This is a genomic window from Marivivens donghaensis (assembly GCF_011806565.1).
Classification (GTDB): domain Bacteria; phylum Pseudomonadota; class Alphaproteobacteria; order Rhodobacterales; family Rhodobacteraceae; genus Marivivens; species Marivivens donghaensis_A.
Genome location: NZ_JAATOP010000004.1, coordinates 112,484 through 222,060 on the forward strand (window position 1 = coordinate 112,484; position 109,577 = coordinate 222,060).

General features: G+C 61.5%; 113 protein-coding genes, 1 tRNA gene and 1 pseudogene (1 of these 115 cut by a window edge). 57 read left to right on the forward strand and 58 right to left on the reverse strand.

Features of this window, described 5'->3' with window-relative positions; genetic code table 11:
- Both HCZ30_RS07440 and HCZ30_RS07445 read right to left on the reverse strand, forming a co-directional pair.
- Nucleotides 1-62 carry the 5' portion of a DnaA ATPase domain-containing protein gene (locus tag HCZ30_RS07440; RefSeq protein ID WP_167637650.1) on the reverse strand. Its footprint begins 607 nt before the window's first position, so the window shows 62 of its 669 coding nt (coding positions 1-62); it begins with the start codon at nucleotides 60-62; its stop codon lies beyond the left edge, outside the window.
- A gap of 2 nt (nucleotides 63-64) precedes the next feature.
- Nucleotides 65-1,180: an AI-2E family transporter gene (locus HCZ30_RS07445; RefSeq protein WP_246212671.1), complete on the reverse strand. Its 1,116-nt coding sequence runs from the start codon at nucleotides 1,178-1,180 to the stop codon at nucleotides 65-67.
- 176 nt (nucleotides 1,181-1,356) lie between these two features.
- Between HCZ30_RS07445 and proS the strand changes: the two genes are divergently transcribed.
- The 3 genes from proS to HCZ30_RS07460 all read left to right on the forward strand — a co-directional run bounded on the left by proS (nucleotide 1,357) and on the right by HCZ30_RS07460 (nucleotide 4,866).
- On the forward strand, nucleotides 1,357-2,712 hold the full coding sequence (gene proS / locus HCZ30_RS07450; protein WP_167637651.1) for a proline--tRNA ligase: 1,356 nt from the start codon (nucleotides 1,357-1,359) through the stop codon (nucleotides 2,710-2,712).
- Between the two features lie 167 nt (nucleotides 2,713-2,879).
- Entirely contained in the window at nucleotides 2,880-4,184 is a 1,305-nt protein-coding gene (locus tag HCZ30_RS07455) for a lipoprotein-releasing ABC transporter permease subunit (RefSeq protein ID WP_167637652.1), read from the forward strand.
- Nucleotides 4,177-4,866: an ABC transporter ATP-binding protein gene (locus HCZ30_RS07460; protein WP_167637653.1), complete on the forward strand. Its 690-nt coding sequence runs from the start codon at nucleotides 4,177-4,179 to the stop codon at nucleotides 4,864-4,866. The genes HCZ30_RS07455 and HCZ30_RS07460 overlap by 8 nt, the downstream gene beginning before the upstream one ends.
- Here HCZ30_RS07460 and HCZ30_RS07465 read toward each other — a convergent pair.
- Nucleotides 4,844-5,278: a DMT family transporter gene (locus tag HCZ30_RS07465; protein WP_167637654.1), complete on the reverse strand. Its 435-nt coding sequence runs from the start codon at nucleotides 5,276-5,278 to the stop codon at nucleotides 4,844-4,846. The two genes, HCZ30_RS07460 and HCZ30_RS07465, sit on opposite strands and share 23 nt — an antisense overlap.
- An 89-nt stretch (nucleotides 5,279-5,367) precedes the next feature.
- On the opposite strand from HCZ30_RS07465, the gene HCZ30_RS07470 reads away from it, so the two are divergent.
- Entirely contained in the window at nucleotides 5,368-5,739 is a 372-nt protein-coding gene (locus HCZ30_RS07470; RefSeq protein WP_167637655.1) for a c-type cytochrome, read from the forward strand.
- Here HCZ30_RS07470 and HCZ30_RS07475 read toward each other — a convergent pair whose 3' ends face one another.
- Together HCZ30_RS07475 and parE are read right to left on the reverse strand one after the other, a co-directional pair.
- Nucleotides 5,740-6,420 carry a hypothetical protein gene (locus tag HCZ30_RS07475; protein ID WP_167637656.1) on the reverse strand — a complete coding sequence of 227 codons (681 nt, stop codon included), beginning with the start codon at nucleotides 6,418-6,420 and terminating at the stop codon, nucleotides 5,740-5,742.
- Nucleotides 6,421-6,485: 65 nt separating this feature from the next.
- A complete protein-coding gene (gene parE / locus HCZ30_RS07480) occupies nucleotides 6,486-8,444 on the reverse strand; it encodes a DNA topoisomerase IV subunit B (protein WP_167637657.1) in 1,959 nt (652 codons plus the stop codon).
- A 143-nt stretch (nucleotides 8,445-8,587) separates the two neighbouring features.
- Between parE and HCZ30_RS07485 the strand changes: the two genes are divergently transcribed.
- Both HCZ30_RS07485 and HCZ30_RS07490 read left to right on the forward strand, forming a co-directional pair.
- The gene (locus HCZ30_RS07485) at nucleotides 8,588-9,076 is read left to right on the forward strand and encodes a DUF2867 domain-containing protein (protein ID WP_246212673.1); all 489 of its coding nucleotides are present in this window, start codon (nucleotides 8,588-8,590) and stop codon (nucleotides 9,074-9,076) included.
- A 56-nt stretch (nucleotides 9,077-9,132) separates the two neighbouring features.
- On the forward strand, nucleotides 9,133-10,008 hold the full coding sequence (locus HCZ30_RS07490) for an NAD-dependent epimerase/dehydratase family protein (RefSeq protein ID WP_167637658.1): 876 nt from the start codon (nucleotides 9,133-9,135) through the stop codon (nucleotides 10,006-10,008).
- A gap of 56 nt (nucleotides 10,009-10,064) precedes the next feature.
- Here the strand turns inward: HCZ30_RS07490 and HCZ30_RS07495 are convergent, their stop codons facing one another.
- Both HCZ30_RS07495 and HCZ30_RS07500 read right to left on the reverse strand, forming a co-directional pair.
- Nucleotides 10,065-10,958 (reverse strand): LysR substrate-binding domain-containing protein, encoded by an 894-nt coding sequence (locus tag HCZ30_RS07495; RefSeq protein WP_167637659.1) that lies wholly within the window; start codon nucleotides 10,956-10,958, stop codon nucleotides 10,065-10,067.
- A complete protein-coding gene (locus HCZ30_RS07500; RefSeq protein WP_167637660.1) occupies nucleotides 10,955-11,593 on the reverse strand; it encodes a TIGR02453 family protein in 639 nt (212 codons plus the stop codon). The genes HCZ30_RS07495 and HCZ30_RS07500 overlap by 4 nt, the downstream gene beginning before the upstream one ends.
- A gap of 87 nt (nucleotides 11,594-11,680) precedes the next feature.
- Here HCZ30_RS07500 and HCZ30_RS07505 point away from each other — a divergent pair, with 87 nt between their 5' ends.
- A complete protein-coding gene (locus HCZ30_RS07505; RefSeq protein WP_167637661.1) occupies nucleotides 11,681-13,057 on the forward strand; it encodes an MATE family efflux transporter in 1,377 nt (458 codons plus the stop codon).
- Here HCZ30_RS07505 and HCZ30_RS07510 read toward each other — a convergent pair.
- Together HCZ30_RS07510 and HCZ30_RS07515 are read right to left on the reverse strand one after the other, a co-directional pair.
- Entirely contained in the window at nucleotides 13,054-13,443 is a 390-nt protein-coding gene (locus HCZ30_RS07510; RefSeq protein ID WP_167637662.1) for a hypothetical protein, read from the reverse strand. The genes HCZ30_RS07505 and HCZ30_RS07510 overlap by 4 nt on opposite strands.
- Before the next feature lie 89 nt (nucleotides 13,444-13,532).
- The gene (locus tag HCZ30_RS07515) at nucleotides 13,533-14,735 is read right to left on the reverse strand and encodes a pyridoxal phosphate-dependent aminotransferase (RefSeq protein ID WP_167637663.1); all 1,203 of its coding nucleotides are present in this window, start codon (nucleotides 14,733-14,735) and stop codon (nucleotides 13,533-13,535) included.
- A 79-nt stretch (nucleotides 14,736-14,814) separates the two neighbouring features.
- Between HCZ30_RS07515 and HCZ30_RS07520 the strand changes: the two genes are divergently transcribed.
- From HCZ30_RS07520 to HCZ30_RS07530, 3 genes are all read left to right on the forward strand, one after another.
- Complete coding sequence (locus HCZ30_RS07520; RefSeq protein ID WP_167637664.1) at nucleotides 14,815-15,222, forward strand: helix-turn-helix domain-containing protein; 408 nt, start codon at nucleotides 14,815-14,817, stop codon at nucleotides 15,220-15,222.
- Entirely contained in the window at nucleotides 15,219-15,494 is a 276-nt protein-coding gene (locus HCZ30_RS07525; protein WP_167637665.1) for a succinate dehydrogenase assembly factor 2, read from the forward strand. The genes HCZ30_RS07520 and HCZ30_RS07525 overlap by 4 nt, the downstream gene beginning before the upstream one ends.
- 90 nt (nucleotides 15,495-15,584) lie before the next feature.
- Complete coding sequence (locus tag HCZ30_RS07530) at nucleotides 15,585-16,106, forward strand: MarR family winged helix-turn-helix transcriptional regulator (RefSeq protein ID WP_167637666.1); 522 nt, start codon at nucleotides 15,585-15,587, stop codon at nucleotides 16,104-16,106.
- Here HCZ30_RS07530 and HCZ30_RS07535 read toward each other — a convergent pair.
- The 4 genes from HCZ30_RS07535 to HCZ30_RS07550 are packed head-to-tail and all read right to left on the reverse strand — an operon-like array spanning nucleotide 16,100 to nucleotide 19,604.
- On the reverse strand, nucleotides 16,100-16,780 hold the full coding sequence (locus HCZ30_RS07535; protein ID WP_167637667.1) for a DUF1194 domain-containing protein: 681 nt from the start codon (nucleotides 16,778-16,780) through the stop codon (nucleotides 16,100-16,102). The two genes, HCZ30_RS07530 and HCZ30_RS07535, sit on opposite strands and share 7 nt — an antisense overlap.
- Nucleotides 16,764-17,192, reverse strand: coding sequence for a VOC family protein (locus HCZ30_RS07540; RefSeq protein ID WP_167637668.1), 429 nt, complete (start codon nucleotides 17,190-17,192; stop codon nucleotides 16,764-16,766). The genes HCZ30_RS07535 and HCZ30_RS07540 overlap by 17 nt, the downstream gene beginning before the upstream one ends.
- A gap of 56 nt (nucleotides 17,193-17,248) precedes the next feature.
- The gene (locus HCZ30_RS07545) at nucleotides 17,249-18,592 is read right to left on the reverse strand and encodes a tetratricopeptide repeat protein (RefSeq protein ID WP_167637669.1); all 1,344 of its coding nucleotides are present in this window, start codon (nucleotides 18,590-18,592) and stop codon (nucleotides 17,249-17,251) included.
- Nucleotides 18,582-19,604, reverse strand: a complete 1,023-nt coding sequence (locus tag HCZ30_RS07550) for a hypothetical protein (RefSeq protein ID WP_167637670.1) — start codon at nucleotides 19,602-19,604, stop codon at nucleotides 18,582-18,584. The genes HCZ30_RS07545 and HCZ30_RS07550 overlap by 11 nt, the downstream gene beginning before the upstream one ends.
- Before the next feature lie 214 nt (nucleotides 19,605-19,818).
- Here HCZ30_RS07550 and thyX point away from each other — a divergent pair, with 214 nt between their 5' ends.
- Nucleotides 19,819-20,727, forward strand: coding sequence for an FAD-dependent thymidylate synthase (gene thyX, locus HCZ30_RS07555; protein ID WP_167637671.1), 909 nt, complete (start codon nucleotides 19,819-19,821; stop codon nucleotides 20,725-20,727).
- A 93-nt stretch (nucleotides 20,728-20,820) separates the two neighbouring features.
- Here the strand turns inward: thyX and HCZ30_RS07560 are convergent, their stop codons facing one another.
- On the reverse strand, nucleotides 20,821-21,030 hold the full coding sequence (locus HCZ30_RS07560; protein ID WP_167637672.1) for a cold-shock protein: 210 nt from the start codon (nucleotides 21,028-21,030) through the stop codon (nucleotides 20,821-20,823).
- 178 nt (nucleotides 21,031-21,208) lie between these two features.
- On the opposite strand from HCZ30_RS07560, the gene HCZ30_RS07565 reads away from it, so the two are divergent.
- Entirely contained in the window at nucleotides 21,209-21,535 is a 327-nt protein-coding gene (locus HCZ30_RS07565; protein ID WP_167637673.1) for an arsenate reductase family protein, read from the forward strand.
- A 50-nt stretch (nucleotides 21,536-21,585) separates the two neighbouring features.
- On the opposite strand, the gene thrS is transcribed toward HCZ30_RS07565, so the two are convergent.
- Complete coding sequence (gene thrS / locus HCZ30_RS07570; RefSeq protein ID WP_167637674.1) at nucleotides 21,586-23,532, reverse strand: threonine--tRNA ligase; 1,947 nt, start codon at nucleotides 23,530-23,532, stop codon at nucleotides 21,586-21,588.
- Nucleotides 23,533-23,687: 155 nt separating this feature from the next.
- Here thrS and HCZ30_RS07575 point away from each other — a divergent pair, with 155 nt between their 5' ends.
- From HCZ30_RS07575 to HCZ30_RS07585, 3 genes are all read left to right on the forward strand, one after another.
- Nucleotides 23,688-24,965 carry an MFS transporter gene (locus HCZ30_RS07575; RefSeq protein ID WP_167637675.1) on the forward strand — a complete coding sequence of 426 codons (1,278 nt, stop codon included), beginning with the start codon at nucleotides 23,688-23,690 and terminating at the stop codon, nucleotides 24,963-24,965.
- A complete protein-coding gene (locus HCZ30_RS07580) occupies nucleotides 24,962-25,714 on the forward strand; it encodes an alpha/beta hydrolase (RefSeq protein ID WP_167637676.1) in 753 nt (250 codons plus the stop codon). The genes HCZ30_RS07575 and HCZ30_RS07580 overlap by 4 nt, the downstream gene beginning before the upstream one ends.
- Before the next feature lie 97 nt (nucleotides 25,715-25,811).
- Nucleotides 25,812-26,504, forward strand: a complete 693-nt coding sequence (locus HCZ30_RS07585; RefSeq protein WP_348640358.1) for an alpha/beta fold hydrolase — start codon at nucleotides 25,812-25,814, stop codon at nucleotides 26,502-26,504.
- On the opposite strand, the gene HCZ30_RS07590 is transcribed toward HCZ30_RS07585, so the two are convergent.
- Entirely contained in the window at nucleotides 26,505-27,227 is a 723-nt protein-coding gene (locus tag HCZ30_RS07590; protein ID WP_167637678.1) for a helix-turn-helix transcriptional regulator, read from the reverse strand.
- Nucleotides 27,228-27,312: 85 nt separating this feature from the next.
- Between HCZ30_RS07590 and HCZ30_RS07595 the strand changes: the two genes are divergently transcribed.
- Complete coding sequence (locus HCZ30_RS07595; protein ID WP_167637679.1) at nucleotides 27,313-27,729, forward strand: RidA family protein; 417 nt, start codon at nucleotides 27,313-27,315, stop codon at nucleotides 27,727-27,729.
- A 2-nt stretch (nucleotides 27,730-27,731) separates the two neighbouring features.
- Here the strand turns inward: HCZ30_RS07595 and HCZ30_RS07600 are convergent, their stop codons facing one another.
- A complete protein-coding gene (locus HCZ30_RS07600) occupies nucleotides 27,732-30,128 on the reverse strand; it encodes a ligase-associated DNA damage response DEXH box helicase (protein ID WP_167637680.1) in 2,397 nt (798 codons plus the stop codon).
- A 99-nt stretch (nucleotides 30,129-30,227) separates the two neighbouring features.
- Between HCZ30_RS07600 and meaB the strand changes: the two genes are divergently transcribed.
- From meaB to HCZ30_RS07630, 6 genes are all read left to right on the forward strand, one after another.
- On the forward strand, nucleotides 30,228-31,223 hold the full coding sequence (meaB, locus tag HCZ30_RS07605; protein ID WP_167637681.1) for a methylmalonyl Co-A mutase-associated GTPase MeaB: 996 nt from the start codon (nucleotides 30,228-30,230) through the stop codon (nucleotides 31,221-31,223).
- Nucleotides 31,220-32,029: an alpha/beta hydrolase gene (locus tag HCZ30_RS07610; RefSeq protein ID WP_167637682.1), complete on the forward strand. Its 810-nt coding sequence runs from the start codon at nucleotides 31,220-31,222 to the stop codon at nucleotides 32,027-32,029. The genes meaB and HCZ30_RS07610 overlap by 4 nt, the downstream gene beginning before the upstream one ends.
- Nucleotides 32,030-32,161: 132 nt before the next feature.
- Nucleotides 32,162-32,443 carry a 50S ribosomal protein L28 gene (gene rpmB, locus HCZ30_RS07615; RefSeq protein WP_167637683.1) on the forward strand — a complete coding sequence of 94 codons (282 nt, stop codon included), beginning with the start codon at nucleotides 32,162-32,164 and terminating at the stop codon, nucleotides 32,441-32,443.
- Nucleotides 32,444-32,560: 117 nt separating this feature from the next.
- Complete coding sequence (locus HCZ30_RS07620) at nucleotides 32,561-32,908, forward strand: hypothetical protein (protein WP_167637684.1); 348 nt, start codon at nucleotides 32,561-32,563, stop codon at nucleotides 32,906-32,908.
- Nucleotides 32,909-32,950: 42 nt separating this feature from the next.
- Nucleotides 32,951-33,457, forward strand: a complete 507-nt coding sequence (locus tag HCZ30_RS07625) for a copper chaperone PCu(A)C (protein ID WP_167637685.1) — start codon at nucleotides 32,951-32,953, stop codon at nucleotides 33,455-33,457.
- A 72-nt stretch (nucleotides 33,458-33,529) separates the two neighbouring features.
- The gene (locus HCZ30_RS07630) at nucleotides 33,530-33,949 is read left to right on the forward strand and encodes a low molecular weight protein-tyrosine-phosphatase (RefSeq protein ID WP_167637686.1); all 420 of its coding nucleotides are present in this window, start codon (nucleotides 33,530-33,532) and stop codon (nucleotides 33,947-33,949) included.
- Here HCZ30_RS07630 and HCZ30_RS07635 read toward each other — a convergent pair.
- The gene (locus HCZ30_RS07635; protein WP_167637687.1) at nucleotides 33,936-34,244 is read right to left on the reverse strand and encodes an arginine transporter; all 309 of its coding nucleotides are present in this window, start codon (nucleotides 34,242-34,244) and stop codon (nucleotides 33,936-33,938) included. The two genes, HCZ30_RS07630 and HCZ30_RS07635, sit on opposite strands and share 14 nt — an antisense overlap.
- 134 nt (nucleotides 34,245-34,378) lie before the next feature.
- Nucleotides 34,379-34,987, reverse strand: a complete 609-nt coding sequence (locus HCZ30_RS07640; protein ID WP_167637688.1) for a YdeI/OmpD-associated family protein — start codon at nucleotides 34,985-34,987, stop codon at nucleotides 34,379-34,381.
- Between the two features lie 144 nt (nucleotides 34,988-35,131).
- Between HCZ30_RS07640 and HCZ30_RS07645 the strand changes: the two genes are divergently transcribed.
- Together HCZ30_RS07645 and lepA are read left to right on the forward strand one after the other, a co-directional pair.
- A complete protein-coding gene (locus HCZ30_RS07645) occupies nucleotides 35,132-36,283 on the forward strand; it encodes an MFS transporter (RefSeq protein WP_167637689.1) in 1,152 nt (383 codons plus the stop codon).
- Nucleotides 36,284-36,396: 113 nt separating this feature from the next.
- A complete protein-coding gene (lepA, locus tag HCZ30_RS07650) occupies nucleotides 36,397-38,196 on the forward strand; it encodes a translation elongation factor 4 (RefSeq protein WP_167637690.1) in 1,800 nt (599 codons plus the stop codon).
- A gap of 666 nt (nucleotides 38,197-38,862) precedes the next feature.
- On the opposite strand, the gene HCZ30_RS07655 is transcribed toward lepA, so the two are convergent.
- Nucleotides 38,863-39,186: a hypothetical protein gene (locus HCZ30_RS07655; protein WP_167637691.1), complete on the reverse strand. Its 324-nt coding sequence runs from the start codon at nucleotides 39,184-39,186 to the stop codon at nucleotides 38,863-38,865.
- Between the two features lie 257 nt (nucleotides 39,187-39,443).
- Between HCZ30_RS07655 and HCZ30_RS07660 the strand changes: the two genes are divergently transcribed.
- Entirely contained in the window at nucleotides 39,444-39,626 is a 183-nt protein-coding gene (locus tag HCZ30_RS07660) for a CTP synthetase (RefSeq protein ID WP_167637692.1), read from the forward strand.
- 178 nt (nucleotides 39,627-39,804) lie between these two features.
- Here HCZ30_RS07660 and HCZ30_RS07665 read toward each other — a convergent pair whose 3' ends face one another.
- Entirely contained in the window at nucleotides 39,805-40,311 is a 507-nt protein-coding gene (locus HCZ30_RS07665; protein WP_167637693.1) for a pyridoxamine 5'-phosphate oxidase family protein, read from the reverse strand.
- Nucleotides 40,312-40,439: 128 nt separating this feature from the next.
- Here HCZ30_RS07665 and HCZ30_RS07670 point away from each other — a divergent pair, with 128 nt between their 5' ends.
- Entirely contained in the window at nucleotides 40,440-40,658 is a 219-nt protein-coding gene (locus tag HCZ30_RS07670) for a hypothetical protein (protein ID WP_167637694.1), read from the forward strand.
- Between the two features lie 118 nt (nucleotides 40,659-40,776).
- Here the strand turns inward: HCZ30_RS07670 and HCZ30_RS07675 are convergent, their stop codons facing one another.
- Both HCZ30_RS07675 and glyA read right to left on the reverse strand, forming a co-directional pair.
- Nucleotides 40,777-41,520 carry an alpha/beta fold hydrolase gene (locus HCZ30_RS07675; protein ID WP_167637695.1) on the reverse strand — a complete coding sequence of 248 codons (744 nt, stop codon included), beginning with the start codon at nucleotides 41,518-41,520 and terminating at the stop codon, nucleotides 40,777-40,779.
- A 197-nt stretch (nucleotides 41,521-41,717) separates the two neighbouring features.
- The gene (gene glyA, locus HCZ30_RS07680; RefSeq protein ID WP_167637696.1) at nucleotides 41,718-43,007 is read right to left on the reverse strand and encodes a serine hydroxymethyltransferase; all 1,290 of its coding nucleotides are present in this window, start codon (nucleotides 43,005-43,007) and stop codon (nucleotides 41,718-41,720) included.
- A gap of 212 nt (nucleotides 43,008-43,219) precedes the next feature.
- Here glyA and HCZ30_RS07685 point away from each other — a divergent pair, with 212 nt between their 5' ends.
- From HCZ30_RS07685 to HCZ30_RS07695, 3 genes are read left to right on the forward strand one after another with little or no spacing between them, the layout of a single operon-like run.
- The gene (locus HCZ30_RS07685) at nucleotides 43,220-43,978 is read left to right on the forward strand and encodes an NAD kinase (RefSeq protein WP_167637697.1); all 759 of its coding nucleotides are present in this window, start codon (nucleotides 43,220-43,222) and stop codon (nucleotides 43,976-43,978) included.
- Nucleotides 43,978-44,391, forward strand: a complete 414-nt coding sequence (gene gloA2 / locus HCZ30_RS07690; protein WP_167637698.1) for an SMU1112c/YaeR family gloxylase I-like metalloprotein — start codon at nucleotides 43,978-43,980, stop codon at nucleotides 44,389-44,391. The genes HCZ30_RS07685 and gloA2 overlap by 1 nt, the downstream gene beginning before the upstream one ends.
- Nucleotides 44,392-44,446: 55 nt before the next feature.
- Nucleotides 44,447-44,650 (forward strand): CsbD family protein, encoded by a 204-nt coding sequence (locus HCZ30_RS07695; protein ID WP_167637699.1) that lies wholly within the window; start codon nucleotides 44,447-44,449, stop codon nucleotides 44,648-44,650.
- Nucleotides 44,651-44,777: 127 nt separating this feature from the next.
- Here the strand turns inward: HCZ30_RS07695 and prpE are convergent, their stop codons facing one another.
- Together prpE and HCZ30_RS07705 are read right to left on the reverse strand one after the other, a co-directional pair.
- Nucleotides 44,778-46,670: a propionate-CoA ligase PrpE gene (prpE, locus tag HCZ30_RS07700; protein ID WP_167637700.1), complete on the reverse strand. Its 1,893-nt coding sequence runs from the start codon at nucleotides 46,668-46,670 to the stop codon at nucleotides 44,778-44,780.
- A gap of 202 nt (nucleotides 46,671-46,872) precedes the next feature.
- The gene (locus tag HCZ30_RS07705; RefSeq protein WP_167637701.1) at nucleotides 46,873-49,152 is read right to left on the reverse strand and encodes an NADP-dependent malic enzyme; all 2,280 of its coding nucleotides are present in this window, start codon (nucleotides 49,150-49,152) and stop codon (nucleotides 46,873-46,875) included.
- A gap of 177 nt (nucleotides 49,153-49,329) precedes the next feature.
- On the opposite strand from HCZ30_RS07705, the gene cdd reads away from it, so the two are divergent.
- The 5 genes from cdd to upp are packed head-to-tail and all read left to right on the forward strand — an operon-like array spanning nucleotide 49,330 to nucleotide 53,822.
- Nucleotides 49,330-49,722, forward strand: coding sequence for a cytidine deaminase (cdd, locus tag HCZ30_RS07710; RefSeq protein ID WP_167637702.1), 393 nt, complete (start codon nucleotides 49,330-49,332; stop codon nucleotides 49,720-49,722).
- Nucleotides 49,722-51,023: a thymidine phosphorylase gene (locus HCZ30_RS07715; protein ID WP_167637703.1), complete on the forward strand. Its 1,302-nt coding sequence runs from the start codon at nucleotides 49,722-49,724 to the stop codon at nucleotides 51,021-51,023. Before cdd ends, HCZ30_RS07715 begins: the two co-directional genes overlap by 1 nt.
- Entirely contained in the window at nucleotides 51,020-52,210 is a 1,191-nt protein-coding gene (locus HCZ30_RS07720) for a phosphopentomutase (RefSeq protein WP_167637704.1), read from the forward strand. Before HCZ30_RS07715 ends, HCZ30_RS07720 begins: the two co-directional genes overlap by 4 nt.
- Nucleotides 52,207-53,193 carry an adenosine deaminase gene (locus HCZ30_RS07725; RefSeq protein ID WP_167637705.1) on the forward strand — a complete coding sequence of 329 codons (987 nt, stop codon included), beginning with the start codon at nucleotides 52,207-52,209 and terminating at the stop codon, nucleotides 53,191-53,193. Before HCZ30_RS07720 ends, HCZ30_RS07725 begins: the two co-directional genes overlap by 4 nt.
- A complete protein-coding gene (gene upp / locus HCZ30_RS07730) occupies nucleotides 53,190-53,822 on the forward strand; it encodes a uracil phosphoribosyltransferase (RefSeq protein ID WP_167637706.1) in 633 nt (210 codons plus the stop codon). The genes HCZ30_RS07725 and upp overlap by 4 nt, the downstream gene beginning before the upstream one ends.
- A 169-nt stretch (nucleotides 53,823-53,991) precedes the next feature.
- Here upp and HCZ30_RS07735 read toward each other — a convergent pair whose 3' ends face one another.
- From HCZ30_RS07735 to HCZ30_RS07740, 3 genes and pseudogenes are all read right to left on the reverse strand, one after another.
- Nucleotides 53,992-55,464 carry a hypothetical protein gene (locus HCZ30_RS07735; protein WP_246212675.1) on the reverse strand — a complete coding sequence of 491 codons (1,473 nt, stop codon included), beginning with the start codon at nucleotides 55,462-55,464 and terminating at the stop codon, nucleotides 53,992-53,994.
- A pseudogene (locus tag HCZ30_RS16880) lies at nucleotides 55,465-55,722 on the reverse strand (hypothetical protein); the annotation flags it as partial. It abuts the gene before it with no gap.
- 368 nt (nucleotides 55,723-56,090) lie between these two features.
- Nucleotides 56,091-56,921, reverse strand: a complete 831-nt coding sequence (locus HCZ30_RS07740; RefSeq protein ID WP_175580993.1) for an alpha/beta fold hydrolase — start codon at nucleotides 56,919-56,921, stop codon at nucleotides 56,091-56,093.
- Between the two features lie 196 nt (nucleotides 56,922-57,117).
- On the opposite strand from HCZ30_RS07740, the gene HCZ30_RS07745 reads away from it, so the two are divergent.
- The gene (locus HCZ30_RS07745) at nucleotides 57,118-58,122 is read left to right on the forward strand and encodes a GlxA family transcriptional regulator (protein ID WP_167637709.1); all 1,005 of its coding nucleotides are present in this window, start codon (nucleotides 57,118-57,120) and stop codon (nucleotides 58,120-58,122) included.
- A 70-nt stretch (nucleotides 58,123-58,192) separates the two neighbouring features.
- On the opposite strand, the gene HCZ30_RS07750 is transcribed toward HCZ30_RS07745, so the two are convergent.
- A complete protein-coding gene (locus tag HCZ30_RS07750) occupies nucleotides 58,193-58,627 on the reverse strand; it encodes a VOC family protein (protein WP_217703037.1) in 435 nt (144 codons plus the stop codon).
- Nucleotides 58,628-58,678: 51 nt separating this feature from the next.
- Here HCZ30_RS07750 and HCZ30_RS07755 point away from each other — a divergent pair, with 51 nt between their 5' ends.
- On the forward strand, nucleotides 58,679-59,386 hold the full coding sequence (locus tag HCZ30_RS07755; RefSeq protein WP_167637710.1) for a helix-turn-helix transcriptional regulator: 708 nt from the start codon (nucleotides 58,679-58,681) through the stop codon (nucleotides 59,384-59,386).
- A 471-nt stretch (nucleotides 59,387-59,857) separates the two neighbouring features.
- Here the strand turns inward: HCZ30_RS07755 and HCZ30_RS07760 are convergent, their stop codons facing one another.
- Nucleotides 59,858-60,400 (reverse strand): winged helix-turn-helix transcriptional regulator, encoded by a 543-nt coding sequence (locus tag HCZ30_RS07760; protein ID WP_167637711.1) that lies wholly within the window; start codon nucleotides 60,398-60,400, stop codon nucleotides 59,858-59,860.
- A gap of 39 nt (nucleotides 60,401-60,439) precedes the next feature.
- On the opposite strand from HCZ30_RS07760, the gene HCZ30_RS07765 reads away from it, so the two are divergent.
- Nucleotides 60,440-60,820 (forward strand): VOC family protein, encoded by a 381-nt coding sequence (locus HCZ30_RS07765; protein ID WP_167637712.1) that lies wholly within the window; start codon nucleotides 60,440-60,442, stop codon nucleotides 60,818-60,820.
- 364 nt (nucleotides 60,821-61,184) lie between these two features.
- Here the strand turns inward: HCZ30_RS07765 and HCZ30_RS07770 are convergent, their stop codons facing one another.
- From HCZ30_RS07770 to HCZ30_RS07800, 7 genes are all read right to left on the reverse strand, one after another.
- Complete coding sequence (locus tag HCZ30_RS07770) at nucleotides 61,185-62,450, reverse strand: MSMEG_0569 family flavin-dependent oxidoreductase (RefSeq protein WP_167637713.1); 1,266 nt, start codon at nucleotides 62,448-62,450, stop codon at nucleotides 61,185-61,187.
- A gap of 23 nt (nucleotides 62,451-62,473) precedes the next feature.
- Nucleotides 62,474-62,761 (reverse strand): MSMEG_0570 family nitrogen starvation response protein, encoded by a 288-nt coding sequence (locus HCZ30_RS07775; protein ID WP_167637714.1) that lies wholly within the window; start codon nucleotides 62,759-62,761, stop codon nucleotides 62,474-62,476.
- Nucleotides 62,754-63,731: a sll0787 family AIR synthase-like protein gene (locus HCZ30_RS07780; RefSeq protein WP_167637715.1), complete on the reverse strand. Its 978-nt coding sequence runs from the start codon at nucleotides 63,729-63,731 to the stop codon at nucleotides 62,754-62,756. The genes HCZ30_RS07775 and HCZ30_RS07780 overlap by 8 nt, the downstream gene beginning before the upstream one ends.
- A complete protein-coding gene (locus tag HCZ30_RS07785; RefSeq protein ID WP_167637716.1) occupies nucleotides 63,728-64,273 on the reverse strand; it encodes an MSMEG_0567/Sll0786 family nitrogen starvation N-acetyltransferase in 546 nt (181 codons plus the stop codon). The genes HCZ30_RS07780 and HCZ30_RS07785 overlap by 4 nt, the downstream gene beginning before the upstream one ends.
- Nucleotides 64,270-65,394 (reverse strand): MSMEG_0568 family radical SAM protein, encoded by a 1,125-nt coding sequence (locus HCZ30_RS07790; RefSeq protein WP_167637717.1) that lies wholly within the window; start codon nucleotides 65,392-65,394, stop codon nucleotides 64,270-64,272. Before HCZ30_RS07790 ends, HCZ30_RS07785 begins: the two co-directional genes overlap by 4 nt.
- Nucleotides 65,387-66,346 (reverse strand): Nit6803 family nitrilase, encoded by a 960-nt coding sequence (locus HCZ30_RS07795; protein ID WP_167637718.1) that lies wholly within the window; start codon nucleotides 66,344-66,346, stop codon nucleotides 65,387-65,389. Before HCZ30_RS07795 ends, HCZ30_RS07790 begins: the two co-directional genes overlap by 8 nt.
- Nucleotides 66,347-66,434: 88 nt before the next feature.
- Complete coding sequence (locus HCZ30_RS07800) at nucleotides 66,435-66,917, reverse strand: MSMEG_0572/Sll0783 family nitrogen starvation response protein (protein ID WP_167637719.1); 483 nt, start codon at nucleotides 66,915-66,917, stop codon at nucleotides 66,435-66,437.
- A gap of 258 nt (nucleotides 66,918-67,175) precedes the next feature.
- Here HCZ30_RS07800 and HCZ30_RS07805 point away from each other — a divergent pair, with 258 nt between their 5' ends.
- Nucleotides 67,176-68,543 carry a PLP-dependent aminotransferase family protein gene (locus HCZ30_RS07805; RefSeq protein WP_167637720.1) on the forward strand — a complete coding sequence of 456 codons (1,368 nt, stop codon included), beginning with the start codon at nucleotides 67,176-67,178 and terminating at the stop codon, nucleotides 68,541-68,543.
- Here HCZ30_RS07805 and HCZ30_RS07810 read toward each other — a convergent pair whose 3' ends face one another.
- The 3 genes from HCZ30_RS07810 to HCZ30_RS07820 form a co-directional block, all read right to left on the reverse strand.
- On the reverse strand, nucleotides 68,544-68,918 hold the full coding sequence (locus HCZ30_RS07810) for a DUF983 domain-containing protein (RefSeq protein WP_167637721.1): 375 nt from the start codon (nucleotides 68,916-68,918) through the stop codon (nucleotides 68,544-68,546).
- A 258-nt stretch (nucleotides 68,919-69,176) separates the two neighbouring features.
- Nucleotides 69,177-70,109, reverse strand: a complete 933-nt coding sequence (locus tag HCZ30_RS07815; protein WP_167637722.1) for an IS5 family transposase — start codon at nucleotides 70,107-70,109, stop codon at nucleotides 69,177-69,179.
- A 1,039-nt stretch (nucleotides 70,110-71,148) separates the two neighbouring features.
- Nucleotides 71,149-72,186 carry a LacI family DNA-binding transcriptional regulator gene (locus HCZ30_RS07820; RefSeq protein WP_167637723.1) on the reverse strand — a complete coding sequence of 346 codons (1,038 nt, stop codon included), beginning with the start codon at nucleotides 72,184-72,186 and terminating at the stop codon, nucleotides 71,149-71,151.
- A 156-nt stretch (nucleotides 72,187-72,342) separates the two neighbouring features.
- Here HCZ30_RS07820 and HCZ30_RS07825 point away from each other — a divergent pair, with 156 nt between their 5' ends.
- From HCZ30_RS07825 to HCZ30_RS16825, 4 genes are all read left to right on the forward strand, one after another.
- Nucleotides 72,343-73,284, forward strand: coding sequence for a dihydrodipicolinate synthase family protein (locus HCZ30_RS07825; RefSeq protein WP_167637724.1), 942 nt, complete (start codon nucleotides 72,343-72,345; stop codon nucleotides 73,282-73,284).
- A 58-nt stretch (nucleotides 73,285-73,342) separates the two neighbouring features.
- Nucleotides 73,343-74,347: a TAXI family TRAP transporter solute-binding subunit gene (locus HCZ30_RS07830; RefSeq protein ID WP_167637725.1), complete on the forward strand. Its 1,005-nt coding sequence runs from the start codon at nucleotides 73,343-73,345 to the stop codon at nucleotides 74,345-74,347.
- A 73-nt stretch (nucleotides 74,348-74,420) separates the two neighbouring features.
- Nucleotides 74,421-76,316, forward strand: a complete 1,896-nt coding sequence (locus tag HCZ30_RS07835; protein WP_167637726.1) for a TRAP transporter permease — start codon at nucleotides 74,421-74,423, stop codon at nucleotides 76,314-76,316.
- A gap of 2 nt (nucleotides 76,317-76,318) precedes the next feature.
- Nucleotides 76,319-77,392 carry an oligogalacturonate lyase family protein gene (locus HCZ30_RS16825; RefSeq protein ID WP_167637727.1) on the forward strand — a complete coding sequence of 358 codons (1,074 nt, stop codon included), beginning with the start codon at nucleotides 76,319-76,321 and terminating at the stop codon, nucleotides 77,390-77,392.
- Nucleotides 77,393-77,401: 9 nt separating this feature from the next.
- Here the strand turns inward: HCZ30_RS16825 and HCZ30_RS07845 are convergent.
- Nucleotides 77,402-78,159, reverse strand: a protein-coding gene (locus tag HCZ30_RS07845) for an IS5 family transposase (RefSeq protein ID WP_167637728.1) whose coding sequence is annotated in 2 segments (ribosomal slippage) — nucleotides 77,402-77,838 and nucleotides 77,838-78,159 — 759 coding nt in all. Because the reading frame shifts where the segments join, the coding sequence is not laid out codon by codon here.
- Nucleotides 78,160-78,393: 234 nt separating this feature from the next.
- On the opposite strand from HCZ30_RS07845, the gene HCZ30_RS07850 reads away from it, so the two are divergent.
- Complete coding sequence (locus tag HCZ30_RS07850; protein ID WP_167637729.1) at nucleotides 78,394-79,821, forward strand: SPOR domain-containing protein; 1,428 nt, start codon at nucleotides 78,394-78,396, stop codon at nucleotides 79,819-79,821.
- On the opposite strand, the gene HCZ30_RS07855 is transcribed toward HCZ30_RS07850, so the two are convergent.
- Both HCZ30_RS07855 and HCZ30_RS07860 read right to left on the reverse strand, forming a co-directional pair.
- A complete protein-coding gene (locus HCZ30_RS07855; protein WP_167637730.1) occupies nucleotides 79,822-80,841 on the reverse strand; it encodes a hypothetical protein in 1,020 nt (339 codons plus the stop codon).
- Nucleotides 80,842-80,906: 65 nt separating this feature from the next.
- On the reverse strand, nucleotides 80,907-82,544 hold the full coding sequence (locus HCZ30_RS07860; protein WP_167637731.1) for an AMP-binding protein: 1,638 nt from the start codon (nucleotides 82,542-82,544) through the stop codon (nucleotides 80,907-80,909).
- A 167-nt stretch (nucleotides 82,545-82,711) separates the two neighbouring features.
- Here HCZ30_RS07860 and HCZ30_RS07865 point away from each other — a divergent pair, with 167 nt between their 5' ends.
- Nucleotides 82,712-83,371, forward strand: coding sequence for a sulfotransferase family 2 domain-containing protein (locus tag HCZ30_RS07865; RefSeq protein WP_167637732.1), 660 nt, complete (start codon nucleotides 82,712-82,714; stop codon nucleotides 83,369-83,371).
- 147 nt (nucleotides 83,372-83,518) lie between these two features.
- The gene (locus HCZ30_RS07870) at nucleotides 83,519-84,166 is read left to right on the forward strand and encodes a Hint domain-containing protein (protein WP_167637733.1); all 648 of its coding nucleotides are present in this window, start codon (nucleotides 83,519-83,521) and stop codon (nucleotides 84,164-84,166) included.
- A 2-nt stretch (nucleotides 84,167-84,168) separates the two neighbouring features.
- Here the strand turns inward: HCZ30_RS07870 and HCZ30_RS07875 are convergent, their stop codons facing one another.
- The 7 genes from HCZ30_RS07875 to HCZ30_RS07905 all read right to left on the reverse strand — a co-directional run bounded on the left by HCZ30_RS07875 (nucleotide 84,169) and on the right by HCZ30_RS07905 (nucleotide 92,022).
- Nucleotides 84,169-84,765, reverse strand: a complete 597-nt coding sequence (locus tag HCZ30_RS07875) for a hypothetical protein (protein WP_167637734.1) — start codon at nucleotides 84,763-84,765, stop codon at nucleotides 84,169-84,171.
- A gap of 154 nt (nucleotides 84,766-84,919) precedes the next feature.
- Nucleotides 84,920-87,118, reverse strand: a complete 2,199-nt coding sequence (locus HCZ30_RS07880; protein ID WP_167637735.1) for a 3-hydroxyacyl-CoA dehydrogenase NAD-binding domain-containing protein — start codon at nucleotides 87,116-87,118, stop codon at nucleotides 84,920-84,922.
- Between the two features lie 175 nt (nucleotides 87,119-87,293).
- Entirely contained in the window at nucleotides 87,294-88,505 is a 1,212-nt protein-coding gene (locus HCZ30_RS07885; RefSeq protein ID WP_167637736.1) for an acetyl-CoA C-acetyltransferase, read from the reverse strand.
- A gap of 399 nt (nucleotides 88,506-88,904) precedes the next feature.
- The gene (locus HCZ30_RS07890; RefSeq protein ID WP_167637737.1) at nucleotides 88,905-89,117 is read right to left on the reverse strand and encodes a hypothetical protein; all 213 of its coding nucleotides are present in this window, start codon (nucleotides 89,115-89,117) and stop codon (nucleotides 88,905-88,907) included.
- 57 nt (nucleotides 89,118-89,174) lie between these two features.
- Nucleotides 89,175-90,947 (reverse strand): acyl-CoA dehydrogenase C-terminal domain-containing protein, encoded by a 1,773-nt coding sequence (locus tag HCZ30_RS07895; RefSeq protein ID WP_167637738.1) that lies wholly within the window; start codon nucleotides 90,945-90,947, stop codon nucleotides 89,175-89,177.
- Nucleotides 90,948-90,978: 31 nt separating this feature from the next.
- Nucleotides 90,979-91,374, reverse strand: a complete 396-nt coding sequence (locus HCZ30_RS07900; RefSeq protein WP_167637739.1) for a MerR family transcriptional regulator — start codon at nucleotides 91,372-91,374, stop codon at nucleotides 90,979-90,981.
- Nucleotides 91,375-91,653: 279 nt separating this feature from the next.
- Entirely contained in the window at nucleotides 91,654-92,022 is a 369-nt protein-coding gene (locus HCZ30_RS07905; protein WP_167637740.1) for a MerR family transcriptional regulator, read from the reverse strand.
- A gap of 134 nt (nucleotides 92,023-92,156) precedes the next feature.
- Here HCZ30_RS07905 and HCZ30_RS07910 point away from each other — a divergent pair, with 134 nt between their 5' ends.
- The 3 genes from HCZ30_RS07910 to HCZ30_RS07920 are packed head-to-tail and all read left to right on the forward strand — an operon-like array spanning nucleotide 92,157 to nucleotide 94,394.
- Complete coding sequence (locus HCZ30_RS07910) at nucleotides 92,157-92,603, forward strand: PaaI family thioesterase (RefSeq protein ID WP_167637741.1); 447 nt, start codon at nucleotides 92,157-92,159, stop codon at nucleotides 92,601-92,603.
- Nucleotides 92,603-93,103, forward strand: a complete 501-nt coding sequence (locus tag HCZ30_RS07915; protein WP_432442762.1) for a PaaI family thioesterase — start codon at nucleotides 92,603-92,605, stop codon at nucleotides 93,101-93,103. The genes HCZ30_RS07910 and HCZ30_RS07915 overlap by 1 nt, the downstream gene beginning before the upstream one ends.
- Complete coding sequence (locus HCZ30_RS07920; RefSeq protein ID WP_167637743.1) at nucleotides 93,096-94,394, forward strand: MATE family efflux transporter; 1,299 nt, start codon at nucleotides 93,096-93,098, stop codon at nucleotides 94,392-94,394. The genes HCZ30_RS07915 and HCZ30_RS07920 overlap by 8 nt, the downstream gene beginning before the upstream one ends.
- A gap of 64 nt (nucleotides 94,395-94,458) precedes the next feature.
- Here HCZ30_RS07920 and arsC read toward each other — a convergent pair whose 3' ends face one another.
- The 3 genes from arsC to HCZ30_RS07935 are packed head-to-tail and all read right to left on the reverse strand — an operon-like array spanning nucleotide 94,459 to nucleotide 96,175.
- A complete protein-coding gene (gene arsC / locus HCZ30_RS07925; protein WP_167637744.1) occupies nucleotides 94,459-94,794 on the reverse strand; it encodes an arsenate reductase (glutaredoxin) in 336 nt (111 codons plus the stop codon).
- Complete coding sequence (locus HCZ30_RS07930; protein WP_167637745.1) at nucleotides 94,791-95,843, reverse strand: quinone-dependent dihydroorotate dehydrogenase; 1,053 nt, start codon at nucleotides 95,841-95,843, stop codon at nucleotides 94,791-94,793. The genes arsC and HCZ30_RS07930 overlap by 4 nt, the downstream gene beginning before the upstream one ends.
- Nucleotides 95,840-96,175 carry a DUF952 domain-containing protein gene (locus HCZ30_RS07935; protein WP_167637746.1) on the reverse strand — a complete coding sequence of 112 codons (336 nt, stop codon included), beginning with the start codon at nucleotides 96,173-96,175 and terminating at the stop codon, nucleotides 95,840-95,842. Before HCZ30_RS07935 ends, HCZ30_RS07930 begins: the two co-directional genes overlap by 4 nt.
- A 182-nt stretch (nucleotides 96,176-96,357) precedes the next feature.
- On the opposite strand from HCZ30_RS07935, the gene HCZ30_RS07940 reads away from it, so the two are divergent.
- From HCZ30_RS07940 to HCZ30_RS07955, 4 genes are all read left to right on the forward strand, one after another.
- Nucleotides 96,358-97,920 (forward strand): bifunctional metallophosphatase/5'-nucleotidase, encoded by a 1,563-nt coding sequence (locus HCZ30_RS07940; protein ID WP_167637747.1) that lies wholly within the window; start codon nucleotides 96,358-96,360, stop codon nucleotides 97,918-97,920.
- Nucleotides 97,921-97,992: 72 nt separating this feature from the next.
- The gene (locus HCZ30_RS07945) at nucleotides 97,993-98,442 is read left to right on the forward strand and encodes a GFA family protein (RefSeq protein WP_167637748.1); all 450 of its coding nucleotides are present in this window, start codon (nucleotides 97,993-97,995) and stop codon (nucleotides 98,440-98,442) included.
- Entirely contained in the window at nucleotides 98,442-98,741 is a 300-nt protein-coding gene (locus HCZ30_RS07950) for a DUF1992 domain-containing protein (protein ID WP_167637749.1), read from the forward strand. The genes HCZ30_RS07945 and HCZ30_RS07950 overlap by 1 nt, the downstream gene beginning before the upstream one ends.
- Nucleotides 98,741-99,415: an SOS response-associated peptidase gene (locus HCZ30_RS07955; protein ID WP_167637750.1), complete on the forward strand. Its 675-nt coding sequence runs from the start codon at nucleotides 98,741-98,743 to the stop codon at nucleotides 99,413-99,415. Before HCZ30_RS07950 ends, HCZ30_RS07955 begins: the two co-directional genes overlap by 1 nt.
- On the opposite strand, the gene HCZ30_RS07960 is transcribed toward HCZ30_RS07955, so the two are convergent.
- Nucleotides 99,416-99,805, reverse strand: a complete 390-nt coding sequence (locus tag HCZ30_RS07960) for a hypothetical protein (protein WP_167637751.1) — start codon at nucleotides 99,803-99,805, stop codon at nucleotides 99,416-99,418. It abuts the gene before it with no gap.
- Nucleotides 99,806-99,951: 146 nt separating this feature from the next.
- On the opposite strand from HCZ30_RS07960, the gene HCZ30_RS07965 reads away from it, so the two are divergent.
- From HCZ30_RS07965 to HCZ30_RS07975, 3 genes are all read left to right on the forward strand, one after another.
- Nucleotides 99,952-100,025 (forward strand) — tRNA-Gly (locus HCZ30_RS07965).
- A gap of 86 nt (nucleotides 100,026-100,111) precedes the next feature.
- Nucleotides 100,112-101,905, forward strand: a complete 1,794-nt coding sequence (locus HCZ30_RS07970; protein WP_175580994.1) for an ABC transporter transmembrane domain-containing protein — start codon at nucleotides 100,112-100,114, stop codon at nucleotides 101,903-101,905.
- Nucleotides 101,906-102,003: 98 nt separating this feature from the next.
- Nucleotides 102,004-103,893, forward strand: a complete 1,890-nt coding sequence (locus tag HCZ30_RS07975) for an acyl-CoA synthetase (protein ID WP_167637752.1) — start codon at nucleotides 102,004-102,006, stop codon at nucleotides 103,891-103,893.
- 175 nt (nucleotides 103,894-104,068) lie between these two features.
- On the opposite strand, the gene metG is transcribed toward HCZ30_RS07975, so the two are convergent.
- Nucleotides 104,069-105,781, reverse strand: coding sequence for a methionine--tRNA ligase (gene metG / locus HCZ30_RS07980; RefSeq protein WP_167637753.1), 1,713 nt, complete (start codon nucleotides 105,779-105,781; stop codon nucleotides 104,069-104,071).
- Between the two features lie 129 nt (nucleotides 105,782-105,910).
- On the opposite strand from metG, the gene HCZ30_RS07985 reads away from it, so the two are divergent.
- Nucleotides 105,911-106,369 (forward strand): hypothetical protein, encoded by a 459-nt coding sequence (locus HCZ30_RS07985; protein WP_167637754.1) that lies wholly within the window; start codon nucleotides 105,911-105,913, stop codon nucleotides 106,367-106,369.
- A gap of 33 nt (nucleotides 106,370-106,402) precedes the next feature.
- Here the strand turns inward: HCZ30_RS07985 and HCZ30_RS07990 are convergent, their stop codons facing one another.
- Entirely contained in the window at nucleotides 106,403-107,149 is a 747-nt protein-coding gene (locus HCZ30_RS07990) for an SDR family NAD(P)-dependent oxidoreductase (RefSeq protein ID WP_167637755.1), read from the reverse strand.
- A gap of 186 nt (nucleotides 107,150-107,335) precedes the next feature.
- Between HCZ30_RS07990 and HCZ30_RS07995 the strand changes: the two genes are divergently transcribed.
- Nucleotides 107,336-108,373, forward strand: coding sequence for an aldo/keto reductase (locus tag HCZ30_RS07995; protein ID WP_167637756.1), 1,038 nt, complete (start codon nucleotides 107,336-107,338; stop codon nucleotides 108,371-108,373).
- Here the strand turns inward: HCZ30_RS07995 and HCZ30_RS08000 are convergent.
- Nucleotides 108,370-109,053, reverse strand: a complete 684-nt coding sequence (locus HCZ30_RS08000; protein ID WP_167637757.1) for an NUDIX hydrolase — start codon at nucleotides 109,051-109,053, stop codon at nucleotides 108,370-108,372. The genes HCZ30_RS07995 and HCZ30_RS08000 overlap by 4 nt on opposite strands.
- Before the next feature lie 12 nt (nucleotides 109,054-109,065).
- Nucleotides 109,066-109,464, reverse strand: coding sequence for a DUF983 domain-containing protein (locus tag HCZ30_RS08005; protein WP_167637758.1), 399 nt, complete (start codon nucleotides 109,462-109,464; stop codon nucleotides 109,066-109,068).
- Between the last annotated feature and the right edge of the window lie 113 nt (nucleotides 109,465-109,577).

A 109,577-nucleotide genomic window follows, 5' to 3' on the forward strand; every position in this document is an offset into this window, starting at 1 on the left:
AAAAAGTCATCCGGCCCCAGCGAGACGTTGGCGGGTAGATCAAAGGCGAGTTGCTGCTTCATTCTTATTCTTGGTCGGTGTGACCTTTGTAGAGTCGGCCATCCTTGTAGCTCTCTACCGCATGACGCGCGATGACGCCAATACATGCGGCCACAGGAACTGCGACCAACATACCCACAAATCCGAACATCGTGCCGAAGACCGACAGCGCAAAGATCAGCCACACAGGGTGTAGGCCGACCGAGCTGCCCACCAGTTTGGGCGTCAGGAAATTCCCTTCGAGGAACTGACCGAGCGCGAAGATGCCTGCGACCATGCCGATGCGGAACCAGTCGGTGCCTTGGCGAACCATTTCGCCGTCGACCTCCAGCGGGCCCCAGAACTGGAACAGCGCAAGACCGATGGACAGGGCACCGCCAACCAGCGCGCCGACATACGGAATAAAGGTCAGCAGACCCGCAACGGCACCGGCGATCAGTCCGAACTGAAGTCCCACTGCCATCAGGCTCACCGCGTAGAAAATACCGAGGATCAGGCACACCAGACCCTGACCGCGAATGAACGACGCCAGCGTGCGGTCGATGTCGCGTGCGATCTGGCGGATGCGGGACACGTGATCGCGGGGCAGTAGCTCGTCCACCTTCGCGGTCATGTTGTCCCAATCATAAAGCAGATAGACAGCCACGACCGGCACGACGACTAGCAGGACCATCACGTTGATCAGGCTCATCGCGGAGGTCAGGATCGTGTTCAGCAGATCGCCGCCCTTCGCCTGCACGACATCGGCGGCGCGGCGCAGTTGGTCGGCGACGTTGATGTTGTTTTCGGCGAGGATCGGCACATTCCGCGCCAGCCATTCATCGAGGCGCGCAACGGCCTCTGGCGTCTTTTCGACCGAGTTGCCGATAAAGGTGAACAGCGATCCCGTTTGCTGCACCAGCACCGGAATAATCAGAAGCACCAGCAGCACGAAGATCACCGTCGCGACGATGGCGATCACCGCCACGGACATCGCGCGGCTCAGGCCCAGACGCTCCAGCCTGTCCGCCAGCGGGTCCAGCACATAGGCAATCGCGCCGCCCAGAACGAACGGCAGGATCACGTTACCGAGGAAGTAGAGCGCAAGCACAAGCACGAGCGCCGCGATCCCCCAGTATTTCATCTGTTCTTTGACCGTCATGAGCGCCCGCCTTTCGTTACCCAGTAATTCCCCGTTCCGGCAGGTTTTTACAACCCTTTGCAACGGCTCGGCGACATTTGCGCGGGAATGCGAGGGCTTGCCGCAGGTTTCCATGCTTGCTTGCCCCTTCGCGCTTGCGTAAACCGCTTCCAAACTACTGTTTCAAAGGTCTGCCCATGCGTCTGAGCCGCTATTTTCTGCCCGTGCTGAAGGAAAACCCTGCCGAAGCGCAAATCGTATCGCACCGCCTCATGCTGCGTGCCGGTATGATCAAGCAGCAGTCGGCAGGCATCTATTCGTGGCTGCCGCTCGGCTTCAAAGTGCTGCGCAAGATCGAAAACATCGTCCACGACGAACAGATCCGCGCCGGTCACATCCCGATGCAGATGCCGACACTGCAATCCGCCGACCTCTGGCGCGAGTCGGGCCGCTATGACGCATACGGCCCCGAAATGCTGCGCATGAAGGACCGTCAGGACCGCGACATGCTCTTCTCGCCGACCGCCGAAGAGATGTTCACCGACGTGTTCCGCGCCAACATCAGCAGCTACAAAGACCTGCCGCTGACCCTCTACCAGATCCAGTGGAAATTCCGCGACGAGATGCGCCCGCGCTTCGGCGTCATGCGTGGCCGCGAATTCTACATGAAGGACGGCTATAACTTCGACCTCACCAAAGAGGACGCGCTGCACGCCTACAACCGTCACCTCGTCAGCTACCTGCGCACCTACGAGCGCATGGGTCTGCAAGCGATCCCGATGCGCGCCGACTCCGGCCCGATCGGCGGCGATGACACCCACGAGTTCCTCGTTCTGGCGGAAACCGGCGAGTCGGAAGTGTTCTATGACGCGCAGATCACCGATCTGACCTTCGGCGACCGCGAAATCGACTACGATAACCGCGAACAGTGCCAAGCCGTTCTGGAAGAGTTCACCAGCCGCTACGCCCGCACCGACGAGACCCACGACGAAGCCATCTTCAACGAGGTTCCCGAGGAGCGCCGCCGCGTTGCCCGCGGTATCGAGGTCGGCCAGATCTTCTACTTCGGCACCAAGTATTCCGAAGCCATGGGCGCCACCGTCGCTGACGCCGAAGGCAACAAGGTTCCGGTCCACATGGGCTCGCACGGTATCGGCGTCTCGCGTCTTCTGGGTGCGATTATCGAAGCCAGCCACGACGACAAGGGCATCATCTGGCCCGAAGGCGTCACCCCGTTCCACGTCGGTATCGTCAACCTCAAGCAGGGCGACGATGAGGCGGATGCCGCTTGCGAGAGCCTTTACAAAGAGCTGACCGCAGCCGGTCTCGACCCGCTCTATGACGACCGCAACGAACGCGCCGGCGGCAAGTTTGCGACCATGGACCTCATCGGTCTGCCGTGGCGCATCACCGTCGGCCCGCGCGGGCTCAAGAACGGTGTGGTCGAAGTCACGTCCCGCCGCACCGGCGAGAGCGAAGAGATGGCACCGGCAGATGCCGTCCAGCGCATCAAGGACATTTACGCCAAGCATCCGGACCCGAAAGGCGTCTGATTTACGAGCGCCGCCCCTCGGGGCGGCGTTTTTCATGGGGCGCTGCCCCCTCTGGCCCTGACGGGCCATTCACCCCCCGGGATATTTGCGGCACAAAGGCAGGGGCGGCGGCGCTTGACCTGCCTGTGCTTGCCTCTAAGTTGCCAGCGATACCCGAAGGAGGCTTTATGGCCGGACAGTCGCGGGCGCGCACCACGCCGCCGTTTTCCCGTTTTGAATGGCTGATCGCCTGGCGCTACATCCGCGCTCGCCGTGCCGAGGGCGGGGTGAGTGTGATGACATGGATTTCGCTGGTAGGCATCGCGCTAGCCGTGTTCGCGCTGGTCACCACGCTGTCGATCCGTTCGGGCTTCCGCACCGATTTCGTGAACACGATACTTGGGGCCAATGCCCATGTGACGGTGTATCAGGCCGGCACCGTGGACGAGGCGGGCAATGTGAGCCGCGTGATCGAAGGCGGCGGCGAGGATATGGCTGCCGCGATCCGCGAGGTGGACGGTGTCACCCGTGCAGCCCCCATCGTCAAAGGGCAGGTCATGGCGAACTTCCGTCAGGCCAACGCGGGCGTCGAGGTGTTCGGCATTTCCGAGGCCGATCTAAACTCTATCCCGCTCATTGCTAATCCCGAAGAAGCCTTTGGTGATATTGCCGATTTCGAGCAGGGCATTGCCATCGGTTCGGGCGTGGCGAGAGAGTTGGGGCTGGCGATTGGCGACAAGATCAAGCTGATCTCTCCAAACGGGACCCGCACCGCGTTCGGCACCAGCCCGCGTGTGTCGACCTATGATGTGGTCTACGTCTTTACAGCTGGCCGCTGGGATATCGACCGGACGCGGGTTTACCTGCCGCTTGAGGCCGCACAGCTGTTCTTTAACAAGGACGGCGTCGTGGACGAGATCGAGGTCATGGTCGAAGACCCAGACAATGTGGACGAGCTGCTTGGCCCGATCACGCAGGCGGCAGGGGATCGGTCGCTCGTATGGACGTGGAAGGATAGCTCCGGCGCTTATCTGCGGGCGCTGACGGTCGAGGACAATGTGATGTTCGTGCTCCTGTCGATCCTCGTTCTGATCGCCTCGCTCAACATCATCTCCGGCCTCATCATGCTGGTGAAAAACAAGGGCGGCGATATCGGCATTCTGCGGACGATGGGCCTCAGTGAAGGGTCGATCCTGCGCGTGTTCTTCATTTGCGGGGCAGGGATCGGCACTGTCGGCACGCTTGCGGGGGTGATCCTCGGGGTGCTGTTCACGGTCTACATCGACCCGATTTTCAGCCTTGTGAACTATGTCTCCGGTGGCGGGGTCTGGGATCCGTCGATCCGCGGGCTCTACCATCTGCCGGCCGAGCTGCGCATGTCGAACATCCTGTCGGCGATGCTGCTGTCGCTGGGTCTGTCGTGGACCGTCACCATCGTGCCCGCCCGCCGCGCGGCCCGTATGAACCCTGTGGAGGCGCTGCGCTATGAATGACATTCTGAACCTGACCGGCGTCACCAAGGGCTACAACCACGGCAAGCCGAACGAAGTGCAGGTGCTGCGCGGCATCGACCTCACCATCGGGGCAGGGGAGGTCGTCGCCCTCGTTGCGCCGTCGGGTGCGGGCAAGTCGACGCTGCTGCATATCGCGGGCCTGCTGGATACGCCTGACAACGGCACCGTCAGCATCGCGGGAGAGGACGTCACGGGCCTGCCCGACCGTCGCCGCACCGCGATCCGCCGCGCCGATGTGGGCTTCGTCTACCAGTTCCATCATCTGCTGCCCGAGTTCACTGCGCTCGAGAATATCGTCCTGCCGCAACTCGCAAACGGCGTTCCGCAGCGCGAGGCTGAAACCCGCGCCAAAGACCTTCTGGCCCGCGTGGGTGTGGCCGACCGCGCCAGCCACCGTCCTTCCGCACTGTCGGGCGGTCAGCAGCAGCGCGTGGCCTTCTGCCGTGCGCTTGCCAACGGGCCGCGCCTCCTCCTTGCGGACGAGCCGACGGGCAATCTCGATACGGTGACTTCGGATCAGGTGTTCGATGCACTGATGGAGCTCGTGCGCGCCACGGGCATGTCCGCGCTCATCGCGACGCACAACCTCGAACTGGCTGCGCGAATGGACCGCACGGTGCGGCTCGACGCGGGGCTGGTTACGCCCGCTGTGCCAGCGTAAGGCCCAGCACCATCAACGCCAGACCGCCCGCGCGCATCAGGTTCAGCGGGCGGACCTGCGCGCCGAACAGGCCGAAATGGTCGATCACCGCCGCCGAGGCCATCTGCCCCAGAAGCACCAGAAAGATCGCGTTGCCCACGCCGATCTTGGGCGCGATCCACGTCACCGACAGCACGTAGAAGGCCACGAACAGCCCCGCCGCAAAGAGGTGCTTGGGCGCGGACGCCAGTTTGCCGAAGCCTTCGGTTCCCGTGACCAATGCCGTGATCAGTGCCACGCAGAACGCCACCACGAACAACACCGTAGCCGCAGCGGCGGGCGATCCGATGTGGCGGCCAAGCGCCGCATTCAGCGCCGCAAGCAGAGGTATGCCGATACCGGCCAGAAACATGATGAGATAATTGCCGGCCATGGGGTCCTCCGCCTTTGAGGTGAGATAATCATATGGACGCGGGCCGCGCAAAGGGGGATGATAGGGCAAAAGTCACGAGGTCAGCAGTCATGTTCCGCACCATCCCCTTCGCCGCGCTTATCGCCCTGTCCGCTTGCAATATGACCCAAGAGGTCGACGGCAGCGAACTCTTTGCCGCCAACTGTTCGGGCTGTCACGGCACCGACGGGAAGGGCAACGCCGAGATGGCCGTCGCACTCGGCCGCGATATCCCCGACCTCACGCAGATCGCCGCCCGTAACGGAGGCACCTTCGACCACGACGCCGTCATGAGCCAGATCGACGGCCTCCACCGCAAGGAAGGCAGCCCGATGCCCGAATTCGGAGACGACGACCTCGGCCCCATCGTCATGGTCGGCTCCACGCCCATTCCGGCTGAACTGCTGGCCCTGTCAGGGTATCTGGAGAGTATTCAGGAGTGATTATTCGGGAAGATTTTTACATGCAGTCAAGTTAGTCGATGTTGGAATCGTAGCGTCGCTGTTAGCTGCCATGGCAGTAAGCAAGTCTGCTACGAGAATTTGCATTAGTCGGAAGCGGTCATCGTTTATCTCGCTGTAGTCAGTTGGAGCTGCAAAAGAATTGTCGACATGAATTCGGTCTCTGATTTGCCCGAGTTCATTGTCGATCCGGTCGCCGCCGGCTTCCGGTTTGGTAAGGCTTGGATCAATTTTTTTTATCCCCTTTTTCCAAACGCCTTTCCCTGCCTTGTCGAAGTTGAAATATTGGCCCCGATTTCCCTCATGTAGAATTTGGGCGTGCTTCATTATCCCGATGCCTTCAAAAACACCGATAGCAAGCATCGAAAATTCCAACTTTGCAATTGCTCGGTAGGTCAATGCTAATTCATGATCGTCTAAGTGATTGGTAAGTAGCGAGGTTTTGAGTTCCAGCGAGCATAGCCTGTGCGCGACATTTGAGAAGGTTCTGTTGAACCTCTTAAATGGCCAGTTGCCGCCATTACAATCGAAAGCTGCATGGAGAAATCCGCTCCAAGCCGTCTTTGTGGACACACAAACTTGCATAGCGTTATAGCCATTATTGTCGTCCGCCAATGAGGCGATGATCAAACGTTGATGTCCGTGTCTTGTAGGTACTGTCATAGGTGCGCCTGCAATGCCAATGCTATCGTCAGGGTACCTAATATATTTAGTTTGCAACCTAAAGTTTAAACATCCAACTCTTCAACAAATTTAGCGTTCTCCTGAATGTACTGGAAACGCATCTCGGGCTTTTTGCCCATAAGGCGCTCGACGAGGTCTCCGGTTTCGCCAGGTTCGTCCTCGTCGATGGTGACGCGGATGAGTTTGCGGGAGGCGGGGTCCATCGTGGTGTCTTTGAGGTCCTTGGCGTCCATTTCGCCCAGACCCTTGAAGCGCTGCACGTCAATCTTGCCTTTGCCGCCGAGGCCCTTGGCCAGCCACTCGTCCTTCTCCGCGTCATTGGACACATAGAGGCGCTTGGCCCCTTGGGTCAGACGGTAGAGCGGCGGGCAGGCGAGGTAGAGGTGCCCTTGGTCGATCAGCGGGCGCATCTGGGTAAAGAAGAACGTCATCAGCAGCGCCGCGATGTGCGCACCGTCGACGTCCGCATCGGTCATGATGATGATCTTGTCGTAGCGCAGGTCATCCACGTTGAATTTGGTGCCGAGGCTCACGCCCAGCGCCTGTGACAGATCGCTGATTTCCTGGTTCGAGCTGAGCTTGTTCGACGCCGCACCCAGCACGTTCAGGATCTTACCGCGCAGCGGCAGCAGCGCTTGTGTCTTGCGGTCGCGGGCCATCTTGGCCGAACCGCCCGCCGAGTCGCCCTCGACGATAAACAGCTCGGTGCCCTCGCGGCTCGTGGCCGAACAGTCGACCAGCTTGCCGGGGAGGCGGAGTTTCTTGGTCGCGGTCTTGCGTGCGGTTTCCTTTTCCTGCTTGCGGCGCAGGCGCTCTTCGGCCCGCAGCACGAGGAAGTCGAGGATCGCGCCCGCCGACTTGGTGTCCGCCGCCAGCCAGTTGTCGAAGTGGTCACGCACGGACTGCTCGACCCATTTCGTGGCTTCTTCGGTGGAGAGGCGGTCCTTTGTCTGACCCACGAACGAAGGCTCGCGGATAAAGATCGACAGCAGCGCGCAGCCGCCCGTGAGCATGTCGTCACGGGTAATCAGCGCGGCCTTCTTGTTGTTGATCAGTTCGCCGTAGGCACGGATACCGCGCAGCAGGGCGGTCCAGAAGCCGCTTTCGTGGGTGCCGCCTTCGGGGGTCGGAACGGTGTTCGTGTAGGACTGGATGAAGCCGTCACGCGACGGGGTCCAGTTGATCGCCCATTCGACCGATCCCGGAATGCCGAACTTTTCCTCGAAACTGACTTTGCCGCTGAAGGGGCGCTCCGAATAGGTCGACATACCCGTGAGAACCTCGTTGAGGTAATCGGACAGGCCGTTGGGGAAGTGGAACGTGGCCTCCGTCGGGGTCTCGCCATCGTCGATCGCGGACTTCCAGCGGATTTCGACGCCCGAGAACAGATAGGCTTTGGAGCGCGCCATCTTGAACAGGCGCGAAGGCTTCAGCTTCAGCGAGCCGAAAATTTCCTCGTCGGGGTGGAAGGTCACGGTCGTGCCGCGGCGGTTCGGCGCCGCGCCGATCACCTGAATGGGGCCGAGCGGCTTACCGCGGCAGAAACGCTGCTCGTGCAGTTCCTTGTTGCGGGCCACCTGAACGATCAGAACGTCCGACAGCGCGTTCACAACCGAAGAGCCCACGCCGTTCAGACCGCCCGAGGTCGAATAGGCTTTGTTCGAGAATTTACCACCTGCGTGCAGAACGGTGAGGATGACCTCGAGCGCCGACTTGCCCGGAAACTTGGGGTGGGGGTCCACAGGCATGCCGCGCCCGTTATCGCGCACCGTGACCGAATAGTCGGCGTTCAGCTCGACCTCGATCCGGTTGGCATGTCCGGCCACCGCTTCGTCCATGGAGTTGTCGAGGATCTCGGCCACCATGTGGTGCAGCGCCCGTTCGTCGGTGCCGCCGATGTACATTCCCGGACGCTTGCGGACTGGCTCCAGCCCTTCAAGCACCTCGATGGAGGATGCATCGTAATCGGACGGCTCGGAGCCGGATAGAAGATCGTCGGACATGTGCACTGCTCTCTTTGTATTGTCATATTTTGGCCGAAGCCGCTGTAATCAGCAACCACAAGCGTTGCGTTATCCCCAACCTTGGCTTGCGGGACTCATTTCGTTGTGAGACGCTGCACTCATAAGCTGATTTGGTGTTAACGATGTCCCGTGGTGTTATGGTCCTCGACCGCCCTCCCGAGGGTGCGCGTATTCTGGCGACGAAAGAGCATCTGAATTACTTCGATGTGCGCGGCGTCCCCCTTCCCAGAGAGATGACAGCCTATGAGGCTTGGCAGGATATGCTCTCGCGCCCGCTTTTCGGGATGAAAACCGCGTTCTGGGTCCGCGACAGGATCAGCGCGCTCTTCGGTGTGCAAAAAATCGGCGGTTTCTCCAGCCAGTATCGCCATGCGCCGACCAAGGGCGATAGGCTCGATTTCTTCGTGGTGGAGGACATCGACAACGAGCGCCTGATCCTTGTGCAGCGCGACCGCCACCTCGATGTCATGACCGCCATCACCACCAGCGGCGGCATCATGGCGGTGACCTCCAGCGTCCTGACGCACAACCTATTCGGCAAACTCTACATGCTGCCCGTAGGCATCGCGCACCGCCATATCGTCAATTCGCTTCTGCGCAGGGTCGCCTGAGCCTTGCACTCGGCCCCGCGCTGGCTAACCTTCCTGCCAAGGCACAGGAGGACCCCATGCGCATTTTCATGACCGGCGGCAGCGGCAAAGCTGGCAAATACACCGTCGACCATCTGATCTCACTCGGCCACGAGGTCACCAACGCGGACCTCGTGCCGCTGGACCATCCCAAGGTCCGCAATCTCAAGGTCGATCTGACAGACGCAGGGCAGGTCTTGAACGCCCTCCACGCCTTCGCCGATTTCAGCGAACTGGAGCCCGGAACGGGCGTGCCGCAATATGACGCCATCGTCCACTTCGCCGCCGTGCCCCGCATCCTGCTGGTCCCCGATAACGAGACCTACAAGGACAACGTCCTGAGCACCTACAACGTGCTCGACGCCGCCGCGAAATACGGGATCAAAAAGGTGATCTTCGCCAGCTCCGAAACCACCTACGCGGTCTGCTTCTGGGACGGCCACAAACAGCCCGACTACATCCCCGTGGACGAAGAGCACCCGACAGTCCCGCAGGACAGCTACGCCATGTCCAAGGTCTTGAACGAGGCCACCGCCCGCAGCTTCCAAGCGCGCACCGGCGCCGATATCTACGGCCTGCGGATCAACAACGTGATCGAGCCGCACGAATACGCCGAAAACTTCCCCGCCTATGTCGAGGACGCCTCGCTCCGCCGCCGCAACATCTTCGCCTATATCGACGCACGCGATCTGGCGCATATGGTCGAATGCTGCCTGAACACCGACGGCCTCGGTTTTGAGGTCTTCAACGTCTCGAACGACGACAGCTCGGTCGGCATGCCCAGCGAAGAGGTGATCTCTACCTTCTACGAAGGCATCCCGCAAAAAGCCGAGATCACAGGCTTTGATACCTTCTACAGCAATGAAAAAGCCAAGCGGATGCTCGGCTTCTCGGCCCCCTCGCGCTGGCGCTGATCTTCATTCTGACGAAAATACCTTCGGGGGTGCGGGGGCAGACAGCCCCCGCGTCTTCAATCCGCTTCCCGCTCGCCAATCTTGCGGGCCATCTGCAAAATCGCCGTCATCACCGGCGTCTGCGGATCACGCGCGGCGGCGATCATCCCCAGCGTATGCCCCTTGCGCGGCTCGTCCAGCGGCACCCGCACGAGCGTCTTTCCCGCACTCAGGAACCCCGCCAGTCTGTGCGGCAGAATGGTAATCCAGTCGCCCGTTTCCACATGGGCGACCAGCACCACCGTTGAATTGCTCTCGATCGTCGGCTGCGGCACCACACCCGCTTCGGCGAGGTTCTGATTGATGATCCGGCGGTTCTGCATGTCCTGCGTCAGCAGGCACAAGGGCGCGCCCGCCAGTTCGTGCCAGCCGACGGAAGCGCGTTCTGCCATGGGCGAATTCGCGTTGCACACCACCGAATAGCGCTCGCGGTACATCGGCACGCTCGTAACTTTGCCGAGCGGCTCGTTGTCGAGGTACGTCACACCCCCGTCAATCTCGAGGTTTTCCAGCATCGTCAGGATCTCGGCCGAGGTCCGCGACAAGATCGTGAACCGCACGCCGGGGTGTTCCTTCGCAAAGGCCGAGGTCAGTTCAGCCACCATCGTAAGCGCCGTCGGCACCGCCGCCAGCCGCACGTTGCCCGAAAGGCCCTCGCGTACCGCCCGCATCTCGTCCTTCATCGTGCGCACATCGCCGACGATAGACCGCGCCCATTCCAGCACTCGCGCGCCCTCGGGCGTCAGCCCGCCATAACGCGATCCACGCCACACAAGCTGCACGCCAAGCTGCGACTCCAGTTGCTTGATCCCTGCTGAAAGGCTCGGCTGCGTGATGCCAAGGCTCTCCGCCGCGCGACCAAAGTGGCTTTCGCGGGCGAGGGCGATGAACATTTCCAGCTTGTCGATCACGCGCAGGCCACCGACAGCAGCACATCGGTCATCGGCTTGAAGGTCGCGAACTCCGCCATCAGCAGGTCCGCGATATCGTCCGTCGGCTCGATCTTCTTCGTCGCAATTGCCGACTTCATCCGCAGCATCCGGGCGTTTTCGTGGTCCTTGGGATAGCCGCGCGGAATACGCACCAGTTCGGGCTCGCGGAATACGTAGCCCTTGGCCTCGATGCCTTCCGCCGCGCGCATCATCCGTTTCGCGTCGAGGTCGCAGAATTTGCGCCAGTCATCCAGAACCTCTTTGCCCATCCCGAGCATCCCGCCGCCGCAGCGGATATAGTCGGGCTCGATCCCGAAGAAGAACGCCACAGGCTCGCGCCCCACGTTCACCTGCCAGAGCATGTGCATGTAGGGCTTATAGGGCGTCTTATCCTTCGAAAAACGGGTGTCGCGATAGGGGCGGAACAGCTTGGTGGTGACCTCTTCGTCCATCAGTTCGGCAAGCCGAGGCTGCACGTCCTCCAGCAGCTTTTTCGCCCCCGGTTTCAGGATGTTGTCATAGGTCGTGCGATTTTCTTCCCACCACGGCTTTTCATTGTTCGCCGCAAGGTTGCGGAAAAAAGTTTGTGCGGTATTGATGAACCCAGCGTCCACATCGGTCTCCGATTTAGCGATCCCCGCACAGTCCGGTCTGTTTTTGACTGTCTGGACGAAAATTTTAGTACAGCGTAAGGCTGCTTTATGAGTCGAATTGTTCCTTCTTGGCGAGATGATTTCAAGCCGCTGATCAGGCTGGGCCTGCCGCTTATCGGGACCTCCGTGATGGGGTTCCTGATGGTGATGATCGATTCCCTGATGCTGGGTTGGTACAACGTCACATCGCTGGCGGCCGCCTCCATCGCGGGGTCGTATTTCTTTATCCTGTTCACGCTCGGCGCGGGTGTCGGCTATGCCGTGATGCCCATCGTTGCCGCGGCCTCGGCCGTGCAGGACGAAGTCCGCGTGCGCCGCGTCACCCGCATGGCGTTCTGGTGGGCTCTGGTATTCTTCGCTCTGGCGTTCCCGCTGTTCTTCTACTCGGGCAAGATCCTGCTGCTGATGGGGCAGGAGGAGCAGATCGCGGCCGAGGGCCAGATGTACCTGCGCATCATGTGGATCACGCTGCTGCCCGCGATGCTGGCCAACGTGCTGCGCTCGTTCCTGTCCGCGCTCGACCGCACCGCCGTGCTGGTCTGGTCGACGATTGCGGCGGTCGCCCTGAACGGCGTTGTCAACTACCTGCTGATCTTCGGTAACTACGGTTTCCCCGAGCTGGGTATCCGCGGCGCGGCGATTGCCTCGTGCTCCGTCCAGACGCTGATGATGGTGATCATGGCGTTCTATGCCAACTGGCGCCTACCGGCCTACAGCCTCTACCAGCGTCTGTGGAAACCCGACCGCGAGGTGTTCTTTGAAATCGCCCGCCTCGGTTTCCCGATCGGTCTGACCTCCGTGGCCGAGGTCGGTCTGTTCTCCGCCGCTGCGGTCATGATGGGCTGGATTGGCGAGGTCGAACTGGCCGCCCACGGGATCGCCCTGCAACTGGCCGGTCTGACCTTCATGTTCCACATTGGCATGAGCCAGGCGGCCACCATCCGCTGCGGTGTCAAATACGCTCACAAGGACGAGGTCGGCCTGCGCCGCACCGCCTATGCCTCGCTCGCCATCGCGCTGGCCTTTGCCGTCGGCGTCGTGACCATGTTCCTGACCGTGCCGTCGCATCTGGTCGGTATCTTCATCGACCCAGCCGACCCGCGAGCCGATGCGGTGATCGCGTCCGGCGTCGCGCTGGTCTACCTCGCCGCGCTGTTCCAGTTCGTGGACGCGGGGCAGGTGACGGCCATCGGCGTGCTGCGCGGTGTGCAGGACACGAACGTGCCGATGTGGCTGGCGACCGTCAGCTACTGGATCATCGGTCTGCCCGCGAGCTACGTGATGGGCTTCATCTTCGGCTGGCAGCAGACGGGCATTTGGCTCGGCCTGACCGTCGGCCTCGGTGCGGCAGCCGTAACGCTCATGATCCGCTTCTGGACCAAATCCGTTAAAATCGGTGAAACCGTGGTGGCGGAGCCGGTTTAAAGCCGGTCCGCTTTCTTCCTGACAAGCACAGTGCGCAGGTCGTGCATCGCGAGCAGCAGCTCGTCGGTGAACTGTTCCAGCTGCTCCGGAGTCGCCTTCGACTGCGCCCACTGGGTCGTCAGGTTCAGGTGGTCGATGGCACGGTGGATGTCGTCGATATCCCGCTTGGCGAGCGTTTCCACCCGCGCGGCCATCCATTCCTTGATGGTCTTGAGGTCCGCCTCGCTCAGCTCGCGGTCACCCTGCGGCTTGATCTCGCCATTTTTGACGTTGATCACCGCGATCTGGTCCATCTCGATCCGGCGTTGGCGGTTCTGGGTGTCGACACGGAAAACGCTGGCACCGTTTTCGCGAACGCGGAAGTAATATTCTGGCAGTTCGGTCATACGCGTCCCTGAGGCTTTCCGTTTCTCCGCCCATACTTAACAGTCGCAGGGGCGGAGAAAAAGTCTTTCGATACGTGCAGTGCGCGGGGTCAGTTCAACTCTGCACAGAATGCCTGAATGCGGGTGCAGGCGTCCTTGAGAACCTCGTCCGCCGTGGCATAGCTGACGCGGAAGTTGGGCGACAGACCGAAGGCCGCGCCGAACACCACCGCCACGCCGTTCTCTTCCAAGAGAGCGGTCGCGAAGGCTTCGTCCGAGTCGATCAGCGTGCCGCCCTTGGACGTCTTGCCGATGCAGGCCGAGATATCAGGGTACACGTAGAACGCACCTTCGGGCACGGGGCAGGTGACGCCTTCGGCAGCGTTGAGCATACCCACGACCAGATCGCGGCGGCGCTGGAACACGGCCTTGTTGCCTTCGATAAAGTCCTGCGGCCCGTTCAGCGCCTCGACCGCTGCGGCCTGCGAGACCGAGGAGGGGTTCGACGTGGACTGCGACTGCACCTTGGCCATCGCCTTGATCAGTTGCACCGGACCCGCGCCATAGCCGATCCGCCAGCCGGTCATCGCATAGGCTTTGGACACGCCGTTTACGGTCAGCGTACGGTCATAAAGCTGCGGCTCGACCTCGGCGGGGGTGGCGAACACGAAGTCGTCGAACACGAGGTGCTCGTACATATCGTCGGTCATCACCCAGACCTGTGGATAGCGCATCAGCACATCAGTCAGCGCCTTCACCTCGTCGCGGGTATAGCCCGCGCCCGTAGGGTTCGACGGCGAGTTGAACAGGAACCACTTGGTATTCGGCGTGATCGCGGCTTCCAGCTGCTCTGGCGTCAGCTTGAAACGGTTCTCCAGCGTGGCCTCAACGACGAAAGGAGTGCCGCCAGCCAGCAGCACCATATCGGGATAGGACACCCAGTACGGCGCGGGGATGATCACCTCGTCACCGGGGTTCAGGGTCGCCATGAACGCGTTGTAAAGGATCTGCTTGCCGCCCGTGCCGACAGTCACCTGCGACGGCTCGTAGGTCAGGCCGTTCTCGCGCTTGAACTTGGCGCAGATCGCCTGTTTCAGCGCGGGGGTGCCGTCCACGGCGGTGTATTTCGTCTGGCCCGCGTTGATGGCGGCGATCGCAGCATCCTTGATGTTCTGCGGCGTATCGAAATCGGGCTCGCCTGCGGACAGGCCGATCACGTCGCGACCGGCGGCTTTGAGCTCCAGCGCCTTTGTGGTCATGGCGATGGTCGGCGACGGTTTTACGCGATCAAGCGTCTTGGAAAGCAAAGACATAAAGGCCCCTCCGGTGGTCATCTCGGGCTGGGCGGTTATAATGTCGCCCAGTAACCCGATCAAGCGGCAAGGAGCGCAGATGGAAAAGACGACTGAATGGTTCAGCGATGAACAGGCTACCTTCGGGGACCGCCTCGCTGGAGCACGTGAGGCCGCCGGCCTGACGCAAGAGGGACTATCCGAGAAGCTCGGTGTGGAACTCGAAACCGTGATCGAATGGGAAGACGACCTGCGCGAGCCGCGCGCCAACCGCGTTCAGACGCTGTCGGGTATGCTCGGCGTGTCGATCGGCTGGCTGCTGACCGGCGAAGGCGAAGGCATTTCCGAACCGTCCGACAACGACGAACTTGACGTGGCGCCGCAAGTGGCAGACATCCTCGGTGAAATCCGTGCCATGCGGGCACAGATGCGCCAGAATGTGGAGCAGCTCGGCAAGCTCGAGAAGAAACTGCGCCGCACCATGATCGAGGTTCAATCGACCGAATGACAGAGACCCGTGAAATCAGGATCAAACGTCTGAAAATGCGTTCCATGCGTCGCGGCATCAAGGAGATGGACCTCATCCTCTCCGATTATGCGGACCGCGAACTGGTGAACATGTCCGACGCCGAGCTCGACCTTTATGAGGTCATGCTTGAAGAAAGCGATCTGGAAATGTTCAAGTGGGTGAACGGTCAGGAACCGGCTCCCGAACGCTATTCGGCCCTGATTTCGCGTATCACGCAGGGCGCTCACGGGTTGACCGCCCCGCGTACCTAAGTTTTTCGGAAAAACTGCATTTCGTTTACGATATGTTCTTCTTTTGGTTCTTATTCTGTTCTCAGATAACCGAAAGAGGAGATGGCCAAGATGAGCCTCCATTCCGAACTCGGGGTCCAGAAGGATAATACCCTTACAAACGCGCAGAATGCGGTTTTCATGAACAATTACCTCGAGGCGCTGACGCTGGTCGAAAGGCTGCACCGTCTGCTCCTCGATGTGATCAAGGACGAATTCGAACGCCTCGGCATTATCGAGGTGAACCCCGTCCAAGCTTTGCTGCTTTTCAACGTCGGCACGAACGAAGTCACCGCCGGAGAGCTGAAATCCCGCGGCTATTACCAAGGCTCCAACGTCAGCTACAATCTCAAGAAGCTCGTAACGCTGGACTATATGCACCACAACAGATGCATGGTCGACCGCCGCGCGGTTCGGGTGAGCCTGACCGAAAAAGGCCGCCGCATCCACGAAATCGTTGCCAAGCTGTTCGAACGCCATTCGCAGGGTCTACAGGATCGCGGTGTCGTCAGCCTCGACGGGATGGAGCATATCACCGCTTCGCTGCGCCGCATCGAACGCTACTGGGGCGACCAGATCCGCTACATTTACTGAAGCGCGCCCAGCGCGAGGCTACGGACCTCGCGCAGCAACTTGCGCCGCATGGCTTTCTCGTAGTCTTCGAAACCGCTGGCGGTCTCCACAAACCGCTGCGGCCCGCGGATGACGTTTGTTTTCCAGTAACTGATGAGTGCGTCATCGTTATCCGCGCCCAGCACCACGAGCCCGTTCACGGTCATATCGAACCGTTCGGGAATATCCTGAGGGCGGGGGCCGTTATTGTTCTGCCCGTCGCCCGACAGATCGAGCGTGTGCCGCCAGCACTCGGGCTGCTGATCCATCAGCGCCTCGCCCGTGAGGATGGCGGCCCCGATGGCCGTGGTCACATCCGACGGTGCGGTGTTGGTGGCCTCCAGCGTCGCGGCAACGTCCGCGATGGCAGCGGCGGAATCCAGTGCGGTCCACGGCACAAGCAGCTTCACCGCTTCGGGGCCGCTCCACTGGTAAACCGCGAGCCTGATCGGCGCGATGGTGTCGGATAGAATCGCTTCGCTGACGTCCTGAGATGTCAGCGCGCCCGCAAGCCCGTCCAGTTGCAGGCGGTATTCGGACGGGTCCACAGACCCCGATACATCAAGACCGAGCGCCAGCGCTTGCCGGCACTCGGACAGGGCAGGGGACGCCGCGAATAGCGCGGCGACCAAGGTCAGCTTACCAGTGACCGACATTTTCCATGCTTGCCCACGGTTCTGACGGAGCCAGCGAGTCGCCCGCTTGCAGCAGCTCGATCGAGATATTGTCGGGCGAACGGACGAACGCCATGTGACCGTCGCGCGGCGGGCGGTTGATTGTGACACCGTTGTCCATCAGCAGCTGGCAGGTCTCGTAGATGTTGTCCACGCTGTAGGCGAGGTGGCCGAAATGGCGGCTGTCCGAGGGCAGCGCGTCATCGCCGTCCCAGTTATAGGTCAGTTCGACAGGGCACTCTTCCTGTCCTTCGGGAGCCATGAAAATAAGGCTGAAGCGGCCGCCTTCGTTGTCGATGCGGCGGGTCTCTTTCAGGCCGAGCAGTTTGAAAAAGTCCATTGTCTTTTCCAGATCCTTAACGCGGACCATGGTGTGCAGATAGCGAAGGGTCATTTGAAATTCCTTTCCTTTGCGAGTGGCAACCTAGCAGGCGATCCACCCTTTGCCAGTCAGAAAGAGGACTCGATCCCGACCCCGACGCTCAGCTCTTCGGACCGGTAAAGCGCGACGTTGCTGTCGTTCCGGCTGGCTTGCAGGTTCAGCACGGGATGGAAGCCGTAGAGGTCCAGCGCAGGCAACCCCGCCGAGACCGTCAGCGTATCGCGGCTGTCATCGCGGCCATCCGGCGCGAGGAAGTTCGCCCCGTAAGCCCGCCAGTCGTGCCGATAGCTGAACGCGACATCCATGCCTGCGACGGGCTCGCTCAGGTCGAATGCCAACCCGACTGCCTGCGCATCGACGCTGCGGGAGGCTGACGACGACACCGTGTCCTTCGCCTCCGCCCAGACGGTAAGGCGCCCCATGTCGGTGGGGTGGCGGAGCGCGGTGTGCAGGCTCCACGTCGCGGCGTCGATGTCGTCCGACATGTAGGTCGTCCAGTCGCGGCCCAGCTTGGCGGAGACCACGTTTTCGCCGATCCGCCAGCCGCGCGTCAGCGATACCGACTGGAAGCTGGTGAACGGATCGCCGCCGTAGGTCGAATAGACCAACTTGCCGCCCAGCGTGTAGTCGGCCTGGCCCAGCCGCCAGCTGTGGATCAGGCTGCCCGACACTTGGCGGTGCGCGTAATCGCTGCCCGATTTGCTCGGCGCTGCGGCCTGCGCTTCGTCCGAGAGGGCGACCGCCGTGCCGCCGAACGTCAGCTTTGCGGTCGTAGCGCTAGTGCGGTCCGCCTCCAGCCTGTAGCCCAAGCTGACCCGCGCCGAAGCGACCGTGCCTGAAAGCGCCTGCGCGTCCGCGCTCAGCGGCGCTTCAAACGGCATTCCGGGGATGGCGATGGAGCTTTCGGACGAGCCGTTGTTGACGTTGCTCGACGGGGAAATCGCGAGGTCCAGTTTCAGCGACAGCGGATTGCGCTGCCTTACAAAGCGGTAGTCCTCGGCCAGTTGATCGACCTTATTTTCAGGTGCCAAAGCCCGCGCACGCCGCAGCCAGAACTGCGCCCGCGTCGGATGATCCAGCCGCGCATGGGCGAGGGCGATTAGACGTGCGGCCTGAAACCGGACGTCGTCATTCTCGGACAGCCCGAAAGCGGTGGAGGCATGGTCCAGCGACACCGCGAAATCACCCATGGCCGATGCCGCCTCGGCCCGCAGCAGGTGGGCGGAAATGTCGTCCGGATCACGCGCCAGCAGCCCCTCTGCCAGCAGCGCCGTATCCTGCGGGTAGCCGTTCGCCAGCGCCTGCGCCGCCAGATCGCGGGCTTCCAGCGGCGAAAGCGTCTGCTCTGCCGCTGCCAATGGCGCCGCGAACGCAAGGAGCGCCGCTGCGGCAATCGCTGTCTTAGAAGTCACGGTAAACGATGAAACCGCCGGTTTCCTGCCAACCGATATCGAGGTTGCCCGAGTTCTCGACGACCAGCACGCCGACGATCTCGCCGCCGTCGTTCGGGTCGGTCGTGTCTCCCGCCATGATGGCGTAGTATGTGCCTTCCTCGTAGGTCTCGCCGTCGACGGCGTTGATCACGGTACCCATGACCTCGCCGTTGGAGTCCATGGTCACATCGGTTGCGATCACGCGGTAGAAGTCCGGCATCTCGATGTCGGTGACGATATCGCCGTTTTCGTCGAACGCTTCGCGGTTCGTCACGGTCAGACCCACCGTCGGGCCTTCACCAAAGCCTTCGAAGTCGATCGAGACCTGTGCATCGGCGCGGGTGTAGTTGATGCCGGTGGTACCGTCGAACACGCGCACGCCGCCGTAGTTACCGTTGAACACAGCCTGACCGTCAGTCGGGATGACCACTGCGCCTTCGCGTTGATAGACAAAGCCGCCGAAACCGTAGCCCATGTACCCGCCCGTCCGCACGATCGCGAACGAAGTCCGCGGGCGGTCGTTGGCGGTGTTCTGGGACATGCCGACCACAGCGCGATAGCGGCTGATCTGCGTCACGTCATCGCCGGTGATATCGTCGGTCACCGTGGTATCGGCCTCGTAGATGGCGTAGCCGCCGATCGTACCGATGGCGGTGTTGCGCTCGTAAATATCGTCGCCGTCAAAGGCGAGGCCGCGCACCGTCAGCTCGTCCTTATCAGCGTCATAGCTGAAGTTGCGGGCATGGCCGCCGGTGCCGCTTTCGCTGTCCTGCGCTTCATAGCGGAAAATGCGGTATTCGGCCGTCGGTTCTTCGGTGCCCGGGGGCAGGGAGGTGCCGTCGGTCTCGAGCCCGCCTTCTTCCTCGGTTTCTTCGACGACCTCTTCAACGGGTTCTTCTACGACTTCTTCTTCAACCTCGAACAAGGGCTGACCGCCCCCACATGCAGAGAGGAGCGCAAGAAATGCGCAAGTCGTGAGAAAGCGGGACATGGCCGGACCTGTATGTTTTTGTTTGGCTGCTCTTTTCCAAGACAATCATCGTGGAACGTCAGTTCTGTCAACCGTAACGGATAGCGTTGTTATCTGATTGTATCAAAGCAGCCACGCGAAAGGGGTATCTGGCTAATTGCCGCGAAGGGCCCGAAGACAGTTGTCGCCCTTCGCCTTTGAAGGTTAAAAAGCCTGCGAAGCCAGAGGAGTCATCATGCCCATTACGCCCGAACAGGAAGCCGAAGTCGCCGAACTGCGCGCCGAAACCCGTCAGACGCTCCGCGCCGTGTCGGAGGGCATGGAAAAGCACCTCTACACCATCAAGCCGGTGCTCGATCACGGTTTCATCCGCGTCGTTGACTACATGGGCGACGATGCCGCGATCTGTCAGGCGGCCCGCGTGTCCTATGGCCGTGGCACCAAGTCGGTGAAAAACGACGAGGGCCTGATCCGCTACCTGATGCGTCACTGGCACTCCAGCCCGTTCGAGATGTGCGAGATCAAACTCCACGTCAAACTGCCCGTTTTCGTGGCCCGCCAGTGGATCCGTCACCGCACCGCGAACGTGAATGAATACTCGGGCCGTTACTCGATCCTCGACCGTGAGTTCTACATCCCGCAGCCCGAAGTGCTCGCCGCGCAGTCGGTCGTGAACAATCAGGGCCGCGGTGAAGTGCTGCAAGGCGAAGAGGCAGAGCGCGTGCTCGAATACCTCAAGGCCGACGCCGCCCGCGCCTACGACCACTACGAAGAGATGATCAGTCAGAACGGCCAGCAGGGCCTCGCCCGCGAACTGGCCCGCATGAACCTGCCCGCGAACATCTATACCCAGTGGTACTGGAAGGTGGACCTGCACAACCTGCTGCACTTCCTGCGCCTGCGCGCAGACAGCCACGCCCAGTACGAAATCCGCGTCTATGCCGAAGAGCTGTGCAAAGTGGTCGCCGACTGGGTGCCCGCAGCTTATGGCGCGTTCGAAGACTACCGCATGGGCGGCGCGACCCTGTCCGAAAAGGCGCTGGGCTGCATTCGTGCGATGCTGAAAGGCGAAGAGGTCACGCAGGAAACCAGCGGCATGTCCGTCGGCGAATGGCGTGAGTTCCAGCAAGTGCTGGAAGGCTGATTTTTGCGACGCTGCTGCCGGTCCTTTCAGATCGGCAGTTCGCCCTGTTTAACGAAGGATGGACGCGGTCGTGAAAGCCACCGCGTCGTCAAATCAGTCCATCTTGGTCAGGTTGCCGGCCATCTGGCGACCGTCACGACCCTCGATCAGTTCGAACTCGATTTTCTGGTTGTCGGCAAGGCCGGTCATGCCGGAACGTTCCACTGCCGAAATATGAACAAACACATCTTTGCCGCCCCCATCGGGTGCGATAAATCCGTAGCCTTTAGTCGTATTGAACCATTTCACGGTGCCAGTCGGCATCCTAGTACTCCTTTGTTTAGTCTCTCCCAAATTCGGAAGAACGCGACACCGCAAGATGCCCCAGCACAGGCACGTCGAAGGGTCACGCAATAAAAAGACTAACACGATTCTAGAAAACTCAAATGACAACCTTGCAGGTATGGGGATTTCCGTTCCACATGCCGAAAACGGAGGCATTATGAAGGTATTTTCCCTTTCTACGTGCGACACTTGTCGCAAAGCTGTGCGTGAAATGACCGAAGCGGGCCTGAACGTGGAGGTCACTGACATCCGCAAGGACGGCATGTCCGCCGAGGACATCGGTCAGATCGTTTCCGCTTTCGGTGACAAAGCGGTTAACAAGGCGTCGGCGACGTGGCGCAACCTCTCGGACGAAGACAAGGCCCGCGATCCCGCCGATCTGATCGCCGACAATCCCACAGTCATGAAGCGGCCCGTCATCGTCAAAGACGGTCTGTGGTTTCAGGGCTGGACCGCCAAGACAAAGGCCGAAGTGCTCGGCTAACGAAAAAGGCCCGCCAGAACGGCGGGCCTTTTCAATTCCGATGAGCGCGATCAGCGCAGGTCCGGCGGGGTGGTCGAAAGCTTCAGCTCTGCCACGATATCGTCCAGCGACATGGTGGAGGTCTTCTGCTCGCCCAGACGGCGGACCGAAACGGTGCGCTCTTCGACTTCGCGGGCGCCGATGGCCAGAATGAACGGCACCTTGCCCAGCGAGTGTTCGCGGATCTTGTAGTTGATCTTCTCGTTGCGCTTGTCGGCCTCGGCGCGGACGCCAACGGCTTTCAGAGCTTCGACAACCTCGTCAACGAAACCGTCCGCATCCGACACGATCGACGCGACAACAACCTGACGCGGCGCGAGCCAGAACGGCAGCTTGCCTGCGTGTTCTTCGATCAGGATGCCGATGAAACGCTCGAACGAGCCGAGGACCGCACGGTGCAGCATGACGGGGCGGTGCTTCGCGCCGTCCTGACCGATGTAAACCGCGTCCAGACGCTCGGGCAGGTTCGGGTCGACCTGAAGGGTGCCGCACTGCCAGTCACGGCCGATGGCGTCGGTCAGAACGAACTCCAGCTTCGGACCATAGAAGGCGCCTTCGCCTTCCTGAATCTCGTAGTCGTAGCCCGCCGCCTTACACGCATCGCCCAGTGCCGCTTCGACACGGTCCCAGCTCTCGTCCGAACCCACGCGCTTTTCGGGGCGGGTCGACAGCTTGATGGTCCAGTTGTGGAAGCCAAGGTCGGCGTAGATGCCGGCGAGGAAGTCGATGAACTTCTTCGTTTCCGCTTCGATCTGGTCGTCGGTGCAGAAGATGTGCGCATCGTCCTGCGTGAAGCCGCGCACGCGCATGATGCCGTGCAGGGCGCCCGACGGTTCATAGCGGTTGCACGAACCGAATTCGGCCATGCGCAGCGGCAGGTCACGGTAGGACTTGAGTCCGTGGTTGAACACCTGCACGTGGCACGGACAGTTCATCGGCTTCAGGGCGTTCACGGTCTTTTCGCGGGCGTGGTCTTCGTCCACTTCCACGATGAACATGTTTTCCTGATAGTTTTCCCAGTGGCCCGAGGCTTCCCACAGCTTGCGGTTCACGACCTGCGGGGTGTTCACCTCCACATAGCCGTCACGGTACTGCTGGCGGCGCATGTAGTCTTGCAGCTTGGTGTAGATGGTCCAGCCGTTCGGGTGCCAGAACACCTGACCCGGCGCTTCTTCCTGCATATGGAAGAGGTCCATTTCCTTGCCCAGCTTGCGGTGGTCACGCTTCGCCGCTTCCTCCATCATGGTTTCCCATGCCTTGAGGTCTTTGCGGTTCTTGAACGCAACGCCGTAGATACGCTGGAGCATCGGACGAGAGCTGTCACCGAGGAAGTAAGCGCCCGCAACGTGGGTCAGCTTGAAGCCGTCGGCAGGCACCTGACCGGTGTGCTGGAGGTGCGGACCACGGCAGAGATCCTGCCAGTCACCGTGCCAGTACATACGGATGTCTTCGCCTTCGGGGATGCGGTTGACCAGCTCGACTTTGTAGTTTTCGCCGCGGTCCTCATAGAACTTGATCGCGTCGTCGCGGCTCCAGACTTCGGTCTTTACGGCGTCGCGTGCGTTAATGATCTCTTTCATCTTCGCTTCGATCTGGCCGAGGTCTTCGGGCGTGAACGCTTCTTCGCGGTCGAAGTCGTAGAACCAGCCGTTGTCACGGATCGGGCCGATGGTGACTTTGACGTCCGGCCAGATCTCTTGCACGGCGCGCGCCATGATGTGCGCAAGGTCGTGACGGATCAGTTCCAGCGCGGGCTCGTCGTCCTGCATGGTGTTGATCGCGATCTTCGCATCACCGTCGATCGGCCACTGGAGGTCCCAGTGTTCGCCGTTCACGGTCGCGGAAATGGCCTTCTTCGCCAGCGAGGGAGCGATGGACTCGGCCACCTGCGCAGGGGTTACACCTGCGTCGTACTCGCGCGAGTTACCATCGGGGAATGTCAGGGAAATCTGGCTCATCTTGGCCATGCTCCTCGTCGTTTTGGCGCCCACGGAACGCCCGGTTGCGGGTTATGTGTGTGCGCCTAATTGATGCGCTGTTCGCAGGGTGTCAAGACAAACCCGAAATCCGCCCTAAATCCATGAAGCGATCTGGATGTGAGACGGAATTGAATATGAGCGACACGGCAGCGGAAGAGCTTTTCGAGAAGGTAGTGAACGACCCCGATAAGGACGGCGGACTGAAATCGGACGCCCGCGATGCCGAGCCGCGCAACTTCTTCCACCACGTCATTGCGCTCTCCAGTTCCAAGGTCGCCGACGGTCTGATCGACCCCAAACTGGTGCTCAGCTGGCTTCTGACCAACCTCGGCGCGGGCGCGTTTTTGGTCGGTCTTCTGGTGCCCGTGCGCGAAGCCGGATCGCTCCTGCCGCAGATTTTCACCGCAGGCGCAATCCAAGGAATGCCCCGCCGCAAATGGGCGTGGGCGGCAGGCTCCGCAGGGCAGGGGATCGCCGCCGCTGGTATCGTTCTGTCGGCGGTGTTCCTTGAAGGCCAAGCCGCAGGCATCGCCATCGTCGCACTGCTCGCGCTCCTCGCCATTAGCCGCTCCGTCTGTTCTGTCAGTTTCAAAGACATCCTCGGCAAAACCGTCGGCAAAAGCCGCCGCGGCACCGTCACGGGCGGCGCTGCCTCGGTCGCCTCGGTTGCCGTCATCGTCTTTGCGGGCCTTCTGCTGTCGGGCCTCATCGACCGCTTCAACCTTGTGATCGGTGCCATCACACTCGCCGCGCTGGGCTGGTTCCTTGCCGCCGTCACCATGGCCTCGCTCAAGGAATTTTCCGACGAAGGCAAAGCTGGAAACGGTATGCCCAAGCCGTGGGCCACGATGAAGCAGAACCCGCAGCTCGCTCGTTTCATCCTCGTCCGCTCGCTCCTCGTTGGTACCGCGCTCGCCCCGCCGTACCTTGTGATGCTTGCCTCTTCGGGCCAGCAGGAAACGGCAGAGCTTGGCGGCCTCGTCCTTGCCTCCGCCATCGCGTCGTTCATCTCCAGCTACGTCTGGGGGCGCCTGTCCGACAAATCCTCCCGCCGCGTGATGATCTACGCGGGCCTCGCCGCCGCTATCGCGCTGGGCCTCGCGATCTTCACCAGTTACGCGGGTCTCGCCTCGACCGTCTGGGCCATGCCGCTCGTACTTTTCGGCCTCATGGTTGCCTACCACGGCGTGCGTCAGGCGCGCTCGACCCACCTTGTCGATATGGCCGGCCCCGACCAGCGGGCCGAGTTCACCGCCGTCTCCAACACCCTTGTCGGCGTCTTCCTCCTGATCGCGGGCGCTGCCGCTGCCGCGCTCGCCAACTTCGGTGCGGGGCTTGTCATCGGGGTCTTTCTTGTGATGTCTGTCGCGGGGGCCGTTCTGGCTCTGGGACTGGACGAGGTGCAAGAATGACCGACTATATGACAACCGCGCAAGGCCGCCGGATCGCCTACAACCTGACCGAAGGCAAAGCGCCCTACGTCGTGTTCTGCGGCGGTCTGAAATCGGACATGGAAGGCACCAAAGCGCTCGCCCTCGAAGAATGGTGCAAGGCGCGCGGTCAGGGTTTCCTGCGTTTCGACTACTCCGGCCACGGCATCAGCTCCGGCAATTTCGAGGACGGCTGCATCGGCGACTGGAACGAAGACGCCTCCGCCGCGATTGACCTTGTGGATGGCAAAGTGCTCCTCGTCGGCTCGTCCATGGGCGGCTGGCAGGCGCTGCTCCTTGCCCGCGAACGCCCCGAAAAAGTCGCGGGCCTCGTCACCATCGCGGGCGCGCCCGACTTCACCGAGGACGGCTATTGGGCCAGTTTCACCGAGGAGCAGCGCGCCACCGTCATGAACGAAGGCCGCATCGAGATCTCGAACGAATACGTCGAGCCCTACGTCATCACCCGCCGCCTGATTGAAGACGGCCGCTCCCGCCTGATGCTCCGCACGCCGCTGACCTTCGATTTCCCTGTCCGCATCCTGCAAGGCAGCGCGGATGACGTGGTGCTCCAGTCGGTCGCGGAAAAGCTCTTTGCCCACGCCAGCGGCGACGACATCCGCCTGACGGTCGTCAAAGGCGCAGACCACCGTTTCTCCGACGATGCCTGCATCAAACTGATCAACGATACCGTCGCGGAAATTCTCGCGCTGGTCGGGGCAGGGGACTGATCTTTCTCTTTTCCTTGGCCCCTCGCACGCTAAGGTGAGGGAAGAGCAAATGAAGTCGCCTCCGCGCGGCAACAGGTAGTCCATGTTAGAGCCATTGGTGTTTTTGCCCGACATCGCCACCGATGTCCGGCTGTTCCTGCCGCAGATCACGGCCATGACGCACGAACGTCCGGTCATGGCGGCTCCGGTCGGGCAGGGCGACCGCGTGGACGACATCGCCTCCGCTCTGATGCAGTCGCTTCCCGCCAAATTCGCGCTCTGCGGTCAGGGCCTCGGCGGTATGGTCGCGATGGAGGTCATGCGCCGCGCCCCCGAGCGTGTCATGCGCATCGCCCTGATCAACACCTCGCCGTTGCAAGAAACCCCGCAGGACGCTGCCGAGCGCGAGGTTCACGTCATGGCCGCCCGCGCGGGCCGTCTCGAAGACGCCGTGACGGGTGAAATTCCGATCTCCAGCCTTGCGCCGGGGCAGCACCGTCAGGACGTGATGAACAAGCTCATGGCGATGGCCCGCACCGCAGGGGCCGACCTTTTCGTCCGCCAGTCCCGCGCCATGCAGCGCCGCCGCGACCAGCAAAGCACCCTGCGCCGCGTCCGCCAGCCTGCCGTGGTCATCTGCGGCGAACATGACACCGTTTTCCCGATGCGCAGGCAGGAAACGATGGCGAGCCTCATCCCCGATGCAAAGTTCGTCGTGATGCCCGACGCAGGCCACATGCCCAGCCTCGAAGCGCCCAGCGCCCTCACCAAACACCTGCGCGACTGGCTGGCCATGCCGCAGGCGTGGTGACTATTTCGGGATGGCGCTGCTGTAGGGCGTGACGTCTTCCTTGAACGGGACGTAGCGTTTGCGGAACGGCTTGTCGGCCAGCACTTCGGGCGCGCTCAGACGGTCCATGCGGAAATAGCGGAAATCGTTGCGCATCGGGTCCCAGCTCACCAGATACCACAGTGGCGGCAGGATCAGGATCGCTTGGGGCTCCACCTCGCGAAGGGTCTCGCGCTCGTTCTTGTCGCGGTAGGCAAAGCGCAGCATCCGCCACTCCAGAAACGCCAGTTCGAACGCGGGCAGCAGCGCGTCGTCCATCTCCCGCATGTCCGACAGATCAAAACCGGGGGCGAGGTTGCCGACGTGGAGGCAATCCAGCATCCGCCGCAGGTCCTTTACGCGGTCGGCGGGCAGGGACTTTTCGATCTTCGCCAGCCCCGCGTCCGCCAGTCCCGAAAACGGGATCGCACCTGCGGCCTTGGCCGCGCCCACCGTCACGATTAGCGAAAACACCTCCGCCACCGACAGGCGGGAGGCTTTCTGCACCGACTGCGGATCAAGCTGCAAACCGCCTCCGCGTCCGACCTCCGAATAAATCGTGTACCCCTCGTCCCGCAGGGCGGAGATGTCCCGCAGCACCGTCCGCCGCGACGCGCCGACTTCTTGGGCCAGTGCATCGATGGTCGCCGAGCCGTTCCGCAAAAGGGTGCGCAGGATGGTGTCTTGTCTGAGTCTGACGTTCATGAAGCCACTCTAGCATTAATGGTGACACTTTATGGCACTGTTTTTGGCTACCCCTGTCTCAGCAACTCGAAAACAGGAGAATCCCATGAACATCCAGACCAACACCGCCGCCCAGTACATCAACCCCGCTGACATGGTGGAGACCACCCGCAACGGCTATTCCCAAGCCGTCATCGCCCCTGCAGGCAAGCGCATGGCCTATATCTCGGGCCAGACCGCGAACTACCACGAAGGCGCGATCACGCCCGATTTCGACGCGCAGGTGCTGGAGGCATACGCCAACCTCGCCAAGGTGCTCGACGCGATGGACGCCCGCCCCGATCAGGTGGTCAAACTGACGACCTATGTCGTCGATCATGACCCGAGCAAGTTCCCGATCCTCGTCAAAGCGGTCATGGATCTGTTCGGTGATGCCCGCCCCGCGCAGTCGCTGGTTCCCGTGCCGTGCCTTGCCGTGCCGGGTCTGAAGTTCGAAGTCGAAGCCGTCGTCGCGATCGACTGACCCTAGGCCAACCCCGCCTCGGCCATGAGGCGGGCGGCTTCTTCTTCCTCCAGCCGTTCCCGCGCCGCGCCCATGACGGGCACCTTGCCGACTTCCAGAAGCATCGGCGCGGCAAGCGGGGGCAGGTGATCGGTCACCACATGGTCGATCCGGCCCTTGGTGCGGGTCAGCATTTCCTCGATCCGGCCAAAGTCCACGAGCCCGCGCATCGCTTCCTCGCGGGTGATCCGCAGCAAAAGGTGCTCGGGGTCGTACTTGCGCAGCGTGTCGTAAAGGATGTCGGACGAGAACGTCGCCTGCTTCCCGTTTTTGCGGGCGGCGGGCGCGTTACGTTCGATCAGCAGCGCGATATTCGCCACCGCGCGGAAGGTCCGCTTCATCACCGCATTGCCTTGCAGCCAATTGTCCAGCCCGTCCCGCAGCCCCTCGGGCGCCAGCAGCGGGGCAGGGTCGTGGACGTCCTGCAAGCCCCAGATCAGCGTGGCATAGTCGGTAGAGACAAATCCCAAAGGCTCCAGCCCCGCAGCCTCCATCCGCTGCGTCAGGATCAGCCCGAGCGTCTGCTGCGCATTCCGCCCCGCAAAGCCGTAAAAACACGTGTGTGCACGGCCATCCCAGCGGAAGCTCTCCACCAGTAGACGATCCGTCTGCGGCATATGGGAGCGTTCCCGCTGAAGGCCCAGCCACTCCGCCGTATGCGCGGGAAGCTCCGGCCACGACGGCTGGTTCAGCATGTGAACGATGCGTTCCGATAGCTGCGTCGATGTTGCGAATTTCGTCCCGCCGAACGTGGCGACCTTGGGCTTGTCGGAGGCAGAGCGCGTCACCTCCACCGTCATCTCCTTCAGCCCCTGATAGCGCACGATCTGTCCGCCCATCAGGAACGTATCCCCTGGCGTCAGCGTCGCGGCAAAGCCTTCCTCCACCTCGCCCAGCGGTTTGAAGCTGCCCTTCATCCGCACCTTCAGCGTATCGGTGTCCTGAATGGTGCCGATATTCATGCGGATACGGAGCGCCGAGCGCGGGTCGCGCAGGTTCCAGATGCCCGCAGGCCGCTCCACCAACCGCTGCCAGCGATCATAGGCCCGCAGCGCGTAGCCGCCGGTCGCCACGAACTCCAGACAGTCGTCGAAGGCCGCCCGCGTCAGGCTCGCATAACCGCCCGCGCTGCGCACCTCGTGGAACAGGTCCTCGGCGTTGAACGGCCCCGCGCAGGCGACCGTCAGGATATGCTGGCAAAGGACATCCCGCGGCCCCGGACCGCGCGGATCGCCGTCGAGATCATGCGCCAGCACAGCCTCCAGCGCGGCAACGCACTCGATCACCTCGAAACGGTTGGCAGGGACCAGCAGCGCCTTCGACGGCGCGTTATAGCGGTGGTTCGCCCGCCCGATGCGCTGCACCAGACGTTTGACGTTCTTGGGCGCACCCACCTGAATGACCAGATCAACGTCGCCCCAGTCGATGCCCAGATCGAGGCTCCCTGTGCACACAACCGCCCTCAGCTCGCCACGCACCATCGCCCCTTCGACCGCCTCGCGCTGATCGCGGGACAGCGATCCGTGGTGGATGCCGATGGGCAGGCCTTCGTCATTGGCGAGCCACAGATGGTGAAAGAAAATCTCGGCTTGCGCGCGGGTGTTGTGGAAAATCAGCGTGGTGCGGTGCTTGCGGACTTCATCCAGCACGGCGGGGATCGCATAGCGCGCACCGCCGCCCGCCCAAGGCGGCGGCTCGTCCGTCACCAGCATCGAGATATCAGGATCGGGGCCGGGGTCGGCCTCGACGATCGTGCAGCCATGCGGATGCGGCGCCATCAAATCGGCGAGGGCAGGCGGGTTCTCCACCGTCGCGGACAGCCCGACCCGCCGCATCTGCGGGGCCAGCCGCTCCAGTCGCGACAGCGCAAGAAACAACTGGTCGCCCCGCTTACTCTCGGCCAAGGCGTGGATTTCGTCGATCACCACTCGCTGGAGCGTCGCGAACATCGTCTCCGCCTCTGGATAGGACAGCAGCAGCGCGAGGCTTTCGGGCGTCGTCAGCAAAATCTGCGGCGGATCGACCCGCTGGCGTTTCTTGGCCGCACCTTTGGTGTCGCCCGTCCGGTCCTCGATACGGATCGGCAGGCCCATTTCCTCGACAGGGCGGGTGAGGTTGCGGCGGATGTCGCTCGCCAGCGCCTTCAGCGGCGAGACATAGAGCGTGTGCAGACCCTTATGCCCGTCCATCAGTTCCACCAGCGTCGGCAGGAACCCCGCCAGCGTCTTGCCCCCGCCCGTCGGTGCGATCAGCAGCAGGGATTTTTCCGACGCACGGTCCAGCAGTGCCGCTTGGTGCGGGTGGATGCTCCAGCCTTGGGCAGAGAACCAGTCGGTGAACAAAGGGGGAAGATCGCGCATGTGGCTAATCTGGGTGATTGGGCCCTGCCGTCAAGTCCTGCGACGAAGGGTACAGGTGTTCCGTCTGGACACAGGTTCGTCAGCCGCTAGAAAGTTGGTATGAGAAAACCCGTCGATATTCCCGCTCTGGCCGCCAGCCTCAAGGCAGGCGAGCGCCGCGCATTGGCCCGCGCGATCACCCTCGTGGAAAGCGGCCGCGCCGACCACCGCGCCGATGCGCTGGCTCTGCTCGATGCGCTGGGCAATGACCGTCAGGCGCTGCGGATCGGTCTGTCGGGCACGCCGGGTGTCGGCAAATCCACCTTTATCGAAGCCTTCGGCCTGTTCCTCGTAGAAAAGGGTCTGAAGGTCGCCGTGCTGGCCGTCGATCCGTCTTCTGCCCGTTCGGGCGGCTCGATCCTCGGTGACAAAACGCGGATGGAGCATCTCTCGCGCCACCCGCAGGCATTCATCCGTCCGTCCCCGTCGCAGGCCCAGATGGGCGGCGTGGCCCGCCGTACCCGCGAGGCGATCGCGCTCTGCGAAGCTGCGGGCTATGACGTTGTGCTCATCGAAACCGTGGGCGTCGGTCAGTCCGAAACCATGGTGGCAGAGATGTGCGACCTCTTTACGCTGCTCCTCGCGCCTGCGGGCGGGGACGAGCTGCAAGGCGTGAAGCGCGGCATCATGGAGATCGCGGACATCATCCTTGTGAACAAGGCCGACGGCGATCTGAAATCCCAAGCGACCCGCACCTGCGCCGATTACGCGGGCGCACTGCGTCTGCTGCGCAAACGCCCGCAAGACCCCGAGAGCTTCCCCAAGGCGATGACCGTTTCCGCTTACGAGGGCAGGGGCCTTCCCGAAGCGTGGGACGAGATGACCGCACTGGCCGACTGGCGCAAGGATCACGGCCATTTCGCGGGCCGCCGCGCCGAACAGGCCCGCTACTGGTTCCATGAGGAGGTCCGCCTGCAACTCCTCGAACGGCTGCAACGCGACCCCGTGCTGGCCGCCACGCTGGAGGCCGAGGAAACCAAGCTCATCAACGGCGAATCCACCCCGACCGTCGCTGCGGCCAACGTCCTCGCCAGCTTTGCCGGAGGCACGCGGTGACCCCAGCAGAGCCGGTGGTCGAACGCCTCTTTGACGGCAAACGCCTGCGGCTGACGCTCTTCTGCTATGGCCACCGCAAACTGCTGGTGAGCTTCGACAACCGCATGGCCAGCCGCAAAGGCTTTGCCGAGGTCGCCCCGCTCAAAGCTTTCGCCCGCTCCGGTTTCGACCAGCTGGCCCTGCGCGTGTCGAAGAACGACTGGTTCATCAACGATGAAACCGAGGCCGTCGAGGCCATCATGTCCCAGCTTGCGGGTGAGTACGACGAGGTCATCACCTTCGGGTTTTCCATGGGCGGATACGGCGCGTTTCGCTTTGCCAAACCGCTGGGCGCGAGCCGAATCCTCGCTGTCTCTCCGCAGTGGTCGATCCACCCCGAGGACGTCCCGAACGACCCGCGCTACCGCAAGGACGCCCATCACTTCGACCGCACGCTCGGAGCCATCCCGCCCACAGGTGCGCAGGGCATCATCATGGTCGATCCGTTCAACCGCCTCGACCTCTGGCACTCCGAGCGCCTGCTAGAAATGTTTCCCAATGTCCGCCGCGCCCGTGTCGGCTTTGCTGGCCACCCAGCCGGGAAGGTGCTCACGAAAACAGGGCGTTACCCGCTGCTCCTCAGGGCGATCACTGCGCCAACGCCCGACCGCGATCTGATCTGCCACGCCCACCGCGAGGCCCGCAGGGACTCCCCCGACTACTTCCGCAACCTCGCCAGATACGCCGATACCCGCAGGCCCGAGGTCGCATCCAAGGCCCGCCGCCTCGCGCGGCGCACCGAACGTCAGGCCGCCGAAGACCAATAAATGTTGACCGCTGGGGGGAAACTGCCTAAAGGCTCCACCTCATGACGGAACCTGCAATGACAGGGGCCGCATCGGGCTATGCCCGCAACCCAAGCCGGCCCTGGTGGCCGGGACAACAAAATAGGTGATACTATGTCGCGCAAATGCGAACTGACCGGTAAAGGCCCCATGTCGGGCAACAATGTCAGCCACGCCAAAAACAAGACCCGTCGTCGCTTCCTGCCGAACCTTCAGGACGTTACGCTCGGTTCGGACGCTCTTGGCCGTACCTTCCGCCTGCGTATTTCTTCGGCTGCCCTGCGCACCGTTGACCACCGTGGCGGTCTGGACGGTTTCCTTCTGAAAGCCAAAGACGCCGATCTCTCGGCTCAGGCTCTGAAGATCAAGAAAGAAGTCGTCAAGGCAACTGCCTAATCGTCTTTTGACTGACTGACTTTATTGCCCGGCCATCTTGGCCGGGCTTTTTCGTTTCTTGGCCCTGCGACCAACAGGCGCTTCACCCTGCCGCGAGGGGCTGCTAAAGATCGCGCCATGCTGATGCTCCGCCGATATCTGGCTATCGCCCTCGTTCTGCTGGTCGCCCTGACCTCGCAGCAGATGGCGATGCTCCGCGGAGAGCCAAAGGCCGTCGCCGCCGCCGTCTACTGTCTGGACGATGTCGCCACGCACACGCTGGTGGACAAGGACGGAAACCCCGTCGGCCCCTCGCACCTGTGCCCCGATTGCGCGCTGTCGCTGTTCGTCGATGCGGGCACCGCCGTTCAGATGGCCGTCCGGATCGAGGGCCGCGCCCTTTCTCTGACGTTTGCCGAAAACGCGCTGCCCGTCAGCGCCGCCAGCCCCACCGCGAATGCCCGAGGTCCGCCGCTGTTCGTCTGATTTCCCATCCATAGAAACAGACAAACCCAAAGGACTTTACAGATGAAAACCATCCTTTCGCTCGCCGCTGCCGCAACCCTTTTCGCATCGGCCGCTGCCGCTGACATCGAAGTGCACCACGCTTACGCGATCCAGTCGAGCCCGGTTGCCCCCGCTGGCGCGGCCTTCATGGTCATCATGAACACCGGCGATGCCGACGACCAACTGATCGCGGCGTCCTCTGACGTATCGGCCCGCACCGAACTGCACACGCACATCATGGAAGACGGCGTCGCCAAGATGCGCGAAGTCGAAGGCGGCTTCACCATTCCTGCGCAGGGCCACCACGAGCTCGCGCGCGGCGCCGATCACGTCATGTTCCTCGGCATCAATGAACCGTTCGAGGACGGCGACATCCTCCACGTCACGCTGACCTTCCGCGATGCGGGCGACGTCGAGGTCGAAATCCCCGTGGACCTCGGCCAGCTCTCCAACATGAACGCCATGAGCCATGACGAGATGATGGAAAGCGAAGAGCACAAGATGGAACACGGCTCCGACAGCCATTAACCATCACGAGCGGCGGGGGAGACCCCGCCGTTTCCGTTTGCGCCCCGCGCCGCCGCGATTATGGTGCGGCACATGACCCAGCCTTCCGTTCTTTTCGTCTGTCTCGGCAACATCTGCCGCAGCCCCGCCGCCGAAGCCGTCGTCCGTTCGCTCGCGCCCCACTGGACGCTCGATAGTGCAGGGACGGGCCGCTGGCATATCGGAGAGCCGCCCTACACCCCCATGCAGGACGCCGCCCGCAAGCGCGGTATCGACATGAGCGACCTACGCGCCCGCCAGTTCACCCGCGCGGACTTTGGCAGGTTCGATCTGATCCTGTGCATGGACAGTGATAACCTCGAAACCGTGCTCGACATGCAGCCGAAAGGCGACACCACAGAGGTGCGCCTTTTCGCGGATGGTCCCGTGCCGGACCCTTATTATTCGCGTGATTTCGAAGGCTGCCTGAACATCATCCAGCAAGCAGCCGAAACGCTCGTTAGCGGCAGATAGCCTCGGCGGTCGCAACGAAAGCCTTATAGCGCAGCCAGAACGCCTCGTGGCCCGAGTTGTCCGACTGGCGCATGTCCTGCGCTTTCTGCGGATCGACAAAGAACTCTGCCGCGCGCGCCTGATCCGACCCGCGCAGGGTCACGTTGGCGGCGCGCTGGACGCAGGAACACAGCTCGGGATTTGCTTGTGATCGGCCCGCGCTCATACATGCCTTGCCGACGTCACCACTCACACGGCTTCCGCCACATGATGTCAGAGTCAGTACAGCCAAAGCTGCAAAAATGAAGCGCGTCATGGATCGTCCTGCTGATGTCGTGACCTGCGCCCGCGTTATCCGGTGTCATCAGGTCTAATGCCTTACTTAACACTGCCAGAACGTGTGGCCACTGTCTACGTGCGCAAAAGGATGCCTCACATCCGCGCGAGCGCTCAGCGATCCTGCATTCCTTTGCCAGCGCGGATCTTGTCTTCGTACTTGTCTATTCTATTTGTGCGGGTCTGGGATTGCTTGGCCCCTACGAAAAAGATCAGATATCCGCGCCTCCGGCCCGGCGTAAGTGCTTCGAACGCTTCGGCAAAATCGGGATCGGCTTCCATTTTCGCGATCAGTTCCTCGGGATAGTCGACCTCGCGATTCTGTTGGAAGTCCACCTTCTTCCCGTCGCGGTGCAGCCCGAAAACCTCCTGAATCGTCGCGCGGATCAGCGCGTCGTTTTCATGGATCGCCTCTAAGCTTGTGAAGCGCAGGAAACGACCGGCGCGCGAGTGCTCGCCCGGAACGATCAACACACCCTCGGGATCGGACAGCAGCGCACCGCGAAACAGGTTCAGCGTGGCCCCGTCCTTGAAGCTGCTCACCACAATCATATTGGTCGCATCAGGGTCCCACGTAAAACACGGCTGCGACCACTTCAGCGCCTGCGACACAGGCTCGCCCTCGGCCTCTTCCTGAACGATCCTGTAGAGCGCCAGCATCTCTTCGCGCCACGTGTTCGCTTTCTCGAAATACTCTGCAATGCTCTTGATGGACCTGTCCATGTGGCGCGCCCCCCTGTCTTTGGCCGTACAATGATCGCCAATCAGGGCCAAGGCAACAGAACGCTGTGCGGTTCTGCGGATTGACAGAATCCGGCCTTTGTCTACCACTGGTTGTCGCGCCCGTGAGCTGGAGGGGGCGGAGCTATGACGATGACCGCCCCGATGATGGACGAAAGCGCCGTCCGCCGCCGTATGCTGATGGTGTTTGCCGTGCAGGGCATTATGGCCGCTGCGCTCAACATGCGTATCCCCGATATCCAGCTTGCGCTCGGCCTGTCGGAATCGCAGCTCGGCTACATCCTCGCCTGCGGCACCGTCGGCGCGGTGATCGTCTTTGTGCTGTCGACCTCGCTTGTGGACCGTTTCGGCACCCGCCGCCTGATTATCGGCACCAACCTCATCATGCTGGGCGCGATCATGGCTGCGGCCTCAGCGACCTCGGGCGCGGTGCTGGCCGCATCGCTGCTGGTCTTCGGCGCGATGATGTCGCTGTCCAACATCGGTATCAACGTCGAGGCCGACAGGGTCGAGGCTGCCACCACGGGCCGCCTGATGAACCGCTGCCACGGGCTGTGGAGCGTTATGTTCTTCGCCTCCACCGCAGCCTCCGCTGCGATCCGTGCGCAGCATATCTCGCCCTTCATCCATTTCCTGATCTTCGGCGTGATCTACGCGGTCCTTACCGTCGTCCTCACCGGTCCCATGACCGAATGCCCGCCGCGAGAGGTCCAGTCCGGCCCCAAGCGCCGCTTTGTCCTGCCCACGCTCGCGGTCTTCGGCCTGCTGGCCTACGCGGTCGGCGGCGACCTTCTGGAAGGCGCGAGCCGTACGTGGTCCACCATCTACATGCGCGATGAATTCGACATCTCTCGCGCGCTCGAAGGCGTCGCGGCCCCGACCGTCGTCCTCGCGATGGCGCTCGTGCGCCTGACCGCCGACCGTCTGGTCGAACGGATGGGCGCGCCCGCGATGGGCCGCCTTGCCGCGATCACCGCTTTCGTGGGCCTGCTGATCGTCACCATCGCCCCGAATGCCTACGTCGCGATCCTCGGTTTCGCGCTTGTCGGCATGGGCATCGCGCCCGTTTATCCGCTGACCATTTCCGCTGCCGCGCGCCTTGGCGACCGCCCCGCAGCCGATAACGTGGCCGCGGTTGCGCTGGTGTTCCAAGGGGTCATGCTCTTCGCGCCGCCCGTCATCGGTTTCGTCGCCGAAGGCTTCGGTATCCGCACCGCTTTCGGGCTCTTCCTGCCGCTTCTGCTGCTCAGCATCCTCATGGCCCGCCGCCTGAAGTAAGGGCAGGGGAATACCGCGCGTCACAGCGCCCGTATTCCGCGTTCACCCCTTGCAAAAAGTGGCGTTCGGCCTCATAGGAGGCCGTTAATTCACCCCCTATAGGGCCGACTACGATGACCGAGCTGAAGAACATCCGCAACTTCTCGATCGTTGCGCACATCGACCATGGTAAATCCACTCTGGCAGACCGTCTGATCCAGATGACGGGCACCGTGGCCGAACGCGACATGAAGGCACAGATGCTCGATGCGATGGACATCGAACGCGAACGCGGCATCACCATCAAGGCGAACTCCGTCCGCATCGAATATCCGGCCAAGGACGGTGAAACCTACATCCTCAACCTGATCGACACGCCCGGTCACGTCGACTTTGCCTACGAAGTCTCCCGCTCCATGCAGGCGGTCGAAGGCTCGCTGCTGGTCGTCGATGCCTCGCAGGGTGTCGAAGCGCAGACCCTCGCGAACGTCTATCAGGCGATCGACGCAGGCCACGAAATCGTGCCCGTCCTGAACAAGGTCGACCTCCCCGCCGCCGAGCCCGAGCGCGTGAAGGAAAACATCGAGGACGTCATCGGCATCGACGCGTCCGAAGCGATCCCGATCTCCGCCAAAACCGGCCTCGGCATCCCCGAAGTGCTCGAAGCCATCGTCCAGAAACTGCCCGCTCCCACCGGCGACCGCAACGCGCCGCTCAAGGCCATGCTGGTCGACTCGTGGTACGACCCGTACCTCGGCGTTGTCGTCATGATCCGCGTCATGGACGGCGTCATCAAAAAGGGCGACCGCATCAAGATGATGCAGACCGGCGCTGTCTACGGCGTCGATAAACTCGCCGTCCTCAAGCCCAAGATGGTCGACATCCCCGAGCTTGGCCCGGGCGAAATCGGCATCTGGACCGGCTCCATCAAGCAGGTCCGCGACACCCGCGTCGGCGACACCATCACCCACGAGAAAAAAGGCACCGACAAGCCGCTGCCGGGCTTCAAGCCTGCCCAGCCGGTCGTCTTCTGCGGCCTCTTCCCCGTGGACGCCAACGACTTCGAAGACCTGCGCGACGCCATCGAGAAGCTCGCCCTCAACGACGCCTCCTTCTCCTACGAGATGGAAACCTCGGCCGCTCTGGGCTTCGGCTTCCGCATGGGCTTCCTCGGTCTCCTCCACCTCGAAGTCGTCCGTGACCGCCTCGAACGCGAATACGACCTCGACCTGATCACCACCGCGCCGTCGGTTGTCTTCAAGATCCACCTGCGCGACGGCGAGGTCCGCGACCTGCACAACCCCGCCGACATGCCCGACCTCACACTGGTCGAACACATCGAAGAGCCGCGCATCAAGGCCACCATCATGGTGCCCGACGAATACCTCGGCGATGTGCTCAAGCTCTGTCAGGACCGCCGCGGTGTGCAGCTCAACCTCACCTACGCGGGCACCCGTGCTATGGTGGAATACGACCTCCCGCTGGCCGAGGTCGTGTTCGACTTCTACGACCGCCTCAAGTCGGTGACCAAGGGCTATGCCTCCTTCGACTACCAGATGCTCGAATACCGCGAGGACAACCTCGTGAAGATGTCGATCCTCGTCAACGAAGAGCCTGTGGACGCGCTGTCGATCATGGTCCACCGCGACCGCGCCGAAGCCCGTGGCCGCGTCATGTGCGAAAAGCTCAAAGACCTCATCCCCCGCCACATGTTCAAGATCCCCGTGCAGGCCGCCATCGGTGGCCGCGTCATCGCCCGCGAGACGATCGCCGCCATGCGCAAGGACGTGACCGCCAAGTGCTACGGCGGCGACGCCACCCGTAAGCGCAAACTGCTCGATAAGCAGAAGGCCGGTAAGAAGAAGATGCGCCAGTTCGGCAAGGTGGAGATCCCGCAGGAAGCCTTCATCAACGCGCTGAAGATGGATAACTAAACAAAAAAAGCCCCGCCTAGAGCGGGGCTTTTCGTTACTTTTCTTTCCGGACACCTTCGAAGGGCGTTTTGCTAGAGGTCTTCTGATCCATAAAACGTCCGGTTTTGGTGTCTCGCTTCACCCAATTGCCCGAAGGTGTCTTGGTCTGTGAGCGGGATTTGACCGCACCTTTTCGCGCGTTGTCGCCATATGGCTAATTGGTTGCCATGGGTGATCACCGGCTATGGTAAAGGGGCGAAACGTGCTTACAACACTCGGCGTTATAGCCGAGTAATACGCCCGATCTCACAATGTCAAAGATAGTAATTCGATAAAAGTGGACCCAATAATTTGTCGCGGTCACACCTCTCATGTATGCTTCTCAGAAGCACCGAGAATCATTCTGTTGCAACAAATTGATATCGGGGCTGAGCGTAACACGCAAGACATCTGTAGGAAAATCTCCAACAAAACCGACAGGTGCTTGATATCAATAAGGATATTGCAAATGCGATACTGTGAAGTTGAAGAGTTTGAGCTGTGGTGTAGCTCTCGTGGGTTCGAGAAGCCCGACATTTTGTGCGAGGTTGTAAACGAAGCCTATCTGGATGAACTGAAGGCTCGTTCTGGCTTCTAAAGCAGGGATCAAAGCTCAGGAAGTCCTGAACACTTCCTGAGTGTTTGAACTCACTCCCCACTCAGCGCCTGTCTCACCCTGAACTCTCGTAAGACTCTCTCGGCCTCTTGGGTCAGTTCGTAGTGTTCGATGTGGAGTTTGGCGAAGCGCCAGTCCTGTAGGATGCGTTGCATTTCGCTTTCGTGCTGGTCCATCGGTTTGCCCATCATCCGGTCGAGCGCGCGCATGTGGTGGGCGGGGACGACGCCTGCGGCGGGGCGGCCGTGTTTGAGCAGCCAGATGTGGGCGTTGTTCTCTATGACCCAGTTCACATTTTTTGACGCGTGGATGCGAAAATCTGTCAGCGAAAGCTTGCGTAACGGTGCCACGCCCATGGGCATCTCCTTTTGCGGCCTGTGATCGCACCTTTTTCGGGGGCGATTAGGGTGCGAAGTGTCGGATTCAGGTGCAATCGCCCGATTCACAATCCTTCCAACCGCACCCTTTTCGCCCCCCGATAGGGTGCGGACTCAACGTATCGCACCCCCGCGAAAACGTGGTTAAGGCACCGTGCGCAGGGCTGGTTGACATGGCTCAAGGCGGGGGATGTTAATTTATGAGAATATCGGGATGTAACAGGAAAGTGCCCCAAATGCTCCGTCTCGCATCCGTTTTGTACTCCCTGATCTCCACCACGCTCGCCGGCACCTTCGTCGTGGCGGCACTTGTGATGGGGCAGGACGCCCTGCAACCCATTGTAATCGCAGCAGCTTTGGGCTTCGTCGCAGCACTGCCGGTCACGTGGCTCGTCGCCAAAGCGATGTACGCGCGCTAACCCGCGACGGAAACCCCGCGCACGCCCGTATCACTCCCAAGCCAAAGGAGTTAACAGATGACCTACGTTTCAGCCACCTACTTGATTTTCCTAGGATTCCTCACCACCACCGCCCTCATTTCGGGCGTCGGTATCTAAAAAGGCCGCCCCAATGGGACGGCCCTGAAAAAGGTAAACGTTAAGCCGCGAAGCGGAAGGTTTTGTGGATGCCCACATCCGGCAGATGGTCCTCATCCATGTTCGCGCGCGCGATCTCGAAGCCGAACCGCAGCGCGCTTTCCGTCGAGCCCCAGACCGAGGCGTCAGCCAGCGTCAGGCGCAGCAGCGTGACCTTCGGGTCTTCGCGGCCCTTCTCGAACCACGCACCGGCCACGGGCGACCAGAGCTCGTCCAGTTTGGCCTCGTCCTCGACCTGCTCGAGCGTACCTGCGAGACAGGCGTGGAAATCCTGATCCTTGCCGACAACGCAGTAATGCGCGCGGCCACCAAGGCCCACGGCACGCACCAGATCGGTGTCCGAAGATGTAATGAAATAAAGGGTATTGGTGTCCCAATCGGTGAAATGGGTCATCGGCTGCATGTGCTGCGACGAGCCTTCGACACCCAGCATACCAACGCGGGTATCGTCCATTTTCTCGATGAGAGCGTGGCGCGGATCGTGTTCGATTTCTTTGCGGATAGACATGGTTTTGCATCCTTTCAATTGCTTGCCAATCCAACGCCTAAGCCGCCGCGCGGTTCCGTCACGAACACGTCAGGGAACGAAGCCCGCCTTTTGCACGTTACTCTCCAAAGCTTGATGAGGAGCAAGTTATGCGTGCTTTACTTTGGGTCGTCGCCCTGATGACCGCTTCCGCCCTTGCTGGCGCCGCCATCATCATGGTTCTCGCGCTGGGATTTTATACGGGCTACGCGTTAACGCTGGCTGTAGTGACCGGCCTGATCGTTTCCATTCCGGTAAGCTGGGCCGTCACCCGCGCCATCGGCAAATCCGACCCGCACTGGTCGGTCAGACGCGACGAAAAGGTCTAACACTATGAAGACACTGTATTTTAGCTACATCGTCGCCATGGTGGGCCTCACCAGCCTCGCACTGATGACATCGAACTTCGCCTAAACGAAAGGGCCGGATCACTCCGGCCCTCCGCTTTTATGCATTCAGGAAACTGCGCACAGCTGCCTCGAATTCCCGAGGCTTCTCGGCATGAAGCCAGTGCCCTGTACCAGGAATTTTCGCGAAAACGGCGTTCGGAAACAGTTCTTTAATCCGCGCACGATATTCAGGCAGAACATAAGTCGACTCTGCGCCCGACAGGAAAAACGCGGGCCCTTCGAACTGGCCGCTCATTTCGGGAAAACCGATGATCGCGTCCATGTTCGCTTCCAGCGCGTCCAAATTCAGCTTCCAGCGTTTCTCTTTCAGATCAAGGCTCTGGAGGAAGAACGCCTTTAGCCCGTCGTCAATATCGCCAAGCTGCGCGACCGCATCAGACCGCTGGTTCACGACCGACAGATCAACGCCCCGCATCCGCTCGATATTGTCGCTTTGGGTATGCGCGTAGCCCACAGGCGCGATGTCAGCGACCACAAGCTTGCGCACTTTCTCAGGATACGTCAGGGCCAGCATCATCGACGCCTTACCGCCCATCGAATGCCCCAGCACATCCCACTGCCCGTCAATCACCTCGGCCAGATCACCCGCCAGATGCGGATAGTCGTGCACGTCCGACCATTCGCTACTCCCGTGGTTGCGCATATCGACAGCCACAACGCGCCGCTCGTCAGACAGCCGCTTTGCAATGACGCCCCAGTTGCGGCCCGACCCGAACAGGCCATGGGCGATCAGAAGATCGGGATTACCGGTTTTTTCACCGTGGAGAATGGTATTCAGCATCGTTCACCTCTTCCCCGCAGCTATACCAGCCAAAGGACAAAGCAACACCCCGCCGCCCTTCATTCTGACCAAAATACCTCGGGGGTGAATGCCCGCAGGGCAGAGGGGGCAGCGCCCCTCCCTAGCGCCGCGCCAGCGGCCAACGAAAAAGGCCGCAGCGTGATGCTGCGGCCCTTCTCAATTAAGTCCAGAACAGATCAGAGGGTCGGGTAGACCGGGAACTGCTTGCAGAGGGCTTCGACCTCGGCTTTGACCTTTTCTTCGATCTCGGCGTTGCCCTCAGCGCCGTTGGCAGCAAGGCCGTCGACGACTTCGACGATCCAGCGAGCAATCTGGCGGAACTCTTCTTCCTTGAAGCCGCGGCTGGTGGCAGCCGGCGAGCCCAGACGGACGCCCGATGTAACGGTCGGCTTTTCGGGGTCGAACGGGATGCCGTTCTTGTTGCAGGTGATGTGCGCACGGCCCAGAGCTGCCTCGGTCTCGTTGCCCTTCACGCCTTTGGGGCGCAGGTCGACGAGCATCAGGTGGCTGTCGGTGCCGCCGGTAACGATGTCGAGGCCACCCTTCATCAGTTCGTCAGCCAGCGCCTGAGCGTTGGCGACAACCTGCTTCTGGTAGTCGACGAATTCCGGACGCAGCGCTTCACCGAAAGCAACGGCCTTCGCAGCGATGACGTGCATCAGCGGGCCACCCTGGATCCCCGGGAAGATGGCCGAGTTGACCTTCTTCGCGATGTCGGCGTCGTTGGTGACGATCATGCCGCCACGCGGACCGCGCAGGGTCTTGTGGGTGGTGGTGGTTGCAACGTGAGCGTGCGGGAACGGCGACGGGTAGATGCCTGCGGCGACGAGACCAGCGAAGTGCGCCATGTCGACCATGAGGTAAGCACCGACCTTGTCAGCGATTTCGCGCATACGGGCGAAGTCGATGATACGCGGGATGGCCGAGCCACCAGCGACGATCAGCTTGGGCTGGTGCTCTTCAGCGAGGGCTTCGATCTGGTCGTAGTCGATCTGCTGGTCCTGCTGGCGAACGCCGTACTGGACTGCGTTGAACCACTTGCCCGACTGGTTCGGACGTGCGCCGTGGGTCAGGTGACCACCTGCGTCGAGCGACATGCCGAGGATGGTGTCACCCGGCTTGATCAGCGCCTGGAACACACCCTGGTTCGCCTGCGAACCCGAGTTCGGCTGGACGTTGGCGAATTCACAGCCGAACATCTTGCAGGCACGTTCGATCGCGAGGTTCTCGGCGATGTCGACGTACTGGCAGCCACCGTAGTAGCGCTTGCCTGGATAGCCTTCGGCGTACTTGTTGGTCATGACGGAGCCTTGGGCTTCCATCACGGCTTTGGAGACGATGTTCTCCGAAGCGATCAGTTCGATCTCGTGACGCTGACGACCCAGTTCCTTCTGGATGGCGTCGAACAGGTCGGGGTCGCGGGTTTCAAGGTTTTCGGTGAAAAAGCCGTTATCGGTGGCGGTCATGAAGCGGGACCTCTGACAAGCGTTGCGTTGGGCCTGTGTTTAGTGGGGCGGCGTCGTTACGTAAATGCGCGAAAGCGTCATAATGAATATGAAAACGAAGCGAATAGGTGTTCCGCCGCCGAACCGGCGGATTTTTCGCTTTGAAAGGGTTTTCGGCACTGTACCTTCGCTAAACCTTTGTTACCCATAGGGGCGAAGACACGGAGTGCCCGATGAACAGGATCGCGTTTGTTGCCAGCGAAACGCCGACCGCGCAAAACGCGCTGGACCGGCTTGTGGGGCGTTACCGCAACCGACCGATGGAAGAGGCCGAGGTCATCGTCGCCTTGGGCGGTGACGGGTTCATGCTCGAAACCCTTCATGCGACCGAGCATCTGACTGTGCCTGTCTATGGCATGAACCGCGGCACCGTCGGCTTCCTGATGAACGAATACCACGAGGAAGACCTGTTGTTCCGTCTGGCGGCGGCGGAGGAGGAACACTTCAATCCGCTCTCCATGACCGCGTGGAACAACAAGGGCGAGGTGCGCAAGGCGCTCGCCATCAACGAGGTCTCCCTGCTGCGCGAAGGCCCGCAGGCAGCCCGTCTGCGCATCACCGTCGATGGCCGCATTCGCTTGCCCGAACTGGTCTGTGACGGCGCATTGGTTGCCACGCCTGCAGGTTCGACCGCCTATAACTATTCCGCGCACGGTCCGATCCTGCCGATCGGTGCCGATGTTCTGGCGCTGACCGCCGTCGCCGCGTTCCGCCCGCGTCGCTGGCGCGGTGCGCTGCTGCCGAAAAAGGCGGTGGTGCAGTTCGATGTGCTCGACCCCGTGAAGCGCCCCGTCATGGCCGACGCCGATGGCCGTTCCTTCCGTGATGTCAGCCGCGTCGAGATCCGCAGCGAGAACAGCGTGACCCACCGTATCCTCTTTGATCCCGGGCACGGGCTGGAAGAGCGTCTCATTCAGGAGCAATTCGTCTGATGCTACGCGGCGTCCACCATATCGCGATCATCGTCTCGGACTACGAGCGGTCGAAGGCATTCTATAGCGAAAAGCTTGAACTGCGCATCGTGGCCGAAACCCACCGCGCGGAGCGGGACAGCTGGAAGCTGGACCTCGAACTGCCCGACGGCACCCAGCTGGAGATGTTCACCTTCCCCGGCGCGCCCGAACGCCCCAGCTATCCCGAGGCGCAGGGCCTGCGCCACATCGCGTTCCGCGTCGGTGATGTGGCCGCTACGAAGGAGTGGCTGGAGGCAAAAGGCATCGATGTCGAAGATGTGAGAATTGACCCTGTAACCCGCAAACGCTTTGCTTTCTTTGCCGATCCCGATGGTTTGCCGCTGGAAATCTACAGCGACGAGAAAGCATTCGACGGAACCATTGCGCCCTGAAACGGTTGTCTCTCCAAGCGCGGCAAGGAGCCGCATTAGCATTGGAGGATCAGTTATGAACTGGAACCAGATCGAAGGTAATTGGAAGCAATTCAAAGGTTCGGCTAAGGCCCAGTGGGGCGACCTGACCGATAACGAGCTGACCGAAGCCGAAGGCAATCGTGACAAGCTCGTCGGCAAGATTCAGGAGCGCTATGGTATCGCTCAGGAAGAAGCCGAGCGTCAGGTAGATAGCTTTGCAGCTGGCCTGAAGCACTAACGCTTTCGTGCCTAGAATAGAAAAGACCTCCCGGTTTGTTCCGGGAGGTCTTTTTGTTTTGGCGGGGTGGGGGCTCTGCCCCCGCGGCGTTGCCGCTCCCCCGGGATATTTTCAGCACAAAGGCAGGTCAGCCCTTCGCGTAGCCGAGGCCTTGGAGTGAGACTTTGATCTCGTCGAGGATGGTGGGATCGTCGATCGTGGCGGGCACTTTGAAGTCCTGATTGTCGGCGATTTTCACCATCGTGGCGCGCAGGATTTTGCCCGAGCGGGTTTTCGGCAGGCGGTCGACAACAGTGGCCAGTTTGAAGGCCGCGACGGGGCCGATCTGCTGGCGGACCATGGTGACGACATCTTTGACGATGTCGGCGTGCTCGCGGTTGCAGCCTGCGTTGAGGCACAGAAAGCCGAGCGGGAGTTGGCCCTTGAGGTCGTCGCCCACGCCGATCACGGCACATTCTGCCACGTCAGGGTGGGAGGCGAGGACTTCTTCCATCGCGCCTGTCGAGAGGCGGTGGCCCGCGACGTTGATGACGTCATCAGTACGGGCCATGATGTAGAGGTATCCGTCCTCGTCGATCATGCCAGCATCGCCGGTCTCATAGTGGCCTGCGAAGTTGGTGAGGTATGCTTTCTTGAAGCGGTCCTCGGCGTTCCACAGGGTCGGCAGCGTGCCGGGTGGAAGCGGGAGCGGGGTGACGATGGCACCCAGTTCGCCGCGCGGCAGTTCCTTGCCCTCGTCATCGACAATCTTGAACGCATAGCCGGGGAGGGACACGGACGGGGAGCCGATTTTGACGGGCAGGAGTTCGATGCCGACGGGGTTGGCGACGGCGGGATAGCCAAGCTCGGTCTGCCACCAGTGGTCGATGATCGGCTTGCCCAGCTTTTCCTGCGCCCATTTGATCGTATCGGGGTCGGCGCGTTCGCCTGCGAGGTAGACGGTGCGCAGGTTCGACAGGTCGTACTTCTTCACATATTCGCCGGTCGGGTCTTCGCGTTTGACAGCGCGGAAGGCGGTCGGGGCAGTAAAGAACGAACGGACTTTGTATTCTTCGATGATGCGCCAGAATGTGCCTGGATCGGGGGTGCCGATGGGCTTGCCTTCGAAGACGATGGTGGTGTTGCCGTGCACCAGCGGGCCGTAGGTGATGTAGCTATGGCCGACGACCCAGCCTACGTCCGAAGCGGCCCAGAAGGTCTCGCCCGGATTGACGTTGTAGACGTTTTTCATCGTCCAGTTCAGCGCGACGAGGTGGCCTGCGGTGTCGCGGACGACGCCCTTGGGCTGGCCGGTCGTGCCGGAGGTGTAGAGGATGTAGGCGGGGTGGTTGCCTTCGACGGGAACGCACTCAGCGGGTTCGACGCCGTACTGAAAGCCGTGCCAGTTGTAGTCGCGGCCTTCGACGAGCTGGGCGACTTCCTGTTCGCGCTGGAAGATCACGCAGAAGTCGGGCTTGTGCGTGGCCTGATCAATGGCGGCGTCGAGGAGCGGCTTGTAGTGGACGACACGGCCCGGCTCGAGGCCGCAGGAGGCCGCGATGATCGCCTTGGGCTTGGCGTCGTCGATGCGGATGGCAAGTTCATGCGCCGCAAAGCCGCCGAAGACGACCGAGTGGATTGCACCGAGGCGGGCACAGGCCAGCATGGCTTCGAGAGCTTCGGGAACCATCGGCATGTAGATGATGACGCGGTCGCCCTTTTCGATGCCCTTGGCGCGCAGTGCGCCCGCGAGGTTGGCGACGCGGTTGCGCAGTTCCAGATAGGAAATCTGGCGCTTGGTCTGTGTGATCGGGCTGTCGTAGATGATTGCGGTCTGTTCACCGCGGCCGTTTTCGACGTGGCGGTCCACGGCGTTATAGCAGGCGTTCACCTTTGCATCGGCGAACCATTCGTACATCGGAGCATTGTCGTCCCAGAGAGCCTTGCTCGGTGGCTCGACCCAGTCGATGGCCTTGGCCTGCTCCATCCAGAACCCCTCGGGGTCCGATTTCCAAGCGTCGTAGACGTCCTTATATGCCATGTTTCGAGCTCCTCCTCTCGTTACCTCATAGGTGTAGGCGACGAGCGAAGAGGCGGGCAACATTGTTAGCGATAAGTGCGGCGCTTTGAGCCAAAAAATTTGCATAAAGACGCTTTCCGGTCTGCAAATTTTTGCAAACTGACGCGTTCTATGCGGAATGACAGAAAAAAGGCCCGACTTTGCAAAGTCGGGCCTCGGTGTCTTAGCTGTAGTGGGCGACTGGCGTGCCCGCGATGGCCGACATATTCAGGAGGCCTCGTGGGGTGATCGACGGCGTCACGATGTGCGCCTTGTTCTGCATCCCCATGAGGATCGGGCCGACTTCAAGGCCGCCGCCTTTCATCTTGAGGATGTTGCGCACGCCCGATGCCGCGTCGGTGTTGGCGAACACGAGCGTGTTGGCCGGACCGGTCATGCGGCTATCAGGGAAGATGCGTTCGCGCAGGGCGACGTCGAAGGCCGCGTCGATGTGCATTTCGCCCTCATAGCAGAAGTCACGCGGCTGGCTGTCGAGGATTTCGAGAGCGGCGCGCATATTGCGACCCGACGCGGTGTCGAGGTTGCCGAACTGCGAGTGCGAGCAGAGCGCGACGTTCGGGTTGAGGCCGAAGCGGCGGACGTGACGGGCACAGCCGACGACGGTTTCCGCAATCTGCTCGGGCGTCGGTTCAGGGTGACACTGGGTGTCGGCCACGAACAGCGGGCCGTCTTCGAGGATCATCATCGACAGCGCGCCAACGGGGTGGCGACCTTCGCGGCCAAGGATCTCGTTGACGTATTTGAGGTGCCACAGGAACTGGCCGAAGGTGCCGCAGATGAGGCTGTCGGCTTCACCGCGCTGCACCATGACCGCGCCGATGGCGGTGGTGTTGGTGCGCATAATGGCCTTGGCGAGGTCGGGGGTGACACCGCGGCGGGCCATCAGGGTGTGATACGTGGTCCAGTAATCGTAATAACGCGGGTCGTTTTCAGGGTTCACGACTTCAAAGTCGATGCGCGGGCGGATTTTCAGGCCGGCACGTTCACAGCGGGTCTCGATAACCTCGGGACGGCCGATAAGGATCGGCGAGTCCGTGGTTTCCTCAATGATCGCCTGAGCGGCACGCAGCACGCGCTCGTCTTCGCCTTCGGAGAATACGATGCGGCGGGTGACGGTGCGGGCGGCCTCGAACACAGGGCGCATAAGGAGGGCGGACTTGAACACCGAGCCATCGAGCGACTTCTTGTATTCGGCCATATCCTCGCGCGGACGTTCGGCAACGCCGGTTTCCATTGCGGCCTTCGCCACGCTGGAGGCGACGACGCCCATGAGGCGCGGGTCGAACGGTTTGGGGATCAGGTAGTCTTCGCCGAACGCCAGCTTTTCACCTTGGTAGGCGGCGGCAGCTTCGGCAGAGGTCGTCTGGCGGGCGAGGGCGGCGATGCCCTCGACGCAGGCGATCTGCATGTCATCGTTGATCTCGGTCGCGCCGACGTCCAGCGCACCGCGGAAGATGAACGGGAAGCAGAGCACATTGTTCACCTGGTTCGGGTAGTCCGAACGGCCGGTGGCGATAATTGCGTCGGGTTTTACCGCGCGGGCTTCGTCGGGCAGGATTTCCGGCGTCGGGTTGGCGAGGGCGAAGATGATCGGGCGATCCGACATCTTGGCGACCATTTCCGGCTTCAGAACGCCGGGGCCGGAGAGGCCGAGGAACAGGTCAGCGCCTTCGATCACATCCGACAGGGTGCGCGGCTCGCTGCCTTGGGCGTATTCGGCTTTCTGCGGGGTCATGTCGAGTTCGCGGCCGTTGTAGACCAGCCCCTGAAGGTCGCAGAGGAAGACGTTTTCACGCTTCACACCAAGTTTCAGCAGCATGTTGAGGCAGGCGATGCCCGCCGCGCCGCCGCCGGTGGAGACGACCTTGACGTCTTCGAAATTCTTGCCCGCAACGTATAGCGCGTTAGTCGCTGCCGCGCCGACGACGATAGCGGTGCCGTGCTGGTCGTCGTGGAATACGGGGATGTTCATGCGCTCGCGGCAGATCTTCTCGACGATAAAGCAGTCAGGTGCCTTGATGTCTTCGAGGTTGATTGCGCCGAAGGTCGGCTCCAGCGAGCAGACGATTTCAGCGAGCTTGTAGGGGTCGGGTTCGTTAAGTTCGATGTCGAAGCAGTCGATGTTCGCGAACTTCTTGAACAGGACAGCCTTGCCTTCCATGACCGGTTTGGAGGCGAGCGCGCCGATGTTGCCAAGGCCCAAAACCGCCGAGCCATTGGTTACAACGCCGACGAGGTTACCGCGCGCAGTGTAGTCGCGGGCGGTGCTGGCATCGTCCTTGATCTCGATACAGGCTTCGGCCACGCCGGGGCTATAGGCGCGTGCAAGGTCGCGTCCGTTGGCCATCGGCTTGGTCGCGCGGATCTCCAGTTTTCCCGGCTTGGGGTACTTGTGGTAGTCCAGCGCGGCTTGGCGCAGGTTGTCTTTGCTCTTATCGGTCATCGGGCACCTGATAGTTTAATGCTAAACTAATTTTCTGATTGCGGGTTTCCCTTCCTTACATGCCTTTGCGCCTTACTTGCAAATTCATTCGGTGAGGCGCACCCTCGGACGCAGGGTTCCGCTTGCAGCCGCCGTCCGCTCGGCTCATATTTTACTGATTGGTCAAAAGGAAATCAGATGTCGCTACTCGATCACGCGCTCAAGGTCCGCGAAAACGCATATGCGCCTTACTCCAACTTCAAAGTCGGGGCTGCGCTGCGCACTGCGGATGACACTGTATTTGTGGGCTGCAACGTCGAGAATGTCGCCTATCCCGAAGGCACCTGCGCCGAAGCGGGTGCCATTGCGGCGATGTGCGCGGCAGGCGATCGCGAGTTTGTCGAAATCTCCGTCGTGGCGGACAGCCCGTCGCCGGTGACGCCCTGCGGCGGTTGCCGCCAGAAGATCGCGGAATTCGCGAAGCCCGACACCAAGGTCAACATGCACACCACCGACGGCAAGGTCATGACCCTGACCGTAGCAGAACTGCTGCCGGGTGTGTTCGATGCCGGACACATGGCCCGCACCTGATGGATACCCGCACGATCATCGCCAAGGTCCGCGACGGTATTGCGCCGAGCGTGGACGAGCTTCGTTGGTTTGCTAGCGGGCTTGCCTCTGGCGCTGTGTCCGATGCGCAGGCTGGAGCCTTCGCGATGGCCGCATTGCTGAACGGTCTGGGCGAGGAGGGCCGCGTGGCCCTGACGCTGGGAATGCGCGACTCCGGTGATGTGCTGAAGTGGAAGCTCGACGGGCCGGTGATGGACAAGCACTCCACCGGCGGTGTCGGTGACTGCGTGTCATTAATCCTTGCGCCTGCGCTGGCGGCCTGCGGTGTCTTTGTGCCGATGATTTCGGGCCGCGGCTTGGGTCACACGGGCGGAACGCTCGACAAGATGGAAGCCATTCCGGGTGTCAGCATCAACGTGTCCGAAGATAACCTGCACCGTATGGTCAAGAACGTCGGCTGCGCCGTTGTCAGTGCCACGGGGCAGATCGCGCCTGCGGACAAACGGCTTTATGCAATCCGCGATGTGACGGCCTCGGTCGAGAGCGTCGATCTGATCACCGCATCGATCCTGTCCAAGAAACTCGCCGCTGGCCTTGAGGGGCTGGTGCTTGATGTCAAGGTTGGCACGGGCGCGTTTATGAAGTCCGCCGACGATGCCCGCGCGCTGGCGCAGTCGTTGGTATCGACCGCAAATGGGGCAGGGTGCCCGACGGCGGCGATGATTACCGACATGAACGAACCGCTCGCGCCTGCGCTGGGCAATGCGCTGGAAGTGGCGATCTGTCTGGAGGTCATGAGCGGCAACCGTCTGGCCGCGCCGCGTCTGCACGATCTGACCGTAGCCTTGGGCGGCCGCCTGATGGCTCTGGCTGGCGTGGCCGAAGGCGAAGGCGAGGAAAAGATCGCCGCCGCGATTGCCTCGGGCGCTGCGATGGAGCGCTTTGCCCTCATGGTGCGCGAAATGGGCGGTCCCGCAGATTTGACCAAAGGGTGGGACATGCTGGCCAAAGCGCCCGTAATCCGCCCTGTGCCTTCGCAGCAGAGCGGTGTAATGTCCGGCTGGGACGGGCAGGCGCTGGGTATGACAGTCGTCGGTCTGGGCGGCGGGCGGCGTGTGGAAACGGATCGCATCGACCCTGCTGTTGGAATCTCGGACGTGACCCGGCTGGGGCGCATGGTGAACGAAGGCGACCCGATCGCGTTTGTCCACGCCGCCAGCGATGAGGCCGCCGACAATGCAATTGAACAAATCCAGCGTGCGGCAGAGATCGGAGGCACGGACCCCGATACCCCGCTGGTACATGAAAGGATTGATCCATGAGCCGAGCATTCTTGGTCGTCATTGACTCTGTCGGCATCGGGGGCGCCCCTGATGCCGACAAGTTTTTCAACGACGGAAAGCCCGACACCGGAGCGAACACCATCGGCCATATCGCGCAGGAGCGAGCCAAGAGCGGGAAGGGGCTGGTGCTGCCGCTCCTTGACGGGCTGGGCCTCGGTGCTGCGGTGAACCTCGCCTCAGGTCTGGAGACGCCCGATCTGGGCGCCGCACCGCTGGGTGCTTGGGGTGCTGCGACCGAAGTTTCGATGGGCAAGGACACCCCTTCGGGCCACTGGGAACTGGCAGGTGTGCCAGTGCCGTGGGAGTGGGGCTATTTCACCGATGAAGAGAACAGCTTCCCCGACAACGTGATCGCCAAGGTCTGCGAAATCGCGGGCACTGACGGTATCCTCGGGAATTGCCACGCCTCGGGCACGCAGATCATCGCCGAGCTGGGCGAAGAGCACCAGAAGACCGGCAAGCCGATCTGCTACACCTCTGCCGACAGCGTGTTCCAGATCGCGGCACATGAGGACACGTTCGGCCTCGAAAACCTCTACGATCTGTGCAAGGGCCTCGCGCCGATGCTGCACGAGATGAAGATCGGCCGCGTCATTGCGCGTCCATTCGTGGGCGAACCGGGGAATTACACCCGCACCGCCAACCGCAAGGACTACGCCATCAACCCGCCGTCGCCGACGCTTTGCGACTGGGTGAGTGCGGAGCATCGCAAGGTCTATGCCGTGGGCAAGATCGGCGACATTTTCTCGATGCAGGGCATCGACGAGGTGCGCAAAGGGCGTGACCACATCCTGATGGACCACCTCGACGATCTGGTGAACGAGGCCGAGGACGGCTCGCTGACCTTCGCGAACTTTGTCGAGTTCGATAGCGAATACGGTCACCGCCGCGATGTCGATGGCTATGCCGAGCATCTGGAGTGGTTCGACGAACGTATGTCGCAGATCATCCCGCGCCTCCGCGAGGATGACCTGCTGGTGATTACTGCCGACCACGGGAACGATCCTACGTGGTTCGGCACCGACCACACCCGCGAACGGGTGCCGGTCCTGATGTATGGTGTGGGGGCAAAAGAGCTGGGCCATATGGCCTTTGTCGATGTCGCTGCGTCGGTTGCGGCCCACCTTGGGGTTCCGTCGCAGGGTGAAGGGAAAAGCAAGATATGAGCTGGCAATCACTGCCCAAAGTCGAACTGCACCTGCATTTCGAAGGCGCCGCGCCGCCGTCGTTTATTCGCGGACTGGCCAAGGAAAAGAACGTCGACCTGTCGAAGATCTTCGACGAGAACGGCGGTTATCGCTACGAGAACTTCGACCACTTCCTCGAAGTGTACGAGGCCGCGACCTCGGTGCTGCAAACGCCCGAGGATTTCGCCCTTCTGTGTGACGCCGTGCTCGAACAGAGCCGCGAGCAGGGTGTGGTCTACACCGAAACCTTCCTGTCGCCGGAATTCTGCGGCGGTGCTGACGTTGCCGCGTGGAAAGAATACCTCCACGCCATCGAAGAGGCCGCCGCGCGCGGCGAGGCGCAGGGCATCACGCTCAAAGGCTGCGTGACCGCGATCCGCCACTTCGGACCCGACCGCGCCAAGAAAACCGCTGCCTGCGCCGCCGAGACTGTTGGCGATTTCATCACCGGCTTCGGTCTGGCCGGAGCCGAGATGATGGGCCGTCCGGGTGATTTTGCCTACAGCTTTGACATGGCGCGCGAAGCCGGTCTGCGTCTGACCGCCCACGCGGGCGAGTGGGGCGGGCCGGACATGGTTGCCGACACGATCCGCGACCTGAAGGTCGAGCGCATCGGCCACGGCATCAATGCGATTAAGGACGCCTCGCTGGTCAAACAGATCGCGGAGCAGGGCATTACGCTTGAAGTCTGCCCCGGATCGAACGTGTTCCTCAACGCGGTCGAAAGCTGGGACAAACACCCGATCCAGCGTCTGCGCGATGCGGGCGTGAACGTGACCGTTTCGACCGATGATCCGCCGTTCTTCCACACGACGATGACCGAAGAATACAACATGCTGGAGAAGACCTTCGGCTGGGGCGAGGACGACTTCCGCGAAGTGAACCGTGTTGCCCTGAACGCTGCCTTCTGCGACAGCGCCACCAAAGAACGTATCGCCAAACGACTGGAGCCCGAGACATGACCGAACACCTGACCGTCGTGAACCACCCGCTGGTGCAGCACAAGCTGACCCTGATGCGCGAAAAGGACACCTCCACGGCGTCGTTCCGCCAGCTGCTCAAGGAAATCTCGTTGCTGCTCGCATACGAGATCACTTCCGAGCTGCCGATGACCACGCAGAAGATCGAAACGCCGCTGTGCGAAATGGATGCGCCGGTGATCGAGGGCAAGAAGCTCGCGCTCATCTCGATCCTGCGTGCGGGTAACGGTCTGCTGGACGGTATCCTCGAACTGATCCCCGCCGCTCGTGTCGGTTTCGTCGGCCTCTACCGCGATCACGAGACGCTCCAGCCGGTGGAATACTACTTCAAGGTTCCGCAGAACCTCGAAGACCGCACGGTCATTGTTGTCGACCCGATGCTGGCGACCGGTAACTCGTCTGCTGCTGCGATCGACATGATCAAGAAGGCCGGCGCGAAGGACATCCGCTTCATGTGTCTGCTGGCCGCGCCCGAAGGCGTCGCCCGCATGAAAGAGGCGCATCCCGATGTTCCGATCGTTACCGCGTCGCTGGACGAGAAGCTCAACGAGCTCGGTTACATCGTTCCGGGTCTAGGTGATGCGGGCGACCGCATGTTCGGCACGAAATAAGGCCGAAATCAGGCACCTAAATGGCTTAGCCCAGGTGACGGTCACCGCATGCCTTTTCCAGAAATCACACCAAACGTTTTCCATGAGCCGGTTTCAGGGCTCGTCGAGGAATTGAATAACGGCGCAGGATGATCCTGCGCCTTTATTTTCTTCATTCAATGTCAGATGCTTAGCCGAGAATGCGATCTGTCGCATCCCGCAGGTAGACATTCCCGAAAGCACCACGCTCGTTGGTGAAGGGTTTGATGCCCGCATCCCGCAGACGTCGAACCAATGCTTGCCAGGGCTCCCCATAGGTTTTTGAGAGCAGTTTGGGTGTGGTGTAGCGCTTTCTGAAGGCGGTGGCGTCTTCGGCCGTGAAGTAGGCCTGATCGAATTGAGTGAATGGGTTTTTCAGGATCGTTGTCTGGACATGCCCCTCGTCGATCATGCGCTTCAGGTTTGAGGGCTGTTTGATGCCGACCGACTTCGCGAAGGTTTCGATGTTCTCTGCGTTGACAGGATCAGGGCGGAGCACCGCCGCTACCTCGTCGTGATATACGTAAATTGCCGCATAACCTTCACATTCCATGTGATTGCCGACTTTTCTAATCCTACCGTCGCGGATGGCTTCGATTATTTTTGCCGGACGGACCTTCAGGCGTTGTACAGCTTTCGAAAGGTGCTCCCAGCCATGTTGTGCTTGCCGAAGTTGCTGTGCTCCGGTCAGGATGCTATCGAGAAACCGCTGACCTTGGACTGGATGCCAGACAGCTTTGACATCAGTAGTGTCGAGATATGGCACCAAAACACCATCCGCGACCAGTAAGTCGAATTGAGAGCGCGTTGCGTTGATAGAGGCCGCCATATCCTTGGCAGTGAGCAATTCGGTCATGCTTTCCAGGATTGGCGCCGCTGCCGTCGCATCGAAGACCTCCCATGCATCGGGCAAGCCATGGTCGGCGTCACGGACAACCCCTGCTGCGACGAGAACCTTACGCAGTCGGCGTTGGTCAATTCCCGTTGCCTGTGCCGCGGTGCGGACGGAGTGAAGCCGCCGCACCTTTACCGCTTCTCCAAGCAGTTCGTCCCCTGGCCCTAAGGGCCAAGTGTCCAGCATGTGCGCGCGCAGTAGATCCCGAAACGGGGCGTAGTCGGGATGATCGTGGTAGTCATAGGCAAGCCGCTCATACAATCTTGGAAAAATGGCTTTGGGCCCATCTTGCGGAAAACCGGGTCTTCGTTGGAGTGCATCGAAGGTCGCGAGGATGTCGTCTTTGCCATTGCGCGCCACTTTAAACCCCATCTCGTAAAGGATGGGGCGATCCTCGGGCGTCATGCGGGACTGAGGGATATCTTCAAGGCGCAGCCGCGCACTTCCGAGCAGGTGGCAGAAATTACACGCAGCATGGAGCGGAAGGTCGTCGAGCCATGTCGTGGGAAACTCCGACTGCGCCAAGCGCGCTTCGAGCCATCGGTCGAAGGGCAGGAGTTTCCGCGGTTTTCCATCGATCTCCCGAGCCATGATTTCCGAAGTGAGACCGTCCAGAAGAGGCGAGGAGTCGAACCTTTTCAGCGGTTTGGCTTCCCGCCACAGGGGCGCGAGCGCAGTCTGGTGAATGACGCAGACCGTGACATGAGGAACCAGCCAGTGGCCGCGCATCCTCATCGCGCCCGTTGTTTCGAAGTCTTGCCGCAGGCAATGGGCACATCCCCGCATTGACTGGTGTCTGCAGCGATCTGGTTGGGAATGTATGGCCGCGGAATGATCGGATTCCATTCCCGACTTGCCGAGGCGACCATTGCCTAACCTCCTCAGGAACAGGTTCGCCAAGCTCTTCCAGAGCCGAGATTGCCTTGTCTGAGTACTGCAAAACCGCCGTGAAAGAGGTTCCCTTGTCCATACAGAATGTGGCGGCATCCACCCAGAAATGGCCGGCGCGGCGGGAGATCCAAGAAGCGATGGTCTCTCTTATGGGCGATAGGTTGATATGGGCGATAGGTTGATCGGTGGTATTTTCGGCTGGCTCACTGATGTTGTCGCTCAAATATGCCAGTTGCCCTGACATGCAAGGCATCTTCCCTATTGGATGGTACAGTAATACCTGTGATCCACCATCGTATTTCGGCCCTCTGCGGACATTCATGCAAATCGCGGCGAACGGCAGCTCTGAACCCAAATTGATCCATTCTGCGAAGACGGCAGTTGTCCGCTCTCGTCGTGCTGCGGTCTGGGTCAACAGCAGAGTGGTGGCCGGGACCCTGTATCGGGTCCCGGCGGCTTTGGCTTTAGCTCTGCACGAAGCTGAGCAGGTCTGGGTTCACCACATCAGGATGCGTGGCAAAGAAGCCGTGCGACAGGCCCTTGTAGACCTTCAGCGTCCCGTTCGGCAGAAGTTTGACCGCCTTCTCGGCCGAGTTTGCGATCGGGACGACCTGATCGTCATCGCCGTGCATGACCAGGGTCGGCACGTTCATTGCCTTGAGGTCCTCGGTCTGGTCGGTCTCGGAGAACACCGCGATACACTGGTAGTGGGCGGACGCGCTGCCCATCATGCCCTGACGCCACCAGTTGTTGATCAGACCCTGGCTGACATCCGCACCTTCGCGGTTGAAGCCATAGAAAGGACCCGACGGCACATCGAGGTAAAACTGCGCGCGGTTTGCGGCCAGTGCGGCCCGGAACCCGTCGAACACCTCAAGCGGCACACCGTCCGGGTTGGCGTCGGTCTTCAGCATCAGGGGCGGGATGGCCCCCAGCAGCGCGGCCTTGGCGACACGGCCCGGCTCGGCCTTGGCCACGTAAGCCGCGACTTCGCCGCCGCCTGTCGAATGGCCGATATGGACCGCGTTCTTCAGGTCAAGCGCCGCAGCAAGATCGGCAACGTCGTTTGCATAGGTTGCCATATCATGGCCAAGGTCGGTCTGGTCCGACCGTCCATGTCCACGCCGGTCGTGTGCGATCACGCGGTAGCCGTTGGCGAGGAAGAACAACATCTGGTTGTCCCAGTCGTCGCCGCTCAGCGGCCAGCCGTGGTGAAAGACGATAGGCTGCGCATCGCGCGGGCCCCAGTCCTTGTAGAAAATCTTGGTGCCGTCGCGTGTTTCAATGGTGGACATGATGATGTCTCCTTCTTGTTGAGTAAGGGTTTGAGCCGCAAGCGCGGCGGGCATCGCCGAGAGCAACGCAGTTGCTGCACCCACCTGCAAAACGGCGCGTCTGGTGGGTTCGTATTGGGTCATGGTCATTGGCTCCGCAGTGCTTGTTCGATGAGACCAATATTGCAATTTGGAGGGCAATCCGCGATTGTCGCAAATGACAAAGGAAGGTTCAAAAGTGACAACCTCGAAAAAAGATTGGGTCTGCGAGATCGGCCTGCTGATTTATCCCGACTGCCAAATGTCCGCGATCTACGGGCTGACCGATCTGTTCCGGATTGCGGGCGAATGGGCAGACGGTGACAACGCGCGACAGGTCCGGGTTTCGCATTGGCGAGCCGAGGAAGACGGCGAGCTCATCTGCGTCTGGGACAGCCATCCAAACAAGCTTCATCACTTGGGGTACGTGATCACACCGCCCAGCGTCGTCATGCCCGAAAAGATGCAGTCCATGCCAAAAGAGGCCGCGTGGCTTCGCGCGCAACACAAAGATGGCAGTCGCGTATGTTCGATCTGTGCTGGTGCCTTCGTTCTGGCTGAAAGCGGATTGCTCAAAGGCAGGCGTGTCACGACGCATTGGGCTTTCGCCAAACACCTTGCTGAAAGCTACCAGGAGATCGAGGTTGCCGACCGTAATTTGGTGCTGGACGATGGTGACGTCATATCAGCGGGCGGCATCCTTGCCTGGACCGATCTCGGCCTGACCCTTGTAGAACGTCTCTTTGGACGCAGTACAATGCTGTCGACGGCCCGATTTCTGGTCATCCAGCCACCGCGAGCCACGCAGCTTCCCTTTACTGAATTTATTCCGAATTTCGATCATGCGGACCAGGCAATCTTGCGGGTTCAGCACCATATCCATGCCGATCTGACGGCATCGCTGAACCTCGACGATCTCTCTGATCTTGCAAATCTGGGAAAACGGACCTTCATGCGCCGTTTTGCCAAAGCGACCTCGCTCACCCCCACCGAGTACATCCAACAGGCCCGAGTTGCCAAAGCCCGAGGTATTCTGGAGCTGACCAACCGTCCCGTGGATCAGGTGGCGTGGGAGGTCGGATACAAGGACCCCTCTGCCTTCAGCAAGATCTTCCAGCGTATCTCTGGAATTTCAGCCTCAGAGTATCGGCACCAGTTTGGTGTCTCGCCGACAACACCGTAGCCGTCAGCGAAGACAAAAGCAGACCTTGTATCCCTTGATGACCCCGCCGCTCTAGGTGGTCGCCACGGCCCTAGGACCTTGAGCCAAATCGCGCCTTCGCGGCGTCGGTTTCCGGCATGTACAGGCTGACGAGGTTCCCCTCAGGGTCACGCAGTTGGAATGTCCGGTTTCCCCAAGGCAGAAGTTTTGGCGCGTGGACGAGATCCAGCGTGTTCAGGCGCGCGAATTCGGCGTCAATATCCTCAACCTGAAGTTCGATGATCGACGTCCGGTTTGCCCCGGCTTCGGCACTCCCTTCCTTAAAAAGCGCCACGGTGTCTTCCGAACCGATGGCCAGCGACGCGCCCGGCGTCACGATCTCCGCAAAAACAGGGGCCAGCCAGTCGGCCTTGGTGCCGGTGACGGTTTCATAGAAGGCCACAAGAGCCCGGACATCCCGCGCAATGAGGCGGACAGAAGCAAGTTTCATTTTATATTCCTTTTCCGCCGGCACTTGACCGGCCACGCGCGCTTGTAGTGGGGTGCTGCTGACAGCATTGTGGCAACAGGAAACAGCATGCGCAGCACAGACCGTCTTTTCCAGATCATCCAGATTCTGCGACGCACGCCCCGCGCCGTTACCGCCGCCGCCATCGCGGAGGAACTCGAAGTGTCGCGCAGGACAGTCTACCGCGATATTGCCGACCTCATCGGTCACCGGGTCCCGATCCATGGAACGGCGGGATTCGGCTACACGCTTGACGATGATTACGAGATGCGCCCGCTGGCCCTGTCACCCGACGAGACCGAAGCCCTTGCCCTGGGCGCACAATGGGTGAGCCGTCACCCCGATCAGGCGCTTGCCCGTCTTGCCCTGGACGCCTTGTCGAAGATCCGGCTGTCACTGCCCGAGCCCAGCCGCACCGTGTTGGAGCAGCCCGCTTTGGGTGTGAAGTCGATTGCAACCGCCCCGGGCGCGATGCTCGATACCACGTCCCTGAGGGAGGCCATACGTCGTTGGCGCGTGGTGACATTCAGCTACCGGGCGCTCGACGGGACAATCAGCCAGCGCCACGTTTGGCCGATCCTGCTCGGCTACGAGGATACCCGCTGCCTGTTGATTGCCTGGTGCGAGAAAAGGAGCGCCCTCCGCCATTTCCGCCTAGAGCGCATGTCCCACATCGAGGTACTCGAACGAAGGCCGGCCAAACGGCGGGCGGATATGATGCGCCACTGGCATGTGCAACGTGAAAGCGAAATGGAGGCCGGGAACCGTAACGTGTAGCGCCCTGATGGGCACGTCGACTATACCAACCTGCTCGATCGAGCGGCAACGTCGGGGCAACAAGCGGTCATTGACTGTGGTCGCGCACGCGACAGTAAGTTTCCGCGATGCGGCCCCTTTTTTCGGGGTGCAACGAAGTTCCGCTCTCCTCGGTGTCGATCAAGCGGGCCTCGGTCTTGGTTCTCGTCTGCATGTCCGCTTCCATGGTGCGGCCGGGGCGACTTCGCGCCCGCAGCGAACGGCCGCTCTCCGCCCCTGCCTGCTAAATGTCGCGACCGGCCTATACCGGCCGGTCGAAGCGACCGTCGATGCGGCAACGCACCGTCACCGAAGCAGCCATTCGTGCATCGCGCAGCATTTTCGCGGGCGAAGGTCGGCCGTCGGGACGGAGCTGACATCGGCACCGCTCAGTTCAACGGCCGCTTTCGCGGGTTTCCGACTTCCATCATCTGTCAATGAGGGCCGGTTCGGCTAGCTTAGAACGACTTCGGGTGCAATGACCTGACTGATCAGGCCACCAGTGTTCACCGCACTATAAATGGATCGCGGCGGGCGAGCGGCCCCGTCCACGCTGCGGCAAACCCAGTTCCTTGCTTCCATTGATTTCAATGACTGAGACAGCGCACGATCCGTAATCATCGGCAGGTGTCGCTTGATGTCGATGAAGTGGCTGGGCCTGTGGAGCGAGGTCAGAACCGGCAAGGTCCATGACCGGCGCAGCAAGGGCCAATCTTCTTCTGTCGAAACATCGCGAATTTTGTCGGCGATGGCCGCGACCGACTTTCCCAGGCCTGTAAGCTGGAATTCTGGGCGCAGCGGATGACCGTAACCCGGATTCCGTTCAAGCAAGCCCAGCTCGATCAGGTGATCCATGCTTTGTGCAAAGGCTGTCCTGCTTGCGCCCGTCGCAGACAGGAGGGGCGCTTGCCGCCCGGCGACACCCGAATGCAGGCTTGACAATATGGGTATCGCCCAAGCCCTTGAAGTGACGTTGACAAACAGCTTCATGTCCATAAAGTATAGTTAGTATATTTTCATTAAAAAGGAAAGCCCATGTCGCTCGTTACCTTGGATCACACCATCACCATCGCCATGTCGGTCGCAGATCGCCATGCAAGTGCAACATGGTACGAAAGCATGCTGGGGTTTGAGCTTCTCTACCATGCCGATGAAGCAGGCTGGTCCGAGCTTCGGACGAACACGCCCGGCGTCGTCATTGGTCTTGGCGAGCATACCAAGCCAGCACCCGGCAACTGTGTGCCCGTCTTTGGGGTCGTTGATCTGGATGCGGCCCGGCAGAAGCTGGAGCAGGCCAAAGTCAAATTTGATGGCGAGACGGATGTCGTCGAGGGCATGGTCAAGACCGCGACATTCTACGACCCCGACGGCAATGCGTTGATGCTTGCTCAGGATTTGACCGGAGGAATTGGGTAACACCTTAATTTTTCGTGGCTCCTGCGCCGTGTCTGCCTCTGGCAGGCACGGCTTCAACTGCTCCTTATCGCACTTCTTCGGGGCTGTATGTTCAGCCGCAGTCGCCAGATCTGTCACCATAGCGGTCTTTTGAAGCCTTCGCAGCATTTGTCGGAATGGGCTCGAAGCGGTCATGCGGCGTTGCAGTAGGACGCACGCCCGGACTTATCCCCGCGTCCGTCGCTCCCGGCCCAAAGCCGACCTTCGCGCCAAGGGCGGCGGATGGCCGCTCCCAGCCCTTTCACGGCATTCGGACCATTTCACCGATGTCCTCTGTCTCACGATCATGAGCGCGGATGTCCGCCCTTCCGATGGCTGTCTGCGCTCAGATCTGGAGCACGCGCTGCCTTTCCACGATCTGATCGGCGAGATGACGGCTGTCTTCTTCGATCCCGAGGAAGCGGCCCGAGCCCCACGTGTTCAGCCAGCCGAGACCGATGAAATACAACCCCGGATGATCGGTGACGCCGCGATCAAAGACCGGCTTGCCGCGAGCGTCGAAGGCATCCGCCTCGATCCATGAATAGTCAGGCCGGAAACCGATGGCCCAGAGGACGGAGGTGATGCCAGCCTCGGCGAGGTTCAGGTCTGTCCGCTCTTGTTCCGGCTCCCAGACCTTGACGAAGGGCGGCGGGGCGGGCGCGTCGATGCCTTCGCGTGCGATGAAGGCGTCGATCTGGGTGCGGATGCCAACGTAGGAGCGGTCCGCATCGTCGAGGTTCTTTGCAAGATCCGGCAGGAAACGGACCTCCGTGCCCGCCATATCCGCCAGTGAGCCATAGAGCTCGACGCCATGATCGACGTGGAACTGGCGCAGGTCGATCTCCTTGCCGCCATCGCGGCCCGACATGTAGTGGTTCGTCTGGGTCAGCGCCTTCACCGGGTCGGGATGGGTGTCGATGGTAATGTCGTAGTGGCCGGCGTCATACAGCCAGTCCGTCGCATCGCGGCCCCGGTACTTGCGCGGGCTGCGCGGGGCCGGGCCGACCGCCAGCGACACAGGGCGACCGGCGCGCACGAAGTCCTCCATCAGCTGCACGCCAGACTGGCCGGTGCCGACGATCAGCACGCCGCCTTCGGGCAGCTGCTCGGGGCGGCGGTAGTCGACGGAATGCATCTGCACAATCTCGGGCGACAGGTTCTTCGCATAGGGCGGCTCGATCGGCGTGTCGTAGCCGCCGGTCGCGATGACGACCTGATCGCAGGTCCACTTGCCGATGGATGTCTCGACGGTGAACCCCTCGGCCGATGGCGCAACGCGCGTCACTTCTACCCCTTCGCGCAGGTCGGGCTGGGACATGGCGCAGAAGGCGTCGAGGTAGTCGGTGATCTCGCCCCGCAGCATGAAGCCGTCGGGATCGGTGCCGCCGTACTCCCGGTCGTAATGGAAATCCGGCAGGCGGCACTGCCAGTTCGGCGTCACGAGGCAGAAGCTGTCCCAACGGTTCACGCGCCACGAATGGAACCGGTGATGGCGCTCGAAGACGATGCTCTCAACGCCCTTTTGCTTCAGGCAATACGCGACGGACAGGCCGGCCTGGCCGCCGCCGACGATGACGACGGGGATGTGCTGTTCACGGGTGTCTTTCATGGTGAGCCTCCTCGGGGTGGGCTTCAATGGGTGATGGACAGGCAGACGACGGTCGCGCCGTCCTGTGCCGCGTAGGTGGGGACGCGCGCCTCGATGGCGTCGAGCTGCGCCATGGCGGAAGAGCAGGCGAAGCCGTATTTCTTGGCGACGCGGCCCGAGGCGCGCTCCATGGCGATGCGCGCGCGGGTAAGAAAGTCGTCGAGCGGGTAGCTTTCGCCGGGGGTAAACAGCTCGGCCACGACGGAGGAGGGCGAATAGAGCGCCTCTTCGCTGCCGTCGGGCCAGCGGACGGTCCAAGTGGTTTCAGGCATCTGTGACTCCGAGATCGAGATAGGGGTGCGCGGCGTGGTCCCAGAACAGGGTTTCTGCGCCGCTTTGGTGCAGGGTGATGGCGCTGCCGGGGGTGACGGTGCCGATGGCCGCGGCCTCGATGCCGCGTTGTGCAAAGCGTTGGCAGGTGGCGTTGGCGTTCTCCGGCGTGGTCGCCAGGAGGAAGCCGAAGCTCGGGAAGCTGCGCAGCCAGCGGTCCAGCGCGACACCGGCGGGCGGCGTGACGGCGTCGAGGTCGAGGGTCATGCCCACGCCGGAACATTCCGCCAGCATCAGCGCCGTGCCGACGATCCCGCCCTGGCTGATGTCCTTGCCTGCATGGACGAGGCCGTCTTCGGCGAGGGTCGGCAGGATCTCCAGATCGCCACGCAGGCGGGGGCCGGGGGCCTCCAGCGCGGCGCAGAAGTTGTCGAAGTTGCGGTAGCTGCCGCGATGGTCGATGGCGGCGATGAGCGTGTCGCCCGGCGCGGCGTCGAAACTGGTGATGAGCCTCTTCGCGCGCCCAAAGACCGAAGCGGCGATGCTCAGTTCCTTGGCGGCAAAGTTTGTATGCCCGCCGACGATGGGCACCCCATAGGCCGCCGAGGCATCGCGCAATCCTTGCATCAGCGGCTGCGCCGTCGCCGCATCCGGGGCCCAGACCTGATCCACCAGCGCCACGGCGCGTCCGCCCATGGCGGCGATGTCCGAGAGGTTCACCATCATCGCGCACCAGCCCGCGAACCACGCATCGTCGCTGACGAATCCGGGAATGAAGCCTTCGCCCGCAATCACGTCGAATCCGCCCTCGGCGCGGGGCAGGGGGGCGGCATCGTCCCCGGGCCGCCCTTCGGAAGCCTGCGTCAGGCCGAGGGCCTGAACCGCTTGCGCGATCCCCAGCTTCGACCGGATCGAAGGATGAGATCGCAGGGTCTCGGCGAGGTCGTCCAATGTCGAAACCGCGACGGTCATGCCTGCACCTTGCGGGGCCGCAGATACCAGCCCGCCACGGGATCGGCGCAGGGCGGATAGTGGTCGAGGCTGGCCACCATCTTCATATGCGGCGTGCCGTGCAGCGAGACCTCTTCGAGCGCACGCCAGTGCAGCTTTTCGAACAGCGGCACGTTCTGCATCTGCACATGGGCGAGGAAACGCTCTGCGCCGCGTGCGTGGGCGGTGCAGACCGCCAGCCGGATCAGCTCGGCCCCCAGCCGTCCCACCGCGCGAAAGTCGCTGTCTACGGCCAGGCGCGACCCCCACCACAGGCCGGAGGCCTCCTCGTGGATGCGCACGGTGCCGACCACCTGGTCCGCCTCGTGGGCATAGGTCGAAAGCGCCACGAGATGGGTGGCGATCAGGTCGATCTCGTCGCGGTCGTGGCGGGCAAAGATCCCCTGTTCCTCGACGAAGACCCGGTGGCGCAGCGCCTGCGCACCCACCGCCTCGAACCGTTTCGACGCGGCGCGGATGTAGTAGCCGGGGCAGGTGAACGCCCGTGGATCGAGTTCGATCATGCCGCCTCTCCCCCGGCTGTCTCGGGAACCTTCAGCTTCTCGTATGTCGCCAGCGCCGAGCAGGCTCCGCATTTGCCGCAGCCTGCCTTCATGTCCTTGGACAGAATGCGTTCGCGGGCGATCATCTGGCCCAGGGGCCGCAGGATGGAGGCCATGAACTCCGACGACGGCGCCGGATGGCTTTCCAGCGGCGTGCCCGAGATCGGGACGAAGGGCACGACGAAGGGGTAGACCCCCATGGCGGTCAGCCGTTCCGACATGGACAGGATCGCCTCCGGCGTGTCGCCCAGGCCCGCGAGGATGTAGGTGGAGACCTGCCCGCGGCCGAAGACCTTCACCGCCGCCTCGAAGCTCGAAAAATATTTTTCCAGCGGGACCGAGGCTTTGCCCGGCATGATCCGCTGGCGCACCTCCGGCGTCACCGCCTCGAGATGCATCCCCAGCGTGTCGATCCCGGCGTCGAACATGCGCTGGTGCCAGGCGTCGTCCTCGGGCGGCTCGCACTGGCCCTGAAGCGGCAGGTCGACGGCGGCCTTGATCGCGCGGGCGCTGTCACACAGCACCTTTGCCCCGCGATCCTTGCCCGCAGGCGTGCCGGTGGTCAGCACCATGTGGGTCACGCCGTCGAGCTCGACGGCGGCCTTGGCGACCTCGGCCAGCTGTTCGGGCGTCTTGTGCGCGATGGTCCGGCCCGCGGCGAGCGACTGGCCGATGGAACAGAACTGGCAGGTCTTCTTGCGACTCTCGTAGCGGATGCAGGTCTGCAACACGGTGGTCGCCAGGACGTCCTTGGAATGCAGCGCCGCGATATGGCTGTAGGGGATGCCGTCCGCCGTCTTCCGCTGGTAGAACTTCGCCGCCGTCGGAAAGCGCACCACGGCGACCTCCTCGCCGTGCTTCGTCACGCGGGCTTCGCCGGTGGCATCCGGGGCCTCGACGAGGAACGGGCTGTCGAAGGACGGCGCCGTATGCACCGGGATCATAACGGTGCGCGCGCCGATGGTGATCGCCTTGTGGTCCGACGGACCGGCCCCGCCGCGACGGCTTTCCTGCCCGGCGCGGGGGTCGACAAGGCGCATCCCGTGGGTCTGCAAGTCATTGATAAGCTGGGCGTCAGACATCCTGCTCTTCCTCCATCGGGGTCTCGATCACGTGGCGGGTGGGGGCGGGGCGCGTGTCGTGGTTCAGCGACAGCAGCTCCGGGCGGGCATAGTGGCCGACGCTGTCCATCATGCGCTTGCGCTTGGCCACGAGCTTCATGTCCAGATCGGCGATCAGGATGCCTTCGCCTGCCGTCAGCGGTTCTGCCAGATGACGGCCTTCGGGCGAGATGATGCAGGTCATGCAGCCCGACCGCATCGCGCCCTGCAGCTTCGGATCGGGGTGGATCTGGGCGATCTGCTCCTCGGTCAGCCAGCCGGTGGCGTTGACGACGAAGCAGCCGGATTCCAGCGCGTGATGGCGCATGGTGACCTCGATCTGGTCGCGAAAGATGTCGCCCACGAGCGAGCCGGGGTAGTGCCCCGCGTGGATCTCCTCGTGCTGGGTCATCAGCGCGTAGCGGGCGAGGGGGTTGTAATGTTCCCAACAGGCCAGCGCGCCGACGCGACCGACGCGCGTGTCGACGACCTTCAGCCCGGCGCCATCGCCCTGACCCCAGACCATGCGTTCATGGTAGGTCGGCGTGATCTTGCGGCGCTTGAGCGCGAGCGTGCCGTCCGCGTCGAAGATCAGCTGCGTGTTATAAAGCGAGCCGTGGTCACGTTCGTTCACGCCCAGCACCACGACGACGCCGCGTTTGCGGCAGGCATCGGCGACGGCCTGCGTCTCCGGCGAAGGGACGACAACGGCTTCCTTCATCAGTTCCAGGTGCGGCGCGCCCTGCTGCACCGGGGGCAGAACGAAGCTGAAATAAGGGTAATAGGGCACGAAGGTCTCGGGGAAGACGATGAACTGCGCGCCCTTGTCGGCTGCCTCGGCGATGGCGTTGAGGACGCGTTCGATGGTGCCGGCGCGGCCCGAGAGATCGGGCGCGATCTGCACGGCAGCGGCGCGGATGGTGTCGGTTCGCATGGATTACCTCGCGTTGATCGAAAAGCCGGACCGGGGAGCCTCGGTCCGGCAGGGAGGGCGCCCGAGGGGAGCGGGCGCCCGGACGGCCTCAGACCGTCCAGGTGTCGAGCACCACGGCGTTGGCCTTTTGGTGCAGGAGGATGCAATCGAGCACGTCCTGCGGGGCAATCGGCGTGATGCCGGGGATCAGGGAGGGCTCGCCATGTCCATACAATGCCTGCAGGGCAAAACGGCAGGCGTAGACCTTGCCGCCCTCGGACATGAACTTCTCGAGGTTCTTGTTGAAGTTGAGGTGCCCCGGGAAGGCCTCGTCGCCCAGCGTCGGGAAACCGCGCTGGATGCCCAGCGTGACCCCCGGGCCGTAGAGCAGGATCGAGGTCTCGTAGCCCTTGCGGTTCAGTCGGATGGCGTTGAGAATGTTGACCAGGCCGATGGAGCCTTCGAAGGCCACGGTGTGGAAGGTGACCAGCGCCTTCTCCCCTTCGTCGGCTTTCACATCCTCGAAAACCTTCTCCTCGTAGTTGACGAAGTAATCCCCGTCCTTGTGCGCTTCCTTGCTGACTTGCGGCATCCTGCCCTCCTTGTCGTGCGGTGTCGTTGACGAGGTCAGGCTGACAGCCACACAAAGGGGCAATCAATTTGCAGTCCTTTTTGCATACAATAAAAGACGCACGATCCATGCCTGACTGGGGCATTTTGCCCAATTTGCAGGCATCGGACCCCGCAGGGGCGCAGCGAACGGACGGAAAAACCGGCCGCTCCATACAATAATGCCTTCATTGTCTGGATTGATTCGCATACACGCAAGGAAAAGACCGAAAGAGACCGCATGCTCGACTGGACCCCGGACAGCCTCACCCCCGGCAAGCCGCGTTACCTCGCGATTGCCGATGCCATCGCCGCCGACATCAAGGAGGGGCGGCTGACCGACGGGATGCGCCTGCCGCCTCAGCGCCGTCTGGCCGAGGCGCTGGGGATCGACTTCACCACCGTCTCTCGCGCCTACGCAGAGGCGCAGGCCCGCGGTCATATCGAAAGCCACGTCGGGCGCGGCACCTTCGTCAAGGGGCGCGTGGTCACCGACCGGCCCGATCCGTCGCGCGCGGGCGAGGCCGATCTCGCGATGAACATGCCGCCCGAGAACATGCCGCTGGAGCTGACCCGCAGGATGCAGGAGGGGCTGGGCTATGTCTCCGCCAACCTGATCGACCTCTTGCGCTACCAGTCCCCGACCGGGTCCGAACGCGACCGGGTCGCTGCGTCGAGCTGGCTGTCCATGCGCGGCATGGTTCCCGCGTTGGAGCGCGTGGCCGTGACCCCCGGCGCCCATGCCACGATGACCGCGATCCTGTCGCTGATCGCGCGGGCGGGGGACACGGTGCTCTGCGAAGGGGTCACCTATCCGGGGCTGCGCAACATCGCCGGACGCCTGCGGCTCAACCTCGTGGGGCTGCCCGGCGACGCGGACGGCATCCTGCCCGACGCGCTGGAAGCCGCGATCCAGGCGCATGGGCCAAAGGCGCTTTACCTGAACCCGACGCTGCAGAATCCGACGACGCAGACCATTTCGGCCTCCCGCCGGCTGGAGATCGCCGAGGTGCTGAACCGCCACGCCCTGACGCTGATCGAGGACGACGCCTATGGCTTCATCCCGGCCAAGGCACCTGCGCCCATCGCGCTGCACGCGCCGGAATTGACATGGCATATCGGGGGCTTGGCGAAATGCATCGGGGCGGGGCTGCGGCTGGCCTTCACCATCGCGCCGACGCCGCGCTGTGCGCATCACCTGACGCAGGCGATCCGGGCGCTGTCGGTCATGCCCTCGCCGCTGTCGATGGCACTGACGACGCAATGGATCGAGGATGGCACCGCCGACAGCATCCGCCGCTTCATCCGATCGGAGAGCGCCGCGAGGCAGGCGATGGCGGCGGAGGTGCTGCAGGGGGTGACCTTCGACGGGGCGGAGAACGCCTTCAACCTGTGGCTTACGCTGCCGAAGGGCGTGGGCCGCGCCGATGTGGTAGCCCGTATGGCGCGGCGGCCGATCGGGTTGATGCCCTCGGATGCCTTTACCGTGCTGGGCCAGCCGGGCGAGCATCTGCGGGTCAGCCTCGGCGGGCCGACCTCGCGCGAGGCCCTGCGCGAGCACCTGCACCACCTGTCGGCGGCACTGGTGCCCAATACCTTCATGGGGTGATCAGTCGGCCTTCGCGCCGAAGCCGTGCATGCCCTTGGCCCATTGGATGGCGACCATCATGCCTTTCACCGGCGGCAGCATCGCGAGGGACATCACGATGGCCACGGCGCTGAGGATCAGCGCCAGCATCAGCGGGTTGTCGAGGAACTGCTGGTAGAAGAGGTGCAGCGCCACGCCGAAGATGTGGCAGACCAGCAGGATGACGATATAGGCCGGGCCATCGTCCGCGCGCTGCGGCGTGAAATCGAGCCCGCAGCGCTCGCAGGCGGGCGCCACCTTGAGGTATCCGGAGAAGAGGTGGCCCTCGCCGCAGTTCGGGCAGCGCAGGCGCATCCCCTTGAGCACCGCGTCTTTCGTGTTTCTGGTCTCGCACATTGTGGATCTCCCTTGATCGGAATGGGGGCGTCATTGCATGGCATATGCGTGCAGTCAATCGGGTAATTGTATGTGCGACATCCAGTCAATTCGCGCACATGCCTGCCGAGGTGCGCGTCCTCTCAGCTTTCATGGCACAGGTCAGGTCGGCGCTGCTCTGGCAATGGCAATTTTCAGCAGTACCTGCCGTCTCTCGGTGGTGGCGGTCTTGTTGCGCTAATCGGACGTCAGGATGATCCGCCCCTTTCCCCGTGGGCGTCAGGCGACGGGTTCGATCTCGGCCCTTTCCAGGGCCGAGCAGCGGTTCATGATGGCGATGCGGATCTGGATCTCGGCGGTCTGGCGGTCGGGGTCTCGTGACATGATCCGGTCGCCGAGGAGTTTGAGGCGGCTCATCTGCGCCTCGATGCGACTTCGCGCGTGATAGCCCGCCCATTTCTTCCAGATGGACCGGCTCAGACATCGTGTCGTCCGGAGGATCTCGTTTCGTGAGATCGCGGCAGGGCTGTCCGGCTTCCAGGCGCGCCCGTTACGACGGATCGGGATGATTGGTTGCGCACCGTGTGCAAGGATCGCGGCATGGCAGCGACGGGTGTCATAGGCACCATCGGCGGTGACGGTTTCGATCTCTTCATCCGACGGGATCTGCGACAGCAGCTCCGGCAGGATCGGGCTGTCGCCCTGCCTGCTCGAGGTGAACTCGACCGCGCGAATGTCGCCCGTTGCGGTGTCCATCGCTAGATGCACCTTGCGCCACTCGCGTCTGCGCGTTGCACCATGCTTGCGCGAGAGCCACTCTCCATCACCGCGAAAACGGATGCCGGTGATGGCGATCAGGAGGTTCAGAGGCTGGCTCGAGCGCCGATACGGGATCTGCACCTGGATCCGAGCCTGCCGTCGGCACAGCGTCGAATAGTCGGGCACGGGCCAGTCGAGCCCGGCCATCTCGATCAGGCTCGCGACCAGGCCGACGGTCTGGCGAAGCGGCAGGCCGAACAGGACTTTCAACGTGAGACAGGTCTGGATTGCGCTGTCGGAGAAGGTCTCGGGATGGCCACGCTTGCCGCTTTGCTCCGCCTGCCAGAGCATTTCAGGATCGAACCAGATGGACAACGATCCTCGCCGCTTCAGGGAGGCGTTATAGTCGGACCAGTTCGTCGTGCGGTAGCGGGTGTTGGCAGGCTTGGGCATGCCAGCGCATCTAACCATCACGATTCCCGACGGGAATCCATCTCACCGATATGTGCAACAAGGCCCCTGTGATCCACCATCGTATTTCGGCCCAAAGCGGACTTCGTCGACACCGCGAGGCGCTGCGCCACTGCCTCTCCAAAGCTGCCGTTCGCAAGGGTTAAGCTTGCCGGTTTCGTTGCAGTCTTTTCTGATCGGCGGAGTTTCCCAAGATAAGGCACCAATTATTCAGCGAGCTACACGAAGGTCTGAAACGCAGTGCCGCTGCTGTCCGAGATCTGACCCTCTCTTCTCGCATGGACGGCCTCAACACCCGAGATGGTCGCTTCGACCGAATGGAACGCCCTAAAGCCCATTGTCGAGCTGATAATCAGCTGATGTAGCAATAGTACTATCTAAGCGTCGTGTTGAAGAGTTTGACCTGCCGGACCTCGACGAAACGGGTATTATCGATAAGTTCAGGATGCCGTTCATCGCCTGAAGGCCGGCTAGGTTGGCACCGCTCTTGTTGATCATGAACCGGTTGGGTATGACCGTAAACTCGATCACGCCAAACGCCTCTCTCAAACTCTCTGACAACGCTGACAAATAACGCGCGCTTGGGGAACGCCGACAGTGTGCGACAGAACCGAAATGGCTGCGACTGAACGAGACGCACAAGCTGATGCTGAACAATAACCTCAATATGCCCAGCGTCTCTTTCGAACTCGACTACCACTGTCCGCCCGAGTTCAGCCGCGGCTATTCCCGCCAATTCGGCAAACTTCCTAGAAGCGAAGTCGGCCAGATACGCAGGGGTGCTGCCGCTTAAGGATCATCGTGCCACAGTTTGCTAGGAAACGATCGCAGGTTTCTTATCGCCGCGTAGAGGCGATCTGACCAAGGCTCCGACCTCCCAATCCGTGACGAAGTGGTGCGGAATTTGGTTATCTCGGCGAAACCTCTGGACATCGTTTTGCCACGGGACAATCGATGCGCTAAACGTCGAAACCCTACCGGCCTGTAATCGTACGGCACACCTGCTACATAAGATAAAAGTCTATGCAAATGCCGCAGTGCCAAGCGCAGTAGTGGATTTTCGCGGAATCAGGCTGGGCGTGATCTTGATGACTTTCGGAGAGTTCTCACTGTCAGCAAGCAATTGAAGAGCGACCTCTGCTACACGGTCGAATGGCACCCGAACCGTTGTCAAGGGAACCGGCAAACGGCTGACAATCGGAATATCGTTGTAGCCCACCAACGAAATATCCTGAGGAACGGACAGTCCGGCCTGTGCAATTGCCGACATGCTTCCAATGGCGGTGTTATCGTTGATCGCGAAAATCGCAGTGGGTGGATCGTCAAGGGTAAGAAGTGCGTGGGCTGCGGTTTCTCCGGACTCGATACTGAATGTGGACGGGATAATCAGTTCGGGTGCTGCAGCTATTCGCGCTTCTTCCAATGCCTTCATATATCCGGCAAGGCGACCGAGAGAACTGGTCGCATAATCGGGACCAGCTATGATGCCTATCCGCTTGTGGCCCAGGTCTACTAGGTGGCGCGTTGCCAGATATCCACCCAACTGATCGTCCCCGACCGAAGCTGAGGTTTTACCATTATGGCGCAGGGCTAAAACGAAGGGGATGCCGCGTTCGCGTAGTTCAGCGGCAAGATTGTCGCCTTCGCGCGCAGTCGTCAGGATCAGGCCATCCACCCCGCGACGGATCAGGGCGTCCGCAGCCTCGCGGCTGGCCTCGGGGTTGTCGTCGGTGGTGGCCACGATAGCGAAGCGCGATTGTTGCGCGGCGGCGGCGCTGACCGCTTCGTAGAACATGGCCATAACCGTATCGGTTAATCGCGGAACGATGACGCCGATGGTACCGGTCGAGCCGCGCCGCAGGTTGGCGGCAGATAGATCGCGCACATAGCCGAGCTTTCGAGCTACGTCGCGCACATGGCGCGCCTTGGGTGAGTCGGAACTAGGAAGCCGTTCATCCAGCATACGCGACACCGTCGACTTGGACACTCCTGCCTCACGCGCAACATCGTGAAGAGTTACCCGAGCCCTTAATCTCGTTGTGATTTCTTCTTCCGACATCTTGCGACCTCCGGTTCAAACTCTTGTGCAACTAAAACTATCACTTGACAGCGGTCGTTGGCAATGCACTTCTGGGAACGTTCCCGCAATCGTTCCCATAATGGACACAGGCGCGGGTCGAACGGATAATAAAACGCATCTGGAGGAGATCCCGACATGCAACCCATGGACCTTCGTGGCCTGAACCCGGCCCCCGTGACGGCCTTTAACCGCGACGGCTCGCTAGACATCGAAGCGAACGTACGCATTGCCAAATGGCTGGCTAGCTTTGACGAGGTGAAATCGCTGGTCATCCTTGGCCACGCCGGTGAAGGCACTTTCCTGACCACCGACGAGCGTCTCGAACTGATCCGCGCCTACAAGGATGCGGTCGATATCCCGATCATTGCCGGTATCACTGGCGAAGGCACCAAGGTTGCCGCCGAAGAGTCGAAGCGGTCGCTAGATGCCGGCGCCACCGGCGCTCTGGTTTACCCGAACCACGGCTGGCTGCGCTTCGGCTTCCAAAAAGGGGCGCCGCAGGACCGTTACAAGGCGATCTACGAAGAGGGCGGCCTGCAGACTATCCTGTTCCAGTACCCCGATGCGACCAAGGCGTCCTACGATCTGGACACCCAGCTAGAAATCGCCGCGCAGCCGGGCTGTGTCGCCACCAAGAACGGCGTGCGCAACATGAAGCGCTGGTACACCGAGATCCCTGCGCTGAAGAAAGCCCAGCCGGACCTACAGATCCTGTCGTGCCACGACGAGTGGCTGCTGCCGACGATGTTCGACGTGGACGGGCTGCTGGTCGGCTACGGCAACATCGCGCCCGAACTGCTGATCGACCTGATTGCCGCCGGCAAGGCGCAAGACTATCCCCGTGCCCACAAGATCCACGAGCAGCTACTGCCCGTCACCCGCACCGTGTATCATCGCGGCTCGCACATGGAAGGCACCGTTGCCCTGAAGATCGGTCTGCGTCATCGCGGCTTGCTGGACCACGCCACGATCCGCGAACCCCTGAAGGACCTCGGCGAAGCCGCCGAGCGTGAAATCGAAGCAGCCTTCGATGCCGCCGGTATCGGCCGGGTCGATCAGGCTATGGCCGCAGAATAAGCCACGCAGGCTGTCTCCGGTCCTGCCGGGGTCAGCCACCAAAACAAGGGAGGAAACCATGTTCAATTTTAAATTTAACGGTCTGCGCCAAGCCGCGACTGTCGTCATTGCAGGCGCCGTCCTAACCACGTCTGTCGCGGCTCAGGACATTCGCATCGGCGCGATGCGCGAGGGGTCGTCCTGGTACGTCTTTGCCGCCACGCTCGAGCAAATCATTGAGCCCATCCTGGGCGACAATTCGGTCGAGGTCATCGCGCGTGGCGGCGGCATCGCCAACCCAATGGTCGTTCAGGGCGGCAAGGCGGAAATCGCCCTCTCCAACGTGGCGTCTGCTGTCTGGGCCAGCGAAGGCAACGAAGGCGTTTATGAGGGCATGAGCGCTCCTGACATCCGCGCCCTCGTCGGCGGGCTGAACGACGTCTACGTCGGCGCCATGGCGCGCAAGGCCTTCACCGATCAGCTGGGCACCACCGACTTGGCCGAGATCATGGCCTCGGGCGAGCCCGTTCGCGTACTGATGAAGCCTGTAGGCTCTTCGGCCGTGCCGGTCGCGCAGATGATCTTCGAGGGGCTCGGTACTTCGGTGGATCAGATCAAAGCCAATGGCGGTGATATCATCCAGGTCGACACCGGCCAGATCGCGGACCAGATGCGCAACGGCAATGCCGACATCTACATCGATACGATGATCAAGGGTCACCCGACGATCACCGAGGTCGCTCTGACCGCCGATGTTGTCTTCCTCGACGTGCCCGCCCCGGCCATGGAAGTGCTGGAACAGAATGGCCTGACCCCCGGTAGCTATGGTCCCGAATGGTACAAGGGCCAGTCTGAGGCCACTGCCGGTGCGAATTTGGGCACGGTCCTGATCGCGAGCGCTTCGATGGACGAAGAAGCCGCCTATCAGATCACCAAAGCCATCATCGAAAACGCCGAACAGCTCAAGGCCTCGCATGGCGCCTGGTCGGGCTTTGACCCGAAGACGGCCATGCTACCCGAAAACGTCGGGATCGAACTGCATCCCGGTGCGCTGCGCTACTACCGTGAAGCAGGCCTTATGTAAGGCCAAAAGGGCATGGCCGGCACTCTCCGGCCATGCCTTTTCCAATAACGCGAAGTGTTGACTGGAGGAGAACATGAGCGCCTTGCTGACCCAGAGTCCCGCCCGGACCGTCGCCTTCGCGATAGGTATTATCCTGATCGCGTTCCAGGTCTGGCTGCTATTCGAACCGCAGCAACCCTTATTTGAACGCCCCGTCCACCTGGCCGCCACGCTGGTGCTGCTGTTTCTTTACAAACCGCTGAAGTCCAAGGCGCTGCCCCGCGCCCTGCGCATTGCCATCGACGGGCTGCTGATCTTGGGCGCCGTTGCGGTGCTGGGATACTACATCACTGGGTTCGAGCGTCTGACCACACGTATGGAGAACGTCTCGCCGGTCTTCGGTACCGACATCTTCTTCGGTGCGCTGCTGGTGTTTCTGCTGCTCGAAGGGTCGCGCCGCGCGGTCGGTATGATCCTCGTCTGGGTGCTGCTGGCATTCATCGCATATGCCTTCTGGGGCAACGCGCTGCCCGGATGGCTGAACTTCCGCGGGTTCGGGATCGAAGCCGCAACCGAAATTACCACGATGACCACCGCTGGCGTATTGGGCATCACCACCTCGACCTCGGTCAGCTTCGTCTTTTATTTCATCCTCTTCGGGGCCTTCTATTCAGCGGTCGGCGGCGGTCAACTGTTCATCGACCTCGCCATCCGCGCCGCTGGCCGCGCCACTGGCGGAACCGCTAAGGCTGCGATCATCGGGTCCTCGCTGATGGGGTCGATCTCGGGCTCGGCCGTGGCCAATGTTGTCTCCACTGGAGTCTTCACGATCCCGCTGATGAAACGCACTGGCCTGACGCCACATCGCGCCGCGGGTATTGAAGCCATCGCCTCGACCGGGGGGCAACTGATGCCGCCTATCATGGGTGTAGCAGCCTTTGTCATGGCCGAACTGCTTGGCATGCCTTATGCGCAAATCGCCTTGGCCGGCCTGATCCCGGCGCTGGCCTTCTACTTGGCGCTGATCCTAGTAGTCGACCTGTCGGCCCGGCGTGAAGGTGTGCGGGCGCTGAGCGCCGCCGAAGTCTCCGAGACCGAAGCCATCGGTCCCCGTCTGCACCTTATCATCCCGCCGATCTTGCTGATCGGTTTACTGGTAAACGGCTTCTCGGCCTCCTATTCCGCTGTGATCGCCGCCGCGTCGTGCCTGGTGGTCCCCTTCCTGCGACCGACCACGCGGATCGGTGTCAAAGAGGTGACCGAAGCCATGCGCGACGCTCCCAAGCAGGCCGCAGAAGTGGCGGTGCCGATTGCCTCGATCGGGTTGATCATCGCGGTCGCGGTGCAGTCGAACTTGGCGTTGAAGTTCGCGGGATCGCTGCTGTCTCTGTCCGAGGGGTCGATATACCTGTCGCTGATGCTGGCCATGGTAGGCTGTATCGTGATGGGCATGGGCCTACCAACGGTCGCCGCCTATATCATCGGTGCAGTACTATTCGTGCCGGCAATCCAGGAACTCGGTATCGAGCCACTGGCCGCGCACTTCTTCATCTTCTACTACTGCGTGCTGTCGATGGTGACGCCGCCCGTGGCGCTGGCATCGTTTGCGGCTGCAGCGGTTGGGCAGGCTTCGACCGTCAAGACCAGCCTCTCCGCCTTTGGCTTATCGCTAGTGGCCTTTTTCGTGCCCTTCGCTTTTGTCTTTGACCCAGGCGTTCTGGCACAGGGCAGCGCGGCGCATATCGTGTTCAGCGCACTTTCGCTCCTGGCTTCAACCGCGCTCTGGGCCGTGGCCTTTGGCGGATGGGCGGGCAAGCCGCTTGGCTGGCCGATGCGATGCCTGATCGGGGCCACAGGTCTTGTCGCTGTGATCGCGCCCTCTGGCTCGCCGCTCTGGCTGACGGCGCTGGTCGCGGGCTGGGCTCTTACTATCGCCTACGCAGTGCTGTCGCGCCGTAGCCCGCAACGCCTCACCACCCCGGCGGAGTAATTGTGACCAATATTGCCATCAGACCCGAAAGCCGGATCATCCACCAAAATGCCGAGGCCACCCTTCGGCAGGTCACGGACCATCCCTCGATACACCACCATCCGTTTTTCTTCGTGGACGCCTGGGATGCGGCGATGTCCTTCTTGCTTCTGATCTCGCACCGCACTGGCAAGCCTCAGATCTACATTGAGCGGGAACCAGGGGGCGAGCTGACCCAGTTGACGGACGAGCCCGCGCTGGCCGAATGGTCAGTGATCCCCTCCAAGGATGGTCGTTGGATCTACTACGTCGCCGGGCAAGAAGGGAAACGCGTCTCGCCCCGAGACGGAACGGTCGAGAGCCTTGCGTGCTTTGACAGCACTGAAATGCGCGAAGCCGGCATGGTTGGCGCGGCCATGGGCACCACTGCGTTGTCGGCCAGCGGCCGGTATTGGGCGGTGCCTGTCAAGACGGGCGCGGTCAGCCGGTTCTGGATGATCGACACCGAAGCTCAGTCCGCCGATGTTTTCCTCGAGGCCCCGACGATCGGGCATCCGCAGTTCTGTCCCGACGATGAAGACCTGCTCCTTTATGCCGGACCGATGACGGACCGGGTCTGGGTTACGGACCGAGCGGGCAACAACCGGCGCATCTATCAGCGCGAGCACGCCATGCAGTGGGTCACTCACGAGGTTTGGCGCCCGGGACACCGAACGGTTCTCTTCGTGGACTGGCCCAATGGGATGGGCGAGATCGACCCGGAAACCGGCCTCGTGACTGGGATCACCGATTTCCCAGTCTGGCACGGCGCTCCAGACGCGACGGGCTCCCAATTGGTCTGCGACACCAACTTTCCTGATCGCGGGTTGCATTTGCTAGACCTCTCTGGCGCAGAAGCACCACGCTTCCTGACCGAGCCCAAGGCGACTTCGCAGGGCGCCCACTGGGCGCATCCCTTCCCTTACAACAGCGGACCGGTAAAAGTGTACGCACCGCAGCATACCCACCCGCATCCCCGCTTCTCGCCAAACGGAAAGCATGTCGTCTACACGTCCGATGCCAGCGGTCATCCTCAAGTTTTTGTGCTGACGCTTTAGGGTCAGGATTCATAGCCAATAGATGACGAGAACCGCGAGAGCGATGGCTGAGAGGAAGACCTTTGGGCAGCGGTCATAACGGGTGGCAACGCGCCTCCAGTCCTTGAGCCTGCCGAACATGATCTCAATGCGGTTGCGCCGTTTGTATCTCCGTTTGTCATACTGGACCGGCGTCTTGCGTTGTTTCCGGCCGGGGATGCAGGCGCGTATGCCCTTGTCCTGCAACGCTTCTCGAAACCAGTCGGCATCGTAGCCGCGATCACCGAGCAGCCATTTGACGTTTGGTAGGCGACTGAGCAGAGCCCGTGCGCCGATGTAATCACTGACCTGTCCGGCGGTGACGAACAGGTCGATCGGTCGTCCCTGGCTGTCACAGATGGCGTGCAACTTGGTGTTCATGCCGCCTTTGGTTCGACCGATCAGGCGACCACGCCCCCCTTTTTTGCGGCCATGCTGGTCGCCGTTCGGTGGGCCTTGAGGTATGTCGCATCGATCATCACGGTCGTCTTCTCACCGTGTTCCGCCGCCAGTCCGGCCATCATCCGCGCGAAGATGCCCTTTTCGCTCCAACGCTTCCAGCGGCTGTAAAGTGTTTTGTGAGGATCATATGCAGCAGGAGCGTCACGCCAACGCAAGCCATGGCGATTGATGAAGATAATCCCGCTCAGCACCCGCTTGTCATCAACCCGGGGCTTCCCGTGTGACTTGGAAAAGAAGGGAGCCAGACGTGCCATCTGCGCGTCGGTCAGCCAGAAGAGATCGCTCATGTCATCGCTCCGTTTTCGGAGGCGTGAATCGCGCAGCGCAACTGAAATCAATGCATCCTGACCCTAGTGAAATCTACTAATATCCTGTTGAAAAGATTTGTATTTATTCGGAAGTCTGAAAATGACCGAAAAACGCCGCTTGCGCACGCTCTTTCGTGGTCTGGCTTTGGCGTAGACTCTTTACAGAGTCTACTCGCTCGTACATTGTTTCCATGAGATATTTTGGAGACGGGCATGTTGAACTCGCGCTTCGTTGCGGCGGCGGTCATTTCGGTTCTATCGCAGGTCCTGCCTGCATCTGCACAAAGCAGCATCATGGCCGTTCCCGCCGAAATTCCGGCGGCGAGCTACTCCGGCAGCCAGTATGTCGATAGCAAGGGCTGCGTCTTCATCCGCGCGAACATGGCGGGCACTTATAGCTGGGTGCCGCGCCTGACCCGCGATCGCCAACAGCTTTGTGGTTTCCAGCCGACCGGCGGCGCAACGCGCTCGATCGAGGCGGCGAATGCGGCTGCGGCAGCGAGCGCCGAGGTTCTGACGCTTGACCTCGATACGCCAGCCGCGCCGCCCGCACCGGTCCAGGTTCAGGCACCCGCGCCAGTCCGGACGGCGTCGACCTCGGTCGGTGATCCGATCCGCACGGTTGCGTCGATGACCACGCGTCCGGCTACTCCGCCCGTCGCAGTGTCGATCAATGTGCCGTCTGTGACCCCGCAGATCGTGGCTGCGCCCGAGCCGCAGCGCATGACCCTGTCAGAGATTTGCGAGGGCCGCACGGGTATCCAGCGGTCGTACCTCAACGCCGAAACCGGCCAGCCCGTGGACTGCGGCCCTGCGCCTGTGGTTGCGACCGTTGCGCCTGCGCCCGTGGCGAACGGCTGTGATACCTCGGCGCATATGAACTCGCGCTACGCCGTGCGCTGCGGTCCGCAGACCCAGCCGATCCGCGCAGGCGGTGCGACCGTTCCCGCCAGCAATCCCGTGCTCGAATTCAACCGTACGCCGCCGAGCGTTTCGACGGTCTCGGTAGCGCCGACCGTGGTGGCTCCTGTCGTGACCGTGGCCCCGACCGTGACTGTCACCGCGCCCGTCGTGATCGCACCGACCCAAGCCGCGCCTTCGGCTTCGTCGTGCAGCGGCTTTGACGATGTGAGCTCGCGCTACATGGCAGGGGCGGTCCGTTGCGGTCCGCAGACCGTGTCGCCGTCGGGCGCCTCTTCGCTGGGCTACAAGACCTCCAGCCTTTTCGGCGCTGACATTCCGGCATCCAACCCGACCTCTGGCACCTACCGCGTGGGCGACCATCCGGCGGGCTACGAGACAGCTTGGGATGACGGTCGTTTGAACCCGAACCGCGGCATTCCGGCAGCAACGGCGCAGGTCGTCATTTCGACCCGTACGGCTCCGGTCGCGTCAGCTGCCGCTGTTGCGACCTCGCACCGCTTTGTGCAGGTCGGCACCTATGCGGTGTCAGCGAATGCACAGGCTGCGATGGCGCGCCTTCAGTCGATGGGCTATCCGGTGTCGAACGGAACGGTGCGTTCCAATGGTCAGAATATGACCGTCGTCGCAGCAGGTCCGTTCAGCAACGCCGCCGCGCTGCGCGGTGCGCTTCAATCGGTTCGCGCGGCTGGCTACGCCGACGCGTTTACGCGCGGCTGATTACCGACCACAGATATTCTGGAGCGCAACCCAGTCGCCATCCGACAGGATGAGCGGCGCTTGCGCGGCATTTACCGGATCGGCAGCGATCAAGTTGGCGGTCGTGTTGCCGGTCTCGTCCACTGCGTAAGCGTAGGGCTTGGTCGAGATCTGGGCATTTTCGAACGCCGCGAGCATCTGGTTCAGCGAGGGCTGGGGCAGGTCTTCGTTCGTCATCGACAGCGCGTATTCACGCAGCGCGTTGCTGTCGATCTCGCCCGTGGTGAGCAGGTGGAACGTCTCGAACAGGCCGATGTGGCTGAGCACTTCGGCCAGCGGGTCATTCTCTGCGCGGATGCGCTCCGCGGCGATCAGGTAGCCGGCGGCAACGGCGGGATCCTCGTGGTTTTCAACCAGCGAACGGTTCAGAACGGTGATGTTACCAGGCAGGGCGAGGACGGCAGGTACCTCTTCGGGCAGGATCACGACCTGCGCGTCGGAATTGTTCGGAAGGGCGCGTGACTTCAGGCGGTTCAGCGAAAGCAGGCCGCGCGGGTTGCGGCACGCAGTGCCAGAGACCCGCTGAAGATGGCCGAGGATCGTTGCGCCGATTTCCTCGCGCTTGGCCATTGGAACGGCCTCGACCGCTTGGTGGCGGAGCAGCGGAGGCACAGTGAACGCGCCCGCGACGATGGCCAGCAGAAGGATACCCCTGATCCAGCCCTTACGGCGCGGAGCATTCGTCGGACGGCGGCGGGCGATGCTGTCGCGGACGGTCTCGATCGCCTCGACCATCGTTTCATCCTCGATCTCCAGCACTTCAAAGGCATCGCTATCGGGCGAGTAGAGCGCAGGCATCTCGGTGCCGTTCAGGCGCATCGTGGCGGGCAGGGACCAGTGGGTGAGGGGCTGACCGCTGGTGTCGCGGATGATCAGCGACGCATCACCGAACGATACAACGACCTCGAATGGCGCGTCGTCCTTCGACGGGCGCCAGTATCCGGTGCTTTCAAGTCGTGCGTAGCGTGTAAGTGCGGTCATCTGCTTTGTTATTTTTGTCCCACCCCTTTGAAGTGCATCCAACAAGGGGGTGGGTCAAGGGCAGTTTAAGCAGACTCTACCATTGCGCGAGCCTTGGCGCGCAGTTCGAACTTCTGGATTTTGCCGGTCGAGGTCTTGGGAAGTTCCTCGAACAGCACCTTTTTCGGGGTCTTGAAGCCTGCCAGACGGGAACGGACGTGCGCGATGAGGTCGGCATCGGTCGCCTCGGCACCTTCTTTGAGTTCGACGAAGGCGCAGGGCACTTCGCCCCACTTTTCATCAGGCATTGCGACCACGGCGCAAAGGTTGACGGCGGGATGGTGCATCAGCGCGCCTTCGACTTCGACCGAAGAGATATTCTCGCCGCCCGAGATGATGATGTCTTTGGCGCGGTCAGCGATCTGCATGTAGCCGTTGGGGTGCTGGATTGCGAGGTCTTCGGAATGGAAGTACCCGCCGCGGAAGGCTTTCTCGGTCGCTTCGGGGTTCTTGTAGTAGCCCTTCATCACCGAGTTGCCGCGCATCACGATCTCGCCCTGCGTGGTGGCGTCCATCGGGATCTGCTGCACGTTTTCATCGACCACGGTGATGTGTTCGTTCATCGGCATGGAGACACCCTGACGGGCCTTGATCGCGGCTTGTTCGTCGGCTGGCAGGGCCTCCCATGCGGGGTCCCATGTGCATTCGGTGGCGGGGCCGTAGGTTTCGGTCAGGCCGTAGACCTGCGTGATATTGAACCCGAGTTTTCCGACAGCGGCGAGCGTTGCGGCAGCGGGCGGTGCGCCTGCGGTGAACACCTCGACCGTGTGGTCGAATTCGCGGCGGTCCTCTGCCTTCGCGTTGACGATCAGGTTCAGAACGATGGGCGCGCCGCCGAAGTGGGTGACGCCCTCATCGGCGATGGCGTTGTAGATCGCCTTGGCCGTCACGTCGCGACAGCAGACGACCGCACCGCCGAGCGCTGGGATCATCCAGACGTGGCACCAGTTGTTGCAGTGGAACAGCGGCACGATGGTCAGGTAGCGCGGGTAAAGCGTCATGCGCCACGAAATCGGCGTGGCCATCGTGATGAGGTATGCGCCGCGGTGGTGGTAGACCACGCCCTTGGGGCGGCCCGTGGTGCCGGAGGTGTAGTTGAGCGCGATGCTCTCCCATTCGTCCTCGGGCATGATCCACTGGAAGTCGAGATCGCCGGTTTTCAGGAAATCCTCGTAGTCCATCTGGTTGCCGAGGTGCGGCACGCCCGCGACGTCATCTGGCACTTCGATCACGAGCGGGGCGGGGCCCTCCATGCGGTCGATGGCTTCCATGCAGACCGGAATGAACTGGCTGTCGCACAGGATGATCTTCGCTTCGCCATGGTCGAAGATGTAGGCGATGGTGTCCACGTCGAGGCGGATGTTGATCGTGTTGAGCACGCCGCCCGTTGCGGGCACGGCCCATGTCGCTTCGACGTGGGCGGGGACGTTCGGCAGGATGGTGGCGACCACATCACCCGGTTTGATGCCAGCCTTCACCAGCGCGGAGGCAAGGCGCGTGACCCGTTCATGCATCTGGGCGTAGGTGTAGCGATGATGGCCGTAGACAAGCGCGTCGCGGTCAGGAAACACCCGCTTGGCGCGGGTCAGATGGCTGAGAGGCGTGAGCGGCACATAGTTCGCTTCACGTTTGTCCAAACCTGTTTCATCGGCCATCCAGCCCATGTCTGCTCTCCCGTACTAGAATGATAACAAACGGCATCCTCCCACGCCGTCGCAACGATGTTGCCGCAACGCGGCACTGAAAGCTACTAATGTTTTGCGCGCGATGCCGCGTCGGGCGGACGCATGCACGATTGCGCATGGTTCGGCTGATCGGATAGCAATGCGGTATGATTATCTCGCGCGGGCGCCGCTACATCTTTGTCCACATTCCCAAGACGGGCGGCACCGCGATGGCTCTTGCGTTGGAGCAGCGGGCCAAGGCGGACGACATCCTGATCGGTGACACGCCGAAAGCACAAAATCGCAAACGCAGGGTGAAGGATCTGAAGCCTGCGGGGCGGCTGTGGAAGCACTCCACGCTGGCGGATATCGACGGGGTGGTGACGCCGGAAGAGATGGACGGGATGTTCATTTTTACCCTCGTGCGCAATCCGTGGGACAGGCTGGTGAGTTATTACCACTGGCTGCGGGAGCAGTCGTTCGACCATCCTGCGGTCATTGCGGCGAAGGCAGTGAACTTCGAAGCGTTCCTTCACAGGCCCGAAATCCAAGCTTCCATCGCGGCCAATCCCTACGGAAAATACCTGACCGATGCGGCGGGGTGCGAGCGGTGTTCGGCCTATCTGAGGCTGGAAAACCTCGCCGAGGATATGGCGCCTCTGGCGGCTCATCTGGGCTTTGTTCCGGACATGCCCGTGGCCAACTCCTCCGAGCGCAACCGCGACTGGCGGCCGTATTATTCGGACGACACCGCTGCCATCGTAGCGCGAATCTGTGCGGCAGATGCTCAAAAGTTCAGCTACAGCTTTGACGTGCTTGGTGCGTGATCGCGCTCAATCAGTCTATGTGAGCGGTGCTCTGTGCAACAATAGAAACCATTGCCCTGAAACTGCCCGATTTGCGCTGAATTGCTGACCTACTGAGAAGGTCAACTGGGATTAACCAAATTTGATTCACATTTAAGGACAATTCAGATGTTCGCCTGGAATGACGAGACGTGGGGCATCGCCGCCAACGTCAATGGTCAATCCCTTACCCTCCCGGAGATCGGTCATGGATTTATGACCGGCTCCACTATCGCTACGCCTAACGGCTGGCGCTTTGTCGAAGCACTCTCGGTGGGAGACGAGGTGATGACCTTCGACGGCGGTGCGCAGCGGATCGTCGATATCCGCCGCCACTACATTTACACTCACGAGAGCCACGACCAGATCGAGTACTGGCCGATCCACGTGCCGACAGGCGCGCTTTCGAACCTCAAAGACATGATGCTGCTGCCCAATCAGGCGGTGATGATCGAAAGCGATGCTGCAGAGGAAGTATACGGCGATCCCTTCGCTCTCGTTCCTGCTGCCTCGCTCGAAGGTCTGCGCAAGATCGCTCGCGTCAAACCGAGCCCGCGCGTGGAGGTTATTTCACTCTCCTGCGCGCGTGACCAGATCCTGTTCACCAACGGCAACACCCTGTGCCTCTGCCGTAAGAGCCGTGACATGATGGACGAGCTGTTCGGACGCGATCAGAGCTACCGCATCCTGCCGATGGATCAGGCCGAACTGCTGGTCGACCTGATGGAAATCGACGACGGTCTCATCGCAAGCGGCCAAGGCCACCTGCGCGCCTGAGCTTAGAACTGGTAGCCGAAGGTTACCGACAGATACGGTATCGCCGCCATATCGGACAGGTCGCTGTTCAGGTCGGCGATATCGCTTTGCACAGCCGGATCGGACGAGGTGGACGACGCTTCGAGCTGGGCACCGATGGCACCGAGTTCGCCTGCGAGCGTGTAGCCGCTGTTCCACTGCTTGCGGTAGCCTGCGGTAATGACGGGCGCGATGCTGCGGTCGAACGCGATGGTGCCTGTGTAGGTCTCGTCGTCGTAGAATGTGCCTTCGATCTCGCCCTTGGTCATGAACATGCCGAGCGAAAGGCGGAAGCCGCTCTGTTTCCAGTAATAGTCGGCCATCAGGCCATATCCGCCGAGGCTGTCGTTGCCCTCGACCAGAACGCTGTCGCCGTCGTCCTCATAGGTTTCGCTGGTCGACATGGTCAGAACGCCCGCACCGAAGCCGCGCAGATCAAGACCCGGCTGGATGGCGTAGGTACCTTCGACCTGGGTGCCGAACGAGGACACACCGCTGGCGTAGCCCCAGTCTTCGATACCTTGGGCATGGATGGTGGTTGCAGCCATGAGTGCGGCTGCCGTGAATGCGGCAAGTTTCATGCTCGGTCCCTCACATTTTCTTTTTATTGATGAGAAGGATTAGTCTGTGCCGCGCGCGTTGATAACAGGTTTGAGTTAAGCGCCGTGAGAAACCCTATTCTTGTGGTTTCCACGCCATAGCAAAAGGGCGACCCGTGGGCCGCCCTTTGTTCGTTTATGCCGCTTGGGCTTTGGCTGCGTTGCCGTAGAAGGTCTGGTCCTTCTCGGCCATGTCGCGCAGCAACTGCGGGCAGGCGAAGCGGGCGCCGTAAGTTTCTGCCAGCTGATCGCAACGCTCTGCCGCGTAGGGCGAGCCCAGCATGTCCAGCCACGAGAACGGACCGCCCGACCACGGGGCATAGCCCCAGCCGAGGATCGCGCCGACGTCGCCTTCGCGGATGTCCATCAGCACGCCTTCCTCCAGCGCGCGGACGGCTTCGAGGGTCTGAACGAACATCAGGCGGTGCTGGACTTCGATCAGGTCGGGCTGCTCTTCGGCGACGGGGTACTTGGCTTCGAGGCCATCCCAGAGGCCGGTGCGCTTGCCCTTGTCATCGTAGCCGTAGAAACCCGAACCGGACTTGCGGCCCAGACGGTTCTGATCGGCCATCCAGAAAAGAACCTCGTCCACTTCGCCGTCGGGGTAGTCGTCACCCATCGCAGCGCGGGTCGCCTTGGCGATCTTTACGCCGAGGTCGATGGAGGTCTCGTCTACGAGCTGGAGCGGGCCGAGCGGCATACCCATCAGCTTGGCAGCGTTTTCGATGAGGGCGGGCTCGACGCCTTCCTTCACCATGCGGATGCCTTCGTTGATATACGGGATGATGCAGCGGTTCGCATAGAAAAAGCGCGCGTCATTAACCACGATCGGGGTCTTGCGGATCTGGCGCACGTAGTCGAGCGCTTTGGCCGTCGCGCGGTCGCCGGTTTCCTTGCCCTTGATGATCTCCACCAGCAGCATCTTGTCGACGGGGCTGAAGAAGTGGATGCCGATGAACTGCTCGGGGCGGCTGGATGCCTTGGCGAGCATGGTGATCGGCAGGGTCGAGGTGTTGGTCGCGAAGATGCAGTCGTCACCGACGATGGCTTCGACCTTCTGGGTCATCTCGCCCTTGATCTTCGGGTCTTCGAACACGGCTTCGACGATCAGGTCACAACCCTTCAGCGCGTCAAGGTCGGAGGTCGCGTTGATACGGCCCAGAACTTCCTCTTTCTTCTCGGCAGTGACCTTCTTGCGGCTCATGCCCTTATCGAGGATGCCTTCGGCGTAAGATTTACCCTTGTCGGCGGCTTCCTGATCGCGGTCGATCAGCACGACCTCGATACCTGCGTTGGCCGAGACGTAGGCAATGCCCGCACCCATCATACCCGCGCCCAGAACGCCGACTTTCTTGACCTTCTGGTCGTCGACGGCAGGACGGTTCGCGCCTTTCTCCAGCGCCTCTTTGTTGATGAAGAGGCTACGGATCATGTTGGCCGACGACGGGTTCATCAGGATGTTAGTGAACCAGCGCGCTTCGATCTTGAGCGCGGTATCGAACGGCACCAGCGCGCCTTCGTAGACCGCCGACAGCAGCGCCTTGGCGGCAGGATAGACGCCTTGGGTGTTGCCGTTAACCATCGCAGAAGCACCGACAAAGGTCATGAAACCAGCGGGGTGGTAAGGCGCGCCGCCGGGCATCTTGTAGCCTTTGGCATCCCACGGCTTGACCAGATCGGCTTCCTTGGCGTTCAGAACCCATTCCTTCGCCTTGGCGATCAGTTCGTCGGCAGAAACAACCTCGTCGATGATACCCATCGACTTGGCTTTTTTGGGATCGCTCAGCTTGCCTTCGAGCAGGATGGGCGAAGCACCCATGGCGCCCAGCTTGCGCGACAGGCGGGTGGTGCCGCCAGCGCCCGGGAAGATGCCGACCTTGATTTCCGGCAGGCCGATCTTGGCCTTCGGATTGTCGGCGGCAAAGATGCGGTGCGTGGAGAGCGGCAGTTCCAGACCAATACCCAGCGCAGTGCCGGGCAGGGCGGCTGCAATCGGCTTGCCGCCTTTCTTGGTCTTCAGGTCCATGCCTGCCAGTTCCATCTTACGCATGATGCCGTGGATGCGCATGATGCCGTCGAAAAGGCCCTTGGCCGGATCGTCGCCCGCCATTTCCTTCATCTTGGCGATGACGTTGAGGTCCATGCCGCCCGCAAAGGTGTCTTTGCCAGAGGTCAGAACGATTCCCTTGACTGCCTCGTCAGCCAGTGCGGCATCGAGCAGCCCTTCGAATTCGTCCCAGCCGTCCAGCGACATGACGTTCATGGATTTGTTGGGTACGTCCCACGTGATGACGGCAACGCCGTCACCGTCTACGGACATCGTAAATTCGTTCATGATTTCCTCCCGAAGTCAGGATCTGAATTTGAAAGCGCCGTCGCCCCGCCACGGATCTGCTGAGCCTGGGCCTGCGCTGAAATGTTGGTCGATGCAGCGATGGCGCGCGGCTGTCGTCCCGCGATGAGCTCGTCACCGCGTTGACCAACAGATGTGCCGCGCGCGCAGGCCACAATCAGATACGCTCGATAATGGTGGCTGCACCCATGCCGGACGCGATGCAGAGGGTCGCGAGGCCCGTGCCCTTGCCCGAACGCTCAAGCTCGTCCAGCAGCGTGCCGATGATGATCGCGCCGGTCGCACCGAGCGGGTGCCCCATCGCGATCGAGCCGCCGTTGACGTTGACCTTGCTGTCATCGACGTTGAATGCCTGCATGAAGCGTAGAACGACCGACGCGAACGCTTCGTTCACTTCGAAGAGGTCGATGTCGTTGATCGACATGCCGCTGTCCTTGAGGATCTTTTCAGTCACCGGAACCGGACCCGTCAGCATGATGGTCGGATCGGTGCCGATCTTGGCCGTCGCGCGGATGCGGGCGCGGGGCTTCAGGCCCCACTTCTCGCCGAATTCCTTGTTGCCGATCAGAATACCGGCGGAACCGTCCACAATGCCGGACGAGTTGCCTGCGTGATGGATGTGGTTGATCCGCTCGAGGTGCGGGTACTTCATCAGCGCGACCTTGTCGAAGCCGGGCATGACCTCGCCCATTTCCTTGAAGGACGCTTTGAGCGAGCCGAGCGCCTGCATGTCTGTACCGGGACGCATGTATTCGTCATGATCGAGGATCGCGATGCCGTTCTGGTCGCGTACCGTGATGACCGACTTGGCAAAACGGTTGTCATCCCAAGCGGCTTTTGCGCGGCGCTGCGATTCAACGGCCAGCGCGTCGGCGTCGTCACGGCTGAAGCCATACTCGGTCGCGATGATGTCGGCCGAAATGCCCTGCGGAACAAAGTAGGTGTCCATCGCAACGCTCGGATCGACGGCAATCGCCGCACCGTCCGAACCCATCGCCACGCGGCCCATCATCTCGACGCCGCCGGCGATGTAGGCTTCGCCTGCGCCGCCTTTGACCTGATTGGCAGCAAGGTTCACGGCTTCCATGCCAGAGGCGCAGAAACGGTTGATCGCGAGACCGGGGATCGACTGGTCGAGGTTCGACGCCAGAACTGCGGTACGCGCCAGACAGCCGCCCTGTTCGGCTACTTGGGTGACGTTGCCCCAGATCACGTCTTCTACGGCGTGACCTTCGAGGCCATTGCGTTCCTGAAGCGCGTTGAGCACCTGCGACGACAGGCGGACGCTGGTCACCTCATGTAGCGCGCCATCCTTGCGGCCCTTGCCGCGCGGCGTGCGAACGGCGTCATAAATATAGGCTTCGGTCATAAGTTCCTCCTCGGACCCGCCCCGAATTGAAAGCGGCGGGCGTAAATGGATCGTTCGTTCAGTCTGCCGGCAAGTGGCGGTCTGCTATTTGCGGACCTCTCCGCTGCCGGAAAAGGAGAGCCGGGGATTTTCCACCCCCGGACCCCCGGAAGGTATTTGTGTCAGAATGAAGAGCGCCTTGACCCTTCATTAACCTTGCCCTGCCATGTTCGGCTTGCGGTACAGGCCGAGGGGCCGATGACCGTTCAGAGTGAAGCTCTGCCTCGCGCGCCGCCTGTTGGTTCTGGCGTTGCGGGGCAGGGTGCGCCCTCGTCTTCATTCTGACAGAAATACCTCGGGGGACGCCTCCGTAGGAGGCGGGGGGCAGAGCCCCCGGCAAGGTATCAATCTGCCCGAAGGTCACCGTTTTCGTGCCTCGAGTTCCGAGTTGAACAAACGCAGCCGTGCAGCGAGGTTTTCGCCGTTCGTGACGCTTTCGAAGTTCTCGAACAGGAACGAAAGCGCCTCGCCCTCATCCAGACCTGCTTGTTGCGCGAACTTGCGCAGGCGGCGGTAGCCGTCCTCGGTCATCGACACCGGAAAGCGGCGGGTCAGGCGGAAGCGTTTGGGCATGGGCGTCTCCTTTGATGTTTTGGCGGGCCGGAGGGGACTCGGGCCCGCCTGTCCACCTTAGAAGTGGTCTGCGGACAATGCCATGACAGGCTCGGCACCGCTTTCGATGCGTGCGAGGTGCATCGCACAAGCGGGCAGGTGGCGTGCCATGTAGTATTTGCCGGTCGCGATCTTCGTCTCGTAAAACGCGGTGTCCGATGCGCCGCCGTCGAGGGCTGCGTAGGACGCGGCCGCCATACGGGTCCACATCAGGCCGAGGCAGACATGGCCCATCATGGTCATGAAGTCGTACGAGCCGGAGAGGGCGTTGTTCGGGTTCTTCATGCCGTTCTGCATGAAGTACATGCCCGCCGCCTGAAGCTGCTTCGACGCGCCTTTGAGGGCGTCGGTGAACGGCTTCATGCGTTCGTCCTCGTGCTGCTTGCACTCGTTTTTGACCATCTCAAAGAAGGCCATGACGTGCTTGCCGCCGTCCTGCGCCAGCTTGCGGCCGACGAGGTCGAGGGCCTGAATGCCGTTCGCGCCCTCGTAGATCATGGTGATACGGGCATCGCGGGCGTATTGGGACATGCCCCATTCTTCGATGTAGCCGTGGCCGCCGTAGACCTGCTGCGCCTGGCTCGCCATTTCGAACCCTTTGTCGGTCTGGAAGCCTTTGATGACCGGCGTCAGAAGCGACACGAGGCCCAGAGCTTCCGCATCATTCGAGCGGTGCGCCTTGTCGATCAGCATCGCGCCCCAATATGTCAGCGCGCGCGCGCCTTCGACAAAGGACTTCTGGTCCATCAGGTTGCGGCGGATGTCGGGGTGGACGATCAGCGGATCGGCCGGACCTTCGGGGTTCTCTGCGCCGGTGACGGCACGGCCCTGAAGGCGGTCCTTGGCGTAGGCAACCGCGTTCTGGTAGGCGATCTCGGCCTGCGCATAGCCCTGAAGGCCGACGCCCAGACGGGCTTCGTTCATCATGGTGAACATGGCGCGCATACCCTTGTGGGCTTCGCCGAGCAGGTAGCCGGTCGCACCGTCGTAGTTCATCACGCAGGTGGCGTTGCCGTGGATGCCCATCTTTTCTTCGACCTTGCCGACCGACACCGCGTTGCGGTCACCGAGTGAGCCGTCGTCGTTGACGATGAACTTGGGCACGATGAAGAGCGAAACGCCCTTGATGCCTTCAGGGCCGCCGGGAATCTTGGCCAGAACGAGGTGGATGATGTTGTCGGCCATGTCGTGGTCGCCGGCAGAGATGAAGATCTTCTGGCCGGTAACTTTGTAGCTGCCGTCATCCTGCGGTTCCGCCTTGGTGCGCATCAGACCCAGATCGGTGCCGCAGTGCGGTTCGGTCAGGTTCATGGTGCCGGTCCATTCGCAGGACACCATCTTGGGCAGGAATTTCGCCTTCTGTTCGTCCGAGCCGTGGGCGTGGATGGCCGAGTAGGCGCCGTGGGTCAGGCCCTGATACATGTTGAAGGCCATGTTGGCCGAAACGAACGGTTCCTGAACTGCGGTGTTCATCAGATAGGGAAGGCCCTGGCCGCCATACTCCGGATCGCAATCCAGCGCGGTCCAGCCGCCTTCCTTCATCTGCTCGAAGGCTTCCTTGAAGCCTTCGGGGGTGCGGACGACGCCGTTTTCCAGCGTCACGCCTTGCTGGTCGCCGATGACGTTCAGCGGTGCCAGTACCTCGGAAGCGAGTTTGCCTGCTTCTTCGAGGACGGCCGCTGTGAAATCGCGATCCAGCTCGTCGTATCCGGGGGTGTCTTGCTCCGATGCCTTCAGAAGATCATGCAGTACAAACTGGATGTCCTTGGTCGGTGCGGTAAAGCTGGGCATTCGTTCCTTCTCCTCGCCTTGCGGGGAAGGTTTACGCTGCCTCCCCCCCTTTGAGTTTGGCCAGATGTTCGCGGCCCCACTCGATCTGTTGTTTCAAATCCTCGATGGCTGTTTCGAGCTCAGCCTTCTGGGATTCCATTTCTGCAAGATGGCGCTTGGCCACCTCGTATGTCCGTTCGAGCTGCGTCTCCTGCTGGTCGTCCAGTTCGTACAGGTCCAGAAGTTGCCGGATCTCTTCGAGAGAGAAACCGAAACGCTTGCCACGCAGAATGAGTTTCAGGCGGGCGCGGTCACGGCGGGTAAACAGGCGTTTCTGGCCTTCGCGGATCGGGAACAGCAGCTCCTTTGCTTCGTAGAACCGCAGGGTGCGCGGAGTGACGTCGAACGTCTCGCACATCTCACGGATCGATAAGATCTCTTCAGTCATCATATGTCGTCTCACAGATGTTTAGCGATGAAGCCGGTCATCTGCTGCCGACATCACCATCCTACAAGTCAGGTTTACCCGAACGTAAACGAAACGCTGCGTCACAAACCCAAGTGACGAAAGGTCAAAAAAGGTACCGTAGGGGAATGCGAAATATCATGAGCGCCGGAAAGCGCAATATTTAACGGTGAAACAAGATTCTCACGATTTCTCGATCAGTCGAGCGCCCCTCGGACGGCCGGGGCCGTCTCGATTCGCATCATGACAGATAACCTAGGGTCAAGAAAGGCTGGCAGCCGTCTCGTTCCGGAGGATTTCAAGCTCGTTGATGGTCTCTTCAAGCTGGATTTTCTGCTCGGCCAGTTCTGCCAACTGGCGGTCTGCCATCTCGACCCAGACACGCATCTGTGCCGAAGTGCCTTCTTTTTCATAGATAAGTAGCCACTGGCGGATGTCTTCGAGGGCAAAGCCGAACTTGCGCCCACGCAGGATGAGCGTCATCCGCGCGACTTCCTTCGGGCCATAGAACCGCGAGCGGCCGTCCTTCTCGGGCGACAGCAGTTCGATGTACTCGTAGTAGCGAAGCGTGCGCGGCGTCACGTCGAACTTGGCGCACATCTCTTTGAATGAAAGGCGGCTTTCGGTCATTCAATCCTCCAGTTGACGCATAAGTTAGGTCGAAATGTACGGTTCGGCAACACGACTTGCGTCACGTTGGGTGTGACGAGGGGTTGCACCCCGTAGAGGATTGTTGAACCTATCCGCCAGTACAGGAGCACCCCATGACCGACTCTGCACAGGACCGGAAAACCAAGATGGCGAGCCAGTTCATCGGCGCGCTTCCCCATGCCAAGGCGCTGGGGCTGACGATGACCGAAATCGGTGACGGGCGCGCCGTGATCGAGATGCCGTATGACGAACAGCTGATCGGCGATCCCGAGACGGGCGTTGTTCACGGCGGTGCGGTTTCGGCCCTGATGGACACCTGCTGCGGCGCGGCTGTGATGGTGCATCCGTCTTCTCGGGGCGGGACGGCAACGCTAGGTCTGCGCATTGATTATATGCGCCCCGCCACCCCCGGTCAGACGATCACGGCATGGGCCGAATGCTACCACGTGACCCGCAGCGTGGCGTTCGTCCGCGCGACCGCGATGGATGATGACGGCGAGCGCCCCGTGGCGACCGCAACCGGCACCTTTACCGTCGAACGTCCGAGAAAGGCCGAATGATGCGCAAGCCCGAACCAGTCCAGATGGTCAAACAGCGCCGTGACGCTGCTCTCGAACGGCTCGTCGGCGGTGTGCCTTACATCCGCTTTCTGGGGATCAAGTTCGACCGCCGGGGCGACGAGCTGACAGCCATCATGCCATTCGACGACAAGCTCATCGGCAACCCGATGTTGCCCGCGCTGCACGGCGGTGCGACGGCGGCTTTCCTTGAGACCACAGCGATTGTCGAGCTCGCATGGGCGATGCTTTGGGAAGATATGGAGAATACGGGCGGGCAGGAGTTCGAGCCGCAACTCTTCACACCGCGCCTGCCGAAGACCATCGACTTCTCGGTCGACTATCTACGCTCCGGACTGCCGCGTGACGCCTATGCCCGTGCCCGCGTGAACCGCTCGGGTCGCCGCTATGCCTCCGTCCATGTCGAGGGTTGGCAGGATAACCGGTCTCGCATGTTCGCGCAGGCAACGGGCCATTTCCTGATGCCTTCCCGCGATGAGTGAGATCACGCACGCCCGCGTTCTGAAAATTGCCTTTCCGATTGTTCTGGCGAATGCCACGGTGCCTTTGCTAGGGCTCGTCGATACAGGCGTGGTCGGGCAGCTTGGCGCGGCGGAGCCGATCGGCGGCGTTGCCATCGGTGCGCTCGTCTTGTCATCGATCTACTGGGTTTGCGGGTTTCTGCGGATGGGCACAACGGGCCTGACCAGTCAGGCGCTGGGCGAAGGGCAAAGCCGCGAGGTCGCATCACTCCTTCTGCGCGGACTGCTGATCGGGGGCGGGTTCGGCCTGCTCGTCATCCTGCTGCAACTGCCGCTGATCGCCGGAGCATTCGCCATTTCGCCCGCGAGTGACGAGGTCGAAAGCCTCGCCCGCGATTACATGACTATTCGAGTCTGGTCCGCGCCTGCGGCGGTGTCGATGTATGCCTTGACAGGCTGGCTGATAGCGCAAGAGCGGTCGCGGGCGGTGCTGGTCCAGCAGATATTCGCGAACGGGATCAATATCATCCTCGATATCCTGTTCGTGCTGGTCTGGGACTTCGGCGTCAAAGGCGTCGCGATGGCGACGTTCATCGCGGAGTGGGGCGGGCTGCTGCTTGGCCTTTGGCTCTGCCGCGATGCGTTTGCGGTGAAGCTGCGCTGGCCCGAGATCCTCGACCCCGCGCGGCTGAAGCGCATGGTGGTCGTGAATACGGACATTCTGATCCGTACGCTGCTCCTTCAGTCGATCATCATTCTGTTCGTGATGTGGGGCGCGCGGTTCGGGGATGTGACCCTGGCCGCCAATGAGGTGCTGATGCAATTCGTTACGCTGACGGCCTTCGCCTTGGACGGGTTCGCGTTTTCTGCCGAGGCCCTGGTCGGGCAGGCGCTGGGCCGAAAGGACAAGCCGATGCTCCGCCGTGCGGCGCTGCTGACATCCTATTGGGGCTTCGGGGCCTGCGTCGTGTTCGCTGTATTCTTCGCGTTCGGAGGCGGGGCGATCATCGACATCCTCACGACCGCGCCCGATGTGCGTAGCCACGCGCGCGAGTTCCTTCCGTGGATGGTTGCGGGGCCGGTGATCGGCGTTTCAGCGTGGATGTTGGACGGCATTTTCATTGGCGCGACCCGCAGCCGCGACATGCGCAACATGATGCTGATCTCGTTCGTGATCTATGTCGCGGCAGCCATTCCGCTGATGGCGGCCTTCGGCAATCACGGCCTGTGGGCCGCGATGCTGGTGTCATGGATCGCGCGGGGGGTGACGCTGGGCCTGCGGTATCCGGCGCTCGAGCGGACTGCGATCTGAGGAGGAGCGCTGCCCCTCTGGCCTGCGGCCATTCACCCCGGGATATTTGGGGCACAAAGGCAGGTCAGAGGATCGCGAGCACGGCTTCGGGCGGGCGGCCGATGGCGGCTTTGCTGCCGTTGATCAGGATCGGGCGCTCGATCAGGCGGGGATGGGTGATCATCGCGTCGATGAGCGTGGCGTCATCCGCAGCGGCGAGGTTCAGGTCCTTGAACTCTTTTTCCTTTTTGCGGGCGAGGTCATGTGCACTGATGCCGAGCGTCGTCAGCAGTTCGCGCAGTTCATCCGCATCGGGCGGGGTTTCCAGATATAGGCGGACCGACGGATCGAAGCCGTTGTCCTTGAGCAGTGCGAGTGTCTCGCGGCTTTTGGAGCAGCGCGGGTTGTGCCAGAGGATCATGTCCAATCGCTCCGTCCTGTGCCGATGGCATCTGCCACGTTGGCAAAGCCATCACGGGCGAGGAGCTGGTCGAGGCCCTTTGTGATTTCGTCCACAAGGCTGATGCCGCCGTAGACCAGCGCGGTGTAGAGCTGGACCGCCGAGGCGCCTGCACGAATTTTCTGGTAGGCCTGTTCGGCAGAGCCGATGCCGCCGACGCCAATGATCGGCAGGCTGGTCATGCCCGAGAGTGCGGCGAGGATGCGGGTCGATTTTTCGAACAGCGGCTGGCCGGAGAGGCCGCCTTTTTCATCGCGGTGCGCACTGGCGAGGCCGTCGCGCGACAGGGTGGTGTTGGTCGCGATGATGCCTGCGATGCCGGAGGTGTTCGCCACATCCGCCACGTCTGCAAGTTCGTCCGGCGACAGGTCGGGAGCGATCTTCAGGAAGACGGGCAGCGGACGGGCGAGACCGGCGTTGGTTTCCAGCACGCCGTTCAGCAGCGCGGAGAGGGCGGCTTTGCCTTGCAGGTCGCGCAGCTTTTCTGTGTTCGGACTGGAGACGTTGACGGTCGCGAAATCGAGATGCGCGCCGCAGCGGCCCAGCACTTTGGCAAAGTCGGACGCGCGGTCGTCACTGTCCTTGTTCGCGCCGAGGTTCAAGCCGATGATGGCGTTCTGCGGGCGTTTGGACAGGCGATCAACGGCGGCTTCCATGCCTTCGTTGTTGAAGCCGAAGCGGTTGATGGCGGCTTCGTCCTCGGTCAGGCGGAAGAGGCGCGGCTTGGGGTTGCCGAGCTGTGGGCGGGGCGTGATGGCGCCGACCTCGACAAAGCCGAAGCCGCAGCGGGCGAGGGGATGCAGCACGGTAGCGTTTTTGTCGAACCCGGCGGCGAGGCCCACGGGGTTCGGCAGCGCGAGGCCCGCCACGGTCGTTTTCAGGCGCGGGGTCGTGTAGGGGCCGGATTTCGGGCCGAGGCCCATCGACAGCGATTTGAGGGCGATGCCGTGGGCGGCTTCGGGATCGACGCTGCGCAGCGCCTTCATACCAAGCTGTTCGATCAGGCTCATGCGAGGTCCGGAAACTGGTGCGTGCCGTCAACCAGCGGCAGGGGCTTCTGCCAGATGATGTCGGTCATACGCAGGTTGCGATAGATGTGCGGGAAAAGCTGGCCGCCGCGGGAGGGCTCCCACTTCAGCTCGTCGCCGAAGCTGTCGGATTCGAGCGCGAGAAGGACCAGTCCGTCTTCGCCCGCGAAGTGCTTGGCGGCGGTTTCTCTGGCTTGTTCGGCGGTCGAGGTGTGGACGTAACCGTCGGTGATATCGATCGGCGCACCGGCGGTTTCGCCGTTCGCTTGAAGGGCGGCCCATTCGTCCGCGCGGAAGATTTTGTAGATCAGCATGAGATGTCTGATGCATGGAGTGCCTCGTTTGGTCAAGTTCACCCAACGTCACTGCCCGAAAAAGATGCGCCACTGTTTACGAGACTGTCGCAATCGTTGCGTAGTCGATCATACGAAGACGGTTTGTTTGACTTGTTAGTCAAATCTGACAAAGCTGTCCGTCATTCCAACAGGAGGTTTCCATGATTGCACGTATTCTCGCGTCGAGCTGTGTTCTGGCTCTGAGCGCAGGGGCGGCGATGGCTGATTATTCGCTGACCATTCTGCACACCAACGATTTCCACGCCCGTTTCGAACCCGTCTCGAAGTACGATTCGACCTGTTCGCCGGACGCGAACGCCGAGGGCGAATGCTTTGGCGGTACCGCACGTCTTGTGACCGCGGTCGAAGCTGCGCGCGAAGAGTTCCCGAACAGCATCCTCGTCGACGGCGGTGACCAGTTCCAGGGCACGCTGTTCTACACCTACTATAAAGGTGCGATGGCTGCCGAGTTCATGAACAAGCTCGGCTACGATGCGATGACCGTGGGCAACCACGAATTCGACGACGGCCCCGAAGTTCTGCGCGGTTTCATGGACGCACTCGACTTCCCGATCCTGATGTCGAACGCCGACGTTTCGGCAGAGCCGCTGCTCGCCGACACACTGATGAAGTCGACCATCATCGAAAAGGACGGCGAGAAGATCGGCCTGATCGGTCTGACCCCGCAGGACACCGATGAACTGGCAAGCCCGGGCAAGAACATCACGTTCTCCGACCCGTCGGAAGCCGTTCAGGGTGAAGTCGACAAGCTGACCGCCGAAGGCGTGAACAAGATCATCGTTCTGTCGCACTCGGGTTACGGCGTTGACCAGACCGTTGCTGCCAACACCACCGGCGTTGACGTGATCGTCGGCGGCCACACCAACACCCTGCTGGGTGACATGGAAGGCGCCGAAGGCCAGTACCCGACCATGGTCGGCGACACTGCCATCGTTTCGGCCTACGCCTACGGTAAGTTCCTCGGCGAGCTGACCGTCACCTTCGACGACGAAGGCAAGATCATCGAAGCTTCCGGTCAGCCGCTGCTGATCGACGCTGCTGTCGAAGAAGACGAGGCGACCGTTGCACGTATCGGCGAGCTGGCCGAGCCGCTCAACGAAATCCGCAACAAGGTTGTTGCTGAAACCGCGGAAGAAATCATCGGCGTTCGCGAAGACTGCCGTGCGCGTGAATGTGCGATGGGTTCGCTGATTGCAGACGCCATGCTTGAGCGCGTTGCCGATCAGGGCATCCAGATCGCGATCCAGAACGGCGGCGGTATCCGCTCGTCGATCGACGCTGGCGAAGTCACCATGGGCGAAGTTCTGACCGTTCTTCCGTTCCAGAACACCCTGTCGACCTTCCAGGTTTCGGGCGCAGCCATCGTTGAAGCTCTCGAAAACGGTGCATCGCAGTACGAAGAAGGCGCTGGCCGCTTCCCGCAGGTTGCTGGCATGACCTTCACCATCGACCCGTCGAAGCCCGCCGGTGAACGCATTTCGGACGTCATGGTTGGCGGCGAAGCCATCGACACCGAAGCCACCTACGGCGTTGTTTCGAACAACTACGTGCGTAACGGCGGCGACGGCTTCTCGATGTTCGTCGATGCCGAGAACGTCTACGACTACGGTCCGGACGTTGCTGACGTTCTGGCAGAGTACCTCGCAGCGAACACCCCGTTCACTCCCTACACCGACGGCCGCATCACCATTGTCGGCGAATAATATCGCCTGACTGGTAAAGTCATCGGGCCCCCGCCATAGTGCGGGGGCCTTTTTCGTTTCGGGAGGAAAACCATGAGGGGTCGCTGTACTTGCGGTGAAGTGTCTTTCGAGATGAAAGCCGCGCCGATGTTCGTCCACTGCTGCCATTGCACGTGGTGCCAGCGGGAAACGGGCACAGCCTTTGCGCTGAACGCTCTGATCGAGACTGCGAACGTCGAAGTCAGCGGCGAGACGGAGGCCTGTAATTTGCCTTCAGCGAGCGGGGGCGGGCAGATCGTGCATCGGTGTCAGACGTGCAAGGTCGCGCTCTGGTCGCACTATTCCAATCCGAAGATCGCCTTTGTCCGTGTCGGAACGCTCGATGACGCGGCGAAAGTCGCGCCGGACGTTCACATCTACACCACGACCAAACTTCCGTGGGTGAATATCGAGGGCGGGGCGCCTATATTCGACGGGTACTACAAACCGCGAGAGCTTTGGTCCGCCGAGGCGCAAGCGCGCTACAAGGCTTTGCTGGACTGATGGATCACCCGCTTATCGACCTCATCTCTGCCAAGATCGCGGCTGCGGAAGCCGCGGGGGAATTCGAGAACCTTCCGGGCGCGGGGAAGCCTCTGCCCGAATGTGATGACCCCGAAAACGCGCTGCTGAACCGCGTGGTGAAGGAAAACGGCGCGGTGCCCGAATACGTGAGTCTCAGCCGCGAGCTGGCGAAGCTGCGCGAAGAACTGGCCGAGACGGGGGACCGGACCGAGCGGGTGCGGATCATGAAGGAGATGTCGATGATGGAGGCCAAGATCGGCTTGGCCCGCGGCCGCTAATGTGTGGCCGTATGGCGATCACGCTGCCGCACGAGGCCATGGTGCAGATGTTCGATGCGGCGCCCTCGAATGACCTTCCTGCCGATACGGCCAACTACAACGTCTGCCCGACGAATACTCTGGCGGTCGTCACGTCTCAGGACGACACCCGCCGCCTGCGCCCGATGCGTTGGGGCTTCATTCCGCATTGGTACAAAAAGCCGAACGGCGGCCCGCTTCTGATCAACGCGCGGTCGGAGACCATCGCCGACAAGCCTGCCTTCCGTGATGCCTGCCGCAATCGCCGCTGCCTGATTGCCTGTGACGGGTTCTATGAATGGAAGCGCGAAGCCGACCAGACGCCGCTGCCCTATTGGGTCACGCGCTCGGATGGCGGGCCAATGGTGTTTGCGGGCATCTGGCAGGACTGGGGGCAGGGGGATGACCTTATGTCGACCTGCGCCGTGGTTACCTGCGATACGAACGCCGACATGGCGCCGGTGCATGATCGTTTGCCCGTCGTGCTGGAGCCCGAAAACTGGGCTCTCTGGCTGGGCGAGAAAGGTCACGGCGCGGCACCGCTGATGAAACCGGCAGAGCAGGGCGTGCTTCAGTTGCGCCGCGTCGGGACGGCCGTCAACTCCAACCGCGCGAGCGGGCCGGAGTTGATCGAGCCATTGGTTGTCGACGAGTGATTACTCGGCGATGACCGCATCACCTTCGGAAATGTCGTCCGCTTCGAAGTCGTCTTCGAACGGCGGTTCGTCAAAGCTGAAAGATCCGATATCGCCAAGGTCGACGGCCGTATGGAAATCCATGACGGTAGCGGGCGTGACGATAATGCTGAAGCTTTCGCCGTGCTGAAGCTCGCCCGACGACCATTCCACGATGTCGAGGCCGGTTGCTTCCAGCGAACTTACGGTGCGCGGGGCGGCAGCCTGATTGTTGAACGTGACCGTATCGCCCACATTGACGTAGGAGATCATCGGAAAGAAACCGAGGTCGGTAATCAGAACTTCGTTTAATTCGGCGTGTGCAACCTGTCCGCTCATGACGAACAGCGCAGCCAACAAGGCGCGTTTCATATGCAGTTTTCCCCAATCACATTACTAACCGCGCATTGCGGCATCGTCTTTGTGCCTAGCGGGGGAAAATGACCGAAGTTGGGCTGCAAAAAGGCATCTGTAACCGCTTGAAGTCCCCCGCAGCATCGGACTATATGAGGCGTAGCGCGGGTGTTGTGTAATGGTAAGACCTTAGCCTTCCAAGCTAATGATACGGGTTCGATTCCCGTCACCCGCTCCAAAATCCCCCACATTTCCTGACCGTCATATGCTTGTACCGCTGGTGCACGAGCGTTATCTGAGCTTGTAACTGATGGACGAGGGATCATGGCTAAAGCACCGGTCGCCAACGAGCAGGATCGCGAAGGGTCCAAACGAATCTCCGCGCTGGGCGGTCTGTGGCCGTTCATCCGTCCCTATAGCCGGATGCTGGCGGCGGCTTTCGTAGCCCTCACGGTAACGGCGATGGTGTCGCTCGTGATGCCGCTGGCCGTGCGTCAGGTGGTGGACAATTTCCAGGCAGGCGCGTCCCCAATTCTCGACCAGTATTTCGCTGCTGCTCTGGTCATCGTAGCGTTCCTCGCCGTGGGGACGGCGGTGCGCTATTACCTTGTCACGAGGCTGGGCGAGCGCGTTGTGGCTGACATCCGCAAGGCTGTGTTTGACCGCATGATCCACATGAGCCCCGCGTTTTACGAACGCATCATGACGGGCGAGGTGCTGAGCCGCATCACCACCGACACCACGCTGATCCTGTCGGTCATCGGCTCGTCCGTGTCCGTGGCCCTGCGCAACGTGTTCATCTTTTTCGGCGGTCTGATCCTGCTGTTCCTGACCTCGGCCAAGCTGACGGGTCTTGTTCTGCTCATCGTGCCTGCCGTGATTGTACCAATCGTCGTTCTGGGCCGCCGCCTGCGCAAGCTGGGCCGCGAGAACCAGGACTGGATCGCGAACTCCTCGGGTTCCGCCTCCGAGGCGCTGCTTTCGGTCCAGACCGTGCAGGCGTTCACGCAAGAGGTTCGCACCGCGCTGAAATTCAGCAATGTGACCGAGCAGAGCTTTGTGTCGGCCAAGCGCCGCATCGCGACCCGCGCGATGATGACGATGATCGTAATTTTCCTGATCTTCTCGGGCGTCGTAGGTGTCCTTTGGATCGGTGCGCGTGACGTGGGTGCTGGCGCGATGTCGATTGGCGAATTGGTGCAGTTCGTCATCTACGCCGTCATGGTTGCCGGTGCCGTTGGCGCTCTGACTGAAATCTGGAGCGAATTGCAGCGCGCCGCAGGTGCCACCGAACGTCTGGTCGAGCTGCTGAATGCCGACGACACCGTGAAAGACCCTGCCAATCCCGTGGCGGTTCCCGACATGAACAAGGGCGCGATTGCGTTCGAGGATGTGACGTTCTTCTATCCGACGCGCCCGAACCGCTCGGCCCTCGATCACATCAGCCTCGATGTGAAACCGGGCGAGACGGTTGCGCTGGTCGGCCCGTCGGGCGCGGGTAAATCCACCATCATTCAGCTTCTGCTGCGGTTCTACGATCCTGCGTCAGGCGCCATCAAGGTCGGCGGCGTCGATCTGCGCGAGATGGACCGCAGCGCGTTCCGCCAGAACATCGCGCTGGTCCCGCAGGACCCCGTGATCTTTGCCGACACTGCCCGCGAAAACATCCGCTTTGGTCGCCCCGATGCAACGGATGCCGAAGTTGACGCCGCCGCCAAAGCTGCCGCCGCTTACGACTTCCTCTCCGCGCTTCCCGAAGGGTTCGACACCTACGTGGGCGAACGCGGCGTGATGCTCTCAGGCGGTCAGAAGCAGCGTATCGCCATCGCTCGCGCCATCCTGCGTGACGCGCCGATCCTGCTGCTTGATGAGGCGACCAGTGCGCTCGACGCAGAAAGCGAACGTCTGGTGCAGGGCGCGGTCGATGACCTCGCCAAATCGCGCACGACCCTGATCGTGGCCCACCGCCTAGCGACCGTCAAAAAGGCCGACCGCATCGTGGTCTTCGACGAAGGCCGCATCGTCGCGCAGGGAACGCACGATAGCCTCGTGGCCGAAGGCGGGCTCTATGCACGCCTCGCGCGACTGCAATTCACCGAAGGCGTCGCGGCGGAATAGGCGAAATTTCGCAGCGTCATACTTGCGTCCACAAACCATTCTGACCCATCCTCGGATCAAGAGATGCGCCCCACAGGCGTAAAAGGGAGGGAGACGGCATGACCTATGCCACAATCGCGGACCGCGATGCGATCACGGCTGAAAAGCTTTGGAACGAAAGAAATCAGCCGAAAACCACGTACGAGCTGATCACCCGCACCGCTGGCCAGTTCGGCTCGCGCCCCGCGATCACCTTCCAGCTGTTTTCCGATCCGGATGCGAAGGCAGAGACGCTGACCTGGACCGAACTGCGCGAGCAGACCATCCAGACCGCGAACCTGCTGCGCTCGCTCGGCGTGGGCGAGAACGACAAAGTCGCCTATCTGCTCCCCAACGCGACAGAGACCGTGCTGACCTACATTGGCGGCCAGATCGCTGGCGTCGTCAGCCCGATCAACCCGCTGCTGGAGCCCGACCACATCGCGGGCATCCTGCGCGAAACGGGCGCGAAGGTGCTGGTCACGCTCAAGGCGTTCCCCAAGACCGACATCGCCCAGAAGGCCGCCGAGGCCGTTGCGAAAGCGCCGAACGTCGAGCATGTTATCGAGGTCGACCTCGTGCGCTACCTCACGGGCGTTAAGAAGCTGATCGTGCCGTTCATCCGCCCGAAGGTGGAAACCAAGCACAACGCCAAGGTCCTTGATTTCCAGAAGGCGATCAAAGCCCAGCCGAAAGAACTGACGTTCAAAGACGGCGGCGTCGACCGCGTCGCAGCGCTGTTCCACACAGGCGGCACCACCGGTCTGCCGAAGATCGCGCAACACCGCTATTCGGGCATCGTCTACAATGCATGGCTCGGCGCGCGTCTTCTGTTCAAAGAAGACGACGTCCAGATCTGCCCGCTGCCGCTGTTCCACGTCTTCGCTGCTGTCGTATCGCTCGGCGCTTCGCTGGGTTCCGGCGCGCATGTGGTCTTCCCGACGCCTGCCGGCTACCGCGGCGATGGCGTCTTCGACAACTTCTGGAAGCTGGTCGAGCGCTACCGTGTGACCTTCATGATCGCTGTTCCGACTGCGATCTCCGCGCTGATGCAGCGCCCCGTGAACGCGGATATCTCTTCGTTGAAGCTGGCGTTCTGCGGCTCCTCGCCGCTGCCAGTCGAGCTCTACAAGCGTTTCGAAGAGGCCGCAAAGATCACCATCTGCGAAGGTTACGGCCTGACCGAAGCAACCTGCCTCGTGTCAATCAACCCGCCAGATGGTGAGAAGAAAATCGGCTCGATCGGTTTCCCGTTCCCTTACACGGACGTCAAAATCTTCGACATGCACAGCCACGAGGAGTGCCCCGTGGACACCATTGGGGAGATCTGCGTCTCGAACCCCGGTGTGTCGATGGGCGATACCTACACAGAGGGTGCAAAGAACAAAGACCTCTACTACCCCGGCTGGCTCGGCGAGCATCAGTACCTGCGCACCGGTGACCTTGGCCGTTTTGACGAAGACGGCTACCTCTGGATTACGGGCCGCGCGAAAGACCTCATCATCCGCTCGGGCCACAACATCGATCCGGCAGAAATCGAAGAAGCCCTCGCAGGCCACGAAGCCGTCGCCTTCGTCGGCGCCATCGGCCAACCGGACAGCTACGCGGGCGAACTGCCCTGTGCATACGTTGAGCTGGTGTCGGGCGCCAGCGTGACGCCGGAAGAACTCATCACCTATGCCAAGTCGCACATCCACGAACGTGCCGCGCACCCCAAATATATCGAGATCCTTGATGAACTGCCGAAAACGGCGGTCGGCAAGACCTTCAAGCCCGCGCTCCGCAAGCTCGCAATCACTCGTGTGTATAACGAAGCGCTGACATCAGCCGGTCTGAATGTCGAAGTGACCGAAGTGATCGAAGACAAGAAGCGTGGCCTCGTAGCTAAACTGGTCAAAACCGGCGAAGTCGATGAAACTGCTGTTCAGCAGTGTCTCGGATCTCACACGAACCCGTGGGATTGGGCATAAGGGCAGGCAGGGGCTCTGCCCCTCTGGCCTGCGGCCATTCACCCCGGGATATTTGAGGCACAAAGGCAGAGCCGCGCCGCGCTTCATTCTGACAAAAATACCTCCGCCGGAGGCAACGTCCGCGCAGCGGACCTAAAGAAATAAGCCCGCCAAATGGCGGGCTTTCGTTTTTCTATCAGTCGCGTGTGCCTGCGAAGCGTTGTTGCCAGTCTTCGCGTTCCTCATCGGTGATCTTACGGAAGAGATTCTCAGGCACTGCGAAGCTATGCCCTGTGCCGAGTGCGCTGAGAGCTGCCGCGATGTCGCTTGGCCAGCCTTTGTCGTCCGACTTCATGGCTTCCAGCATCGCATCGGAGGCGTCGGGGATGAACGGTGCCGACAGGATCGCATAAACGCGGATCAGGTTCAGGCCGAAGCGGACTTGAGCGGCGGCGGTTTCGGGGTCTTCCTTGAAGGTCGACCATGGGGCGGCTTCCTGCAGGTATTCGTTGCCGATTACCCAGATGGCGCGCAGTTCGTTGGCAGCTTTGCGCACTTCGATCGCGTCCATGAAGCCCTCATAGGCTTTCAGGCGGTCGCTGATTTCCTTGATCGCTGCTTCTTCGCGGTCGCCGTAAGCGCCGCCAGCAGGGACTTCCTCGCCGAATTTGGAGCGGCAGAATTTGGTGATACGGCTGACGAAATTGCCGAGTACGTCCGCGAGGTCTTTGTTCACCGACTGCTGGAAGTTTTCCCACGTGAACTCGCTGTCCGAGCTTTCCGGCGCGTGGCTCATCAGCCACCAGCGCCAGTAGTCTGCGGGCAGGATTTCGAGCGCTTGGTCCATGAACACGCCGCGGCCGCGCGAGGTCGAGAATTGGCCGCCGTCGTAGTTCAGGTAGTTGAACGATTTGATGTAATCGACCAGCTTCCACGGCTCGCCTGAGCCGAGGATGGTGCAGGGGAAGGACAGGGTGTGGAACGGCACGTTATCTTTCCCCATGAACTGGGTGTAGGTCACGTCGTCCGCGCCTTTGTCGGTGCGCCACCAGCGTTCCCAGTCCTCGCCTTTGCCTGCATCGACCCATTCCTGGCTGCAAGCGATGTATTCGATGGGTGCATCGAACCAGACGTAGAAAACTTTACCTTCCATGCCCGGCCAGTCTTCGCCGCCTTTTTTCACCGGAACGCCCCAGTCGAGGTCGCGGGTGATGCCGCGGTCCTGAAGGCCGTCGCCGTCGTGGAGCCACTTCTTGGCGATGGAGGTCGTGAGGACGGGCCAGTCGGTCTTGCTGTCGATCCACGCGTCAAGCTGGTCCTTCATCTGCGACTGGCGCAGGTAGAGGTGCTTGGTTTCGCGCATTTCCAGATCGGTCGAGCCCGAGATGGTCGAGTGCGGGTTGATGAGGTCGACGGGGTCGAGCTGCTTGGTGCAGTTGTCGCACTGGTCTCCGCGAGCCGAGTCAAAACCGCAGTTGGGGCAGATGCCTTCGATATAGCGGTCGGGCAGGTAGCGGCCATCGGCGTGGCTGTACATCTGCGTTTCGGACACTTCGCGGATCAGGTCCTGTTCGGCCAGCACACCGGCAAAGTGCTGGGTCAGCGCCTTGTTCTGTTCCGACGACGAACGACCGAAGTGGTCGAACGACAGGCGGAAGCCTTCGGCGATCTTGGCCTGAACTTCGTGCATTTCGGCGCAGTATTCGGCGACGGGCTTGCCCGCTTTGGTAGCAGCCAGTTCGGCGGGGGTGCCGTGTTCGTCCGTCGCGCAGAGGAAAAGGACTTCGTTGCCACGGCCACGTTGGTAGCGGGCGAAAAGGTCCGCCGGAAGCTGCGAGCCGACGAGATTGCCGAGGTGCTTGATCCCGTTGATGTAGGGGATAGCCGAAGTAATGAGGTGCCGTGCCATAATATCGTCCTGTTCGGGGTTAGGAGCCTTTTAGACTCGACAGAACGCGGATGCCAGCACAGAGCGGCTTTCCCCGTTCGTTTGAGTGGGGTATGCAAAAGGCGGAGCAGACTAAAGAGGATCTTCGAAATGAAGACGTTCGTTTTTGCAGCTGCCGTTGCGCTGGTGGGGACCGTTGCGCAGGCACAGGATTTCTACGCAGGCGCGGTGTACGACCTCGTTCTGCCGCACTCGGGCGAGGACGCATCGTCCGTCGACCTGCTGGGCGGTGTGCGTTTTGGCGACGGTCAGGTGAGCTACGGCGCCGAGGCCGATCTAGGCCTGTCGGGTGATACTGAGTATTCGCCAATGCGTCTGCGCGGCATCGTTCGCAATGACATGGGCCGTTATGCGCTTTTGGGCAGCATCGGCTACACCAGCTACGATCTGGATACTGGCGGCACGACCGGTGGCTATAACTTCAGCCTTGGCGGCGATATCGAGATCACTCCGATGATCGATCTGCGGCTCGAAGTGATGCGGGATATGATGCCCGACTATTCGACCAACGTGACCAACGTTCGGATCGGGTCGGTCTTCAATTTCTAAGTGAAACGGGGCGCCAGTGGCGCCCCGCTTTGGTTACTGGGCCGTGTAGCCGCCATCGACGAGGTGGTAGCTGCCGGTGATGAAGCTGGCATCGTCGGACAGCAGGAAGCAGGTCAGATTGGCGACCTCCTCGGGCGTGCCGAGGCGCTTCATCGCGTGCTGGTTCGCTAGATAGTCCATGGTGTCCTGATCAAGGTTCGCATCGAGCAGGGGCGTCTTGATAAAGCCCGGTCCGACCGCGTTGATGCGGATGCCCTTGTCGCCGTATTCGAGCGCTGAGGATTTCGTCAGGCCGAGCAGCGCGTGCTTGGTTGCGACATAAGCGCTGGAGCCTGCAATGCCGACGGAGCCGAGGATCGACGCTATATTCACGATCGAACCGCCGCCCGCTTTCTGCATGGCGGGGATCGCGTAACGCATTCCGTAGAAGACGCCGTGCAGGTTCACGTCGATGACCTTTTTCCAGCTATCGACCGGATATTCGCCAACGGGAGCGTTCGCGCCGCCGATGCCTGCGTTGTTGACCAGCAGATGAAGGCCGCCGCCAAACTCCTCGGCCGCTTTGACCATCGCCTCAACCGAGGCGGCATCGCCGGTGTCGACTTTCACCGCTTTGGCGTTTTCGCCGACTTCCGACGCAATTTCTTCGGCGTGCTCCATGCTGATGTCAGCCACGATGACCTTTGCGCCGTCGGCTGCGAGCTTTTTGACAATCGCTGCGCCGATACCCGATCCACCGCCGGTGACGATCGCGGTTTTTCCTTTGAAATCATAAGTCATTCTGTAAATTCCTGTCTTGGGAGTGACAGGACTTACTTAGGTACTGACCGCGTTTCGGACCATGATCTGGATCATGTCCCTTTCACACACAGCATGTTCGCACAGGACTGGAACACATTCGTGCACTTGCGCCTCGTGCCTGCGGGGTTAGGCTGCGCGCAAAGTTTAGCTGCAAGGAATTTCCCAATGAAAATGATCCCGCTTGGGAACACCGATGTCATGGTTTCGGACCTCTGCCTCGGTACGATGACCTATGGCACCCACACGCTTGACGAAGATGCGCACCGCCAGATCGACATGAGCCTCGACGCTGGTATCAACTTCCTCGACGTGGCCGAGATGTATCCGGTCAATCCGGTGAAGAAAGAAACCGCTGGCATGTCCGAAGAGACGCTGGGCCGTTGGTTCACCAAGACCGGTCGCCGCGAAGAGGTCGTGCTTGCCACCAAAATCTCCGGGGACAGCGCGATCCTGCGTCCGGGTGGTTTCAGCAAGGCCAATATGCGCGAAGCGGTTGAAAACTCGCTGCGCCGTCTGGAGACCGACTACATCGACCTCTACCAGCTGCACTGGCCGAACCGTGGAAGCTACGCATTCCGCCAGAACTGGACCTTCGATCCGTCCAAGCAGGACAAGGAAGCCGAGTGGGCGAACATGATCGGCGTCATGGAAGCGGCCAAGGAACTGGTTGCAGAGGGCAAGATCCGCCACATGGGTCTGTCGAACGAAAGCGCATGGGGCACGATGAAGTGGCTTGATGCGGCCGAAGAAACCGGCGGCCCGCGCATGGTATCGATCCAGAACGAATACTCGCTGCTCTACCGCATGTTCGACACCGACATGGCCGAAGTTTCGGTCCACGAGGACGTCACGCTGCTGTCCTATTCGCCGCTGGGCTGCGGCCTGCTGACGGGTAAGTACCAGAACGGCGCGCTGCCGGAAGGCTCGCGGATGTACATTAACGGGGACCTCGGTGGCCGCAAGACCGACCGCGTGTTCGATGCAACGCAGGCGTACCTCGATATCGCGGCAAAGCATGGCCTCGATCCGGTGCAGATGTCGCTGGCGTGGCAGGCGACCCGTCCGTTCCCGATCTCGGCGATCTTCGGCGCGACCAATGTCGGTCAGCTCGAAGTTATCCTCGCAGGCAAGGATCTCGTTCTGTCGCAGGACGTGCTGGACGACATCGAGGCAGCGCATAAAGCGTGGCCGCTGCCTTACTAATCGAGCTCCCGACCGAGGCGCGCCACAGCGTGCGCCTCGTCATCGTTCTTGAAGAACGGAATATCCTCGGGCGGGCCGTCATTGCTGATGGTCCGCTCGAGCTCCGCTAGCACCACTTCGGTGATGAACGGCAGGTCGTACTGACGCGCGTTCTCCAGCGGCACCCACTGCAAATGCTCCAACTCGTCCTCCGCCCGCGAAAAATCGTCAGGGTCGGTCGCGAGGCGTTCGGCATCTGCCACAAAGAACCGCGCATCAAAACGGCGAGGGCGGCCTTGCGGCGTCACGGCGCGGAAGAAATAGGTGAGGGCGGAGGCGTCGGGCAGATACCCCGCCTTCGCAAAGCCGCGCCATCCCTGCGGCGCATCCGGCCAGTCGCCCGTCTGCCCGATGATGTGGCCGGTTTCTTCCCACAGCTCGCGGATCGCGGCGGCGGCGAGCGTGTGAGGGCTGGCGCTGCTCGCCTCCATCAGGCGCTTTTCACAAACCGGAGTCAGGGGTGCGGAAAATGGCACCGTGCTGTCGTTCGGATCGACCGCTCCGCCGGGGAAGACGAATTTTTTCGGCATAAAAACCGCGCCTTCGCCCCGCTGGCCCATCAAAACGGATGGGCGTGTATGGCGGTCGCGCACGATGATAATCGTGGCGGCGTCGCGAATTGTGGTCTTGTCGATGGTCATCGCCCCTCCCGTTCAGGATGAGGCGCTGGCTCCGAAACCGTGCATGCGCTTGGCCCATTGGATCGCAACGATCAGGCCCTTCATCCTCGGCAAAAGGTAGAGTGAAAGCGCAACGCATCCAACCGTGAAAATGGTGGCCAGCACCAGCGGTTCGGGGCGGAATTTTTCGAAAACCCACAGGATCGTCGGGGCCATCAGGTGGCCCACGATCAGGATGGTCAGATAGGCAGGGCCGTCATCCGCGCGGTGGTGCGACAGCTCTTCCTGACAGGAGGGGCAGCGGTCGGTCACTTTGAGGTAGCCGGTAAACATATGTCCTTCACCGCAGTTGGGGCAACGGCGGCGCAGTCCACGCAAAAGCGCGGTCTTCATGGGGCGTTCTTCCAGATCGGTCATGGCGGCGAATGTCATCCGGTTCTCCTGCGGTTCAACCCAAATGCTATTTCTTGGCTGCAAAATAAAGGGGGCAGACCGTCGCCGCGTCCGGATGTCGCAAACCTCCGCTGATTTGCGGGTGTGTGAAA

Coding starts and splice junctions, on each gene's coding strand:
- HCZ30_RS07445 (WP_246212671.1), bottom strand. CDS start 1,180: ATGACGGTCAAAGAACAGATGAAATACTGGGGGATCGCGGCGCTCGTG.
- proS (WP_167637651.1), top strand. CDS start 1,357: ATGCGTCTGAGCCGCTATTTTCTGCCCGTGCTGAAGGAAAACCCTGCC.
- HCZ30_RS07455 (WP_167637652.1), top strand. CDS start 2,880: ATGGCCGGACAGTCGCGGGCGCGCACCACGCCGCCGTTTTCCCGTTTT.
- HCZ30_RS07460 (WP_167637653.1), top strand. CDS start 4,177: ATGAATGACATTCTGAACCTGACCGGCGTCACCAAGGGCTACAACCAC.
- HCZ30_RS07465 (WP_167637654.1), bottom strand. CDS start 5,278: ATGGCCGGCAATTATCTCATCATGTTTCTGGCCGGTATCGGCATACCT.
- HCZ30_RS07470 (WP_167637655.1), top strand. CDS start 5,368: ATGTTCCGCACCATCCCCTTCGCCGCGCTTATCGCCCTGTCCGCTTGC.
- HCZ30_RS07475 (WP_167637656.1), bottom strand. CDS start 6,420: ATGACAGTACCTACAAGACACGGACATCAACGTTTGATCATCGCCTCA.
- parE (WP_167637657.1), bottom strand. CDS start 8,444: ATGTCCGACGATCTTCTATCCGGCTCCGAGCCGTCCGATTACGATGCA.
- HCZ30_RS07485 (WP_246212673.1), top strand. CDS start 8,588: ATGTCCCGTGGTGTTATGGTCCTCGACCGCCCTCCCGAGGGTGCGCGT.
- HCZ30_RS07490 (WP_167637658.1), top strand. CDS start 9,133: ATGCGCATTTTCATGACCGGCGGCAGCGGCAAAGCTGGCAAATACACC.
- HCZ30_RS07505 (WP_167637661.1), top strand. CDS start 11,681: ATGAGTCGAATTGTTCCTTCTTGGCGAGATGATTTCAAGCCGCTGATC.
- HCZ30_RS07510 (WP_167637662.1), bottom strand. CDS start 13,443: ATGACCGAACTGCCAGAATATTACTTCCGCGTTCGCGAAAACGGTGCC.
- HCZ30_RS07515 (WP_167637663.1), bottom strand. CDS start 14,735: ATGTCTTTGCTTTCCAAGACGCTTGATCGCGTAAAACCGTCGCCGACC.
- HCZ30_RS07520 (WP_167637664.1), top strand. CDS start 14,815: ATGGAAAAGACGACTGAATGGTTCAGCGATGAACAGGCTACCTTCGGG.
- HCZ30_RS07525 (WP_167637665.1), top strand. CDS start 15,219: ATGACAGAGACCCGTGAAATCAGGATCAAACGTCTGAAAATGCGTTCC.
- HCZ30_RS07530 (WP_167637666.1), top strand. CDS start 15,585: ATGAGCCTCCATTCCGAACTCGGGGTCCAGAAGGATAATACCCTTACA.
- HCZ30_RS07535 (WP_167637667.1), bottom strand. CDS start 16,780: ATGTCGGTCACTGGTAAGCTGACCTTGGTCGCCGCGCTATTCGCGGCG.
- HCZ30_RS07540 (WP_167637668.1), bottom strand. CDS start 17,192: ATGACCCTTCGCTATCTGCACACCATGGTCCGCGTTAAGGATCTGGAA.
- HCZ30_RS07550 (WP_167637670.1), bottom strand. CDS start 19,604: ATGTCCCGCTTTCTCACGACTTGCGCATTTCTTGCGCTCCTCTCTGCA.
- thyX (WP_167637671.1), top strand. CDS start 19,819: ATGCCCATTACGCCCGAACAGGAAGCCGAAGTCGCCGAACTGCGCGCC.
- HCZ30_RS07560 (WP_167637672.1), bottom strand. CDS start 21,030: ATGCCGACTGGCACCGTGAAATGGTTCAATACGACTAAAGGCTACGGA.
- HCZ30_RS07565 (WP_167637673.1), top strand. CDS start 21,209: ATGAAGGTATTTTCCCTTTCTACGTGCGACACTTGTCGCAAAGCTGTG.
- thrS (WP_167637674.1), bottom strand. CDS start 23,532: ATGAGCCAGATTTCCCTGACATTCCCCGATGGTAACTCGCGCGAGTAC.
- HCZ30_RS07575 (WP_167637675.1), top strand. CDS start 23,688: ATGAGCGACACGGCAGCGGAAGAGCTTTTCGAGAAGGTAGTGAACGAC.
- HCZ30_RS07580 (WP_167637676.1), top strand. CDS start 24,962: ATGACCGACTATATGACAACCGCGCAAGGCCGCCGGATCGCCTACAAC.
- HCZ30_RS07590 (WP_167637678.1), bottom strand. CDS start 27,227: ATGAACGTCAGACTCAGACAAGACACCATCCTGCGCACCCTTTTGCGG.
- HCZ30_RS07595 (WP_167637679.1), top strand. CDS start 27,313: ATGAACATCCAGACCAACACCGCCGCCCAGTACATCAACCCCGCTGAC.
- HCZ30_RS07600 (WP_167637680.1), bottom strand. CDS start 30,128: ATGCGCGATCTTCCCCCTTTGTTCACCGACTGGTTCTCTGCCCAAGGC.
- meaB (WP_167637681.1), top strand. CDS start 30,228: ATGAGAAAACCCGTCGATATTCCCGCTCTGGCCGCCAGCCTCAAGGCA.
- rpmB (WP_167637683.1), top strand. CDS start 32,162: ATGTCGCGCAAATGCGAACTGACCGGTAAAGGCCCCATGTCGGGCAAC.
- HCZ30_RS07620 (WP_167637684.1), top strand. CDS start 32,561: ATGCTGATGCTCCGCCGATATCTGGCTATCGCCCTCGTTCTGCTGGTC.
- HCZ30_RS07625 (WP_167637685.1), top strand. CDS start 32,951: ATGAAAACCATCCTTTCGCTCGCCGCTGCCGCAACCCTTTTCGCATCG.
- HCZ30_RS07630 (WP_167637686.1), top strand. CDS start 33,530: ATGACCCAGCCTTCCGTTCTTTTCGTCTGTCTCGGCAACATCTGCCGC.
- HCZ30_RS07635 (WP_167637687.1), bottom strand. CDS start 34,244: ATGACGCGCTTCATTTTTGCAGCTTTGGCTGTACTGACTCTGACATCA.
- HCZ30_RS07640 (WP_167637688.1), bottom strand. CDS start 34,987: ATGGACAGGTCCATCAAGAGCATTGCAGAGTATTTCGAGAAAGCGAAC.
- HCZ30_RS07645 (WP_167637689.1), top strand. CDS start 35,132: ATGACGATGACCGCCCCGATGATGGACGAAAGCGCCGTCCGCCGCCGT.
- lepA (WP_167637690.1), top strand. CDS start 36,397: ATGACCGAGCTGAAGAACATCCGCAACTTCTCGATCGTTGCGCACATC.
- HCZ30_RS07655 (WP_167637691.1), bottom strand. CDS start 39,186: ATGGGCGTGGCACCGTTACGCAAGCTTTCGCTGACAGATTTTCGCATC.
- HCZ30_RS07660 (WP_167637692.1), top strand. CDS start 39,444: ATGCTCCGTCTCGCATCCGTTTTGTACTCCCTGATCTCCACCACGCTC.
- HCZ30_RS07665 (WP_167637693.1), bottom strand. CDS start 40,311: ATGTCTATCCGCAAAGAAATCGAACACGATCCGCGCCACGCTCTCATC.
- HCZ30_RS07670 (WP_167637694.1), top strand. CDS start 40,440: ATGCGTGCTTTACTTTGGGTCGTCGCCCTGATGACCGCTTCCGCCCTT.
- HCZ30_RS07675 (WP_167637695.1), bottom strand. CDS start 41,520: ATGCTGAATACCATTCTCCACGGTGAAAAAACCGGTAATCCCGATCTT.
- glyA (WP_167637696.1), bottom strand. CDS start 43,007: ATGACCGCCACCGATAACGGCTTTTTCACCGAAAACCTTGAAACCCGC.
- HCZ30_RS07685 (WP_167637697.1), top strand. CDS start 43,220: ATGAACAGGATCGCGTTTGTTGCCAGCGAAACGCCGACCGCGCAAAAC.
- gloA2 (WP_167637698.1), top strand. CDS start 43,978: ATGCTACGCGGCGTCCACCATATCGCGATCATCGTCTCGGACTACGAG.
- HCZ30_RS07695 (WP_167637699.1), top strand. CDS start 44,447: ATGAACTGGAACCAGATCGAAGGTAATTGGAAGCAATTCAAAGGTTCG.
- prpE (WP_167637700.1), bottom strand. CDS start 46,670: ATGGCATATAAGGACGTCTACGACGCTTGGAAATCGGACCCCGAGGGG.
- HCZ30_RS07705 (WP_167637701.1), bottom strand. CDS start 49,152: ATGACCGATAAGAGCAAAGACAACCTGCGCCAAGCCGCGCTGGACTAC.
- cdd (WP_167637702.1), top strand. CDS start 49,330: ATGTCGCTACTCGATCACGCGCTCAAGGTCCGCGAAAACGCATATGCG.
- HCZ30_RS07715 (WP_167637703.1), top strand. CDS start 49,722: ATGGATACCCGCACGATCATCGCCAAGGTCCGCGACGGTATTGCGCCG.
- HCZ30_RS07720 (WP_167637704.1), top strand. CDS start 51,020: ATGAGCCGAGCATTCTTGGTCGTCATTGACTCTGTCGGCATCGGGGGC.
- HCZ30_RS07725 (WP_167637705.1), top strand. CDS start 52,207: ATGAGCTGGCAATCACTGCCCAAAGTCGAACTGCACCTGCATTTCGAA.
- upp (WP_167637706.1), top strand. CDS start 53,190: ATGACCGAACACCTGACCGTCGTGAACCACCCGCTGGTGCAGCACAAG.
- HCZ30_RS07735 (WP_246212675.1), bottom strand. CDS start 55,464: ATGCGCGGCCACTGGCTGGTTCCTCATGTCACGGTCTGCGTCATTCAC.
- HCZ30_RS07740 (WP_175580993.1), bottom strand. CDS start 56,921: ATGTCCACCATTGAAACACGCGACGGCACCAAGATTTTCTACAAGGAC.
- HCZ30_RS07745 (WP_167637709.1), top strand. CDS start 57,118: ATGACAAAGGAAGGTTCAAAAGTGACAACCTCGAAAAAAGATTGGGTC.
- HCZ30_RS07755 (WP_167637710.1), top strand. CDS start 58,679: ATGCGCAGCACAGACCGTCTTTTCCAGATCATCCAGATTCTGCGACGC.
- HCZ30_RS07760 (WP_167637711.1), bottom strand. CDS start 60,400: ATGGACATGAAGCTGTTTGTCAACGTCACTTCAAGGGCTTGGGCGATA.
- HCZ30_RS07765 (WP_167637712.1), top strand. CDS start 60,440: ATGTCGCTCGTTACCTTGGATCACACCATCACCATCGCCATGTCGGTC.
- HCZ30_RS07770 (WP_167637713.1), bottom strand. CDS start 62,450: ATGAAAGACACCCGTGAACAGCACATCCCCGTCGTCATCGTCGGCGGC.
- HCZ30_RS07775 (WP_167637714.1), bottom strand. CDS start 62,761: ATGCCTGAAACCACTTGGACCGTCCGCTGGCCCGACGGCAGCGAAGAG.
- HCZ30_RS07780 (WP_167637715.1), bottom strand. CDS start 63,731: ATGACCGTCGCGGTTTCGACATTGGACGACCTCGCCGAGACCCTGCGA.
- HCZ30_RS07785 (WP_167637716.1), bottom strand. CDS start 64,273: ATGATCGAACTCGATCCACGGGCGTTCACCTGCCCCGGCTACTACATC.
- HCZ30_RS07790 (WP_167637717.1), bottom strand. CDS start 65,394: ATGTCTGACGCCCAGCTTATCAATGACTTGCAGACCCACGGGATGCGC.
- HCZ30_RS07795 (WP_167637718.1), bottom strand. CDS start 66,346: ATGCGAACCGACACCATCCGCGCCGCTGCCGTGCAGATCGCGCCCGAT.
- HCZ30_RS07800 (WP_167637719.1), bottom strand. CDS start 66,917: ATGCCGCAAGTCAGCAAGGAAGCGCACAAGGACGGGGATTACTTCGTC.
- HCZ30_RS07805 (WP_167637720.1), top strand. CDS start 67,176: ATGCTCGACTGGACCCCGGACAGCCTCACCCCCGGCAAGCCGCGTTAC.
- HCZ30_RS07810 (WP_167637721.1), bottom strand. CDS start 68,918: ATGTGCGAGACCAGAAACACGAAAGACGCGGTGCTCAAGGGGATGCGC.
- HCZ30_RS07815 (WP_167637722.1), bottom strand. CDS start 70,109: ATGCCCAAGCCTGCCAACACCCGCTACCGCACGACGAACTGGTCCGAC.
- HCZ30_RS07820 (WP_167637723.1), bottom strand. CDS start 72,186: ATGTCGGAAGAAGAAATCACAACGAGATTAAGGGCTCGGGTAACTCTT.
- HCZ30_RS07825 (WP_167637724.1), top strand. CDS start 72,343: ATGCAACCCATGGACCTTCGTGGCCTGAACCCGGCCCCCGTGACGGCC.
- HCZ30_RS07830 (WP_167637725.1), top strand. CDS start 73,343: ATGTTCAATTTTAAATTTAACGGTCTGCGCCAAGCCGCGACTGTCGTC.
- HCZ30_RS07835 (WP_167637726.1), top strand. CDS start 74,421: ATGAGCGCCTTGCTGACCCAGAGTCCCGCCCGGACCGTCGCCTTCGCG.
- HCZ30_RS07850 (WP_167637729.1), top strand. CDS start 78,394: ATGTTGAACTCGCGCTTCGTTGCGGCGGCGGTCATTTCGGTTCTATCG.
- HCZ30_RS07855 (WP_167637730.1), bottom strand. CDS start 80,841: ATGACCGCACTTACACGCTACGCACGACTTGAAAGCACCGGATACTGG.
- HCZ30_RS07860 (WP_167637731.1), bottom strand. CDS start 82,544: ATGGGCTGGATGGCCGATGAAACAGGTTTGGACAAACGTGAAGCGAAC.
- HCZ30_RS07865 (WP_167637732.1), top strand. CDS start 82,712: ATGATTATCTCGCGCGGGCGCCGCTACATCTTTGTCCACATTCCCAAG.
- HCZ30_RS07870 (WP_167637733.1), top strand. CDS start 83,519: ATGTTCGCCTGGAATGACGAGACGTGGGGCATCGCCGCCAACGTCAAT.
- HCZ30_RS07875 (WP_167637734.1), bottom strand. CDS start 84,765: ATGAAACTTGCCGCATTCACGGCAGCCGCACTCATGGCTGCAACCACC.
- HCZ30_RS07880 (WP_167637735.1), bottom strand. CDS start 87,118: ATGAACGAATTTACGATGTCCGTAGACGGTGACGGCGTTGCCGTCATC.
- HCZ30_RS07885 (WP_167637736.1), bottom strand. CDS start 88,505: ATGACCGAAGCCTATATTTATGACGCCGTTCGCACGCCGCGCGGCAAG.
- HCZ30_RS07890 (WP_167637737.1), bottom strand. CDS start 89,117: ATGCCCAAACGCTTCCGCCTGACCCGCCGCTTTCCGGTGTCGATGACC.
- HCZ30_RS07895 (WP_167637738.1), bottom strand. CDS start 90,947: ATGCCCAGCTTTACCGCACCGACCAAGGACATCCAGTTTGTACTGCAT.
- HCZ30_RS07900 (WP_167637739.1), bottom strand. CDS start 91,374: ATGACTGAAGAGATCTTATCGATCCGTGAGATGTGCGAGACGTTCGAC.
- HCZ30_RS07905 (WP_167637740.1), bottom strand. CDS start 92,022: ATGACCGAAAGCCGCCTTTCATTCAAAGAGATGTGCGCCAAGTTCGAC.
- HCZ30_RS07910 (WP_167637741.1), top strand. CDS start 92,157: ATGACCGACTCTGCACAGGACCGGAAAACCAAGATGGCGAGCCAGTTC.
- HCZ30_RS07915 (WP_432442762.1), top strand. CDS start 92,603: ATGCGCAAGCCCGAACCAGTCCAGATGGTCAAACAGCGCCGTGACGCT.
- HCZ30_RS07920 (WP_167637743.1), top strand. CDS start 93,096: ATGAGTGAGATCACGCACGCCCGCGTTCTGAAAATTGCCTTTCCGATT.
- arsC (WP_167637744.1), bottom strand. CDS start 94,794: ATGATCCTCTGGCACAACCCGCGCTGCTCCAAAAGCCGCGAGACACTC.
- HCZ30_RS07930 (WP_167637745.1), bottom strand. CDS start 95,843: ATGAGCCTGATCGAACAGCTTGGTATGAAGGCGCTGCGCAGCGTCGAT.
- HCZ30_RS07935 (WP_167637746.1), bottom strand. CDS start 96,175: ATGCTGATCTACAAAATCTTCCGCGCGGACGAATGGGCCGCCCTTCAA.
- HCZ30_RS07940 (WP_167637747.1), top strand. CDS start 96,358: ATGATTGCACGTATTCTCGCGTCGAGCTGTGTTCTGGCTCTGAGCGCA.
- HCZ30_RS07945 (WP_167637748.1), top strand. CDS start 97,993: ATGAGGGGTCGCTGTACTTGCGGTGAAGTGTCTTTCGAGATGAAAGCC.
- HCZ30_RS07950 (WP_167637749.1), top strand. CDS start 98,442: ATGGATCACCCGCTTATCGACCTCATCTCTGCCAAGATCGCGGCTGCG.
- HCZ30_RS07955 (WP_167637750.1), top strand. CDS start 98,741: ATGTGTGGCCGTATGGCGATCACGCTGCCGCACGAGGCCATGGTGCAG.
- HCZ30_RS07960 (WP_167637751.1), bottom strand. CDS start 99,805: ATGAAACGCGCCTTGTTGGCTGCGCTGTTCGTCATGAGCGGACAGGTT.
- HCZ30_RS07970 (WP_175580994.1), top strand. CDS start 100,112: ATGGCTAAAGCACCGGTCGCCAACGAGCAGGATCGCGAAGGGTCCAAA.
- HCZ30_RS07975 (WP_167637752.1), top strand. CDS start 102,004: ATGACCTATGCCACAATCGCGGACCGCGATGCGATCACGGCTGAAAAG.
- metG (WP_167637753.1), bottom strand. CDS start 105,781: ATGGCACGGCACCTCATTACTTCGGCTATCCCCTACATCAACGGGATC.
- HCZ30_RS07985 (WP_167637754.1), top strand. CDS start 105,911: ATGAAGACGTTCGTTTTTGCAGCTGCCGTTGCGCTGGTGGGGACCGTT.
- HCZ30_RS07990 (WP_167637755.1), bottom strand. CDS start 107,149: ATGACTTATGATTTCAAAGGAAAAACCGCGATCGTCACCGGCGGTGGA.
- HCZ30_RS07995 (WP_167637756.1), top strand. CDS start 107,336: ATGAAAATGATCCCGCTTGGGAACACCGATGTCATGGTTTCGGACCTC.
- HCZ30_RS08000 (WP_167637757.1), bottom strand. CDS start 109,053: ATGACCATCGACAAGACCACAATTCGCGACGCCGCCACGATTATCATC.
- HCZ30_RS08005 (WP_167637758.1), bottom strand. CDS start 109,464: ATGACATTCGCCGCCATGACCGATCTGGAAGAACGCCCCATGAAGACC.